This window comes from Pseudomonas sp. AC112 (assembly GCF_979253545.1).
This window is the reverse complement of record NZ_CEEDCM010000001.1, coordinates 842144-953652: the sequence shown is the minus strand read 5'-3', so window position 1 is coordinate 953652 and position 111509 is coordinate 842144. Positions and strand designations below refer to the sequence as shown.

General features: G+C 60.7%; 109 protein-coding genes and 1 pseudogene (2 of these 110 running past the window's edge). 58 read left to right on the top strand and 52 right to left on the bottom strand.

The genetic code is table 11. The features are described from left to right. From AC0IYN_RS04600 to AC0IYN_RS04565, 8 genes are all read right to left on the bottom strand, one after another. Positions 1-485 carry the 5' portion of an amino acid ABC transporter ATP-binding protein gene (locus tag AC0IYN_RS04600; RefSeq protein WP_034102398.1) on the bottom strand. The gene continues 250 nt to the left of window position 1, outside the view, so only the first 485 of its 735 coding nucleotides appear in the window; its start codon is at positions 483-485; its stop codon lies off the left edge, out of view. Continuing rightward, positions 482-1153, bottom strand: coding sequence for an amino acid ABC transporter permease (locus AC0IYN_RS04595; RefSeq protein ID WP_406599744.1), 672 nt, complete (start codon positions 1151-1153; stop codon positions 482-484). The genes AC0IYN_RS04600 and AC0IYN_RS04595 overlap by 4 nt, the downstream gene beginning before the upstream one ends. Beyond that, complete coding sequence (locus AC0IYN_RS04590) at positions 1153-1899, bottom strand: amino acid ABC transporter permease (RefSeq protein WP_025856885.1); 747 nt, start codon at positions 1897-1899, stop codon at positions 1153-1155. Before AC0IYN_RS04590 ends, AC0IYN_RS04595 begins: the two co-directional genes overlap by 1 nt. A gap of 195 nt (positions 1900-2094) precedes the next feature. Further along, entirely contained in the window at positions 2095-3021 is a 927-nt protein-coding gene (locus tag AC0IYN_RS04585) for a glutamate/aspartate ABC transporter substrate-binding protein (protein ID WP_010212760.1), read from the bottom strand. Between the two features lie 325 nt (positions 3022-3346). Further along, entirely contained in the window at positions 3347-4885 is a 1539-nt protein-coding gene (gene glpD / locus AC0IYN_RS04580; RefSeq protein ID WP_471840657.1) for a glycerol-3-phosphate dehydrogenase, read from the bottom strand. A gap of 227 nt (positions 4886-5112) precedes the next feature. Then, on the bottom strand, positions 5113-5868 hold the full coding sequence (locus AC0IYN_RS04575) for a DeoR/GlpR family transcriptional regulator (RefSeq protein ID WP_025856881.1): 756 nt from the start codon (positions 5866-5868) through the stop codon (positions 5113-5115). Positions 5869-5963: 95 nt separating this feature from the next. After that, positions 5964-7469: a glycerol kinase GlpK gene (gene glpK, locus AC0IYN_RS04570; RefSeq protein ID WP_471840656.1), complete on the bottom strand. Its 1506-nt coding sequence runs from the start codon at positions 7467-7469 to the stop codon at positions 5964-5966. Between the two features lie 81 nt (positions 7470-7550). After that, a complete protein-coding gene (locus AC0IYN_RS04565) occupies positions 7551-8408 on the bottom strand; it encodes an MIP/aquaporin family protein (RefSeq protein WP_012722481.1) in 858 nt (285 codons plus the stop codon). On the opposite strand from AC0IYN_RS04565, the gene AC0IYN_RS04560 reads away from it, so the two are divergent. Both AC0IYN_RS04560 and ybaK read left to right on the top strand, forming a co-directional pair. Then, the gene (locus AC0IYN_RS04560) at positions 8407-8559 is read left to right on the top strand and encodes a hypothetical protein (protein WP_406599742.1); all 153 of its coding nucleotides are present in this window, start codon (positions 8407-8409) and stop codon (positions 8557-8559) included. The genes AC0IYN_RS04565 and AC0IYN_RS04560 overlap by 2 nt on opposite strands. 177 nt (positions 8560-8736) lie before the next feature. After that, entirely contained in the window at positions 8737-9207 is a 471-nt protein-coding gene (gene ybaK / locus AC0IYN_RS04555; protein ID WP_406599741.1) for a Cys-tRNA(Pro) deacylase, read from the top strand. A 7-nt stretch (positions 9208-9214) separates the two neighbouring features. On the opposite strand, the gene AC0IYN_RS04550 is transcribed toward ybaK, so the two are convergent. Both AC0IYN_RS04550 and argF read right to left on the bottom strand, forming a co-directional pair. Continuing rightward, entirely contained in the window at positions 9215-10321 is a 1107-nt protein-coding gene (locus AC0IYN_RS04550) for an ABC transporter ATP-binding protein (RefSeq protein WP_457240291.1), read from the bottom strand. Beyond that, positions 10318-11238, bottom strand: a complete 921-nt coding sequence (gene argF / locus AC0IYN_RS04545; protein WP_471840654.1) for an ornithine carbamoyltransferase — start codon at positions 11236-11238, stop codon at positions 10318-10320. The genes AC0IYN_RS04550 and argF overlap by 4 nt, the downstream gene beginning before the upstream one ends. A 434-nt stretch (positions 11239-11672) precedes the next feature. Between argF and AC0IYN_RS04540 the strand changes: the two genes are divergently transcribed. Both AC0IYN_RS04540 and grxD read left to right on the top strand, forming a co-directional pair. Continuing rightward, positions 11673-13781, top strand: coding sequence for a molybdopterin oxidoreductase family protein (locus tag AC0IYN_RS04540; protein WP_457267305.1), 2109 nt, complete (start codon positions 11673-11675; stop codon positions 13779-13781). 77 nt (positions 13782-13858) lie between these two features. After that, a complete protein-coding gene (gene grxD / locus AC0IYN_RS04535) occupies positions 13859-14197 on the top strand; it encodes a Grx4 family monothiol glutaredoxin (protein ID WP_065906770.1) in 339 nt (112 codons plus the stop codon). A 102-nt stretch (positions 14198-14299) separates the two neighbouring features. On the opposite strand, the gene bfr is transcribed toward grxD, so the two are convergent. After that, positions 14300-14770 (bottom strand): bacterioferritin, encoded by a 471-nt coding sequence (bfr, locus tag AC0IYN_RS04530; protein ID WP_010212744.1) that lies wholly within the window; start codon positions 14768-14770, stop codon positions 14300-14302. A gap of 201 nt (positions 14771-14971) precedes the next feature. Then, on the bottom strand, positions 14972-15190 hold the full coding sequence (locus AC0IYN_RS04525) for a bacterioferritin-associated ferredoxin (protein ID WP_010564137.1): 219 nt from the start codon (positions 15188-15190) through the stop codon (positions 14972-14974). 244 nt (positions 15191-15434) lie between these two features. Between AC0IYN_RS04525 and AC0IYN_RS04520 the strand changes: the two genes are divergently transcribed. Beyond that, positions 15435-16037, top strand: coding sequence for a peroxiredoxin (locus AC0IYN_RS04520; protein ID WP_003172097.1), 603 nt, complete (start codon positions 15435-15437; stop codon positions 16035-16037). Positions 16038-16102: 65 nt separating this feature from the next. On the opposite strand, the gene rnt is transcribed toward AC0IYN_RS04520, so the two are convergent. Together rnt and pyrC are read right to left on the bottom strand one after the other, a co-directional pair. Next, on the bottom strand, positions 16103-16774 hold the full coding sequence (rnt, locus tag AC0IYN_RS04515; protein WP_010212742.1) for a ribonuclease T: 672 nt from the start codon (positions 16772-16774) through the stop codon (positions 16103-16105). Then, a complete protein-coding gene (pyrC, locus tag AC0IYN_RS04510; protein ID WP_471840652.1) occupies positions 16771-17817 on the bottom strand; it encodes a dihydroorotase in 1047 nt (348 codons plus the stop codon). Before pyrC ends, rnt begins: the two co-directional genes overlap by 4 nt. Before the next feature lie 156 nt (positions 17818-17973). On the opposite strand from pyrC, the gene AC0IYN_RS04505 reads away from it, so the two are divergent. From AC0IYN_RS04505 to AC0IYN_RS04495, 3 genes are all read left to right on the top strand, one after another. After that, the gene (locus AC0IYN_RS04505; protein ID WP_471840651.1) at positions 17974-18882 is read left to right on the top strand and encodes a flagellar protein MotY; all 909 of its coding nucleotides are present in this window, start codon (positions 17974-17976) and stop codon (positions 18880-18882) included. A 129-nt stretch (positions 18883-19011) separates the two neighbouring features. Then, a complete protein-coding gene (locus AC0IYN_RS04500; RefSeq protein WP_010212738.1) occupies positions 19012-20229 on the top strand; it encodes an argininosuccinate synthase in 1218 nt (405 codons plus the stop codon). Positions 20230-20853: 624 nt separating this feature from the next. Continuing rightward, on the top strand, positions 20854-21486 hold the full coding sequence (locus tag AC0IYN_RS04495; RefSeq protein WP_078047120.1) for a response regulator transcription factor: 633 nt from the start codon (positions 20854-20856) through the stop codon (positions 21484-21486). Positions 21487-21570: 84 nt separating this feature from the next. Here AC0IYN_RS04495 and AC0IYN_RS04490 read toward each other — a convergent pair whose 3' ends face one another. The 4 genes from AC0IYN_RS04490 to metG all read right to left on the bottom strand — a co-directional run bounded on the left by AC0IYN_RS04490 (position 21571) and on the right by metG (position 25984). Further along, a complete protein-coding gene (locus AC0IYN_RS04490) occupies positions 21571-21753 on the bottom strand; it encodes a PA3496 family putative envelope integrity protein (protein ID WP_099494175.1) in 183 nt (60 codons plus the stop codon). Positions 21754-21860: 107 nt separating this feature from the next. Then, complete coding sequence (nth, locus tag AC0IYN_RS04485; protein WP_010212734.1) at positions 21861-22499, bottom strand: endonuclease III; 639 nt, start codon at positions 22497-22499, stop codon at positions 21861-21863. 125 nt (positions 22500-22624) lie between these two features. After that, positions 22625-23875 (bottom strand): electron transport complex subunit RsxB, encoded by a 1251-nt coding sequence (gene rsxB, locus AC0IYN_RS04480; protein WP_471844743.1) that lies wholly within the window; start codon positions 23873-23875, stop codon positions 22625-22627. A gap of 57 nt (positions 23876-23932) precedes the next feature. Beyond that, complete coding sequence (gene metG, locus AC0IYN_RS04475) at positions 23933-25984, bottom strand: methionine--tRNA ligase (RefSeq protein WP_078047124.1); 2052 nt, start codon at positions 25982-25984, stop codon at positions 23933-23935. Between the two features lie 172 nt (positions 25985-26156). On the opposite strand from metG, the gene apbC reads away from it, so the two are divergent. Continuing rightward, positions 26157-27251 (top strand): iron-sulfur cluster carrier protein ApbC, encoded by a 1095-nt coding sequence (gene apbC, locus AC0IYN_RS04470; RefSeq protein WP_457248396.1) that lies wholly within the window; start codon positions 26157-26159, stop codon positions 27249-27251. A gap of 492 nt (positions 27252-27743) precedes the next feature. Here the strand turns inward: apbC and fdxA are convergent, their stop codons facing one another. Both fdxA and mutS read right to left on the bottom strand, forming a co-directional pair. Continuing rightward, positions 27744-28067 carry a ferredoxin FdxA gene (gene fdxA / locus AC0IYN_RS04465; protein ID WP_003208688.1) on the bottom strand — a complete coding sequence of 108 codons (324 nt, stop codon included), beginning with the start codon at positions 28065-28067 and terminating at the stop codon, positions 27744-27746. Positions 28068-28209: 142 nt separating this feature from the next. Further along, positions 28210-30801, bottom strand: a complete 2592-nt coding sequence (gene mutS, locus AC0IYN_RS04460) for a DNA mismatch repair protein MutS (RefSeq protein WP_457248397.1) — start codon at positions 30799-30801, stop codon at positions 28210-28212. Positions 30802-31014: 213 nt separating this feature from the next. Here mutS and AC0IYN_RS04455 point away from each other — a divergent pair, with 213 nt between their 5' ends. The 12 genes and pseudogenes from AC0IYN_RS04455 (at position 31015) to recX (ending at position 38261) form a co-directional block, all read left to right on the top strand. Next, positions 31015-31749 carry a LexA family transcriptional regulator gene (locus AC0IYN_RS04455; protein WP_457239421.1) on the top strand — a complete coding sequence of 245 codons (735 nt, stop codon included), beginning with the start codon at positions 31015-31017 and terminating at the stop codon, positions 31747-31749. 95 nt (positions 31750-31844) lie between these two features. Next, positions 31845-32087 (top strand): hypothetical protein, encoded by a 243-nt coding sequence (locus tag AC0IYN_RS04450; protein ID WP_406598966.1) that lies wholly within the window; start codon positions 31845-31847, stop codon positions 32085-32087. Positions 32088-32345: 258 nt separating this feature from the next. Next, positions 32346-32690: a phage holin family protein gene (locus tag AC0IYN_RS04445; RefSeq protein WP_068936982.1), complete on the top strand. Its 345-nt coding sequence runs from the start codon at positions 32346-32348 to the stop codon at positions 32688-32690. A gap of 21 nt (positions 32691-32711) precedes the next feature. Beyond that, positions 32712-33269 carry a hypothetical protein gene (locus AC0IYN_RS04440; RefSeq protein ID WP_471840647.1) on the top strand — a complete coding sequence of 186 codons (558 nt, stop codon included), beginning with the start codon at positions 32712-32714 and terminating at the stop codon, positions 33267-33269. After that, complete coding sequence (locus AC0IYN_RS04435) at positions 33263-33421, top strand: zinc finger domain-containing protein (protein ID WP_099494182.1); 159 nt, start codon at positions 33263-33265, stop codon at positions 33419-33421. Before AC0IYN_RS04440 ends, AC0IYN_RS04435 begins: the two co-directional genes overlap by 7 nt. A 38-nt stretch (positions 33422-33459) precedes the next feature. Continuing rightward, positions 33460-34422, top strand: coding sequence for a hypothetical protein (locus tag AC0IYN_RS04430; protein WP_471840646.1), 963 nt, complete (start codon positions 33460-33462; stop codon positions 34420-34422). A 387-nt stretch (positions 34423-34809) separates the two neighbouring features. Beyond that, positions 34810-34995 (top strand): annotated as a pseudogene (locus tag AC0IYN_RS04425) (MFS transporter); the annotation flags it as partial. Positions 34996-35053: 58 nt separating this feature from the next. Further along, entirely contained in the window at positions 35054-35611 is a 558-nt protein-coding gene (locus AC0IYN_RS04420) for a glycoside hydrolase family 19 protein (RefSeq protein WP_457239425.1), read from the top strand. After that, complete coding sequence (locus AC0IYN_RS04415; protein ID WP_457239426.1) at positions 35599-36060, top strand: lysis system i-spanin subunit Rz; 462 nt, start codon at positions 35599-35601, stop codon at positions 36058-36060. The genes AC0IYN_RS04420 and AC0IYN_RS04415 overlap by 13 nt, the downstream gene beginning before the upstream one ends. An 81-nt stretch (positions 36061-36141) precedes the next feature. After that, positions 36142-36642, top strand: a complete 501-nt coding sequence (locus tag AC0IYN_RS04410) for a CinA family protein (RefSeq protein WP_339499161.1) — start codon at positions 36142-36144, stop codon at positions 36640-36642. Positions 36643-36726: 84 nt separating this feature from the next. Continuing rightward, the gene (gene recA, locus AC0IYN_RS04405) at positions 36727-37785 is read left to right on the top strand and encodes a recombinase RecA (protein ID WP_010170065.1); all 1059 of its coding nucleotides are present in this window, start codon (positions 36727-36729) and stop codon (positions 37783-37785) included. Between the two features lie 8 nt (positions 37786-37793). Continuing rightward, positions 37794-38261, top strand: coding sequence for a recombination regulator RecX (recX, locus tag AC0IYN_RS04400; protein ID WP_012722522.1), 468 nt, complete (start codon positions 37794-37796; stop codon positions 38259-38261). A gap of 124 nt (positions 38262-38385) precedes the next feature. Here recX and AC0IYN_RS04395 read toward each other — a convergent pair whose 3' ends face one another. Together AC0IYN_RS04395 and AC0IYN_RS04390 are read right to left on the bottom strand one after the other, a co-directional pair. Then, on the bottom strand, positions 38386-39498 hold the full coding sequence (locus AC0IYN_RS04395) for an LOG family protein (RefSeq protein WP_252993582.1): 1113 nt from the start codon (positions 39496-39498) through the stop codon (positions 38386-38388). Between the two features lie 377 nt (positions 39499-39875). Beyond that, positions 39876-40316 (bottom strand): PA3611 family quorum-sensing-regulated virulence factor, encoded by a 441-nt coding sequence (locus tag AC0IYN_RS04390; RefSeq protein WP_034102440.1) that lies wholly within the window; start codon positions 40314-40316, stop codon positions 39876-39878. A gap of 179 nt (positions 40317-40495) precedes the next feature. On the opposite strand from AC0IYN_RS04390, the gene AC0IYN_RS04385 reads away from it, so the two are divergent. The 3 genes from AC0IYN_RS04385 (at position 40496) to AC0IYN_RS04375 (ending at position 42556) form a co-directional block, all read left to right on the top strand. Beyond that, a complete protein-coding gene (locus AC0IYN_RS04385; RefSeq protein ID WP_471840642.1) occupies positions 40496-41215 on the top strand; it encodes a tRNA-uridine aminocarboxypropyltransferase in 720 nt (239 codons plus the stop codon). A gap of 252 nt (positions 41216-41467) precedes the next feature. Further along, on the top strand, positions 41468-42118 hold the full coding sequence (gene erdR, locus AC0IYN_RS04380; protein ID WP_406598948.1) for a response regulator transcription factor ErdR: 651 nt from the start codon (positions 41468-41470) through the stop codon (positions 42116-42118). A 75-nt stretch (positions 42119-42193) separates the two neighbouring features. Next, a complete protein-coding gene (locus tag AC0IYN_RS04375) occupies positions 42194-42556 on the top strand; it encodes a diacylglycerol kinase (RefSeq protein ID WP_012722527.1) in 363 nt (120 codons plus the stop codon). A gap of 3 nt (positions 42557-42559) precedes the next feature. Here the strand turns inward: AC0IYN_RS04375 and AC0IYN_RS04370 are convergent, their stop codons facing one another. Next, positions 42560-43486 carry a LysR family transcriptional regulator gene (locus AC0IYN_RS04370; RefSeq protein ID WP_122719680.1) on the bottom strand — a complete coding sequence of 309 codons (927 nt, stop codon included), beginning with the start codon at positions 43484-43486 and terminating at the stop codon, positions 42560-42562. Positions 43487-43609: 123 nt separating this feature from the next. On the opposite strand from AC0IYN_RS04370, the gene fpr reads away from it, so the two are divergent. Then, complete coding sequence (gene fpr, locus AC0IYN_RS04365; protein ID WP_003189055.1) at positions 43610-44389, top strand: ferredoxin-NADP reductase; 780 nt, start codon at positions 43610-43612, stop codon at positions 44387-44389. 170 nt (positions 44390-44559) lie between these two features. Here fpr and tsaA read toward each other — a convergent pair whose 3' ends face one another. The 5 genes from tsaA to rimO form a co-directional block, all read right to left on the bottom strand. Continuing rightward, a complete protein-coding gene (gene tsaA, locus AC0IYN_RS04360; protein ID WP_406598950.1) occupies positions 44560-45255 on the bottom strand; it encodes a tRNA (N6-threonylcarbamoyladenosine(37)-N6)-methyltransferase TrmO in 696 nt (231 codons plus the stop codon). A gap of 3 nt (positions 45256-45258) precedes the next feature. Continuing rightward, positions 45259-45720, bottom strand: coding sequence for a YehS family protein (locus AC0IYN_RS04355; RefSeq protein ID WP_016977930.1), 462 nt, complete (start codon positions 45718-45720; stop codon positions 45259-45261). Positions 45721-45789: 69 nt separating this feature from the next. Next, positions 45790-46500: an rRNA pseudouridine synthase gene (locus AC0IYN_RS04350; RefSeq protein ID WP_471840641.1), complete on the bottom strand. Its 711-nt coding sequence runs from the start codon at positions 46498-46500 to the stop codon at positions 45790-45792. 71 nt (positions 46501-46571) lie between these two features. Next, positions 46572-47045: a GNAT family N-acetyltransferase gene (locus tag AC0IYN_RS04345; RefSeq protein ID WP_406598951.1), complete on the bottom strand. Its 474-nt coding sequence runs from the start codon at positions 47043-47045 to the stop codon at positions 46572-46574. Positions 47046-47149: 104 nt separating this feature from the next. Then, entirely contained in the window at positions 47150-48490 is a 1341-nt protein-coding gene (rimO, locus tag AC0IYN_RS04340; protein ID WP_003231334.1) for a 30S ribosomal protein S12 methylthiotransferase RimO, read from the bottom strand. A gap of 289 nt (positions 48491-48779) precedes the next feature. Between rimO and AC0IYN_RS04335 the strand changes: the two genes are divergently transcribed. The 3 genes from AC0IYN_RS04335 (at position 48780) to AC0IYN_RS04325 (ending at position 52371) form a co-directional block, all read left to right on the top strand. Beyond that, positions 48780-50681, top strand: coding sequence for a potassium transporter Kup (locus AC0IYN_RS04335; RefSeq protein ID WP_406598952.1), 1902 nt, complete (start codon positions 48780-48782; stop codon positions 50679-50681). Between the two features lie 127 nt (positions 50682-50808). Beyond that, the gene (locus AC0IYN_RS04330) at positions 50809-51915 is read left to right on the top strand and encodes an NADH:flavin oxidoreductase/NADH oxidase (protein ID WP_471840638.1); all 1107 of its coding nucleotides are present in this window, start codon (positions 50809-50811) and stop codon (positions 51913-51915) included. 270 nt (positions 51916-52185) lie between these two features. Beyond that, a complete protein-coding gene (locus AC0IYN_RS04325; protein WP_406598954.1) occupies positions 52186-52371 on the top strand; it encodes a hypothetical protein in 186 nt (61 codons plus the stop codon). Positions 52372-52411: 40 nt separating this feature from the next. Here AC0IYN_RS04325 and AC0IYN_RS04320 read toward each other — a convergent pair whose 3' ends face one another. The 9 genes from AC0IYN_RS04320 to AC0IYN_RS04280 all read right to left on the bottom strand — a co-directional run bounded on the left by AC0IYN_RS04320 (position 52412) and on the right by AC0IYN_RS04280 (position 64650). After that, positions 52412-54037, bottom strand: coding sequence for a glucan biosynthesis protein D (locus AC0IYN_RS04320; protein WP_457267248.1), 1626 nt, complete (start codon positions 54035-54037; stop codon positions 52412-52414). Between the two features lie 296 nt (positions 54038-54333). Next, the gene (locus AC0IYN_RS04315; protein ID WP_406598955.1) at positions 54334-56196 is read right to left on the bottom strand and encodes a flavin monoamine oxidase family protein; all 1863 of its coding nucleotides are present in this window, start codon (positions 56194-56196) and stop codon (positions 54334-54336) included. A 134-nt stretch (positions 56197-56330) separates the two neighbouring features. Then, on the bottom strand, positions 56331-57755 hold the full coding sequence (locus AC0IYN_RS04310) for a gamma-aminobutyraldehyde dehydrogenase (protein ID WP_406598956.1): 1425 nt from the start codon (positions 57753-57755) through the stop codon (positions 56331-56333). 170 nt (positions 57756-57925) lie between these two features. Further along, positions 57926-58735, bottom strand: a complete 810-nt coding sequence (locus AC0IYN_RS04305) for an ABC transporter permease (protein ID WP_471840635.1) — start codon at positions 58733-58735, stop codon at positions 57926-57928. Then, a complete protein-coding gene (locus tag AC0IYN_RS04300; RefSeq protein ID WP_078047160.1) occupies positions 58725-59654 on the bottom strand; it encodes an ABC transporter permease in 930 nt (309 codons plus the stop codon). Before AC0IYN_RS04300 ends, AC0IYN_RS04305 begins: the two co-directional genes overlap by 11 nt. A gap of 1 nt (position 59655) precedes the next feature. Beyond that, positions 59656-60690, bottom strand: a complete 1035-nt coding sequence (locus tag AC0IYN_RS04295) for an ABC transporter ATP-binding protein (RefSeq protein ID WP_471840632.1) — start codon at positions 60688-60690, stop codon at positions 59656-59658. A 234-nt stretch (positions 60691-60924) separates the two neighbouring features. Then, the gene (ydcS, locus tag AC0IYN_RS04290) at positions 60925-62076 is read right to left on the bottom strand and encodes a putative ABC transporter substrate-binding protein YdcS (protein ID WP_078047162.1); all 1152 of its coding nucleotides are present in this window, start codon (positions 62074-62076) and stop codon (positions 60925-60927) included. Positions 62077-62148: 72 nt separating this feature from the next. After that, positions 62149-63606 (bottom strand): gamma-aminobutyraldehyde dehydrogenase, encoded by a 1458-nt coding sequence (locus AC0IYN_RS04285; protein ID WP_471840630.1) that lies wholly within the window; start codon positions 63604-63606, stop codon positions 62149-62151. 132 nt (positions 63607-63738) lie between these two features. Further along, positions 63739-64650 (bottom strand): LysR family transcriptional regulator, encoded by a 912-nt coding sequence (locus AC0IYN_RS04280; RefSeq protein WP_012722545.1) that lies wholly within the window; start codon positions 64648-64650, stop codon positions 63739-63741. 168 nt (positions 64651-64818) lie between these two features. Here AC0IYN_RS04280 and AC0IYN_RS04275 point away from each other — a divergent pair, with 168 nt between their 5' ends. The 18 genes from AC0IYN_RS04275 (at position 64819) to AC0IYN_RS04190 (ending at position 83259) form a co-directional block, all read left to right on the top strand. Further along, positions 64819-65529, top strand: a complete 711-nt coding sequence (locus AC0IYN_RS04275; RefSeq protein ID WP_457267791.1) for a tellurite resistance TerB family protein — start codon at positions 64819-64821, stop codon at positions 65527-65529. Between the two features lie 148 nt (positions 65530-65677). Continuing rightward, positions 65678-67300 carry a methyl-accepting chemotaxis protein gene (locus AC0IYN_RS04270; protein WP_457248406.1) on the top strand — a complete coding sequence of 541 codons (1623 nt, stop codon included), beginning with the start codon at positions 65678-65680 and terminating at the stop codon, positions 67298-67300. Next, positions 67300-67812, top strand: coding sequence for a chemotaxis protein CheW (locus AC0IYN_RS04265; RefSeq protein ID WP_078047167.1), 513 nt, complete (start codon positions 67300-67302; stop codon positions 67810-67812). Before AC0IYN_RS04270 ends, AC0IYN_RS04265 begins: the two co-directional genes overlap by 1 nt. After that, complete coding sequence (locus AC0IYN_RS04260) at positions 67809-69068, top strand: CheR family methyltransferase (protein ID WP_457248407.1); 1260 nt, start codon at positions 67809-67811, stop codon at positions 69066-69068. Before AC0IYN_RS04265 ends, AC0IYN_RS04260 begins: the two co-directional genes overlap by 4 nt. Then, the gene (locus AC0IYN_RS04255) at positions 69065-69766 is read left to right on the top strand and encodes a chemotaxis protein CheW (RefSeq protein WP_406598962.1); all 702 of its coding nucleotides are present in this window, start codon (positions 69065-69067) and stop codon (positions 69764-69766) included. The genes AC0IYN_RS04260 and AC0IYN_RS04255 overlap by 4 nt, the downstream gene beginning before the upstream one ends. Beyond that, the gene (locus tag AC0IYN_RS04250; protein WP_471840626.1) at positions 69763-72045 is read left to right on the top strand and encodes a response regulator; all 2283 of its coding nucleotides are present in this window, start codon (positions 69763-69765) and stop codon (positions 72043-72045) included. The genes AC0IYN_RS04255 and AC0IYN_RS04250 overlap by 4 nt, the downstream gene beginning before the upstream one ends. Beyond that, a complete protein-coding gene (gene cheB, locus AC0IYN_RS04245) occupies positions 72042-73052 on the top strand; it encodes a chemotaxis response regulator protein-glutamate methylesterase (protein ID WP_406598964.1) in 1011 nt (336 codons plus the stop codon). The genes AC0IYN_RS04250 and cheB overlap by 4 nt, the downstream gene beginning before the upstream one ends. A gap of 51 nt (positions 73053-73103) precedes the next feature. After that, positions 73104-74105 carry a diguanylate cyclase gene (locus AC0IYN_RS04240; RefSeq protein WP_457239435.1) on the top strand — a complete coding sequence of 334 codons (1002 nt, stop codon included), beginning with the start codon at positions 73104-73106 and terminating at the stop codon, positions 74103-74105. 878 nt (positions 74106-74983) lie between these two features. After that, a protein-coding gene (gene prfB, locus AC0IYN_RS04235; RefSeq protein WP_099493714.1) for a peptide chain release factor 2 occupies positions 74984-76079 on the top strand; the annotation gives its coding sequence in 2 pieces (ribosomal slippage) (positions 74984-75055 and positions 75057-76079; 1095 coding nt in all). Positions 76080-76172: 93 nt separating this feature from the next. Continuing rightward, entirely contained in the window at positions 76173-77672 is a 1500-nt protein-coding gene (gene lysS / locus AC0IYN_RS04230; protein ID WP_406598382.1) for a lysine--tRNA ligase, read from the top strand. A 106-nt stretch (positions 77673-77778) separates the two neighbouring features. Continuing rightward, positions 77779-78495: a TetR/AcrR family transcriptional regulator gene (locus tag AC0IYN_RS04225; RefSeq protein WP_078047174.1), complete on the top strand. Its 717-nt coding sequence runs from the start codon at positions 77779-77781 to the stop codon at positions 78493-78495. A gap of 16 nt (positions 78496-78511) precedes the next feature. After that, positions 78512-79060, top strand: a complete 549-nt coding sequence (locus tag AC0IYN_RS04220) for a hypothetical protein (RefSeq protein ID WP_471840623.1) — start codon at positions 78512-78514, stop codon at positions 79058-79060. Positions 79061-79081: 21 nt separating this feature from the next. Further along, positions 79082-80359, top strand: coding sequence for a flavohemoglobin expression-modulating QEGLA motif protein (locus tag AC0IYN_RS04215; protein WP_010212629.1), 1278 nt, complete (start codon positions 79082-79084; stop codon positions 80357-80359). Positions 80360-80513: 154 nt separating this feature from the next. Then, entirely contained in the window at positions 80514-81419 is a 906-nt protein-coding gene (locus AC0IYN_RS04210; protein ID WP_406598380.1) for an alpha/beta hydrolase, read from the top strand. Further along, positions 81416-81742, top strand: coding sequence for a hypothetical protein (locus AC0IYN_RS04205; RefSeq protein ID WP_069022076.1), 327 nt, complete (start codon positions 81416-81418; stop codon positions 81740-81742). Before AC0IYN_RS04210 ends, AC0IYN_RS04205 begins: the two co-directional genes overlap by 4 nt. A 155-nt stretch (positions 81743-81897) precedes the next feature. Then, on the top strand, positions 81898-82035 hold the full coding sequence (locus AC0IYN_RS04200) for a hypothetical protein (RefSeq protein ID WP_406598379.1): 138 nt from the start codon (positions 81898-81900) through the stop codon (positions 82033-82035). Positions 82036-82251: 216 nt separating this feature from the next. Next, positions 82252-82728: a hypothetical protein gene (locus AC0IYN_RS04195; RefSeq protein ID WP_406598378.1), complete on the top strand. Its 477-nt coding sequence runs from the start codon at positions 82252-82254 to the stop codon at positions 82726-82728. A gap of 171 nt (positions 82729-82899) precedes the next feature. Next, a complete protein-coding gene (locus AC0IYN_RS04190) occupies positions 82900-83259 on the top strand; it encodes a hypothetical protein (protein ID WP_406598377.1) in 360 nt (119 codons plus the stop codon). 94 nt (positions 83260-83353) lie between these two features. On the opposite strand, the gene lptF is transcribed toward AC0IYN_RS04190, so the two are convergent. The 3 genes from lptF to AC0IYN_RS04175 all read right to left on the bottom strand — a co-directional run bounded on the left by lptF (position 83354) and on the right by AC0IYN_RS04175 (position 85239). After that, complete coding sequence (lptF, locus tag AC0IYN_RS04185; RefSeq protein WP_406598376.1) at positions 83354-84139, bottom strand: lipotoxin F family OmpA-related lipoprotein LptF; 786 nt, start codon at positions 84137-84139, stop codon at positions 83354-83356. Between the two features lie 55 nt (positions 84140-84194). Beyond that, positions 84195-84605 carry a DUF4398 domain-containing protein gene (locus AC0IYN_RS04180; protein ID WP_173390380.1) on the bottom strand — a complete coding sequence of 137 codons (411 nt, stop codon included), beginning with the start codon at positions 84603-84605 and terminating at the stop codon, positions 84195-84197. Between the two features lie 289 nt (positions 84606-84894). Then, positions 84895-85239, bottom strand: a complete 345-nt coding sequence (locus AC0IYN_RS04175) for a pilin assembly protein (RefSeq protein ID WP_100491384.1) — start codon at positions 85237-85239, stop codon at positions 84895-84897. 185 nt (positions 85240-85424) lie between these two features. Here AC0IYN_RS04175 and ppc point away from each other — a divergent pair, with 185 nt between their 5' ends. From ppc to AC0IYN_RS04140, 7 genes are all read left to right on the top strand, one after another. Continuing rightward, positions 85425-88070 (top strand): phosphoenolpyruvate carboxylase, encoded by a 2646-nt coding sequence (gene ppc, locus AC0IYN_RS04170; protein WP_406598375.1) that lies wholly within the window; start codon positions 85425-85427, stop codon positions 88068-88070. Positions 88071-88349: 279 nt separating this feature from the next. Further along, entirely contained in the window at positions 88350-88997 is a 648-nt protein-coding gene (adk, locus tag AC0IYN_RS04165) for an adenylate kinase (protein ID WP_010212617.1), read from the top strand. 90 nt (positions 88998-89087) lie between these two features. Beyond that, entirely contained in the window at positions 89088-89774 is a 687-nt protein-coding gene (gene tsaB / locus AC0IYN_RS04160) for a tRNA (adenosine(37)-N6)-threonylcarbamoyltransferase complex dimerization subunit type 1 TsaB (protein ID WP_406598374.1), read from the top strand. A gap of 160 nt (positions 89775-89934) precedes the next feature. Continuing rightward, positions 89935-90225, top strand: a complete 291-nt coding sequence (locus AC0IYN_RS04155) for a hypothetical protein (protein ID WP_457248226.1) — start codon at positions 89935-89937, stop codon at positions 90223-90225. Continuing rightward, positions 90225-91085 (top strand): DUF72 domain-containing protein, encoded by an 861-nt coding sequence (locus AC0IYN_RS04150; RefSeq protein ID WP_471840619.1) that lies wholly within the window; start codon positions 90225-90227, stop codon positions 91083-91085. The genes AC0IYN_RS04155 and AC0IYN_RS04150 overlap by 1 nt, the downstream gene beginning before the upstream one ends. Before the next feature lie 27 nt (positions 91086-91112). Then, positions 91113-91940 carry an isocitrate lyase/PEP mutase family protein gene (locus tag AC0IYN_RS04145; RefSeq protein ID WP_457240139.1) on the top strand — a complete coding sequence of 276 codons (828 nt, stop codon included), beginning with the start codon at positions 91113-91115 and terminating at the stop codon, positions 91938-91940. A gap of 3 nt (positions 91941-91943) precedes the next feature. Continuing rightward, positions 91944-92642 (top strand): extensin-like domain-containing protein, encoded by a 699-nt coding sequence (locus AC0IYN_RS04140; RefSeq protein ID WP_471840616.1) that lies wholly within the window; start codon positions 91944-91946, stop codon positions 92640-92642. Positions 92643-92645: 3 nt separating this feature from the next. Here AC0IYN_RS04140 and AC0IYN_RS04135 read toward each other — a convergent pair whose 3' ends face one another. Then, positions 92646-93266 (bottom strand): energy transducer TonB, encoded by a 621-nt coding sequence (locus tag AC0IYN_RS04135; RefSeq protein WP_457267508.1) that lies wholly within the window; start codon positions 93264-93266, stop codon positions 92646-92648. Between the two features lie 96 nt (positions 93267-93362). On the opposite strand from AC0IYN_RS04135, the gene AC0IYN_RS04130 reads away from it, so the two are divergent. Further along, positions 93363-94145 (top strand): class I SAM-dependent methyltransferase, encoded by a 783-nt coding sequence (locus tag AC0IYN_RS04130; RefSeq protein WP_406598369.1) that lies wholly within the window; start codon positions 93363-93365, stop codon positions 94143-94145. 99 nt (positions 94146-94244) lie between these two features. Here AC0IYN_RS04130 and AC0IYN_RS04125 read toward each other — a convergent pair whose 3' ends face one another. Next, on the bottom strand, positions 94245-94880 hold the full coding sequence (locus AC0IYN_RS04125; RefSeq protein WP_457248224.1) for a TetR/AcrR family transcriptional regulator: 636 nt from the start codon (positions 94878-94880) through the stop codon (positions 94245-94247). A 93-nt stretch (positions 94881-94973) separates the two neighbouring features. On the opposite strand from AC0IYN_RS04125, the gene AC0IYN_RS04120 reads away from it, so the two are divergent. Together AC0IYN_RS04120 and AC0IYN_RS04115 are read left to right on the top strand one after the other, a co-directional pair. Then, positions 94974-96074, top strand: coding sequence for an efflux RND transporter periplasmic adaptor subunit (locus AC0IYN_RS04120; protein ID WP_406598367.1), 1101 nt, complete (start codon positions 94974-94976; stop codon positions 96072-96074). Between the two features lie 6 nt (positions 96075-96080). Further along, entirely contained in the window at positions 96081-99146 is a 3066-nt protein-coding gene (locus AC0IYN_RS04115) for an efflux RND transporter permease subunit (protein ID WP_406598366.1), read from the top strand. A gap of 69 nt (positions 99147-99215) precedes the next feature. Here AC0IYN_RS04115 and AC0IYN_RS04110 read toward each other — a convergent pair whose 3' ends face one another. The 3 genes from AC0IYN_RS04110 to plsB are packed head-to-tail and all read right to left on the bottom strand — an operon-like array spanning position 99216 to position 102902. Continuing rightward, complete coding sequence (locus AC0IYN_RS04110) at positions 99216-99905, bottom strand: DUF4197 domain-containing protein (protein ID WP_071496953.1); 690 nt, start codon at positions 99903-99905, stop codon at positions 99216-99218. Between the two features lie 39 nt (positions 99906-99944). Next, positions 99945-100346: a YbaY family lipoprotein gene (locus AC0IYN_RS04105; protein ID WP_471840612.1), complete on the bottom strand. Its 402-nt coding sequence runs from the start codon at positions 100344-100346 to the stop codon at positions 99945-99947. Between the two features lie 51 nt (positions 100347-100397). Further along, entirely contained in the window at positions 100398-102902 is a 2505-nt protein-coding gene (gene plsB / locus AC0IYN_RS04100) for a glycerol-3-phosphate 1-O-acyltransferase PlsB (RefSeq protein ID WP_457240137.1), read from the bottom strand. Positions 102903-103084: 182 nt separating this feature from the next. On the opposite strand from plsB, the gene AC0IYN_RS04095 reads away from it, so the two are divergent. Next, positions 103085-103294, top strand: a complete 210-nt coding sequence (locus tag AC0IYN_RS04095) for a cold-shock protein (RefSeq protein WP_003219353.1) — start codon at positions 103085-103087, stop codon at positions 103292-103294. A 145-nt stretch (positions 103295-103439) separates the two neighbouring features. Here the strand turns inward: AC0IYN_RS04095 and AC0IYN_RS04090 are convergent, their stop codons facing one another. From AC0IYN_RS04090 to AC0IYN_RS04075, 4 genes are all read right to left on the bottom strand, one after another. Further along, positions 103440-103817, bottom strand: a complete 378-nt coding sequence (locus tag AC0IYN_RS04090) for a hypothetical protein (RefSeq protein ID WP_012722582.1) — start codon at positions 103815-103817, stop codon at positions 103440-103442. Positions 103818-103871: 54 nt separating this feature from the next. Then, positions 103872-104681 (bottom strand): putative RNA methyltransferase, encoded by an 810-nt coding sequence (locus AC0IYN_RS04085; protein WP_471840610.1) that lies wholly within the window; start codon positions 104679-104681, stop codon positions 103872-103874. Then, a complete protein-coding gene (gene dapE / locus AC0IYN_RS04080; RefSeq protein WP_078047194.1) occupies positions 104681-105832 on the bottom strand; it encodes a succinyl-diaminopimelate desuccinylase in 1152 nt (383 codons plus the stop codon). The genes AC0IYN_RS04085 and dapE overlap by 1 nt, the downstream gene beginning before the upstream one ends. Before the next feature lie 197 nt (positions 105833-106029). Beyond that, complete coding sequence (locus AC0IYN_RS04075) at positions 106030-108621, bottom strand: glycosyltransferase (RefSeq protein WP_406598362.1); 2592 nt, start codon at positions 108619-108621, stop codon at positions 106030-106032. A gap of 217 nt (positions 108622-108838) precedes the next feature. On the opposite strand from AC0IYN_RS04075, the gene tcdA reads away from it, so the two are divergent. Continuing rightward, complete coding sequence (tcdA, locus tag AC0IYN_RS04070; protein ID WP_457239437.1) at positions 108839-109648, top strand: tRNA cyclic N6-threonylcarbamoyladenosine(37) synthase TcdA; 810 nt, start codon at positions 108839-108841, stop codon at positions 109646-109648. Between the two features lie 116 nt (positions 109649-109764). On the opposite strand, the gene AC0IYN_RS04065 is transcribed toward tcdA, so the two are convergent. From AC0IYN_RS04065 to dapD, 3 genes are all read right to left on the bottom strand, one after another. Further along, on the bottom strand, positions 109765-110178 hold the full coding sequence (locus AC0IYN_RS04065; RefSeq protein WP_406598360.1) for a SufE family protein: 414 nt from the start codon (positions 110176-110178) through the stop codon (positions 109765-109767). Beyond that, positions 110175-111380 carry an aminotransferase class V-fold PLP-dependent enzyme gene (locus tag AC0IYN_RS04060; RefSeq protein ID WP_406598359.1) on the bottom strand — a complete coding sequence of 402 codons (1206 nt, stop codon included), beginning with the start codon at positions 111378-111380 and terminating at the stop codon, positions 110175-110177. Before AC0IYN_RS04060 ends, AC0IYN_RS04065 begins: the two co-directional genes overlap by 4 nt. A 64-nt stretch (positions 111381-111444) precedes the next feature. Further along, a protein-coding gene (gene dapD / locus AC0IYN_RS04055; RefSeq protein WP_406598358.1) for a 2,3,4,5-tetrahydropyridine-2,6-dicarboxylate N-succinyltransferase crosses the window boundary here: on the bottom strand, positions 111445-111509 show its end. Its footprint extends 970 nt past the window's final position; only the last 65 of its 1035 coding nucleotides appear in the window; its start codon lies beyond the right edge, outside the window; its stop codon occupies positions 111445-111447.

The following is a 111509-nucleotide window of genomic DNA, read 5'->3' as shown; positions in this document are numbered from 1 at the left end:
TCGTCGAACAGCATGACGATCGGGTCCATGGCCAAGGCGCGGGCGATTGCCACACGTTGTTGCTGGCCGCCGGAAAGCTGGCCAGGGTGCTTGTGGGCGTGTGCCGACAGGCCGACGCGCTCCAGCAGTTGCAGGCCCTTCTTTGTGGCTTCTTCCTTGCTGCGGCCGAGCACCTTGATCTGCGCGATGGTCAGGTTTTCGGTAATGGTCAGGTGCGGGAACAGCTCGAAGTGCTGGAACACCATGCCCACGCGCGAGCGCAGTTTCGGCAGGTCTGTCTTCGGGTCGGCAATCGAAGTGCCGTCCACGACCACGTCGCCTTTCTGGAACGGTTCCAGCGCGTTGACGCACTTGATCAGGGTGGATTTGCCCGAACCGGACGGCCCGCACACCACGATCACTTCGCCTTTTTTAACCTCGGTGCTGCAATCGGTCAGCACCTGGAAGTCGCCATACCACTTGTTGATGTTCTTGATAGAGATCATACGGCAAACCTTTTTTGCAGACGCTTGACCAGCAGCGAGGCGGAAAAGCTGATGATGAAGTAGACGACACCGGCGAAGATCAGGAACTCATTGGAGCGGCCGATGATGTCGCCGTTGGAGCGGGCGGAGTTGAGGAAGTCCACCAGGCCCACGGTGTAGACCAGCGAGGTGTCCTGGAACAGGATGATCGACTGTTGCAGCAGCAACGGGGTCATCTTGCGGAACGCCTGGGGCAGGATGATCAGGCGCATGGTCTGGCCATAGGTCATGCCCATTGCCTGTGCCGCCGCCATCTGGCCCTTGGGGATCGACTGCACGCCGGCCCGCACGATTTCACAGAAGTACGCGGCTTCGAACATCATGAAGGCCACGACGCACGAGGTGAACGCACCGATCGGGGTGTCTTCGCCGGTGATCCAGCGCAACACGAACGGCACCGCCAGGTAGAACCAGGTGATCACCAGCAGCAACGGGATCGAGCGGAAGTAGTTCACGTAGGCGCCAGCCACGCGGGACAACAGTTTGCTGGACGACAGGCGCATCAGCGCCAGGACCGTACCCAGCGCAATACCGCCGACCACGCCCATGACCATCAACTGCAAGGTCATGACCATGCCGTTCCACAGGCCCGGGATGGCGGGGATGATGCCGCTGAAATCGAATTCCATTATTTACCCCCCACGGAGATCAGGCCGGGCACCGCGACTTTCTTCTCGACCACGCGCATCAGCAGCATCAGGCTCATGTTCAGGGTGAAGTAGATCAGCGTGGCCAGGGTGAAGGCTTCAAACAGGTTGGCCGAGAACTCGGCGGTCTGTTTGGTTTGCGCCAGCAGTTCCATCAGGCCGATCAAGGACGCCACGGAGGAGTTCTTGAAGACGTTGAGGAATTCCGAGGTGAGCGGCGGAATGATGATCCGGTAAGCCTGCGGCAGCAGCACGTTCCAGTAGATCTGCGGCAGCTTGAAGCCCATGGCGCGCGCCGCGGATTCCTGGCCGCGTGGCAGCGCCTGGATACCGGTACGCACTTGCTCACACACGCGGGCGGCGGTGAACAGGCCCAGGCACACGACAACGCTCAGGTAGGCCGAGGTGGTCGGGTTAAGGTCTTGTTTGTACCAGTCCTGCAGGTTCTGCGGCAGCATGTCGGGTACCAGGAAGTACCAGATAAACAGTTGAACCAGCAGCGGCACGTTACGAAACAGTTCCACGTAGCAGGTCGCGATGCCCGATACGATGCGGTTTGGCACGGTGCGCATGACGCCCAGAATGGACCCCAGCAGCAAGGCGATAATCCATGCCACGACAGCGATGGCGATGGTCCAGCCCAAACCGGCGATGTACCAGTCGAGATAAGTCTCGCTGCCCACGCCAGTGGACTTGAAGAACACGCCCCAGTCCCAGTTGTAATTCATTAGGGTCTCCCCTCGAGATCGATCGATGTACAAGCACCCGCTTGGGGAAAATCCATTCCCGCCTGGCGATGAACGCCAGGCACACGCGATCGGCTCGAAAACCGCCAGGTCGAGTGTTCCAAAGTAAAGCCAGCAGGTAGTAACAGACGCCTGAGGGAGGGTTAGGCTCCCTCAGGAGATAAGCTTAGTCAGGTATCAGATTTTTACGTCAGGGGCTGGCTTGTCGCTTGGGTTAGCGATCAGCTCCTTAACCTTGTCGCTCATCGGGAAGTTCAGGTTCAGGCCTTTTGGTGGGATCGGGCTCTCGAACCACTTGCTGTAGATCTTGTTGATTTCGCCGGATTTGTACAGGGCAACGATGGCGTCATCGACTGCTTTCTTGAAGGCTGGGTCGTCTTTACGAACCATGCACGCGTAGGCTTCGAAGGACTGCGGAGTACCGGTGATGACCCAGTCGTCCGGCTTCTTGGCCTTGGCTTCTTCACCGGCCAGCAGGGCGTCGTCCATCATGAACGCAACGGCGCGGCCGCTTTCCAGCATCTGGAAGGATTCGCCGTGGTCTTTGGCAGAGATGACGTTCATGCCCATCTGCTTGTCGGCGTTCATCGCCTTGATGATGCGCTCGGACGTGGTGCCAGCGGTGGTCACGACGTTCTTGCCTTTCAGGTCAGCGAAGTCGGCGTAGCTCGGCTTGCCATCCTTGTCTTTCTTGACCAGCAGGCGGGTGCCGATTTCGAAGATGTTGACGGTGAAATCAACTTGCTGGGCGCGTTCGGCGTTGTTAGTGGTGGAGCCGCACTCGAGGTCCGCGGTGCCGTTCTGGATCAGCGGAATACGGGTTTGCGAAGTGACCAGGTTGTACTTGGCCTTCAGGTCGGGTTTGTTCAGGTCTTTTTTCAGTTGCTCGACGACGGCCAGCTGAATGTCGTGGGAGTAGCCCACGGGTTTGCCCGAACCATCCGCGATGTAGGAAAACGGAATGGAGCTGTCGCGGTGAGCGAGAGTGATGGTGCCGGAGTCGTTGATCTTCTTCAGGGTGCCGGTGAGTTCAGCGGCGAACACTGGAGTGCTGATCAGAGCGGCAGCGATAGCTGCGCCCAGAATATGGGGAACGATGCGCATCAATACTTCCTCGACATTTGTTTTTTTTATGAAGCCGGCTAAACGGCTCTCTTGTACAGCGAATGCCCGTGACGGCTCCTGAGGCGTCCCAGGCAATCGTCCAAGAGTGTAGAGCATGAGTCGTGCCATACCTGGAATTAAAGGTTATCTGTTTGATTTATAAGAAAATTAACTTTATGTGACGGTTGGTTTTCGAGGCGTGGGTCCGGCAAACCGAATGGTGCGGTGTACGCCGTTCGGAAAACCGAATGGCGAAAGAGGGAAGCTGCAGGCATGAAAAAGCCCCTGGACCTCGCGGCACAGGGGCTTTTTTATGGCGGCCCGGTCAGGCCGCTTCAATCTTTGCGCGGTGTTGCTCGACCTTGGACAGGTAACGCTGGACGTTGTCCTGTTCTTCCGGGGTGGTGAACAGGCCGAGCTTGGTGCGACGCCACAGCACATCCTGGGGCTGGGTTGCCCATTCCTCGGTGCACAGGTAATCAACCTCGCGGGTGTACAGGCCGCCACCCAAGTGGTCGCCCAGGTCGGCCAGCGATTGCACGCCTTCGAGCAGGCGCCAGGTGCGGCTGCCGTAGGTGGTGGACCAACGGCGCGCGATCTCGCTCGGCACCCAGTCGAACTTGCTGCGGATGGCGTCAGCCAAGGCTTCTGGCGTGGTCATGTCTTCGCCGCCGGGCAGGCTGGCGGTAGCGGTCCAACTTGGGCGCATCTGGGTGAAGTAGGGGGCCAGTTGCGCCATCGCCGATTCAGCCAGTTTGCGATAGGTGGTCAGTTTGCCGCCAAACACCGACAGGATCGGCGCTTCGCCCGTGCCGCCGGACAGTGCCAGGGTGTAGTCGCGCGTGATGGCTGACGGGTTGTCGGACTCGTCGTTGCACAGCGGGCGAACGCCAGAGTAGGTGTGGACGATGTCGTCGCGGCTCAGTTGTTTCTTGAAGTGAGCGTTGACCACCTTGAGCATGTAGTCGGTTTCACCTTCGGTGATCGCAACTGCAGCCGGGTCGCCGGTGTATTCGCGGTCGGTGGTGCCGATGATGGTCAGGTGATTCAGGTACGGAATGGTGAAGACGATGCGCTGGTCTTCGTTCTGCAGGATGTGCGCGTGGGCGCCTTCGTACAGTTTCGGCACGATCAGGTGGCTGCCCTGGATCAGGCGGATGCCGTAGGGCGAGTCCAGCTTCAGGTCGTCCTTGATGAATTTGGCGACCCATGGGCCGGCGGCGTTCACCAGTGCGCGGGCACGGATCGAGAACAGGCTGCCGTCGGCGCGTTCCATGTTCATTTCCCACAGGCCCTTGCTGCGGTGTGCGCTGATGCACCGGGTCTGGGTGTGAATGTGCGCGCCTTTTTCGCGGGCGGCCATGGCATTCAGCACCACCAGGCGGGCGTCATCGACCCAGCAGTCGGAGTATTCAAAGCCTTTGGTGATTTCGCTTTTCAGCGGGCTGTCGGGGCCGAACTTGAGGCTTTTCGAACCGGCGAGCTTTTCGCGTTTGCCCAAGTGGTCGTACAGGAACAGGCCGGCACGGATCATCCACGCTGGGCGCAGGTGCGGGCGGTGCGGCAACACGAAGCGCATCTGCTTGACGATATGCGGGGCCTTGGCCAACAGCACTTCGCGTTCGGCCAGGGCTTCGCGCACCAGGCGGAATTCGTAATGTTCGAGGTAGCGCAGCCCGCCGTGGATCAGCTTGCTGCTGGCGGATGACGTGTGGCTGGCCAGGTCATCCTTTTCGCAAAGGAATACCGACAAACCGCGCCCGGCTGCGTCTGCTGCAATGCCGACGCCATTGATCCCGCCACCGATAACGGCAACGTCATAGACTTCGGCAAGCGGTGGGGCAGGCAAGGTAGAAGGGTTCATCGGCTGGCCTCGCGATCTTTTCGTATTGGAATTCGAACATTAATGTTCATTTGCGAAAATGGTAGCTGATAAACGCGCGCGCAGCCACCTGACTTCGATTGAAAAAACTCATCGAAGCGGCGAGAAAGGAAAATTTGTGAACATAAAACGGTAGGAGCCGGCTTGCTGGCGATCGCGTCCGTGAGATCGCTATCGCCGGCAAGCCGGCTCCTACGAGGTGGGGGGTGTTACACGACTTCCAATCGAACCTTATGCTGGCTCAACAGCTGCACCAGCGCCGGCACTGGCTGCTGGTCGGTCACCAGGCAGTCCACCAAGCTGATCGGGCCCAGGCGAATCATGGCGTTGCGCCCGAATTTGCTTGAGTCCGCCGCCAGGATCACCTGGCGTGCATTGGCGATAATCGCCTGGGATACGCGTACTTCCTGGTAATCAAAATCCAGCAGGCTGCCGTCTTCATCGATACCGCTGATACCCACCAACGCAAAGTCGACCTTGAACTGGTTGATGAAGTCGACACTCGCCTGGCCCACCACGCCACCATCACGGCGCACATTGCCACCGGTGAGCAGCACGTCAAAGTCGTCCTTGGCACTGAGCATGGTGGCGACGTTGAGGTTGTTGGTGATGATTTTCAGGTGGTTGTGGTTGAGCAGCGCGCGGGCGATGGATTCGGTGGTGGTGCCGATATTGATGAACAGCGAAGCGTGATCGGGGATCTGCGCAGCGATGGCTTCGCCGATGCGCTGTTTCTCGTCGCGCATCTGGTCGGCCCGCATGGCGTACGCGGTGTTTTCGACACTGGAATCATAGGCCGCGCCGCCGTGGTAGCGGCGCAGCAGATTGGCGTCCGCCAGTTGGTTGATGTCGCGGCGGATGGTTTGCGGGGTGACAACGAATAGCTGCGCCATTTCCTCGATACTGACGTAGCCGCGTTCGCGGACCAGTTCGAGGATTTGTTGTTGGCGGGGAGGCAGATTCATGGGGCGTCCTTTGGGCTGCCATACAAAAGTGGCCCATGATGACGCAGGAATCCGCTCCCTGCCAGTTACAACCCTATATGGGTCCGGCGCTTGGCTTATTCAGCGCCTTCGTGCGGTTCCCAGTCACGGGTGCGAATGACCGCTTTTTGCCAGCCGGCGTAGAGTTTTTCCTTGGCCGCTTCGTCCAGCTGCGGTTCGAATTCGCGTTCGATCACCGCCTTGCCGCGCAATTCGTCCAGGCTGCCCCAGAAGCCGCACGCCAGGCCGGCCAGGTAGGCGGCGCCGAGTGCGGTGGTTTCACGCATCTGTGGGCGCTCGACCTGGGTGCCGAGGATGTCGGCCTGGAATTGCATCAGGAAGTTGTTGGCCACCGCGCCGCCGTCCACACGCAAGGCCTTGAGGCGTTCGCCGGAGTCCTGTTGCATGGCGTCGAGCACGTCGCGGGTCTGGTAGGCAATCGATTCCAGCGCTGCACGGATGATGTGATCCACGCGTACGCCACGGGTGAGGCCGAACAGTGCGCCACGGGCATACGGGTCCCAGTACGGAGCGCCCAGGCCGGTAAAGGCTGGCACCAGGTAGACGCCGTTGCTGTCCTTGACCTTGCCGGCGAAGTATTCGGTGTCGGTGGCATCGGCGATGATCTTCAGCTCGTCACGCAGCCACTGCACAGTGGAACCGCCGTTGAACACGGCGCCTTCCAGGGCGTAAGCCACTTCGCCGCGCGGGCCGCAGGCGATGGTGGTGAGCATGCCGTGCTTGGATTTCACCGCCTTGTCGCCGGTGTTCATCAGCAGGAAGCAACCGGTGCCGTAGGTGTTCTTGGCTTGGCCGGCTTCGACGCACATCTGGCCGAACAGTGCCGCTTGCTGGTCACCGGCGATACCGCCGATGGCGATGCCGCTCTTGGTGCGACCGTAGATTTCCGAGGAGGATTTGACTTCCGGCAGCATTTCGCGCGGTACGTCGAGGATCTCCAGCATCTTCGCGTCCCACTCCAGGGTGTGGATGTTGAAGAGCATGGTGCGCGAGGCGTTGGTGTAGTCGGTGACGTGGGTCTTGCCGCCGGTAAATTTCCAGATCAGCCAGCTGTCGATGGTGCCGAACAGCAGTTCGCCGTTGCGCGCACGCTCGCGGCTGCCTTCAACGTTGTCGAGGATCCACTTGAGCTTGGTGCCGGAGAAGTACGGGTCGGTGACCAGGCCAGTGGTGTCATTGATGTATTGCTCGTGGCCATCGCGCTTGAGCTGCTGGCAGATCTCGGTGCTACGGCGGCACTGCCAGACGATCGCGTTGTAGATCGGGCGACCGGTGACTTTGTCCCACACCACGGTGGTTTCACGCTGGTTGGTGATGCCGATGGCAGCAACCTGGTCATGGTGCAGGCCGGCCTGTGCCAGCGCTTCGACCATCACCGCACTCTGGGTGGCGAAGATTTCCATAGGGTCATGCTCGACCCAACCGGCTTGTGGGTAATGCTGAGTGAATTCACGCTGGGCGGTGCAGACCACGTTGGCGTCACGATCGAAGATGATCGCGCGGGAACTGGTGGTGCCCTGATCAAGGGCAATGATGTAGTTCTTATTCTGAATGTCGGTCATGTCGATTGCCTTGGACGGAAAATAAGGAAGTAAGGAATCAGCCGGGTCCGCAAAGAGGCAGTGGGGACCCGGCCGGCGGTATCAGGAAATACGCGTCTTGCCGTTGACAGCCGTGTCAGGTGTTTCTTCAGCTATAGCAGGTGCGGCGCTCGGCAGGTGGCGGGCAATCAGCCCGCGATAGGCCGCAGCACCGAGGCATGCACCCACAATCGGCGCGAAAATCGGCACCAGGAAGTAAGGAATATCGCGGCCGCCCGTAAAGGCCATTTCACCCCAGCCAGCGAAAAAGGTCATCAGCTTGGGACCGAAATCCCGCGCCGGGTTCATCGCAAAGCCAGTCAGTGGGCCCATTGCGCTGCCGATCACGGCGATCAGCAGGCCAATCAGCAGCGGGGCCAACGGGCCGCGGGGCAGGCCGTTGTTGTCATCGGTCAAGGCCATGATCACGCCCATCAGGATGGCGGTGATGACCATTTCCACCAGGAACGCCTGGGCAGTGCTCAGCAGCGCATGGGGATAGGTGGAGAACACCGACGCCAATTCCAGGCTGGCCTGGGAGCCACGCACCATATGGTGGGTTTGTTCGTAATCGAAAAACAGATTGCTGTAGAGCGTGTAGACCAAGGCCGCCGAGCAGAAGGCGCCGGCGATCTGAGCGAGGATATAGAAGGGCAGTTTGCGCTTTTCGAAGTCAGCGAAAATACACAGCGCGATGCTGACGGCCGGGTTGAGGTGGGCCCCGGAAATACCGGCGCTCAGGTAGATCGCCATGCTGACGCCAACCCCCCAGATGATACTGATCTCCCACAAGCCAAAGCTGGCACCCGCGACCTTGAGCGCAGCGACACATCCTGTACCGAAGAAGATCAGAAGCGCAGTCCCCAGGAACTCGGCCATGCATTGGCTCGAAAGTGAAGGCTGTTGAAGAGCAGTTGTCATGGAAAACCTCAGTTGTTGTTCTTGTCTGGCGCACGACCTCAACGGGCCGTTGCGCGATTTTCACCGTGGCAAGGATCCCCATCCCGGCCACGGCCTGCTGCTCGAATACGTCGGGACTATTCCTACAGTATTCGGAAACGAAAAAATATAGACAAGAATGACGGCTGTCAAAGGTCGAAAGTGAACTGTCGGTCACTTTCAAACTATTGGTTTGGTGAATGATCACGCTTGGCACATTTTGTGTGTACCGCAAGAGAGTGCGGACTAGAGCGTTTTATGTGGGCTTGGCCTAGAATTGGCCATCTGTTTGCCACGCCTCGGAGCCGCCATGACGCCCGCATTGGACCTGTTGAAAAAAGTTCGCGCCGAACATCGAATCCACAGTTACGAACATGACCCCAAGGCTGCGTCGTATGGGCTGGAAGCCGCGGAGAAATTGGGCCTCGACCCGGCGCAGGTGTTCAAGACCTTACTGGCTAGCAGTGAGAAAGGTGAATTATTGGTGGCAGTGGTGCCGGTCGTCGGAAGTCTGGACCTGAAGGCCCTGGCGCAGGCGGCAGGCGTCAAGAAAGTCGAAATGGCCGACCCGGCGGCGGCGCAGCGTTCAACCGGTTACCTGTTGGGCGGCATCAGCCCGTTGGGGCAGAAGAAGCGTTTGCGCACGTTTATCGATGTGACGGCGCAACCCTTTGCAACGATTTTTGTAAGTGCGGGGAGAAGGGGCTTGGAAGTTGAATTGCCGGCGGCTGTGCTGGCTGAACATACCCAGGCCAAATTCGCAGAAATTGGCCGGGCATGACCGGGCGTTATACCGGGCTGTAGCGTCTCACGCCGGATTCGACTTGAGGAATCTGCGCGGCGGTGCTGCCTGAGGCCTGGAACAGCACCAGGTGTTCGGCGGCCACACGGATCCCCACATCCGCGCCGACCTGATGGTCGGCATGGCTCGGGAAAATCGACTCCAACTGCGCGCCGGTCGGCAGTTGCAGGCGGTACAAGGTCGACGCGCCGAGGAAGGTCTTGCCGACGATCCGCGCTTTCAAGCCGCTGTCCGGGGCGTAGACGATGTCGTCCGGGCGCAGTAGCACGTCCACCGCGCCGCCGGTGGGCCAGGTGTAGGCGCGGTTGCCGCGCAACTCACCCAGCTCGGTGCTGACCGATTCCGGCGAACTCAATTGGCCACGGATGAAGTAACCCTGGCCGATAAAGCTGGCGACGTAGGGCGTCTGCGGTTCGTGATAGAGGTTGTAGGGCGTGTCCCACTGTTCAAGCCGGCCCTCTTTGAATACGCCGACCTGATCGCTGACGGCAAAGGCTTCTTCCTGGTCGTGGGTCACCAGGATCGCACTGGTGCCGCGTGCCTTGAGAATGTCGCGCACCTCGTGGCTGAGCTTGCGCCGCAACTCGCCATCAAGGTTGGAGAAGGGTTCATCCAGCAGCAGCAACGCCGGCTCTGGCGCCAGGGCACGGGCGAGGGCAACGCGTTGTTGCTGGCCACCGGAAAGCTCATGGGGAAAACGCTTGCCCAGGTTCTTCAGGTTCACCAGTTCCAGCAGTTCGGCGACCACACGGTCTTTTTGCGGGTGCTTGCGAATGCCGAAGGCAATGTTGTCGGCCACGCTCAAGTGAGGAAACAGCGCGTAGTCCTGAAACACCATGCCGATGCGACGTTTCTCCGGTGCCAAGGTGAACCCGGCACTGGAGATCACTTCGCCCGCCAGGCTGATTTCACCTTCGTGCACCGGTTCAAACCCGGCAATCGCCCGCAGCGTGGTGGTCTTGCCGCAGCCCGAAGACCCCAGCAGGCAACCGATGTCGCCGGCGTTGAGGTGCAGATTGAGGTTCTGCACCACCCGTTGATCTTGATAGCCGCATGCCAGATTGCGCAGGTTCAGCAGTAATGAATGGCTCATGCGTGGTGGTACGACGGCGGAACGAGGAATTCGAGCAGCGCCTTTTGCGCGTGCAGGCGGTTTTCAGCCTGGTCCCAAGCGACCGAACGCGGGTCGTCGAGCAGGTCGAGGCTGATCTCTTCACCACGGTGGGCTGGCAGGCAGTGCATGAACAGCACATCCGGCGCGGCCAGGTCGAGCAGGGCGCGGTTCACTTGATACGGCGCGAACAGGGCCAGGCGCTGGGTGGTCTCGTCTTCCTGGCCCATGGAGGTCCAGACGTCGGTGCTCACCAGGTGCGCGCCGATCACCGCGTCACGTGGGTCGCGGACCAGGGTCACGCGGTCGCCGGCCTGGGCCAGGAAGCGCGCGTCAGGCTCGTAGCCTTCCGGGCAGGCAACGCGCAGGTGGAAGTCGAACTGGATGGCGGCTTCTATATAGCTGTTGCACATGTTGTTGCCGTCGCCGATCCAGGCCACGGTCTTGCCCTGGATCGAGCCACGGTGCTCAAGGAAGGTCTGCATGTCGGCCAGCAACTGGCACGGGTGCAGGTCATCGGACAGGCCGTTGATCACTGGCACGCGGGAGTTGGCGGAAAATTCGGTCACGGTGCTGTGGGCAAAGGTACGGATCATCACGGCGTCGAGCATGCTCGACATCACCTTTGCACTGTCGGCGATCGGCTCGCCACGCCCCAGTTGGGTGTCACGCGAGGACAAGAAGATGGCTTGGCCACCCAGTTGGATCATGCCGGCTTCGAAGGACACGCGGGTGCGGGTCGACGACTTCTCGAAAATCATGCCGAGCACGCGGTTTTTCAAAGGCTCGAACAGTACGCCGCGGTTACGCAGGTCTTTAAGCTCAATGCCTCGACGGATCACGCTGACCAGCTCTTCGGGCGTGCAATCCATCAGGGAGAGAAAGTGCCTTGCGCTCATCATTAACTACCTTTTTGCAACAGACCGCAGATACTCAAAGCCTTGTTTATTGTGACAACGGGCGAGACCTGCGGCGAAAGCCGCACGGGGCGACGAAATAGGGGAAGGCGCGATCTTATAATTAAATGTCGCGTCTTACCAATAGGGCTACGGTTTTTAGGGGTGTTCAAGCAGGGCGCCGGAGCGCTTTTGAAGACGAATACCAGACAGCAGCGGGTCATTTGTACACTGGCGTCACAGCCTTTTGCAATGCGCGAAGGCGGCTGCGGGCCAGGCTGAGTCGGTTTCAGCGTGGCTGTGCGAAGTTTCTGAAACATTTGCTCATGCTTAGCCATGGCCGGGCCTGATGCTTGTCGATTCACGGCACTGACGTTGGTGGTGCCTTGGCCTTCAGCGGCCCATAGTGGAATCAAAGCCCTGATAAGAGACTGGCCATGACCAAGACTCTCCACCACCGTGCCTGCCATCTGTGTGAAGCCATCTGCGGCTTGACGCTCGAAACCACCCAGGCCGACGACGGCAGCCTGGCGATCACCTCGATCAAGGGCGACGCCCAGGACAGTTTCAGCCGTGGGCATATCTGCCCCAAGGCCGTGGCGCTGCAGGATATCCAGAATGATCCCGACCGCCTGCACCAGCCCATGTTGCGGGTCGGTAGCGAATGGCAGCCGATTGCGTGGGAAGACGCCTTCGCGCTTGTAGCCGAACGGTTGTCAGGCATCCAGGCGCAGCATGGGCAGAATGCGGTGGCGGTGTACCAGGGCAACCCCAGCGTGCACAACTATGGGTTGATGACCCACAGCAACTACTTCCTGGGCCAGTTGAAGACGCGCAATCGGTTTTCCGCCACCTCGGTTGACCAATTGCCCCACCACCTCACCAGTTACCTCATGTACGGCCATGGTCTGTTGCTGCCCATCCCGGACATCGACCACACCGACTTTATGCTGATCCTGGGCGGCAACCCACTGGCGTCCAACGGCAGCATCATGACCGTGCCCGATGTGGAGAAGCGTCTCAAGGCGATCCAGGCGCGGGGCGGCAAAGTGGTAGTGGTCGACCCTCGGCGCAGCGAGACGGCGGCGATGGCCGACCAGCATCTGTTCGTGCGTCCAGGCGGTGATGCGGCGTTGTTGTTCGGCGTGCTCAACACCTTGTTTACCGAAAGCCTGACCCGCGACAGCCATCTGCCGGTTGAAGGCCTTGAGGATGTACGCCGTGCCATCGCCGGCTTCACCGCCGAGGCCATGAGCCGTCAGTGTGCAGTGCCTGCCGAGCAGATCCGCCAGCTGGCGCGGGACTTTGCCGCTGCCGACAAGGCGGTATGTTACGGGCGCATGGGCGTTTCGACCCAGGCGTTCGGCACCCTGTGCCATTGGCTGGTGCAATTGATCAACCTGGTGACGGGCAATCTGGACCGTGTCGGTGGGGCGCTGTGCACCACACCGGCGGTGGATCTGGTGGCATCCACCGGTGGTGGGCATTTCAATCGTTGGCAGAGCCGGGTTTCCGGGCGCCCGGAATACGGCGGCGAGCTACCGGTTTCGGCGTTGGCCGAAGAAATGCTCACCGAAGGCGAAGGGCAAATCCGTGCCCTGGTGACAGTGGCAGGCAACCCGGTGCTATCGACCCCCAACGGCCGGCAACTGGAGCAAGCCCTGGATGGCCTGGAATTCATGGTCAGCATCGACCTCTATATCAACGAGACTACGCGGTATGCCGACCTGATCCTGCCGTCCACGTCGGCGCTGGAAAACGATCACTACGACACGACTTTCAATATGTTCGCGGTGCGTAATGTCACTCGGTTTAACCGGGCGATTCTGCCCAAGCCCGCGGACGCGCTGCATGACTGGGAGATCTTCGTCGGCCTGGCCCAGGCGTTTGCCGCACAGACCGGCACGACGCTCAAGCCCACGATGCCGCCTTCGCACATGATCGATTTCGGCCTGCGCGCCGGGGTGTACGGTGATGCCTCCAGCCATAAGTTATCCGTGGCGATGCTGGCGGATCATCCCCACGGCGTGGATCTCGGGCCGTTGCGGCCCAACCTTGCCGCACGTCTGAAAACCACTGATGGCAAGGTGCAAGCGGCACCGGCGGTGATCCTCGCCGACCTGGCGCGTTTTGCGGCGCAGCCGATGCCCCTGGCCGACGAACTGCTGCTCATCGGTCGTCGTCATGTACGCAGTAATAATTCCTGGATGCATAACTATCACCGGCTGGTGAAAGGCAAGCCGCGCCATCAATTGTTGATGCACCCGGATGACCTCGCCAGCCGGCAGCTGAATGATGGCCAGCGTGTGCGCGTGAGTTCGCGCATCGGCATGATCGAAGTGGAAGTGGTCGCCAGCCTGGACATGATGCCTGGCGTGGTCAGCCTGCCTCACGGTTGGGGCCATGGACGACCGGGTGTGCAGATGACGATTGCCAGCGGACAGCCAGGGGCGAGTGCCAATGACTTGACCGACGAGCGGCAGTTGGATGAGTTATCCGGCAATGCGGCGTTGAATGGCGTTCCTGTGCAGGTAGCAGCCGCCTGAGCACCAGGCTGGAATTTTGCGTTACAATGCGCCACCGTGCCGACCTGTGAGTCGCAAAGTTCCAGCCGAGGTGTTCCATGGATATCATCGAAACGATCAAAGAGCAGATTGCCAACAACACCATTCTGCTTTACATGAAGGGCGCGCCCAACGCTCCTCAGTGCGGTTTCTCCGCGAAGGCGTCCCAGGCCATCATGGCGTGTGGCGAGAAATTCGCTTACGTGGATATCCTGCAAAACCCTGAAATCCGCGCCAACCTGCCAAAGTATGCCAACTGGCCTACGTTCCCACAGCTGTGGGTAGCCGGTGAGCTGGTCGGCGGTAGCGACATCATTGTTGAGATGGCGGCTGATGGTTCGTTGCAGGCGCTGATCAAAGAAGCAGCGGCCAACGCCGCAGCCAAGACCGACGCGTAATTGTGTAGGCGCCGGCAAGCTGGCGCCTACCCGTCATCGGTCAATAAAAAGCCCCGCTTCTCGTAAGAGAGCGGGGCTTTTTTGTACCGGCGCGCTGAGGGCTTATTCGCCCATCTGCGATTGCAGGTAGTTTTCCAGGCTGACCTTGTCGATCAGGCCCAGTTGGGTTTCCAGCCAGTCGATATGCTCTTCCTGGTCTTCGAGGATGTCTTCCAGCAGCTCACGGCTGCCGAAGTCGCCCTTGGTCTCGCAGTGAGCAATGGCGGCCTTGAGGTCGCTGTGGCTCTTGCGCTCGAAACCCAGGTCGCTGCCAAGCATTTCCTGGGTGTGCTCGCCGATGTTCAGCTTGCCCAGGTCCTGCACGTTTGGCAGACCCTCCAGGAACAGGATGCGCTTGATCAACGCGTCAGCGTCTTTCATGGCCTTGATGGATTCTTTGTATTCGCGCTTGCCCAGCTTTTCCAGGCCCCAATCGTCATACATGCGCGCATGCAGAAAGTACTGATTGATCGCGACCAGTTCATTGGCAAGGATTTTGTTGAGTTGCTGGATGACTGAGATGTCGCCTTTCATGACTGGGGTCCTGCCCTGTAATCGCTGTGTATAAGGCGGAGTTTGAGCGGCCAATTCCCTAGTGTCAAACCTAAGTTATTGAATAATAAATGAAAATTAATCGGAATAAGAATGTTTGTGTTCCGCGTCTTGACGCTAACTAATTGAATTGCGGGCATAAAAAAACCGGACACTAAGTCCGGTTCTTTAAAACACGCCCAATCAGGCGTGTGTAAATTCTGCTGAGTAGGGGAGTGCGGCCTGGGCTGTCTGCAGCTGCGTCAGGGTTTCCCGTACCACTTGCTTGGCGAGGCAAGCACATTTACCGCACTGGCTGGCAACGCCTGTGGTTTCACGCACTTCCTTGTAGCTGCAGCAACCTTCATAGATTGCTTCGCGGATTTGTCCGTCGGTGACGCCAGTACAGAGGCACACATACATAAGGGAGAACCGTCGCGGGTTTAAGGCTTAAGTGCGATGGATCTTAATGTTAACGAGAATGATTGTCAAAGTAGATTCGTAGGGTATTCGCTGGCACTGCGCCCGCACTGACGAACGGTTTTTTCAGTGTATGATGGTCGGTCTTCACGAAGCGTGACTGCGTCACAGGGCTGTCGCCGAAACACGGCAGACTCAAGGCCGGTCCTTTTACTTCAATCGTCACCCCTACATCAGGAGATATCCAATGAGCGTACTCGTCGGCAAACAAGCCCCGGATTTCGACGTCCCAGCCGTCCTCGGCAATGGCGAAATCGTTGACAGTTTCAAACTGTCTGAAGCCATCAAAGGCAAATACGGCCTGGTGTTCTTCTACCCGCTGGACTTCACCTTCGTCTGCCCGTCCGAGCTGATCGCTCTGGACCACCGCATGGACGATTTCAAGGCGCGCAACGTTGAAGTGGTAGCCGTTTCCATTGACTCCCATTTCACCCACAACGCCTGGCGCAACACTGCCATCAACGATGGCGGCATCGGCAAGGTCAAATACACCATGGCTGCCGACATGAAGCACGACATCGCCAAGGCCTACGACGTTGAATCCGAAGGCGGCGTGGCGTTCCGTGGCGCATTCCTGATCGACGACAAAGGCGTGGTTCGCTCCCAGATCATCAACGACCTGCCACTGGGTCGTAACATGGAAGAGCTGATCCGTCTGGTCGACGCCCTGCAATTCCACGAAGAGCACGGCGAAGTCTGCCCTGCCAACTGGAAAAAAGGCGACAAAGGCATGAACGCTTCGCCAGAAGGCGTTGCGGCTTACCTGACCGAGAACGCTGGCAAGCTGTAAGCCAGGTTCGAGGTACAAAAAAACCGGCCTGAGAAGGCCGGTTTTTTTATGCGCGGGAGATCACCTCAATCATTGAAGTCTTCCCAGCCGCCCATGTCTTTCCAGCGGTTGACGATGCCGCAGAACAGCTCGGCGGTTTTCTCGGTGTCGTAGCGGGCCGAGTGAGCCTCACGCCCGTCAAAGTCGATACCGGCGGCCTGGCAGGCCTTCGCCAGCACGGTCTGGCCATAAGCCAGGCCAGCGAGGGTTGCGGTGTCGAAGCTGGAGAACGGGTGAAACGGGTTGCGCTTCATGTCCAACCGCGCCACGGCGGCGTTCAGGAAGCCCAGGTCGAAGCTGCTGTTGTGGCCGACCAGGATCGCGCGCTTGCAGCCATTGGCCTTCAACGCCTTGCGCACGCCACGGAAGATATCGGTCAGCGCCGCTTCTTCACTCACGGCCATGCGCAGGGGGTGATCAAGCTTGATGCCCGTGAATTCCAAAGCGGCGGCTTCGATATTCGCGCCTTCAAACGGCTCGACACGGAAGAAGTGGGTGTGTTCCGGGAACACAAAGCCCTGTTCATCCATGCCGATGGTGGTCGCGGCGATTTCCAGCAGCGCGTCGGTGGCGCAGTTGAAACCACCGGTTTCTACGTCGATGACAACCGGCAGATAGCCGCGGAACCGCTCGGCCATCGGGTGACGGGAGCCGCCACCACTGTGCTCGTGTTCGTCATCGTAATGGTCTTCACTCACTTGCTTTCCTCCAGCAGGCGCCAGCGCAGTGTTTCACCGGCGCGCAGCGGGATAACAGTCAGCTCGCCAAACGGCAGGCTGGCGGGGGCGGTCCAATCTTCACGGACCAGGATGATGCGGTCGGTATTCGCTGGCAGGCCGTAGAAACGCGGACCATTGAGGCTGGCGAACCCTTCGAGCTTGTCCAGCGCATTGCGCTGTTCGAACGCTTCGGCGTACAGCTCGATCGCGGCATACGCGGTATAGCAGCCGGCACAGCCGCACGCGGCTTCTTTCGCGTGTTGGGCGTGAGGCGCGGAGTCGGTGCCGAGGAAAAACTTCGGATTGCCGCTGGTCGCCGCATCCAGCAAGGCTACCTGGTGGGTGTTGCGCTTGAGGATCGGCAAGCAATAGAAGTGCGGCCGGATCCCGCCCACCAGCATGTGGTTGCGGTTGTACAACAGGTGGTGCGCGGTGATGGTCGCGCCGACGTTGGCCGAGGCCTCGGTGACGAACTGCACGGCATCGGCGGTGGTGATGTGCTCGAACACCACCTTGAGGGTCGGGAACAACTCCACCACACGGCGCATATGCTCGTCGATGAAGATCTTCTCGCGATCGAACACGTCGACATCGCCACGGGTGACTTCACCGTGGATCAGCAGCGGCATACCGACTTCCGCCATGGCTTCGATGGCCGGCAGGATCTTGTCGATACTGGTCACGCCGGAATCGGAGTTGGTGGTCGCGCCGGCCGGGTACAGCTTGGCGGCGTGCACGAAGCCGCTGGCCTTGGCCTCGCGAATTTCTTCGGGCTGGGTGCGGTCGGTGAGGTAGAGCACCATCAGCGGTTCAAAGCGGCTGCCGGCCGGCCGAGCAGCGAGGATACGCTGGCGGTAGGCATCGGCTTGCTCGGCGTTACGCACCGGAGGTACCAGGTTAGGCATGATGATGGCGCGGCCAAACGTGCGCGCTACATCGGCCACGGTGTGGGGTAACGCAGCACCATCGCGAAGATGAATATGCCAGTCGTCGGGACGCAGCAGGGTCAGGCGGTCGGACATTGGGGATTCCAGGCGGGTCAATCTGGTGGGAATGCTACCGGAAAAGACTCTTGCAGGCACTCGCTATCAAGTTTTGCAGGATGCAACCGATAGCCTTTTGTATGCCTTATCGATGTATGACGCTTTGAAGTGTTGTAGAAACCAGTGGAGCCTCCCGTGCGCCAGCATTATCTAGCCCTGCTCAGTGTGTTCGCCAGCCTGCCTGCGATGGCCCTCACGTTCCAGACACGTCTGGAGAATATTGAGTGGAAGGTAGAAGGCGACCAGTTCGAGTGCCGCCTGACCCAGCCGATCACCGACTTCGGCTCGGGTGAGTTCGTGCGCCGGGCCGGTGAGCAGGCGACGTTTCGTCTGAAAGCCTATAACGGCTCGCTGGGCGCAGGCTCGGCGACCTTGCTGGCCGCCGCTGCCCCTTGGCAGCCGGGGCGCGGAGATATCAACCTTGGCGCCGTGCGTGCCGGCAGCGGCGACGTCTTGTTCAACAGCTCCCAGGCCCAGGCCGGGCGCCTGTTCACGGGGCTTCTGGAAGGGCGCAGCCCGACTGTCCGCCACTACGGGCGTGAGGGTGGCTACTCGGAAATTCGCCTGTTGCCGGTGAAATTCAACAAGGCCTTTAACGACTATCAGCTGTGCACCACCAAGCTGTTGCCGATGAATTACGACCAAGTCAAGCAGACCGAAGTCGGGTTCCCCGGTGGTGGTATCGAACTGGACGCGGCGGCCAAGAAGAAGCTCGACGTGATCCTCGCGTTCATGAAAGCCGATCCCTCCGTCAACCACATCGAGTTGAACGGCCATTCGGACAACAGCGGCAACCGCTTGACCAACCGCGACGTCTCGCGCCGCCGTGGCCTGGCAGTCATGGACTACTTCAAGGCCAACGGTATCCAGGAATCGCAGATCACCCTGCGTTTCCATGGCGAAAGCTACCCACTGGCGCCGAACACCAATGCGGCCAACCGGGCACGCAATCGTCGCGTGAATATTCAGCTTGAGCGCGTGGCTACCCCCGAGAAACCGGCTCCTACGGCCACCGGCCCGGGCAACCCTGCGCACACCTCCTAAAGGGCGACCATCGGTCGCCCGCTCGACATAATCTGTCGCTTTATCTTCATTTGCTGTCGCGCCCCTGTAAATTCACGGTTTTGGTCGGTAGAATCGACGCCTTTCCGTACAACCCCGTGGAGTGATGGCATGGCCGACGTAAACAAGGTCGTTCTCGCGTATTCCGGCGGCCTGGACACTTCGGTGATCCTCAAGTGGCTGCAGGATACTTATAACTGTGAAGTGGTGACCTTCACCGCTGACCTGGGTCAGGGCGAAGAGGTCGAACCTGCACGTGCCAAGGCGCAAGCCATGGGCGTGAAAGAGATCTACATTGACGACCTGCGCGAAGAGTTCGTCCGCGATTTCGTTTTCCCGATGTTTCGCGCCAACACCGTCTACGAAGGCGAGTACCTGCTGGGTACCTCCATCGCACGTCCGCTGATCGCCAAGCGCCTGATCGAAATCGCCAACGAAACCGGCGCCGACGCCATTTCCCATGGCGCGACTGGCAAGGGCAACGACCAGGTGCGTTTCGAACTGGGTGCCTATGCACTCAAGCCAGGCGTGAAAGTGATTGCCCCGTGGCGTGAATGGGACCTGCTGTCCCGTGAAAAGCTGATGGATTACGCTGAAAAGCACGCGATCCCGATCGAGCGTCACGGCAAGAAGAAGTCCCCGTACTCGATGGATGCCAACCTGCTGCACATCTCCTATGAAGGCGGCGTGCTGGAAGACACCTGGACCGAGCACGAAGAAGACATGTGGAAGTGGACCGTCTCCCCGGAGAACGCTCCCGACAAGCCGCAATACCTGGAACTGACCTACCGCAACGGCGACATCGTCGCATTGGACGGCGTCGAAATGACCCCGGCCACCGTGCTGGCGACCCTGAACCGTATCGGTGGCGAACACGGTATCGGCCGTCTCGACATCGTCGAGAACCGTTACGTGGGCATGAAGTCCCGTGGCTGCTACGAAACCCCAGGCGGCACCATCATGCTGCGCGCCCACCGCGCTATTGAGTCCATCACCCTGGACCGCGAAGTGGCTCACCTCAAAGACGAGCTGATGCCCAAGTACGCCAGCCTGATCTACACCGGCTACTGGTGGAGCCCTGAGCGTCTGATGCTGCAACAGATGATCGACGCCTCCCAGGTCCACGTGAACGGCGTTGTGCGCCTGAAGCTGTACAAGGGCAACGTGATCGTTACCGGTCGCAAGTCCGATGAATCGCTGTTCGACGCCAACATCGCCACCTTCGAAGAAGACGGCGGCGCCTACAACCAGGCGGACGCAGCGGGCTTTATCAAGTTGAATGCACTGCGCATGCGCATTGCAGCCAACAAAGGTCGCTCGTTGTTCTAAGTCTCGGCGCACTATAAAGAATGGCCCCTTGTTCAAGGGGCCATTTTTTTTGGCTGTGGATTTTGTGGTGGGTTGTGGTGTTTATATTTTTTAAACATGCGTTGATGTTTTCCTAAGCCCCTTTCTTTTTCAATGGTTTTGAATGAATTTTTGTTTAAAGGATGTAGGGGGAATGAAATTTTTACATCTGCATAGGAACTAGTCTTACAGAAAATTCACTCATGAAAGTACGGCGAATATATAAAGCGCTGAAAGTTCTGTAGGAATTAGGGATGTAAGTGAATATGTTGAATGGAACTAAAACAGACAGATATTTCTTGACAGTTTTCTCAGGCTCAAGCGATAGGCAAGGGGCATTTCCTGACAGTTACGTACGGCACGTTTACCTGGCTCCGCATATCCCAGGGATATTTCACTCAAAATATGTAAGCCAGCGGAAAGGTCTGAAAGGATCCATAAAATCGGAAACCTCCGAGAAGGCGTTTTTTTGTAGGCTAATTCCTTTATCGCTGTGGGGTGGGTCTCTGCTTGCTGTTGCTTGGGGGGGAATGCTATGCCAACTAGGAAACGACTAGGCTATTGTGCTTGCTCTAAATAATTCGAACAGCGAAATTGGACTTTCTCATGAATAAAGTGCTGATCGTGGATGATCATCCCGTCATTCGTCTTGCTGTGCGTATGCTAATGGAGCGTCATGGTTATGAGGTCGTTGCCGAGACCGATAACGGCGTCGATGCGTTGCAACTTGCACGGGAGCATATGCCGGACATTGTCATACTGGATATCGGGATTCCCAAACTTGATGGGCTGGAAGTTATCTGCCGGCTGTCTTCTACCAAGCAGGCCAACCCGTTCAAGGTGCTGGTGCTGACGTCCCAGGCTCCCGGCCATTTTTCCATGCGCTGCATGCAGGCAGGGGCTGCCGGCTACGTGTGCAAGCAACAGGACCTGACCGAGTTGCTGAGTGCGATCAAGGCGGTCTTGTCAGGCTACAGCTACTTCCCGAACCAGGCGCTCAACTCGGTACGCTCCACCATGGGCAATGCCAGCGAGGCCGATATGGTCGAGCGCTTGTCCGGCCGGGAAATGATGGTTTTGCAGCAGTTGGCCAGGGGCAGGACCAACAAGGAAATTGCCGACGGCATGTTCCTCAGCAACAAGACTGTCAGTACCTACAAGACGCGTTTGCTGCTCAAGCTCAACGCCCGCTCCCTTGTCGACCTGATCGAGTTGGCCCAGCGTAACGGCTTGGTATAGAGGAGGGCACTGCAGCGCGTGTTGGCGTGGGTAACCGGCAGAAAAAAGCCTCCGTGAGGGAGGCTTCCGACCGTCGACGCTCAATCAGAGATCGAAGTCGTAATCGGCCAGTTGTCGTTGCAAGCGTCGTTCTTCCAGAAGATTGTCGATGGTGCGGCGTTTGCTCAAATTAGTCTTGGCGACCTCAACCACAGGTGCCTCTGTCCCATCGTCATCCGACTCAACGAGGTCGTCTTCCACTTCCAGTTGTTCTTTGCCAGTGCTCATAAGGTTCACTCCGGGCTAAGACTGCCGTTGGCGCTCCTTATAACGATAATCCATGGTTGGGTAAAAAAGATTTTTTCAATCGGCTGATCGAGAAAACCAATGATTCCTCAATCGTCGGACGTCTTGTCCTTGTATTCGCACAAGTCTTCGATGCGACAACTGCCACAGCGCGGCTTGCGGGCCTGGCAAACATAGCGCCCATGAAGGATCAGCCAGTGGTGGGAGTCCAGCAGATACGGCTTGGGCACGAACTTCATCAGCTGCTTTTCCACCTCCACCACGTTTTTTCCGCGGGCAATGCCGGTGCGGTTGCTGACCCGGAAGATGTGGGTGTCCACGGCCATGGTCAGTTGCCGGAAGGCAGTGTTGAGTACCACGTTGGCGGTTTTACGGCCAACGCCCGGCAGGGCTTCCAGGGCTTCACGGGTTTGTGGCACTTCACTGCCATGCAGTTCCACCAGCAAACGACAGGTCTCGATCACATTCTTGGCCTTGCTGTTGTACAGGCCGATGGTCTTGATGTACTCCGACAAACCGTCCACACCCAAGGCATAGATCGCCTCCGGCGTATTCGCCACGGGATACAGCTTGGCGGTGGCCTTGTTGACGCCGACGTCGGTGGATTGGGCCGACAGGATCACCGCAATCAGCAACTCGAACGGCGTGGTGTAGGCCAGTTCGGTCTTCGGTTCAGGATTGTCTTCGTGAAGCCTGCGGAAGATTTCCAGGCGTTTAGCGGCATTCATCGGGCGGTGGGTTCCTTGCAGGCGGTCGGCATAAATGTGAAAGGTAGATCCAGGCTTTGGGTTCTGCGAGCAATTGTCCGAGCAGGATAAACCATCGTCAGGTTGCCCGGCAGCGCTGCAGCGGATCAAGCGTCGACGTAGACGTCCACCTGGCGCTGCGCTTCTTCGAGCCTGTGCTGCGCGGCGCTCAGTTGATCCGCGTTCACCCCTTGGCGTTGCAGCTTGCTGACATCGGCTCGGGCATACGCCAGGGCGGTTTTCAGCTGGCGCAGTTGTGCGTCTATCGGGCGTTTTTCCACCCGCTGCAAATCGGGCCTGGGCTGCTCACTGTCTGCCTCGGCGTTGTGCAAGGCTTGCTCCGCGCTGGACAGCGCAGCGCTCAGAGTTGCCAGTTGCTGCTCGTCAGCGTTCAGGTCCTGGGCTTTTTTCAGTTCGGCACGTCGCATGGCCAATTGGATCTTCGCGCGTTTGAGTGCGGGGTCTTTTGGCGGCGGCGAGGTTGTTGGAGCGGCGGCTTCCAAGGCGGTGAGTGCCTGCTCAGCCGCTTCGAACTGCTGTTGCAGGATGATCAACTGCGATTGCTGCTCGTAGGTCGGTGGGTGGCCGAACGCTTTCAACGACTTGTGCAGTTGGGCACGGCTCATGGCAACCGTGATTTTAGCCTTCTTGACCGCCGCATCCTGGGCCGCCTGAGTCGCATCGGCGGGCATGGGGGTCGCGGGCGCCGAGCGCTTGGCCCGTGCCAGACGTTCGGCGAGTTTGTGTGCTTCTTCACGTTGCAGGCGCACGTTGCGCTGTTCAAAACGCCGCCGCGCCCGGTCACGTTTCAAGCCGCGCTCATGATGCTCATGATCATTGGCTGCCAGACCACCTACCATCGGCACGCTGGTCGCGGGGTGCATTTCAATGCAATCGACAGGGCAGGGGGCGACGCATAGGTCGCAACCGGTGCACTCATCAATGATGACGGTGTGCATCAACTTGGCGGCGCCGACGATGGCGTCCACCGGGCAAGCCTGGATGCACTTGGTGCAGCCGATGCACTCGGCCTCGCGGATGTAGGCCACCTGGGCGGGTGCCTCGCCGCGACTGGTGTCAAGGTCCAGCACCGGCACGCGCAGCAACGCAGCAAGGCCGGCGATGGTTTCCTGCCCGCCGGGCGGACACTTGTTGATGGCCTCGCCGCGCGCGATGCCCTCGGCGTAAGGCTTGCAACCCGGGTGCCCGCACTTGCCGCATTGGGTCTGCGGCAGCAGCGCGTCGATACGTTGAATGAGGTTCATGCTGTGATCATGGGTATGCCGATTAAGCGAACAGGCTCGTAATGGATTTGTAGGAGCGCGGCTTGCCGGCGATGGCGTCCCTGAGGTCGCCATCGCCGGCAAGCCGCGCTCCTACAACAGGCCTAATTTACTCGCCACAGGCCCATAGGCTTACTTGATGCGTTGACCCGGCTTGGCACCGCTGTCAGGGCTCAACAGGTAGATCTCTTCGCCACCAGGGCCGGCCGCCATCACCATGCCTTCGGATATGCCGAACTTCATTTTCCGCGGCTTGAGGTTGGCGATCATCATGGTCAGGCGACCATCGAGCTTGGATGGGTCTGGATAAGCGCTCTTGATCCCGGAGAACACATTGCGTTGTTCGCCACCGAGGTCCAGGGTCAGGCGCAGCAGCTTGTCGGCACCTTCCACGGCTTCGGCCTTGACGATCAGCGCGACACGCAGGTCCACGGCAGCAAAGGCGTCGAAGTCGATTTCAGCAGAAATCGGGTCCTTGGCCAGCTCGCCGTTACCGGCCGGTGCCGATTCGCCGGTGTCGGTCTGGCTGGCGACCAGGTCTTCTTTCGAAGCGTCGGTCATGGCCTGGACTTTCACCGGATCGATGCGGGTCATCAACGGCTTGAATTCGTTCAGTTGATGGTTGCTGAGCAGGGTGGCGTGGTCGTTCCAGGTCAGCGGTGCAACGTTGAGGAAGGCCTCGGCGTCGGCAGCCAGCAGTGGCAGCACCGGCTTGAGGAAGATCACCAGTTGGCGGAACAGGTTGACGCCCGTGGCGCAGATCGCCTGGACTTCCGCCTGCTTGCCTTCCTGCTTGTTCAGCGACCACGGCGCCTTGTCGGCGATCCAGGCGTTGGCACGGTCGGCCAGGCCCATGATCTCGCGCATGGCGCGGGCAAAGTCACGGGCTTCATAGGCGTCGGCGATGCTCGGCGCAGCGGCCAGGAAAGCGTCGGTCAGCTCTGGAGCGGCGTTCTCGGCCACCAATACACCGGCGTTGCCCTTGTGGATAAACCCGGCGCATCGGCTGGCGATGTTGACGACCTTGCCGACCAGGTCCGAGTTGACCTTCTGTACGAAGTCTTCCAGGTTCAGGTCGAGGTCGTCGACGCCACGGCCCAGCTTGGATGCGTAGTAGTAACGCAGGTATTCCGGCGACAGGTGGTCCAGGTAGGTGCGCGCCTTGATAAAGGTGCCACGGGACTTGGACATCTTCTGGCCGTTGACCGTCAGGTAGCCATGCACCGCAATGCCGGTCGGCTTGCGGTAGCCTGAACCTTCAAGCATCGCTGGCCAGAACAGGGCGTGGAAATTGACGATGTCCTTGCCGATGAAGTGGTACAGCTCGGCGGTGGAGTCCTTGCCCCAGAACGCGTCGAAGTCCAGCTCCGGCGTACGGTCGCACAGGTTCTTGAAGCTGGCCATGTAACCGATCGGCGCATCCAGCCACACGTAGAAGTACTTGCCCGGCTCGCCCGGGATCTCGAAGCCGAAGTACGGCGCATCGCGGGAGATGTCCCACTGCTGCAGGCCACTGTCGAGCCATTCGGAGAGTTTGTTGGCCACGGCGTCCTGCAGGGTGCCGCTGCGCGTCCAGGTTTGCAGCATTTGCTGGAAATCCGGGAGTTTGAAAAAGAAGTGCTGGGAGTCCTTGAGCACCGGGGTGGCGCCAGAGATTGCCGACTTCGGATCCTTCAAGTCAGTCGGTGCGTAGGTTGCACCACATTTTTCGCAGTTGTCGCCGTACTGGTCTTCAGTGCCGCATTTAGGGCAGGTGCCCTTGATGAAGCGGTCGGCCAGGAACATCTTCTTTTCCGGGTCGAAATACTGGGTGACCGAACGCTGGTCGATGTGCCCGGCGTCCTTCAAGCGCAGGTAGATCTGGCTCGACAGCTCGCGGTTTTCGACGGAGTGGGTCGAGTGGAAATTGTCGAAATCCACCAGGAACTCGGCAAAGTCGGCGCTGTGTTCAGCCTGCACGTTGGCGATCAGTTGTTCCGGGGTGATGCCTTCCTTTTCGGCGCGCAACATGATGGCCGAACCGTGGGCGTCGTCCGCGCAGACATAAATGCATTGATTGCCGCGATGCTTCTGGAAGCGCACCCACATATCGGTCTGGATGTACTCAAGCATATGGCCAAGATGGATGGAACCATTGGCATAGGGCAGGGCGCTGGTGACGAGGATCTTGCGTGGCTCGGACATGGGGCTCGGCTACTTGATGAAACGGAGGTCGGCCACTATAAAGCGCCGGGAAATATATTTCACCCCGTGGCGCTGTTTCAGCATCTTCCCAACCTTCGAAAGCATGCCGTTGAGGCGCTGGAACGGTTAGGATAGCCGCCTGTTTCAGTCAGTCTTTTTTCGGGAGTAGCCCATGAGCGCCGTCAATCGCGCAGCGGTGGAAGCCGTTCTTCGCCAGTACACCGACCCTTATTTGAACCAGGACCCGGTCAGCGCCGGCTGTGTTCGCGCCATCGAGGTCCAGGGTGACCAGGTGTCGGTCCAGCTGGAGTTGGGCTACGCCGCCGGCCTGTTCAAAAACGGTTGGGCGCAGATGCTGCAAATGGCCATCGAAGGCCTCGACGGCGTGGCTTCGGCCAAGGTCGACATCCAATGCGTGATCGCGCCACACAAGGCCCAGGCGCAGATCCCTGGCCTGGCCAACGTCAAGAACGTGGTGGCCGTGGCCTCCGGCAAGGGCGGCGTGGGTAAATCCACCACGGCGGCCAACCTGGCCCTGGCGCTGGCCCGCGAAGGCGCGCGGGTGGGCATTCTCGATGCGGATATCTACGGGCCGAGCCAAGGTGTGATGTTCGGCATCGCCGAAGGCACGCGGCCAAAGGTCAAGGACCAGAAGTGGTTCGTACCGATCGAGTCCCTGGGCGTGGAAGTGATGTCCATGGCCTTCCTCACTGACGACAACACGCCGATGGTCTGGCGTGGGCCAATGGTCTCCGGCGCCTTGCTGCAACTGGTCACCCAGACCGCCTGGGGCGACCTGGACTACTTGGTGATCGACATGCCGCCAGGCACCGGCGATATCCAGCTGACCCTGGCACAGAAAGTCCCGGTGGCCGGTTCGGTGATTGTCACCACGCCTCAAGACCTGGCGCTGCTCGACGCGAAGAAAGGCGTGGAGATGTTCCGCAAGGTCAATATCCCGGTGCTGGGCGTCGTCGAGAACATGGCGGTGCACATCTGCTCCAACTGTGGCCATGCCGAGCATCTGTTCGGCGAAGGCGGAGGCGAGAAGCTGGCAAGCCAATACGGCGTTGAGCTGCTGGCCTCATTGCCGCTGTCGATGGTGATTCGCGAGCAGGCCGACGGTGGCAAGCCCACCGTGGCAGCCGACCCTGATGGCCAAATCGCCATGGTGTACCAGGAACTGGCCCGCCATGTGGGAGCACGGATTGTGTTGCAGGAAGCTGCAAGCCCGGCAATGCCGACTATTTCTGTCAGCGACGACTGAGGCGGTTGCAGGTCATCGAGCCCCGACAGTGTCGGGGCTTTTTCTTGCCCGGCGATTGAGAAAGGGTGCTTGTTACGCTTTTACGCAATTGCTCGTGTAAGCATTTGCTTACTTTCTCGTAAGTGTTTGGTTTTTTTTCCATCCCGGAGCGTCTCAAACTGGCTAGGGAATTTTCTATCTAATTGAAAAATAACAATTATTTATAGCGTTTTGGATGTGGGAGGTGGTCAGTTGCCGGGTCGGATCCTGTTGAACTTACTTTGGAACTCTCTAAGATCAGCCCTGTGTCCACGGATTGACACAGCCATCAAGGAACGATGGTTCAAGGAATGTCGCAGGATGCGATTCATCAGGATGATGAAAAGGAATACAGGGACTAGGGAAAAAATGTGGGCGGGTCAAACCGCCCCTTTTTTTTGCCTGCAGGAAAGTGAAACCCACCTTCCAGAAACGCAAAAAGGCCCGCAAGGGGCCTTTTGGAGGGCGACGCTATCAGCGTTCGAGGTCTGCAATCTTACCTTTTTTGCCATCCCACTCCGCTGCATCCGGCATCGGATCTTTGCGTTCAGTGATATTCGGCCAGATTTCCGCCAACTCGACGTTCAACTGAATGAATTCCTGCATCTCTGCCGGGACTTCATCCTCGGAGAAAATAGCGACGGCCGGGCATTCAGGCTCACACAGGGCGCAGTCGATGCACTCATCCGGGTGGATAACCAGGAAATTCGGGCCTTCGTAGAAGCAGTCCACCGGACACACTTCGACGCAGTCGGTGTACTTGCACTTGATGCAGTTGTCGGTAACGACGAAGGTCATTTCTAATTCTCTCCTCAGGCGGCGGCAGCGAAACCCTTTGTGGCAGGGCTCGCGAGGTTCGGGAGCGATAGTCTGCAGACCAGGCTAATAGCCTGCAGCATCCCAAACCGCGCGAGAGTCTACCAGCTTGCACGCGTCTGCGTTATATCCGAGTCTTAAGTGCATATAACATTTCGAGCGCTTTTCGAGGCGTCAAGTCGTCCAGGTCAAGTTTAGCCAACTCATCCAGTACCGGATGGGGCAAGCTGGCGAACATGTCGCTCTGGTGCGGCGCGCTGGCTTTGCTGCTGGATTTCTTCGGGCTGGCCACCGCGGTTTCGTGCGGCAGGGCTGTGGTTTCCAGGCGGCTGAGGTGTTCGCGGGCGCGAGTGATCACGTCGTTCGGCACGCCGGCCAGTTGTGCCACGGCCAGGCCGTAACTCTGGCTGGCCGGCCCTGGCAGCACATGGTGCAGGAACACGATGCGCTCGTTGTGCTCGGTGGCGTTCAGGTGCACGTTGGCCACCAGCGGCTCGCTTTCCGGCAACACCGTCAACTCGAAGTAATGGGTAGCAAACAGCGTATAGGCACGCAGATGCGCCAGGCGCTCGGCCGCCGCCCAGGCCAGGGACAGGCCGTCGAAGGTGCTGGTACCGCGCCCCACTTCGTCCATCAGCACCAGGCTGCGTTCGGTGGCGTTGTGCAGGATATTGGCGGTCTCGCTCATTTCCACCATAAAGGTCGAACGGCCACCGGCCAGGTCATCGCTGGAACCGATCCGGGTGAAAATACGGTCCACCAGGGACAGCTCGCAACTGGCCGCCGGCACAAAGCTGCCAATATGCGCCAACAGTACGATCAACGCGGTCTGACGCATGTAAGTGGATTTACCACCCATGTTCGGACCGGTGATAACCAGCATGCGGGTATCGTCGTCCAGCGACAGGTCGTTGGCGACGAACGGCGTGGTCAACACTTGCTCTACAACCGGGTGGCGACCTTGCACGATGCGCATGCACGGTTCGCTGACAAAGCGCGGGCAGTTCAGGTCAAGGTTCAGCGCACGTTCGGCCAGGTTGCTCAGCACGTCCAGTTCGGCCAGGGCGGCGGCGGTGTCCTGCAGCGGCGCCAACTGGCTGATCAGGTCTTCAAGCAGGTTTTCATAGAGCATCTTTTCCCGAGCCAGGGCGCGGCTCTTGGCCGACAGTGCCTTGTCTTCGAACTCTTTCAGTTCCGGGGTGATAAAGCGCTCGGCACCTTTGAGGGTCTGGCGGCGCTGATAATCGATCGGCGCCGACTCCGCCTGCTTGCTCGGCAGCTCAATAAAGTAGCCATGCACGCGGTTGTAGCCGACCTTCAAGTTGGCCAGGCCGGTGCGGGCTTTTTCGCGGGCTTCCAGATCGATCAGGAACTGCCCGGCGTTTTCGCTCAGGGATTGCAGTTCGTCCAGTTCGCTGTCGTAGCCGGTCTTGAGAACGCCGCCGTCACGGATAATCGCCGGCGGGTTATCGATGATGGCTTTTTCCAGCAGTGCCGCCAGTTCCGGGTAGGTGCCAGCGGTTGCCGCAAGCGCTTGCAGGTGCGGGGTATCCAGCTCGGTCATCGCCCCTTGCAGTTGTGGCAAGGCCCCGAGGGCATCACGCAGGCGCGCCAGGTCACGGGGGCGCGCGTTACGCAGGCCGATCCGCGCCAGGATGCGCTCGATGTCGCCGATTTCCTTCAGCTGTGGCTGCAGCTTTTCAAAGCGATAGCCATCCAGCAGACAGGTAATAGAAGACTGCCGCGCTTGCAGCACCGTCAGGTCGCGCAGTGGACGGTTCAGCCAGCGGGTCAGCAAGCGACTGCCCATGGCGGTCTGGCAACGATCAACCACCGATTGCAAGGTGTTATCGCGACCACCGGCCAGGTTGGTGTCCAGCTCCAGGTTGCGACGGCTGGCGCCATCGAGCACCACGGTATCGTCCAGACGCTCATGACGCAGGCTGCGCAAGTGCGGCAGGGCGGTGCGCTGGGTTTCCTTGGCGTAGCCCAACAGGCAACCGGCGGCGCCGATGGCCAGGGTCAGGGTTTCGCAACCAAAGCCTTTGAGGTCCTGCACCGAGAACTGCTGGCACAGACTTTTCAGCGCCGAATCGCGCTCGAAATCCCACGGTGCACGGCGCTTGGCCCCACGGCGTTTTTCTGCCGGCAGATCCTTCGGCCAATCATCCGGGATCAACAACTCCACCGGATTGATGCGCTCCAGCTCCGCCAGCAGGTTCTCCCAGCCCTTGATCTCCAGCACTGTGAAGTTGCCACTGGTGATATCCAGCACCGACAGCCCGAACAGACGCTCATCGCCCAACACCGCAGCGATCAGGTTATCGCGACGCTCATCCAGCAGCGCCTCATCACTCACCGTCCCCGGCGTAATAATGCGCACCACCTGACGTTCCACCGGCCCCTTGCTCGTGGCCGGGTCGCCGATCTGCTCACAGATCACCACCGACTCGCCCAGCTTCACCAGCTTGACCAGGTAACCTTCCAATGAATGGTAAGGAATCCCACACATCGGAATCGACTGCCCCGCCGACTGCCCACGCGCGGTCAGGGTGATGTCCAGCAACTTGGCAGCCTTCTTCGCGTCTTCGTAGAAGATCTCGTAGAAGTCGCCCATGCGATAGAACATCAACTGATCAGGGTGCTGGTTTTTCAGGCGCCAGTACTGCTGCATCATCGGGGTGTGGGAGGACAGATCGGACGTGTTTTTACTCATTGGGTCGTAGGCAAATTCGTTGAAAGTGATGGGGCAAAGGGGGCGCTTGGCCCAGCATTTTTTGCGATGGCGGCAAGGTTAACACGCGAGGTTAGGGCGACGCAGGTCGCAAGTAGGCGCACCGCCACAAGCCAGTGGCAGCGACCGAGTCAATACATACGATATGCAAATTAGCATTTGCCAACCCCCAAAACTCCCGTCACTATCCGCGTTATGCAAAAACGCAACGTTTCTATCGCCTTAAGAGAATTGCTGGACCGCGACCGGATCTCCCCCACGGAGCTTCACCGGCGTACCGGCGTGCCTCAATCCACGCTGTCCCGGATCCTCAGCGGAAAGATCGTTGATCCGTCGGACAAGCACATCTCACGCATCGCCGAATACTTCCGCGTCAGCACCGACTACGTGCGCGGGCGCGCACCGGTGGGCGCTTTGCGCGATGACGGGCGCGACCCGATGCATTCCGAACTCAAGGACATTAGCCTGTGGGACGACGACACCCCCGTGAACGACGACGAGGTGTCGATCCCGTTTCTGCGCGAGGTTGAATTGGCTGCTGGATCAGGGAGATTCGTCATCGAGGAAAGCGAGAAAGCCAGCCTGCGGTTCGGCAAGCGCAGCCTGCGGCATAACGGGGTGCAGTTCGACCAGGCCAAGTGCGTGACGGTGCGCGGCAACAGTATGCTACCGGTGCTGCGCGATGGCGCAACAGTCGGGGTGAATGCGGGTAAAAGCGGCATTGGTGATATCGTCGATGGCGACTTGTATGCCATCAATCACAATGGTCAGTTGCGCGTGAAACAGCTCTATCGCCTGCCTTCCGGGATTCGCCTGCGCAGTTTCAATCGCGATGAGCATCCGGATGAGGACTACAGTTTCCAGGATATCCAGGATGAGCAGATCAGCATCCTCGGTCATGTGTTCTGGTGGGGCATGTACGCCCGTTAACCTCCCTGCGTAAGACAAAGCCCGCCAATGTGCGGGCTTTTTTTCGTCTGCGGAAAATCGCCAAACCCTCAGCCTGTAAGGCCTTGAATGCATCAATGCATTTTCTGGTGAAAAATAAATGCGTTGATGCATTGACTGTATATGCATACATGCATACTCTTCATCTCAAGCCAGGCAAACACGGCCTGGTGGAGGCGGCAAGGATGCTGCCAAGGAAGACAAGGAAGGCACGCAACATCGGCAAGGACGCCATCAGAGCGATGGCAGGGATGCCAGGCAACACCGGCAAGGATGCCGACGCTCTTTCGTTTTACCGCTTCAAGAACAGGCAGCGATGAACCGGCCTAATAACGGTTCAGAGGGTTGGCAACTGGCCCGGGTGTGCAGCGTAAAGCACCAGAAGCAGTTATCCGGCAGACAGGGATCGTGGTCGGAAAAACATTGAGGAAAGGTCCGTACCGCGCCAGTAGCGCCGAAAGACCGAGGACATCATTACTGAAAAGCCCGGGCAACCGGGCTTTTTGGAATGCCTACCTATAAATGGATTTACCCAAGAGCCGGCCCTTTGCCGGTAGTGCTCAGCCAGGAGGCGTGACATGACAAACGAGCAGCAAGCGTTAGCGGAAATGCCTATCTGGCTGGTGATCGTACTGGCCTTGATTGGCGGGGTGTCCGGCGAAATGTGGCGCGCGGACAAGGAGGGCGCCCGTGGTTGGTCGCTGATTCGGCGCCTGGCCTTGAGGTCGGGAGCGTGCATGGTCTGCGGGGTTTCGGCCCTGATGCTGTGTTACGCAGCCGGCATGTCGATCTGGACGGCCGGCGCCATTGGTTGCCTGACCGCCATGGCCGGCGCGGACGTGGCCATCGGCCTTTATGAACGCTGGGCGGCCAAGCGCATCGGGGTCAACCAGGCCTCGAACTCTCGCCCGGATCAGCAGTAAGCGCTGCAAGGATGCAAGCAGATGACACTTCTCGAAAAACCTTCCCAACTGCCTAGGGTGATTGGGGACGCACTGAAGCGCGCGTTCCCACAACTAAGGGTCGGTAATCACCATGACTTCTCCGACACGGGCGACAAAACCGGCATTTTGATCAGCGTGGAGCGCAATGGCCCGGGCGTTCGCTCCCTTGCCGGGCGCAAGGCGCATGTCTTGTCGGTTTCACTCAAGGCCACGGTCGTCAGTGGCTCGACGCCCTTTGACGCCTGCGACCTGGCCAGCCGACTGATGGATTTGGCCCTGGATAACCGCTGGGGCTTGCCGTCCGAGCAATGCGACTTGCCCACTGCGCTTGTCGCGGCCCCTTCCGTGCTCAGCAGTGCGGAAACGGACTATGACACTTGGATTGTATCCTTCACCCAGAACTTCTACCTCGGACTGTCTTTGCTCAAAGATCCCGCAGGCATGCCGCCGTCTACGGACCTGTGTGTAGGTGGGTGTGAGAGGGCGGCGAATGTAACGCCGCTTCCTACTCAATCACACGGAAAAGGTGGTTCAGTAAAAGGAATTTGCAGATGTTGAAAGAATTCAGATGCGGTAACTGCAAAAGACTTCTCGCCCGTACGGGTGGGTTTACAGAGCTCCAGATCAAATGTTCCCGATGTGGGACGCTGAATCATGTGAAGGCCGCGAGCCTCGAGCAATCGCCCATGAGCGCCATACGCCCAATATAGAGGCCTGAACTTAAATCAGCTCAGTAACGGAGTTTAAAATGGAAAACGCAAATTCAGCGTCTCAAACCTTGCAAGATCTTTGGACTCAAGTACAACCGGTGGATAACACCGGCATGCTTAGGCGCGTGGTTTTTGCGCAAGGCAAGTTTTATGCGGTTGGTGGCAACGGTCTTCCCACAACCACTCAGGTTGTCAGCGGAGGCGCAACTGGTACAGCGTGGACCAAGCTTAAGGGCGCCCTCACCTCTGATAGCGGAAAGGTCCTCAACGAGCTGTACTGGAACGGTATTGGGGTATCGCTTCAAGCCCTTTCTCAATCCGGCAATCTGATCTTCGGCAGCACAGACCACCCTGAAAGGGCTTGGACAGACCTTACGGCAACTGTTCGCGCGTCCGGAGACTTGCAAGGCATTGTGTTTTATTACCCAATTTCCGGCAACGAATACACCTGGATACTGGTTGGGTCTAACGGTAAAGTCTTTTCCCGTTATAACGATTGGTCAGGCCAGGTGGAGCGCGCTACGACCTTCGATTCTAGCGAGACTGTGTACTGCGTCAACGTCATTGGCAGTTTTGTATTGGTTGCGGGATCGAATGGGAAGCTGCTGAGCGCTGTGAAGATGGCGACGGAAAATCCGCAAACATTCACGCCCAGAACCAGCACCTTCGGCACTAGCACCATCCTTTCCATGAAGCTTTGCAACGGGAAAATGTTTATCGTTGGTGCGGATGGCAAAATGGCATATTCATCCAATGGGCTTATCTGGACCGCTGTGGAAGATACCAGTTTCGGTGGAACCGTCATCCGCGACATTGCTTACGGTAATGGCAAGTATGTAGCTGTCGGCGACGGCGGCAAGACAGCCGTTTCCGAGGATGGGATCGGCTGGGTTCAGCAAGCCAACACTTTCGCAGGAACCGATATCCGGAGCGTCGCCTACGGCAACGGCAAGTTTATAGCTGTTGGTGCAGACGGCAAGATTGCTTACTGGACTCCATGATCTTCTATCTCCTTGCGTAATAGAGCCCAGCCGTCGCGCTGGGCTTTTTCATTTCTGATTCAGGCTCGCCACAGCCAGGGTGGCCCTTCGGGGGATGCCTGGACGCTGATAAGCCGGTAGTGCAACGCTACGGAAAAAACCGGCAGCCCGTGCGCTCTGTTCACACCAGACTTCCTGAGTGGCGCGAGACTGGATTGGCGAGATCGATGCATTGGGGCGTCGACGCTGGGCTGATCTTTGGCTGACTGCAGGAAAGACCGCGCACCTATTCAGGGCCTCGACATGATCGGGGCCTTTTCGTTTTCGGCTCCACCACACCCATTGCTCCGAGCTGGGAGTGCTGCTGGGGCCGTTCCAATTCAAGTCATGCCCCACGGAGTCGAGCGCATGGAGTATTTACAGCGCCTGCTCGACAAGATCGACAGGTTCGAATTGTTGATTGCGGGCCTCGTTGGGGCGGTGATCGCCAGTTGGTGGCACAAGGACGACCTGGCGAATTGGCGTACCTGGGTGATCTTCTTAATCACTGGGGGCGCGAGTTCGTTGCACCTGGCTGGAATGGTCAGTGCCTATCGCAGTTCCAACACGGACGTTGGTTTGTCTACCTAGGGGGGCTTTCAAGGTGACTGTGGTGTTGATAACGCAGCCTCAATTGATTCAAATCATGCCAGGCGCTCGCCGTATGGCGGGCCTTTTTTCAACCGCGCTGAATGCGACTTTTGTTCGGTACGAAATCAACAGCGTACTGCGCGCTGCTGCTTTTCTCGCGCAGATCGGCCACGAGTCCGGCGAACTGCGCTACGTGCGCGAACTCGGCAGCGATACTTATTTGAGCAAGTACGACACCGGCACCCTGGCCGCACGCCTGGGCAACACCCCTGAAGCGGACGGCGACGGCCAGAAGTACAGGGGCCGGGGGCTGATCCAGATCACCGGTCGCCGCAACTACCTGGCCTGCAGCGAGGCGCTGTTCGGCGATGATCGCTTGCTGCGACAACCCGAATTACTGGAGCAACCGCAATGGGCTTGTGAATCCGCCGCCTGGTTCTGGCAAAGCAATGGCTTGAATGAACTCGCCGACAAGGACCAGTTCACCACCATCACCCGGCGTATCAACGGCGGGCTCAATGGCCTGGAGGACCGTTTGCAGTTGTGGGCGCGGGCCAAGACGGTGCTATGCGTTTCCTAGGTGTGCTTGGCGTATGCGTGCTGTTGGCTGTTGTCTGGCAGGTGCAGGCGTGGCGGTACGGGGCGCAGATTGAGCACTTGTCAGCAATACAGACCCAGGCAGCCCTGCAGCAACAGCAGGCCGAACAAGGCAAGCGGCTGGCCCTTGAGCAACAGCTCAGTGCCATCGACCAACAACATGCCCGGGAGTTGAGCGATGCCCAGCGTACTCAAGCAGCTTTGCGTGACCGTATTGCCACTGCTGATGTGCGGCTGTCAGTCCTTCTCGACGCTTCCAGTGGCTGCCCAATGCCGGCCGCCACCGCCGCCGGCAGCGTGGTTCATGCAGCCCCGCGAGCCCGACTTGACCCAGCGCATGCTCAGCGAATTATCCGCATCACCGACGACGGCGACAGCGCCCTGATTGCCTTGCGTGCCTGCCAGGCGTATGTACGAGCCGTCGCCCGTTAGTGTCTTGAGACGGTCCGTCACTTGCGCGTGCGATTGGCTCCTGTAGGGTAGGCAAACCCCCGCCCACGTCTGGAGACGACCGTGAAGGAAATCACTCAACTGGCTGCTGAACTAGGGCGCCGTTTGCAGGTGCTCAATGCCCACGTCACCACTGCCGAGTCCTGCACCGGCGGCGGAATCGCGGAAGCCATCACGCGGATCCCGGGGAGTTCGGCCTGGTTCGAGGCGGGGTATGTCACCTATTCCAACCGCCAGAAGTCCCGGCAGTTGAATGTGCCGGAAACGTTGTTTCCAAAAGTGGGCGCCGTCAGCCAGGAAGTGGTGGAGGCGATGGTCCGCGGTGCACAGGAAAAAAGCCTGGCGCGCTTTGCCGTGGCGGTCAGTGGTGTAGCGGGACCGGATGGCGGCTCGCCGGACAAACCGGTGGGCACGGTATGGCTGGCTTTCGGCGTCGGCGATGAGGTCACGGCCGAGCTTGAGCACTTCACCGGCAACCGCGACGAGGTCCGCCGACAAACGGTAAAGGCCGCGTTAGAGGGCTTGTTGCGACGAGCTGCAGCAGAAATAGAAAATCAGGGGTAGGCGATCTCCGATCTTTGTGGAACAATACTGTCTACTTATACAGGTGTTGGCCGCCCCGGCCTTATTGATTACGTGAGGACTTTAATGGACGACAACAAGAAGAAAGCCTTGGCTGCGGCCCTGGGTCAGATCGAACGTCAATTCGGCAAGGGTGCCGTAATGCGTATGGGCGATCACGACCGTCAGGCGATCCCGGCTATTTCCACTGGCTCTCTGGGTCTGGACATCGCGCTCGGCATTGGCGGCCTGCCAAAAGGCCGTATCGTTGAAATCTACGGTCCTGAATCTTCCGGTAAAACCACCCTGACCCTGTCGGTGATCGCCCAGGCGCAGAAAATGGGCGCCACCTGCGCGTTCGTCGACGCCGAGCACGCCCTCGACCCTGAATACGCCGGCAAACTGGGCGTCAATGTTGACGACCTGCTGGTTTCGCAGCCGGACACCGGTGAGCAAGCCCTGGAAATCACCGACATGCTGGTGCGCTCCAACGCCATCGACGTGATCGTAGTCGACTCCGTGGCTGCCCTGGTACCGAAGGCTGAAATCGAAGGCGAGATGGGTGACATGCACGTGGGCCTGCAAGCCCGTCTGATGTCCCAGGCGCTGCGTAAAATCACCGGTAACATCAAGAACGCCAACTGCCTGGTGATCTTCATCAACCAGATCCGTATGAAGATCGGCGTGATGTTCGGCAGCCCGGAAACCACCACCGGTGGTAACGCGCTGAAGTTCTACGCTTCGGTCCGTCTGGATATCCGTCGTACTGGCGCGGTGAAAGAAGGTGACGAGGTTGTGGGTAGCGAAACCCGCGTTAAAGTCGTGAAGAACAAAGTGGCTCCGCCTTTCCGTCAGGCTGAGTTCCAGATTCTCTACGGCAAGGGTATCTACCTGAACGGCGAGATGATCGACCTGGGCGTGCTGCACGGTTTCGTTGAAAAATCCGGTGCCTGGTATGCCTACAACGGCAGCAAGATCGGCCAAGGCAAGGCCAACTCGGCCAAGTTCCTGGCGGACAACCCGGACATCGCTGCCACGCTTGAGAAGCAGATCCGCGACAAGCTGCTGACCGCAGCGCCAGACGTGAAAGCTGCCGCCAACCGTGAGCCGGTTGAAGAAGTAGAAGAAGTCGACACTGACATCTGAACCAAACGATGACTGTTGTACTGGATACACTTGTCGCCGTCCGGCGCACTGCAATGGACCTGCTCGCTCGCCGCGAGCATGGTCGGGTCGAGCTGACGCGTAAATTGCGTCAGCGCGGCGCGGAGCCCGAGATGATCGAAACAGCCCTCGACCGCCTGACGGAAGAGGGGCTGCTTTCCGAATCCCGTTACCTCGAAAGTTTTGTCTCCTACCGAGCCCGCTCCGGCTACGGCCCAGCGCGTATTCGTGAAGAGCTGAGCCAGCGAGGCCTGCAACGCGCGGACATCGACCTTGCCTTGCGTGAGTGCGGGATCAGTTGGCAGGCGCAGTTGGAAGACACCTGGCGACGCAAGTTTTCTGGCCATCTGCCTATTGATGCCAGGGAGCGTGCAAAGCAAGGGCGATTCCTGAGTTATCGCGGGTTTTCGATGGAGATGATCAGTCGCTTGTTGAGCGGTCGAGACATGGACGACTGAATACTTCGTGTGGTGAGGGAGCTTGCTCCCGCCGGGCTGCGAAGTGTCCCCACCCCTCTAAACCACCGCCTATAAAAAAGACCCACTATGAAAATAGTGGGTCTTTTTTTTTGCCTTCAAAAAATCACGCTGGCTCCGGCGCCACTCGTTGCTGCGCCTTCCCCTGAGCTTGCGCCCAGTTCTCCGGTAGGTTGATGTAATCCACCAGCTCCCGCAGCCGGCCCTGATCGCGACCATTGAAGTTGAACACTAACCGCGTCAGATGGCTGAACCTCGGTTCATCATGCTCTTCGCCGGTATACGCAAGTTGCTGGAACTCTCCACTCAGCCGCAGGCTGGCGAATTCACCCTGCAGGTGGGCCAATGCCCGATCACTGAGTGGGTGATGCATGCGCACCACAAACTCACGCTTCAACCAGCGGGTGGAGTGGAAGTTGGCATAAAACTGGTTGATCTCTTCCACTGCCTCTTCGGCGCTGTACACCAGGCGTACCAACTTGAGGTCGGTGGGCAGGATGTAGCGGTTGGCTTCCAACTGGCTGCGGATAAAGTCCAGGGCGCCTTGCCAGAACCCGCCGCCGGGCGCGTCCAGCAACACCACGGGTACCAGCGGGCTCTTGCCGGTCTGGATCAGGGTCAGTACTTCCAGCGCTTCATCCAGGGTGCCGAAACCACCCGGGCACAGCACCAGTGCATCGGCCTCCTTGACGAAGAACAGCTTGCGGGTAAAGAAGAAGTGGAAGGACAGCAGGTTCTCGGTGCCGTCGATGGTCGGGTTGGCATGCTGTTCAAACGGCAGGGTGATGTTGAACCCCAGGCTGTGTTCCAGGCCGGCACCTTCGTGGGCTGCGGCCATGATGCCACCGCCACCGCCGGTGATCACCATCAGGTCCGAGCGCGCCAGGGCAGCGCCGACTTCGCGGGCCAAGGCATACAGTGGGCTTTCGACCGGCGTACGGGCCGAGCCAAACACCGTGACCTTGCGCCGACCCTTGAACTGCTCCAGCACGCGAAAGGCGTGGTCGAGTTCACGAATGGCTTGCAGGGTGATCTTGGCGTTCCAGCGGTTGCGGTCGTCCTGGGCCATGCGCAGCACGGTGAGGATCATGTCGCGGTACAGCGGAATGTTCGGGCTGTTGGGGGCGATCAGCTGGAGTTGGGTTTCGACCTGCTGCGTGAGGTCGGCGCCGTTTTCTTCAAAATGTCGGAGCAGGCTGTCGTTCGGTTCGTAAGGCATTCAACTTCTCCTTCTTCACAGAGGCGGGGCCTGCGGCGAGAAATTCGTCCGGCGGCCGCGACACTGCATGTGTCGCTGCATGCCCAAGGCATTGCACAGGTTCGCCAGGCGGCAAACGGGCTCTGTATGTTCCTTGTGATTTAAAAACCTTTGCACTGCAAGTCGCAGGAGGGCAACCCTCTTGTGCCCTGAAAATGTTACAGAACGGTGTGGAAACCATTGTGAACGGGCGGTTGGGATAGCGTGATCATGGGCCGAAAAACCCTTGGCTGGCAACCGCTTATTGGTCACTCATCAGGGAGTTTAGCTGTGTACGGGGAGTTGAAGCGCAGGGAGTGCGCGCCACCGGACGGCAGCGCGCGAGGGTCAGGAACAGGTTACTTTTTCTTCTTTGCCGCCGCCGGTGCCGGGCAATCCGCTTCCACGAACTTCACCGATGCCACAGGACGGTTGGTCTTGTTCTCGGTGATTTCGTAGCGCATCACTGCGCCCTTGGCCATCAGCTCGCGGTAGCCTTTGTTCAGGCACACGCTCTGGCCCAGTTGGAAATACACCGCCTTGGGGTTGGCACGCATCTGTTCGGCGCGGTCGGGCAACACGCTCAAGTGGTCGATCAGTTGCATACCTTCTACGGTGTAGGCGACTTCCAGGGTTTTTTCGTCGATTTCCCGGGGCAGGTCCTTGTTGCTTTCAGCCGCGACGCTTTGCAGTTTCCGGTTCATTTGGGCCTCCAGCAGCGAGGCCGCCTGGGCGCACACGGGCAATACCAGCGCGAGGGCGACGGATGGGGCGACAAAACGCAGCATGGAACGCAGCATGAAACTCTCCTGATTCGGTTACTGGTGCATAGACCAGCCACTGCGCTGTGCGTTCAGTGGCGCGCAATTATAGGTGAGCCCCTGCCACTACAGCCAGGCGTATCGCTGGTAAACTGCGGCCACTTCCGCCTTCCACGAGTTTTCACCGTGTCGATTTACCTGTTCCAGCGGCGCATCCGATGAGCCACGCCGTTTCCCGCCTGCGCACCCAGCGCCTGACCCGCGCCGTCCGGCCGTTTCTCAATCGTGGCTCGCGTGCCGAGCGCTGCCCCGGCTGCCGGGTCATCCCCGAGTATTGCCTGTGTGCCTGGCGGCCCAAGGTCGCGGCGAAATCCGCCATGTGCCTGCTGATGCATGACGTCGAGCCGATGAAACCCAGCAACACCGGCTGGCTGATCGCCGATGTCATCGACGACACCACGGCGTTCGCCTGGTCGCGCACCGAGGTCGATCCTGACTTGCTCACCCTGCTGGCCGACCCGCGGTGGCAGCCTTACATCGTGTTCCCCGGCGAATTTGTCGCCCCCGAGCGTGTCGTCAGCGAAGTCACGGTGGAGGAGGGCAAGCGCCCGCTGTTCATCCTGCTGGATGGCACCTGGAGTGAGGCGCGCAAGATGTTCCGCAAAAGTCCCTACCTGGAGCATTTGCCGGTACTCAGCCTGGCCCCGGAACAGCTGTCACGCTACAAGCTGCGCCGCTCAAAGCGCGACGACCACTTCTGTACCGCCGAGGTCGCGGCCCTGTGCCTTGAGCTGGCCGATGACCCAGTTGCCTGCGAAGTGCTGGACGCCTACCTCGACGTCTTCAGCACCCATTACCTGGCGGCCAAGTTCCAGTTGCCCCTGGACCCGACGGACATCGTCCATACTCGTCTTGCGCCCTATATACCGGCGGTATAGCCAGACGACGTTTGCATGATGGCACCCTAAACCCTCACCCCGCTAAAATGCCCGTGGGCGTAGTGCTTGACCCCCCAGGCTGCGCTGGGCATGCTGGGCGCCGATTGGGGTGCAACCGTGAATTTTCGACGTCGTTCCAGGTGCTTTTGACGTTGAGCGTGCCCTGTGGCGATGGCTGCCTGGCTGTCGCCTTGTGTACTGGCGAACCCTGAACCCATCAGGGCTCCCATAAAAAACAGGATCATTTAATCAATGGCCACATACGAAATCCTGATAGCCGATGACCACCCGCTGTTTCGCAGCGCGCTGCACCAAGCAGTGACCCTGGGCCTTGGTCCGGACGTGCGCCTGGTCGAAGTGGCCAGCATTGCCGAGCTGGAAGCCCGCCTCACCGAAAAATCCGACTGGGACCTGGTGCTGCTCGACCTGAACATGCCCGGTGCCTACGGTTTCTCCGGGCTGGTGCTGTTGCGCGGGCAATACCCGCAGATCCCTGTGGTGATGGTCTCGGCCCAGGAAGAAGCCGATGTGGTGGTGCGCTCCAAGGAGTTCGGCGCCAGCGGGTTCATTCCCAAGTCCAGCGCGATGGAAGAGATCCAGAAAGCCGTGCGCACGGTGTTGGATGGCGATGTGTCCTGGCCGCCGCAGGCATTTGAAGAAATCAACGTGTCGGACGAAGCCAAGGCCGCCCGTGATGGCCTCGCCAGCCTGACGCCCCAGCAGTTCCGGGTGTTGACCATGGTGTGCGAGGGGTTGTTGAACAAACAGATTGCCTACGAGCTGAGCGTCTCGGAAGCGACGATCAAGGCCCATGTGACGGCGATCTTCCGCAAGTTGGGGGTGCGAACGCGCACCCAGGCGGCGCTACTCTTGCAACAACTTGAGTCAATTTCGCAGCACTAAGCTGTCAGCGATTCACGCTTTTTTGACTTTGCGTGATCTAGTTTCCTCACTCCTTTGGTTCAGTTGCCTACATCTATGTCGCCTTTCAAGGGTCAAACCGGTATCAAACGTATCTTCAATGCTGGGGGATATTCCCTGGATGGCCTGCGCGCGGCGTTCACCGGCGAGGCGGCCTTCCGCCAGTTGGTGCTGCTCAACGTGATCCTGATCCCGGTGAGCTTCTTCCTGAATGTCAGCCGGGTCGAGCGAGCTTTGCTGATCGCGGTGTGCCTGCTGGCGTTGATCGTCGAGTTGCTCAACTCGGCGGTAGAAGCGGCGATCGACCGCATCTCCCTGGACCGCCACCCGCTGTCAAAAAACGCCAAGGACATGGGCAGCGCCGCGCAATTCGTCGCGTTGACCATGATCACCCTGGTGTGGGCCGTGATCCTGGTCTGACCTTCAGGCAATGCTCGGCAGCACGATCTCGTCGCTGCGCTGAACCCCAGCGGTGAAGGCGCGGCACAGCTCCAGGAACTCGCGCATGGCCGAGGTCTGGTACTTCTGTTTGTGCCAGATGAAGTAGAACTGCCGGGCCAGGTCCAGGTCCGGCGTCTCCACCGGCACCAGGCTGCCACGGCGGAAGGCATCGCGCAGCGCCAGCCGCGAAATGCAGCCGATCCCCAAACCCGACTCCACCGCACGCTTGATAGCCTCGGTGTGCTCCAGTTCCAGGCGGATATTCAGCGTGCTGCGGTGATGGCGCATGGCTTGGTCAAACGTCAGGCGCGTGCCCGAACCCTGTTCCCGCAGGATCCACGCCTCGTGGGTCAACTCATCCATGCTAGCCACGCCACGCTTGGCCAGGTGATGCTGCGGCGCGCAAAACACCACCAGCTCATCCTCGACCCAGGTTTGCACCTCGATATCCGGGTGGCTGCAGTCGCCTTCGATTAGACCCAGGTCAATTTCGTAGTGCGCAACCTGATGCACGATATGGGCAGTGTTCTGCACATGCAGCTTCACCTGGCTCTCGGGGTGCTGCTGCATGAAGCTGCCGATCAGCAGGGTGGCCAGGTAGTTGCCGATGGTGAGCGTGGCGCCGACTGCCAGGGAGCCAAAGCCGGACTTGCCGTTGAGCAGGTCTTCGATCTCCTTGGCCTGGTCGAGCAGCGCCACCGCCTGGGGTAGCAGCTGATGACCGAGGGCATTGAGGCTCAGGCGCTTGCCCGCGCGGTCGAATAATTGGCAGCTGGATTGCCGCTCCAGCTCGGTAATCGAAGTACTGGCGGCGGATTGAGATAAGGCCAGAAGGCCAGCAGCGCGGGAGACGCTTTCCTGCTGGGCGACGGCGACGAAGACTTGCAGTTGACGGAGAGTAAATCGCATATCGATATAACCGATAACCCTTATCTTAATAATCCAGTTAACAGATATTGTCGCCGCCATTAGAATGCTGTGCAATTGCGCAACTACATTTGGCGCAGACCCATTTCCAGGAGTCCCCCGTACATGAGCAACATGAACCACGAGCGTGTCCTCAGTGTTCATCACTGGAACGACACTCTGTTCAGCTTCAAGTGCACCCGCGATCCGGGCCTGCGCTTCGAGAACGGTCAGTTCGTGATGATCGGCCTGCAACAACCCAACGGCCGCCCGCTCATGCGCGCTTACTCCATTGCCAGCCCGAACTGGGAAGAGCATCTGGAGTTTTTCAGCATCAAGGTCCCGGATGGCCCGCTGACTTCCCAATTGCAGCACTTGAAGGAAGGCGATGAGATCATCATCAGCAAAAAACCGACAGGCACCCTGGTGCTTGACGATTTGAAGCCGGGCAAACACCTCTACCTGCTCAGCACCGGCACTGGCCTTGCTCCCTTCATGAGCGTAATCCAGGACCCGGAAACCTACGAGCGCTTCGAAAAAGTGATCCTGTGCCACGGCGTGCGTTACGTCAACGAAGTCGCTTACCGTGAATTCATCACCGAGCACCTGCCGCAGAACGAATTCTTCGGCGAGGCCCTGCGTGACAAGCTGATCTACTACCCGACCGTGACCCGCGAGCCGTTCGAAAACGAAGGCCGCCTGACCGACCTGATGCGCAGCGGCAAGCTGTTCAGCGACATCGGCCTGCCGCCGATCAACCCTGAAGACGACCGCGCCATGCTGTGCGGCAGCCCAAGCATGCTGGACGAGACCAGCGAAGTGTTGAACAGCTTCGGCCTGAAGGTTTCGCCACGGATGCGTGAGCCGGGTGATTACCTGATCGAACGCGCATTCGTCGAAAAATAAACACCGACCCACTGTAGGAGCCGGCTTGCCGGCGATGCCCTTCAAGGCGCCGCGATTATCCAGAGGAAACGCGTCATCGTTGACGACCATCGCCGGCAAGCCGGCTCCTACAGTAAAAGAAAAGCCCGCGTTGCCTGTGAAGGCAGCGCGGGCTTTTTCGTCTCTGCGATTTACTGGGCGGGAAGCACTTCCAACACACAAATCACCCCAGCCTCTGGATAGTGCCAACGCACATCCACATCCCAGAACTGCGCGCCATATTCACGCTCCGGCCCCGGCGTCTGATACGCCGGCCGTGGGTCCTGTGCCAGGCATTGATCAATCAACGCTACCAAGGGTTCGCCAAGGCGTTCTGCATGGCTTTGTGCCTGCTGCAGGGCGGTTTTCAACCACTCCACCGGAATCAGCTGTGGCGCAGCACTGGCGATGTCGTTGGTGGCGACGTCGACAATGTCGGCATATGGCACGTACGGCTTTATATCCAGCACCGGCGTGCCATCGAGCAGATCAATCCCGGAAATCCACAGCCGTCCTGGCTCCACCTTTTCCAGCTTGACCACTGACTGGCCAATGCCGTTGGGTCGGTGGGTGGCGCGGGTGGCAAACACGCCCATGGACGTGTTGCCACCCAGGCGCGGCGGGCGCACTTTCAGGCGTGGCTTGTCTTCCAGCGCCTGGTGGAACAGGAACAGCAACCACACATGGCTGACCTGCTCCAGGCCCTGCACCGCCTCACCCCCGTCGAACGGCGCCACCAACTCCAGCACGCCACGGGCGGCCGGCGCCAGCTGCGGCTGGCGTGGGATGGCGAACTTCTCCTTGAAGCAGGAGCGCACGAAGCCGACGGGCGAGACGTGGTAACTCATGGCTTACGCACGAACCCGCAGCGTCAGGCCCTTGAGGAAGTTGCGCAACAACTGGTCGCCGCACGGGCGATAGTTGGTGTGGCCGAACTTGCGGAACAGCGCGCTCAGCTCAGGCTTGGACACCGGGAACTCGGCGGCCTTGAGGATGGCATGCATGTCGTCTTCCTTCAGTTCGAAGGCCACGCGCAGCTTCTTGAGGATGATGTTGTTGGTCACCGGAGTCTCGATCGGCTGCGGCGGACGGCTTTCGTCCTTACCGCGCTTGAAGATCACCAAGCCGTCGAGGAAGTGCGCCATGACGTCATCCGGGCAGAACACGAAGCCTTCTTCCTCGTCCTTCTTGAGGTAGGTCAGCAGGTCGTCCTTGGTCACGTCCATGCCGCCGAGCTTGATGATCTCGACCATCTTGTTGTCGCTGATGTCGAGCATGTAGCGCACGCTGCGCAGTACGTCGTTGTGAATCATGGTAGGCAATCCTGGTATTCAACTGAGGGCACCGCCGCGATGGGGCGGTGCCGGGAAAAGGGGCGCGGCTTAGAACTTCTCTTTGCCGGACAGGTAACGCCATTGGCCGACCGGCACTTTGCCGATGGACACGCCGCCAATGCGGATGCGGCGAATGGCGATGACTTTCAGGCCAACGGCTTCGCAGAACAGCGCGATCACGCCTGGCTGCGGGTTTTTCACCGCAAAGCGCAGGCGGTTTTCGTTCTGCCAGCTGGCTTTGACGGCCGGCAGCTCCTTGCCTTTGTAGGTCAGGCCGTGGTTCAGGCGGTTGAGGCCGTGGGCAACCATGTCGCCTTCGACTTCCACCACGTATTCCTGCTCGATCTTGGCGGCATCGGCGGTCAACTTGCGCAGGATCTTCCAGTCCTGGGTGAACACCAGCAGGCCGCTGGCCTTGGCCTGCAGGTCGGCGCTGGCGGTCAGGCGCAGGAAGTGCCCTTTGAGCGGGCGCTTGCCGAAGCGGTGTTCTTCCGAGAGCGTTTCGGCGCTGATCGACGCCATGGCCGTTTCGGCATCCACGCCGGCGGGGGCGTGCAGCAGGATGGTCACCGGCTCGGGTGCGGTGGCCTTGGCCTCCGGGTCCAGCTCGACCTTCTGGGTGGTGACCTTGAACTGCGGCTCGTCGATCACTTCACCATCCACCGAGACCCAGCCGCCTTCGATGAACAGCTCAGCCTCCCGACGGGAGCAACCGACCAGTTCGATAAGGCGTTTGGAGAGGCGTATGGGGTCAGTCATGACAAGGGCCGTAGCAAAAGGGGGCAGCTATTGTACCTGTGTGGGCGCGGTTAATCCCGGCCCCATTTCATTTAGCCTTGACGCACTTGCGGCTGCACCTGGCGCAAACGCAGGTGCAACAATGGGTAAGGCTGGCCGAGGCCATCATGCTCCGTGCGTCCGATCACTTCGAAACCCTGTTTGAAGTAGAAACCCAGGGCCTGGGGGTTCTGTTCGTTGACGTCCAGTTCGTCGGCGTTCAAGTGCTCGATCGCATACCGCAGCAATTGCCGGCCCAGGCCTTCACCCCGGTGCTGCGGGTCGATAAACAGCATCTCGACCTTGCCGCACGCAACCCCGGCAAACCCGGTGATGCGTTGGCGCGTGTCCTTGGTGCAGATCAGCATCACGGCGTCCAGGTAGCGGGTCAGCACCAGATTCTTGAGCAGCACAATGTAGCTGTCCGGCAAAAAATCGTGGGTGGCCCGCACCGAGGCTTCCCAGAGGCGCGCCAATTCCGCGTAGTCGCTGATTTTAGGTGTGTGGATAACCGAATGCTGACGCATGCCCGCTGCCCCTTGCCGATGATTGGCGTCGATGGGCAAAACGATAGACCTAAAAAAGCCCCGCATCTTGTACAGAGGCGGGGCTTTTTCAGTTTATTTACGGCTTAGTCGCGCTTTTCAGCCCACAGGTCGTATTCGTCGGCATCGGTCACGGTGCACCAGACCTTGTCGCCCGGCTTCAGGCCGCTGGCGTCGTCGATAAACACGTTACCGTCGATTTCCGGCGCATCGAAGAAGCAACGCCCGACGGCGCCTTGCTCGTCGACTTCATCGATCAACACTTCGATTTCCTTGCCGATACGCAGTTGCAGGCGCGCCGAGCTGATGGCCTGCTGGTGCGCCATGAAGCGCTCCCAACGGTCCTGCTTGACGTCATCCGGTACCACGGCCAGGTCCAGCAGGTTGGCCGGGGCGCCTTCAACCGGCGAGTACTGGAAGCAGCCGACGCGGTCGAGTTGGGCTTCGGTCAGCCAGTCCAGCAGGTACTGGAAGTCTTCTTCAGTTTCGCCAGGGAAGCCGACGATGAAGGTCGAACGGATGATCAGTTCCGGGCAGATCTCGCGCCAGTTCTTGATGCGCGCCAGGGTCTTGTCTTCGAAGGCCGGGCGTTTCATGGCCTTGAGCACTTTGGGGCTGGCGTGCTGGAACGGGATGTCCAGGTACGGCAGGATCTTGCCGGCGGCCATCAGCGGGATCAGCTCGTCCACGTGCGGGTACGGGTAAACGTAGTGCAGGCGCACCCACACACCCAGGCTGCTGAGGGCTTCGCATAGCTCGGTCATGCGGGTTTTCACCGGCGCGCCGTTCCAGAAACCGGTGCGGTACTTCACGTCGACGCCGTAGGCGCTGGTGTCCTGGGAGATCACCAGCAGCTCTTTGACGCCGGATTTGACCAGGCGCTGGGCCTCGTCCAGTACGTCACCGACCGGGCGGCTGACCAGCTTGCCGCGCATCGACGGGATGATGCAGAAGCTGCAGCTGTGGTTGCAGCCTTCGGAAATCTTCAAATACGCGTAGTGGCGCGGCGTCAGCTTGATGCCTTGCGGCGGCACCAGGTCGATCAGCGGGTTGTGGTCCTGGCGCGGTGGCACCACTTCGTGCACGGCGTTGACCACCTGCTCGTATTGCTGCGGGCCGGTCACCGCCAGCACGCTCGGGTGCACGTTGCGGATATTGCCTTCTTCCACGCCCATGCAGCCGGTCACGATGACCTTGCCGTTTTCCTTGATGGCTTCGCCGATCACTTCCAGCGACTCTGCCTTGGCCGAGTCGATGAAGCCGCAGGTGTTGACCACCACCACGTCGGCGTCCTGGTAAGTGGACACAACGTCATAGCCTTCCATACGCAGTTGCGTGAGGATGCGCTCGGAGTCGACCAGAGCCTTCGGGCAACCCAGGGAAACAAAGCCAACCTTGGGGTTGGCCTTTGCGATGGTGGTGGACATGTCTAACCTCGGTATTGAATGACGCCGCCAGTCGGGCACGACAGGGCTGCGGACGGGCGCTTGGTGCGCCTCTGATCAAAAAGTGCGCAATTCTAGCGACGGGCAGCGCACTTGACCAGCTTTATGCAGGGAAATGCGACGAGTGCTGCGCTATGCTTCGCGCCGTTGCACACGGGTAAAAGCCCGAGGTCAATAAAACGTCTGTTACGAGAAGTAAAACAGCGCATGCTACGGTCAGCTTAGACGCGTTGTTTATAAAAGACCTCAGGTCAAAGGGCAGGAGTGGTTGATGGGTCACGCGAGTAATCAGGCGGCAGGTGCCGAGCAGTCGAACGCCAAGCCGATTGGCATGCTGGTGGCAGCGGTCGGGGTGGTCTATGGCGATATTGGGACCAGCCCGCTCTACACCCTTAAAGAGGTGTTCAACGGCGGTTATGGGGTTCAGGTCAACCATGATGGCGTGCTGGGGATCCTGGCGCTGATCTTCTGGTCGCTGATCTGGGTGGTCTCGATCAAGTACATGCTGTTCGTGCTGCGCGCCGACAACCAGGGCGAGGGCGGCATCATGGCGCTCACGGCCCTGGCACGACGGGCGGCGGGGGAGCGCAGGAAGCTGCGCAGTTTCTTGGTGGTCTGTGGCCTGTGCGGGGCAGCGCTGTTCTACGGCGACAGCATGATCACCCCGGCGATTTCCGTCTTGTCGGCCATTGAAGGCCTGGAACTGGCGTTCGACGGCCTGGAAAAATGGGTGGTGCCCATCGCGCTGGTGGTGCTGGTGGCGCTGTTCCTGATCCAGAAACACGGCACGGACCGTATCGGCAAGCTGTTCGGTCCGGTGATGGTGACGTGGTTCCTGGTGCTCGGCGGTCTCGGTGTGTATGGCATCACCCTGCACCCAGAAGTGCTCAACGCATTGAACCCGATGTGGGGCGTGCGCTTCTTTGAAGCTCACCCAGGCATCGGCGTGGCCATCCTTGGCGCGGTGGTGCTGGCATTGACCGGCGCCGAGGCGCTGTACGCCGACATGGGTCACTTCGGCCGCAAACCCATCGCCCGTGCCTGGTTCATCCTGGTGTTGCCGGCACTGGTACTCAACTATTTCGGCCAGGGCGCCATGCTGCTGGGTGACCCGGAGGCTGCGCGCAACCCGTTCTACCTGCTGGCCCCGAGTTGGGCGCTGATTCCGCTGGTGGTGTTGTCGACACTGGCCACAGTGATTGCCTCCCAGGCGGTTATTTCCGGTGCGTTCTCATTGACCCGCCAGGCGATCCAGCTGGGCTACATCCCGCGCATGCACATCCAGCACACCTCTAGTGCCGAGCAGGGCCAAATCTACATCGGCGCGGTGAACTGGTCGCTGATGGTCGGTGTGATCCTGCTGGTGCTGGGCTTCGAATCCTCCAACGCATTGGCCTCGGCCTACGGCGTGGCGGTGACCGGGACCATGCTGATGACCACCATCCTGGTGTCGGCCGTGATGTTGCTGCTGTGGAAGTGGCCACCGATCCTGGCCGTGCCGGTGTTGGTCTGCTGCCTATTGGTCGACGGGCTGTATTTTGCCGCCAACGTGCCGAAGATCATCCAGGGCGGCGCCTTCCCGGTCTTGGCGGGGATCGTGCTGTTCGTGCTGATGACCACCTGGAAGCGCGGCAAGCAATTGTTGGTGGAGCGCCTCGACGAAGGTGGCCTGCCGCTGCCGATCTTTATCAGCAGTATCCGCGTGCAGCCGCCCCATCGGGTGCAGGGCACCGCCGTGTTCCTCACCGCTCGCCCGGACGCCGTGCCCCATGCGCTGCTGCACAACCTGCTGCATAACCAGGTGTTGCATGAACAAGTGGTGCTGCTGACCGTGGTCTATGAGGACATCCCCCGCGTCCCGGCCGCACGGCGCTTCGAGGTGGATGCCTACGGCGAAGGCTTCTTCCGCGTGATCCTGCACTTTGGCTTTACCGATGAGCCGGATGTGCCCGAAGCGCTGAAGCTGTGTCACCTCGATGACCTGGACTTCAGCCCGATGCGCACCACCTACTTCCTCAGCCGCGAAACGGTGATCGCCTCGCGGATCAAGGGCATGGCCCGTTGGCGTGAGGCGTTGTTCGCCTTCATGCTGAAGAACGCCAACGGCAACCTGCGCTTCTTCAAGCTCCCGGTAAACCGGGTGATCGAGCTGGGCACCCAGGTCGAAATGTAAGACATTGCTGCACGGGAGCCGGCAACCGGCTCCCGCTTTCCTTTCTGAACCCTGTGCAATCCAGCGTTGTCGACTAGGCTCTAAGCACTGTTTGAATAGTGCCCACAGAACCCAGAAGAGGTGCGCCATGAGTCAGCTGCTCGAACCCTATACCCTCCGTCAATTGACCCTGCTCAACCGCATCGCCGTGTCGCCCATGTGCCAATACTCAAGCGACGATGGCCTGGCCAATGACTGGCACCTGGTGCACCTTGGCAGCCGTGCCGTGGGTGGCGCCGGGCTGATTTTCACCGAAGCCACCGCCGTGACAGCCGATGGCCGCATCACCGCCCAGGACCTTGGCCTGTGGACCGATGAGCAGATCGAACCGCTGCAACGCATCACGCGTTTCATTGCCGCCCAAGGCGCGGTGGCGGGCATTCAACTGGCCCACGCCGGACGCAAGGCCAGCACCCATCGGCCGTGGCTCGGCAAGCATGGCAGCGTCAAGCCCGAAGACGGTGGCTGGGTGCCAGTGGGGCCATCGCCCATTGCCTTTGACCCCCAGCACACCCAACCCAAGCAGTTGGACGAGGGACAGATCCAGCAAGTGATCGCCGATTTTGTCGCCGCGGCCAAGCGCGCGTTGACCGCAGGCTTTGAAGTGGTGGAAATCCACGCGGCCCATGGTTACCTGCTGCATCAATTTCTCTCGCCCATCAGCAACCAGCGTCAGGACCAGTACGGTGGCTCGTTTGAAAACCGCATCCGCCTGGTGCTTGAGGTGACCCAGGCAGTGCGTGAGGTCTGGCCCCAGGAATTGCCGCTGTTTGTGCGGGTGTCGGCGACCGACTGGGTGGAAGACGGCTGGAACCCGGATGAAACCGTGGAGCTGGCGCGCCGCCTGAAAGACTTGGGTGTCGACCTGATCGACGTGTCCTCCGGTGGCACCGCCGCCAATGCCGAGATCCCCACCGGCCCCGGCTACCAGACCCGCTTCGCCGAGCGCGTGCGTAAAGAATCGGGCATCGCCACGGGCACCGTTGGCATGATCACCGAGCCGGCCCAGGCCGAGCACATCCTGCGTACCTGCCAGGCCGATATCATCTTCCTCGCCCGTGAACTGTTGCGTGACCCTTACTGGCCGCTGCATGCCGACGATGACCTGGGCGGGCGCAAGGCCATCTGGCCGGCGCAATATCAGCGCGCCACCCATCGTGACCAGCCGATTCATGAGTCTGACTTGAGGGATTGACCCGCAGCACGCTTCACCAGAACCCACCCTGACCGGTGGGTTTTTTTATGGCCGCAAGGTGGGATAGGGCTGTAGGTCTTTGTTACCGCGAAATTTTTTTAAGTGAATACTCTAAAAAAATCCCACAAGTAGCGAGATCGTTTCTACGCTTAGGGTAAGCCTGATTTCTGGCCCAGGAAGTCAGTCGGTTTGCTCACTGAGGCATTGCGCTTCATGGGAGGCGGGTAATGGGCAGCAGGAGTATTTGATGGATATCAGGAGAAGCAGTCCATGGCCAAGTCCTATGGTGTAGTGGGTGTGATGACGTCGATTCTGGCTCGCCGTGTGTCTTTGCGGGGGCGAAGGCTGAGCACGGATGAAATGGAGTTGTTGGCGCAATACCGCGCCCTGACCGAGAACGATCAGGTGGCGATGCGGTATTTGATTGGGGCGATGAAGAGCGTGTCACGGTTCTGAGCACTTGCGGGCGCTGGCAAGCCAGCGCCTACAAGGTCGGTCAGGTGTACTTGCGCTGGTCCGGTGCCGGCGGGAAGTACTGGTACAGCCAGGTCTCACTCAAGGTGCGGTCCTGGGTGCGGATGAACAGGCGCAGCTCCACCGGCTCCACGCTGTCGCTGGTCGGGTACCAGTCGAACAGGATGCGGTAGCCCTTGATGTTATCCAGCACCAGCACGCTGAAGTCTTTGACTTCGCCATGGGAACAGGTAACGACCGGTTCGATCCCGGTGCCTGGTGGCAGGCGATCCAGGCCACCGCCCTTGAAGTCCACGGCAAAACGGCGCGCCCAGACTTCAGGGTAGTGCTCACCCGGTGCCCAACCTTCGACAAAGCCGCCCATGCCGGAACGGGTGGCATCGACCTGGGCCAGCGGCGTGCTCACCGGTGGCAGGGCGCTCCAGTACAGCTTGTAGCCGTAGTTGAGCGAGTCGCCGGCGGCCACGGGTTTTTTCGGGGTCCAGAAGGCCACGATGTTATCGAGGGTTTCGCCGGTGGTAGGAATTTCCAGCAGGTCGATCGAGCCTTCGCCCCACGCTGTCGTGGGTTCGACCCACAGGCTTGGGCGCTTGCTGTACCAGTCCACGGTGTCCTGGTAGCTGGCGAATTCGTGGTCGGTCTGCACCAGGCCGAAGCCTTTCGGGTCTTTATCGGCAAACGCGTTGAATTGCAGCTTGGCCGGGTTGTTCAGTGGGCGGCAGATCCACTCGCCGTTGCCGCGCCACATCGCCAGGCGGTCCGAATCGTGGATCTGCGGGTGGATGGTGTCGCACATGCGGCGCTCGTGGGTGCCGCAGCTGAACATGCTGGTCATCGGCGCGATGCCCAGTTGTTCGATGGTGGTGCGCGCATTGATATTGGCGTCGATGGCCATCACCACCTGATTGGCCTGGCAGTCGATGTCGAAGCGGTATGCGCCGGTGGCGCTTGGTGAATCGAGCAGGGCGTAGACCACGAAGCGGGTGGCGTTCTTGTCCGGGGTTTCAAACCAGAACTGCGTGAAGTCAGGAAACTCCTCGCGTTTTTTCGCGTAGGTGTCGATGGCCAAGCCACGGGCCGAGAGGCCGTACTGCCCGGTGCTGTCCACTGCGCGGAAGTAGCTGGCGCCGAGAAACGACAGCACGTCATGGCGATCCAGCTCCGGCGCCTTGAACAGCTTGAAGCCGGAAAAACCGAGGTCGCCGGTCAGTTGCTTGGTGTCGACCGTGGTTTTTTCGTAATTGAACAGCGAAGGACGGAAATGCACTTCACGTGCTTCACGGGTCTTGGGGTCGACGCTGTGCATGCGCACCGGCGTCTTGAAACCCATGCCGACGTGGAAGAACTGCACGTCCAGCTGCCCGTTCAATTCCTTCCACAGCGAATGGTTGCCGTCGTAGCCGATGGCGTTGAAATTCTGCGGGGTCATGGTCGCCAGGGTCGGCGGCAGTACCTGTTTGGTGTCCTTGTACGCGGTCCCGGCGAGTTGTGTGGCCTGGGCCTTGAGCGTGTCGAAGTCGAACGCCACGGCCTTGCCATCGGCGGCACGGTTCCCGGCCCAGGCCTGGGCGGCGAGCAGGCCGCTGGCCGACAAACCGGTGTAAGCCGCAATGGCCATGGACGCTTTGAGCAAATTCCTGCGGTGCATAGAGACAACCTGTCGTGAGCAAATCCCGCGCCTTTCCTGGCACGTAGCGGATCAGAAATTACGGTTCGGACATGCCTTCGACCAAACGCAACGGACATTAAACAGACGCCGGATAGCTTAAGCGGTTCGATGACGTAGGAAAATTGATTGGTAGCGACGTGATGGCCTAGCAAATGCGACAAGACATTTCCGACTCACAAAAATCCCCTATAGGAGCCGGCTTGCCGGCGATGGCGTCCGAGAGAACGCTGCAAGGCTCAAGGGCCTCATCGCCGGCAAGCCGGCTCCTACAAGGGTCAGGCGATTTCGCCAACGGCGCGGTACGCCTCATCAATGGCCGCATGCGCATACGCACTCCAGGCCGCATCCGAGTTGGCGATGCTCACATGCCCCACCGGTTTTTTCGCCAGCTTCATCAGCGCTTCGCTCTCATCGGCTTTGTCGAACAAGCTGTTGGAGAAGCTCGCATAACCGTGTGACCAACGGTTGACAGTGATCGCCAGGATATCGCGCTCATGCTCGAAACCACCTGGCCCAAGCATGCGTTGCAGCTGGTCGCGCAACTGCGCTTCCAACTGCTCGAATGTCTGCCCATACAACTTGCCGCGCCCGGCGCGGGCCTGGTCGCGGGCGTTCATGCCGCTGTTGGGGCTGGTGGGCACGTAGACCATGTGCAAGCCGATCGGCTGCGTCGGGTCACGCGGGTGGTCGTAGCCGCCCATGCTCACCGGGTAGTCCAGCTTGATACGGCTATAAGGCTGGGTCGCCGCGTAAATCTCATGCACGCCGAGCTTTTGGAACGACTGCCAGTTGCGGATCACCACCTTGGTGTACACCAGCGGGTACTTCACGTTCTGGCTCAGGGCATGGGCCTGTGGTGCTGGCACGTCCTTGAGCAGGTACGGAATCATCATGTTGTAGCAGGCCAGGATGCAGCGTTTGCCGCTTACCTGTGCGAGTTGTCCGCCACGGCTGTAGCCGATATGTACGCCATCCCCGACATTTCGCACGCTGACCGCCGTACTGTTCAGGCGCAAGCGTACGGCCGCCTTGGGCTGGTCGAGCTTGGCGTAGTCAAACGCCGCCAGCACGATATCGTCCATGGTGTGCCCCGGTGCCACGCCCGGGATCAGGCTACGCACCAGCAACCGCGCCACTGACGCATTGCCGTCCGGGAAGTGATAGATGTAGGGTTCTTCCATTTCGGCGGCGGCTTCTTCGCTGATCGGTGCCAGGTTCAGCCCGGCAAAACCAGGGAAACCCACGTTGTAGGCATCGGAAGACGCCACCGCATCGATGCTCAGGGCCATAAAGTCATTGGTACGGCTCTGGAAATACTTCACCGCGCCTTCCGATAATCCTACGTTCTTGAGCAGGAAATCGCGGTAGCTGGTGGCTGCCAGGTAGTCGGCCTTTTCTTCGGCGGTCTTGCCTGGCAGGTAGTCCTTGGGCGCCGTGTGCAGCTCGATCAGGGCCTGGCGGTCTGCCGGCGGCAACGGGAAGTCATTGATGAAATCGTGGATGGCACGCGCGTTGAGCCGGTCAGGCGCGATGTCGTCGGCCACCATCGGCGTGGGGTCGCCGGTCACCAGTTTGTCTTCGCCGAAGTTTTCCTTGTCGAAAAACACCCCGCGCGACAGCCCCAGGTCTGGGTAGAACTGGCGGTCGAAGGCGGTTTCGAAGCGCTTGATATTCACCCCGAGTTTCTTCAATAGCCCGTTCACTTGCTTGCTGTACAGGTGGTTGGGCGACTGGAACGCCTCGCTGCCACCGTAGCCGATGATCATGCGGCCACCGGCCTGGAATTCATTGCGCTTGGCGTGGCCGCCGAAGTCGTCGTGGTTTTCCAGGATCAGGATATTTGCCTTGGGATGCTTCTCGCGGTAGAACCACGCCGCCGACAACCCACTCAAGCCGCCGCCCACGACCACCAGGTCATAGTGCTCGGTGATCGGCAGCTTATCGGTGTCGAACACCTTCTTTTCCCAGCCCATCTGGTGCGCCACCTCGAACGAGCCGACATGGCTGCCGCGCAGGCCGGTGAGGGCGGGTGGGTAGTAGCGACCATCGGGGGCGGCCTGGAGGATCTGCAGCGGAGTCATGCCGGCGGCAATAGTGACAGCGACGCCGTTGAGGAAGTCGCGGCGGGTGATATCCATGGGGAGGAACCTGAATTTTATTGTTATAAGACCCCTGTAGGAGCCGACTTGCCGGCGATGGCGTTCACAAGAGCAACGCATGGCTCACTGGCCTCATCGCCGGCAAGCCGGCTCCTACAGAGGTGGCGCTGGGGTCAGTGCTTGAACATCACATGGCGAACGGTGGTGTAGTCCTCCAGCCCGTACATGGACATGTCCTTGCCATAACCCGACAGTTTCTGACCGCCGTGAGGCATTTCGCTGACGAGCATGAAGTGAGTGTTCACCCAAGTGCAGCCGTATTGCAGGCGTGCGGCCAAGCGATGGGCGCGTCCTACGTCGGCGGTCCACACGGATGACGCCAGGCCGTAGTCCGAATCATTGGCCCAGCCCAGCACCTGTGCTTCATCGGTGAACTTGGTCACCGATACCACCGGGCCGAACACTTCGCGCCGCACGATTTCGTCGTCCTGCTGCGCGTCGGCCAGCACGGTCGGTTCAAAGAAGAAACCATTGCCTTCCACCGCCTTGCCACCGGTGACCAGGCGAATGTGCGGCTGTGCCACGGCGCGCTCGACAAACCCGGCCACACGGTCGCGGTGTTGCGCGGTAATCAGCGGGCCTAGCTCGGTCGCCGGATCATCCTGCAGGCCGTACTTGATGCTGGCGACCGCCGCGCCGAGTTTCTCGACAAACGCATCGTAGATATCCGCCTGGGCATAAATCCGGCAGGCCGCCGTGCAATCCTGACCGGCGTTGTAGAAACCAAAGGTACGAATGCCTTCTACTGCGGCGTCGATGTCTGCATCGTTGAAGATGATCACCGGCGCCTTGCCACCCAATTCCATGTGCATGCGCTTCACGCTGTCGGCGGTGCTGGAGATGATGTTTGCGCCCGTGGCGATGGAACCGGTCAGCGACACCATGCGCACTTTCGGGTGGGTCACCAGCGGGCTGCCCACGGTCGGCCCACGGCCGAACACCAGGTTGAGCACACCGGCCGGGAAGATTTCAGCGGCCAGTTCGACCATGCGTAGCGCGGTCAGTGGGGTTTGTTCCGACGGCTTGAGCACCACGGTATTACCGGCGGCGAGGGCCGGGGCGATTTTCCAGGCGACCATCATCAGTGGGTAGTTCCACGGCGCAATGGAGGCGATCACGCCCACCGGGTCGCGGCGGATCATCGAGGTGTGGCCGGGCAGGTATTCACCGCCCGCCGACCCGCTCATGCAACGGCTGGCGCCGGCAAAGAAGCGGAACACGTCGGCGATCGCCGGGATCTCATCGTTCAGCGCGGCGCTGTAGGGCTTGCCGCAGTTGTCCGATTCCAGCTTGGCCAGCTCTTCGCCGTGGGCTTCGATCACGTCCGCCAGTTTCAGCAGCAGCAGCGAACGGTCCTTCGGTGCGGTTTGCGACCAGCCTTCGAAGGCGGCATCGGCAGCGCGCACGGCGGCGTCGACCTGGGCTTCGCTGGCTTCCTTGATTTCTACCAGTACACGGCCGAGGGCCGGGTTGAACACGGCTTGTGCCGGGCCTTCGCCTTCGACCAGGTGGCCGTTGATCAAGAGTTTGGTTTGCATGGTTCAGCTCTCCTCAAAACGAGTGTTAATTCCCTGAAGAAACCGGCTCTTAATGTGGGAGCGGGCTTGCTCGCGAATACGGTGTGTCAGCCGACACATGTGTATCTGATGTACCGCTTTCGCGAGCAAGCCCGCTCCCACATTTGAACTGAGCTTCTCCAGCTGCAACGTTATTTACCGCCACTACCGGCCACGCTTTCACCGCCGCGCGTCAGGTAATAAGCACCGAGAATCGGGAACATCGTCACCAGCATCACCAGCATCGCGACCACGTTGGTCACCGGCACATCCCGTGGGCGGCTCAGTTGGTTGAGCAGCCACAGCGGCAAGGTGCGTTCGTGGCCGGCGGTGAAGGTGGTGACGATGATTTCGTCGAACGACAGCGCAAAGGCGAGCATGCCGCCGGCCAGCAGCGCCGAGCCCAGGTTGGGCATGATGATGTAGCGAAAGGTCTGCCAGCCGTCGGCGCCCAGGTCCATCGAGGCTTCGATCAGGCTGTGGGACGTGCGGCGCAGGCGGGCGATGACGTTGTTGTAGACGATCACCACGCAGAACGTCGCGTGGCCGACGATGATGGTGAACATCCCTGGCTCGATGCCCAGCGTCTTGAAGGTCGCCAGCAGCGCGATACCGGTGATGATCCCCGGCAGCGCAATCGGCAGGATCAACATCAACGACACGCCTTGCTTGCCAAAGAACTCACGGCGATACAGCGCCGCCGAGGCCAGCGTGCCGAGCACCATGGCGATCAGCGTGGCGATGGCCGCGATCTGCAATGACAGCTTGATCGCTTCCAACACATCCGGCCGGGCGAAGGCCACGCTGAACCACTTCAACGTGAAGCCCAGGGGCGGAAAGCTGAACGCGGCTTCTTCGGTGTTGAAGGCGTAGAGGAAGATGATCAGGATCGGGAAATGGAGAAAAACCAGTCCACCCCAAGCGGCGATCTTCAGGCCCATAGAAGATTTTTCAGAGTGCATCGAAGGCCCCCAGGCGTTTGACGATGGACAGGTAAACCGCGATCAGCACGATCGGCACCAGGGTGAACGCCGCCGCCATGGGCATGTTGCCGATGGCGCCTTGCTGGGCGTAGACCATGCCGCCGACGAAGTAACCCGGTGGCCCTACAAGCTGCGGCACGATGAAATCGCCCAGGGTCAGCGAGAAGGTGAAGATGGAACCGGCGGCAATCCCCGGCACCGATAGCGGCAAAATCACCTGCATGAAGGTCTGGCGCGGCTTGGCCCCCAAGTCGGCAGAGGCTTGCAGCAAGGACGGCGGCAAGCGCTCCAGGGACGCCTGGATGGGCAGGATCATGAACGGCAGCCAGATGTAGACGAACACCATGAAGCGCCCCAGGTGCGAGGTGCTCAAGGTGCTGCCGCCCACGCCGGGAATGCCCAGCACGAACTGCAACAACGGCTCCAGGCCCAGGTGTTGCACGAACCACTGCGCCACGCCGCCCTTGGCCAGCAGCAAGGTCCAGGCATAAGCCTTGACGATGTAGCTGGCCCACATCGGCATCATCACTGCGATATAGAAGAACGCCTTGGTCTTGCCCGTGGTGTAGCGCGCCATGTAGTAGGCGATGGGGAAGGCCACGATGGCGCTGGCGATCGACACCACGATCGCCATGCTCAGGGTGCGCACGATGATGTCGAAATTCGACGGCTGGAACAGCGCGGCGAAGTTGGCCAGGGTCAGGTCCGGGGTGACCGCCATGGTGAAGTCGTCGAAGGTATAGAAGCCTTGCCACAGCAGGGTCAGCAACGAACCGAGGTAGATCGCGCCAAACCAGATCAGCGGCGGCACCAGCAGCATCGCCAGGTAGAGGTTGGGCTTGCGGTACAGCAGGTTGGAAAACCTGCGCATCGGCGGATGGGAAAGGGCCAGGCTCATGTCACACCTCGCCTGCGCTGTCGGTCAGCGGGGTCATGGCTTCCCGTGCCCAGCGAGCGGTGATGGACTGGCCGACCTGATGGCCGCTGCTGATGTCCAGCCATTGGTTGTTGGCTTGGCTGATGTTCAGCGCCTGGCCGTTTTCCAGTTTCAGTTCATAGCGGGTGGCGCTGCCCTGGTATTGGATATCGTGGAGCAGACCGCTGATTTCCACTTCGTCGGCGCCCAACGGGCCCTCGGCAAAGCGCACGTGTTCCGGGCGGATCGAGAACGGCTGCGCGTTGCCGCTGAGGCGCTGGGCCAGCTCGCCGCGAATCACGTTGGAAGTGCCGACGAACTCGGCGACGAACGCGGTGGCGGGTTTCATGTAGAGGTTGCGCGGGGTATCGACCTGTTCGATGCGACCTTTGTTGAACACGGCCACGCGGTCGGACATCGACAGCGCTTCGGTCTGGTCGTGGGTCACGAAGATAAAGGTGATGCCCAGCTGGCGCTGCAGCTTTTTCAGCTCGCTTTGCATCTGCTCGCGCAGCTTGAGGTCAAGGGCGCCCAGTGGCTCGTCCAGCAGCAACACGCGCGGGCGATTGACCAGGGCGCGAGCCAGGGCCACCCGTTGGCGTTGGCCGCCGGAAAGCTGCACCGGTTTGCGGTCGCCATAGCCGCCGAGGGCGACCATGGCCAGGGCTTCTTCGGCACGGTTCAGGCGCTCGGCCTTGCCCACGCCCTTGACCTTGAGGCCGTAGGCGACGTTGTCGCGCACATTCATATGGGGGAACAGCGCGTAATCCTGGAACACGGTGTTCACATCGCGCTGATACGGCGGCAAGCCGGCGGCTTCCTCGCCATGGATACGGATCGAGCCTGCGCTCGGCTGCTCGAACCCGGCGATCAGGCGTAGGCAGGTGGTCTTGCCCGAGCCGGAAGGGCCGAGCATGGAAAAGAACTCGCCGTCCTGGATATCGATGGAAACCCGGTCAACGGCTTTCACTTCGCCGAACTGACGGGAAACCTGGGTGAATTGGACTGCAAGCGTCATGGTGCGGTGCTCCGAAAAGGCGCGGGTCGTCGCAGCGGCCCGGCCTGGACTTCTGAAATATCAATGCGGTACTGAATCTGGCTCGGTTCAAATGTGGGAGCTGTTCTGTGGGAGCCGGGCTTGCCCGCGATGCGGGCACCTCGGTGTATCAGCTACTGCGAGGTGCTGCTTTCGCAGGCAAGCCAGCTCCCACATACACCCTGCCCACATAGGATCTATGCAGCCAGGAAGGCCTTACCTGCCGCCCATGATCGCGATGTAATCCTGGGTCCAGCGGCTGTACGGCACGAATTTGCCGCCTTCAGCTTGCGGGGTTTTCCAGAAGGCGATCTTTTCGAACTGGTCGAAACCATTGGTCTTGCAACCCTCGGCACCGAGCAGTTCGCTTTCCTTGCAGGCCGCAGGCACGGCAGGCAGCGAGCCGAACCAGGCGGCGACATCGCCCTGGACCTTCGGCTGCAGCGACCAGTCCATCCACTTGTAGGCGCAGTTCGGGTGCTTGGCCTCGGTGTGCAGCATGGTGGTGTCGGCCCAGCCGGTGGCGCCTTCCTTCGGAATCGTCGAAGCAATCGGCTGCTTCTCGTTCTGCAGGCCGTTGACCTGATACGGCCAGGCGCTGGAGGCCACCACGCCTTCGTTCTTGAAGTCACTCATTTGCACGGTAGTGTCGTGCCAGTAGCGGTGGATCAGCGGTTGTTGCGCGCGCAGCAATTCGAGCACGGCCTTGTACTGGGTTTCGGTCAGTTCGTACGGGCTTTGGATGCCCAGTTCCGGCTTGGTGCTCTTGAGGTACAGCGCCGCATCGGCAATGTAGATCGGGCCGTCATACGCCTGCACACGGCCTTTGTTCGGCTTGCCGTCCGGCAGGTTCTGCGCGTTGAACAACACGTCCCAGCTGGTGGGCGCGGTCTTGAACACGTTGGTGTTGTACATCAGCACGTTCGGGCCCCACTGGTAGGGGGTGCCGTAGGTTTGCTGGCCGACCACGTACCAGGGCGCGTCCTTGAGGCGCGGGTCGATGTTCTTCCAGTTGGGGATCAGCGCGGTATTGATCGGCTGCACGCGCTTGCCGACGATCAACCGCAGCGACGCATCGCCGGACGCGGTGACCAGGTCATACCCGCCCTTGGCCATCAGGCTGACCATTTCGTCCGAGGTGGCGGCGGTTTTCACGTTGACCTTGCAGCCGGTTTCCTTCTCGAAACCGGAGACCCAGTCGTAGGCCTTGTCGCTTTCGCCACGTTCGATATAGCCGGGCCAGGCGACGATATCCAGCTGGCCTTCGCCGGCACCCACCGCCTTGAGCGGTTCGGCGGCCTGGAGGCTGGCGCTGGCCAGCAGCGCGGTGGTCAGGGCACTGAGCAGTGCGGTCTTGTGCGCAGACATGGGGGTTCCCTCTTCTTTAATTATGGTCGGGGCAGTTGTTCAAACCGGTAACGCATGAGCTTAGTTGTTGTTTTAAAGATGCTGGCCATGGCGCGCCATGATGTGGCGCACCACGCTGTAGTCCTGCAGCGAATCACTGGACAGGTCCTTCCCATACCCCGAGCGCTTCAAGCCGCCGTGGGGCATTTCGCTGACCAGCATGAAATGGCTGTTGATCCAGGTGCAGCCATACTGAAGGCGCGCCGCCACTTGCATGGCTTTGTCCAGGTTCTGGGTCCACACCGACGAGGCCAGACCGTATTCGGAGTCGTTGGCCCAGTCCACCGCCTGCTCCAGCTCGTCGAAGCGCGTCACCGTGACCACCGGGCCGAAGACTTCGCGCTGCACGATTTCATCATTCTGTTTGCAGCCGGCCAGCAGCGTCGGCTGGTAATAAAAGCCGGCACCGGAATGCACGGCAGCGCCGGTGATGCGTTCGATATGCGGCTGGCCGAGGGCGCGTTCGACAAAACTGGCAACCCGGTCGCGCTGGCGCGTGCTGATCAGCGGGCCCAGTTCGTTGTCGGCATCGCGTTTGCCGGCAAAACGCAGGCTGCTCACGGCAGCGCCAAGCTCAGCAACCAGTTTGTCGTGGATACCCGCCTGGGCGTAGATGCGGCACGCGGCGGTGCAATCCTGGCCGGCATTGTAGTAACCGTAGGCGCGCACACCCTCGACCACGGCTTGCAGGTCGGCGTCGTCGCACACGATCACGGGGGCCTTGCCGCCCAGTTCCAGGTGCGTGCGTTTAAGGGTTTTGGAGGCGGCTTGCAGGATCTTCTGCCCGGTAACGATATCGCCGGTCAGCGAGACCATGCGCACTTTGGCGTGGCTGACCAGATGGCTGCCGACACCTTCGCCGCCGCCACACAGAATGTTGATCACCCCACGCGGCAGCAGCTCTTTAAGGACGGGGGCGAGGGCCAGGATCGACAGTGGCGTGTGTTCCGACGACTTGAACACCAGGGTATTACCGGCAGCCAGGGCCGGGGCGATCTTCCACGCGGCCATCATCAGTGGGTAGTTCCAGGGTGCAATCGAGGCCACCACGCCAATCGGATCGCGGCGCACCATGCTGGTGTAGCCCGGCAGGTATTCACCGCTCAGTTGCCCGGTCTGGCAACGCACCGCCCCGGCGAAGAAGCGGAACACATCCACGGTGGCACTCAAATCATCCTGGCGCGCCAGGTGCAATGGCTTGCCGCAGTTCAGGGATTCCAGGCGGGCCAGGTAGTCGGCTTGTTTTTCGATGGCGTCGGCAATGCCCAGCAGGATGTTCGAGCGCTGCTGTGGCGTAGTGCGCGACCAACCGGCAAAGGCATGGTGGGCGGCGAGGATCGCGGTTTCGACCTGCTCGGTGCTGGCTTCGGCGATCTGGGTGAGCACTTCACCGGTGGCCGGGTTGAGGATCGGCTCGGCAAAACCCTGGCCCTGGACCAGTTCGCCGTCAATCAGCAACGCAGTGAGCAGCGGGGTGGGCGCGCCGGACATTTTTCGCGATCTCTTTTCTTGTGTGGCCATGGGCGTTCTCTTACGAGGGCCTGACCTTTCTCTTATGGATGAGCTGAGAGTAGAGGTCAGGCGCGAGGTCAACAAATACTAAATACTGAATGCAGCATTCGATTAAATAGATGGCTTGCGTGGGTGCGGCTGTTCGCGGGCAACGGTCAGGAATGGGTCCACCAGTGCCGGACGCGCGGTGCCACGGCGCCAGGCCAGACCGACGTCGAGGGTCTGGCTGAGATCGGCAATCGGGCGCGCTTCAATAATGTCGCCCTCAAGCGACCAGGGGCGGTAGGTCATGTCCGGCTGGATCGACACGCCCAGGCCCGCCGCCACCAGGCTGCGCACCGCTTCGGTTGAGGCGGTGCGCAGGGTCACGCGCGGTTGCAGCCCGGCGCCGGCCCACAGGCGCTGGGCGTTGTGGCCCATTTCGTCGACGTTCAGCTGGATCAGCGGTTCACGTGCCACATCGGCCAAGTTAATGCTGTCGTGTTCCAGCAGCGGGTGCTGCGCCGGCAGCCACAGGCGGTGAGGGGAGTGGGTGAGCACCTCGGTTTGCAGGGCGTGGCGGTCTTCAAGGTTGGAGAGGATCAGCACGCCCACGTCGATCTCGCCGCTGACCAGCAAATGCTCGATGTACGGGCGCTCATCTTCCATGACGCGGATCTCCACGTTGGGGTAGGCGCGTTGGAAGCGTGTGAGCAGGTCGGCGAGGTAATAACCGGCCACCAGGCTGGTCACGCCAATGATCAACTGGCCGGCCACTTGGTCGGTGCTTTGTTGCAGGCTGCGCTTGGCGTTGTCGACGGTGGCAAGGATCAGGTGCGCCTGGCGCAGGAATTGATGGCCCTGGTGGGTCAGGGTCATGCCCTTGGCGTGACGGTTGAACAGGTTCACACCGATTTCCTGCTCCAGTTGCTGGATCGCCAGGGTCAAGGTGGACTGGGAAATGAACGCCGTCTGCGCGGCGGCGGAGATCGAGCCGGTCTCGGCCACGGCGATAAAATGCCGGATTTGACGCAAGGTCATCATGCTGGAATTACCAGTGGGGTGTTTTTATAGATTTGCTCGAGTGTATATCGATTTTAGCGAAGGGCGGCCGCGTTACATCTGGAAGCACTCTAGATCGGGGCTTTTTGGCACTTAGTTTTACGCTGGGGGCCTATTGGTCCTACGAACCCAAGTGTCTGGAGGCTGCGAATGAATACCCGTGGATTGCTCGATCAGTTGCTCAAGTCTGGCCAGGACATGCTGCACAACAAGGCTGGCGGCCAGCGTAAACCGGACGACAAAGGCGCGCTGGGCGGGTTGCTCGGCGGTGGTGGCCTGGGCAGCCTGCTGGGTGGTGCTGGGGGCGGCGCGCTGGCAGCGGGTGCCATGGGCCTGCTGCTGGGCAACAAGAAAGCGCGCAAATTCGGCGGCAAAGCCCTGACCTACGGCGGCCTGGCGGCATTGGGCGTGATCGCCTACAAAGCCTACGGCAACTGGCAGGCCAACCAGGCCAATGCGCCCCAGGGCGAGCCGCAGACCATCGACCGGCTGCCACCGGCGCAGGTCGAGCAACACAGCCAAGGCATCCTCAAGGCGCTGGTCGCCGCTGCCAAGGCCGACGGCCATGTGGACGAGCGCGAACGCGAGCTGATCGAAGGCGAATTCACCAAGCTCGATAATGACCGCGAGCTGCAAAGCTGGCTGCACGCCGAACTCAACAAGCCCCTGGACCCTGCTGACGTGGCGCGCGCTGCCGGCACGCCGGAAATGGCGGCCGAGATGTACATCGCCAGCGTGATGCTGGTGGACGAGGAAAACTTCATGGAGAAGGCCTACCTCGACGAGCTGGCACGCCAACTGAAACTGGAGCCAGGCTTGAAGCTGGAGCTGGAGAAACAGGTACGCCAAGCCACCCTCTGAGCCTGTCATTGACCACAAACACCCCGGTTGCCGCCATGGCCCGGGGTGTTTTTGCATTCTGTGAGCGCTACATCAAAACCCGTTGATAAATGAGGGCTTGTGCTCAGCTATACTCCCCCCCATTTGAATGGCCCTTCGAGGAATTACTGTGAAGAACTGGACCTTGCGCCAACGGATTTTGGCGAGCTTTGCGGTCATTATCGCGATCATGCTGCTGATGGTCGTGGTGTCCTACTCACGGTTGCTGAAGATCGAAGCCAGCCAGGAAGCGGTCCGGGACGACGCGGTGCCGGGGGTGTACCTCAGCTCGATGATCCGCAGCGCCTGGGTCGATAGCTATTTACAGACCATCGACATCATCGGCCTGCGCGACGACAAAACCTTCACCAATACCGATAAGACGGACTACAAGTCGTTCGAAGCGCGTATTGAACAGCAGATGGCCAACTACGAAAAAACCATTCATGGCCAGGCCGATCGCATGGAGTTCGATAACTTCAAGGCGGCCCACATTACCTACAACAAGGTCCTGAGCCAGGTACTCGAGCGTGTCGACGCCAATGACCTGCCGGGTGCGCGCATATTGCTGGAAGAGCAATTGACGCCGATCTGGACCGAAGGGCGCATGAAGCTCAACGACATCATTACTGAAAACAAGAACGTGTCTGACCGGGCCACGGCGGCGATCGACGAGTCGGTGCTGTCGGCCAAGATCAGCATGGCCGTGTCGCTGGTCATCGCCATCCTCGCCGCCGGCCTGTGCGGCCTGCTGCTGATGCGCGCGATCATGGCGCCGATGCAGCGCATCGTCGACATCCTCGAAACCATGCGCGACGGCGACCTCAGCAAACGCCTGAACCTGGAGCGCAAGGACGAGTTCGGCGCCGTCGAAACCGGCTTCAACGACATGATGACCGAGCTGACCGCCCTGGTGTCCCAGGCCCAGCGCTCGTCGGTGCAGGTGACCACCTCGGTGACCGAGATTGCCGCCACCTCCAAGCAGCAACAGGCCACTGCCACCGAAACCGCGGCCACCACCACCGAGATCGGCGCCACCTCCCGCGAGATCGCTGCCACGTCCAAGGACCTGGTGCGCACCATGACCGAAGTGTCCACCGCCGCTGACCAGGCATCGGTCGCCGCCGGTTCCGGCCAGCAAGGCCTGGCGCGCATGGAAGAGACCATGCACTCGGTGATGGGCGCCGCCGACCTGGTCAACGCCAAGCTGGCGATCCTCAATGAGAAGGCTGGCAACATCAACCAGGTGGTCGTGACCATCGTCAAGGTCGCCGACCAGACCAACCTGCTGTCGCTCAATGCCGCCATCGAGGCCGAAAAGGCAGGCGAATACGGTCGTGGTTTCGCCGTGGTCGCCACCGAAGTGCGGCGCCTGGCCGACCAGACCGCCGTGGCCACCTACGACATCGAACAGATGGTGCGCGAGATCCAGTCGGCGGTGTCGGCGGGCGTGATGGGCATGGACAAGTTCTCTGAAGAAGTGCGGCGCGGCATGTTCGAAGTGCAGCAAGTGGGCGAGCAACTGTCGCAGATCATCCATCAGGTGCAGGCGCTGGCGCCACGGGTGTTGATGGTCAATGAAGGCATGCAGGCCCAAGCCACCGGTGCCGAGCAGATCAACCACGCCCTGGTGCAACTGGGCGATGCCAGCAGCCAGACCGTGGAGTCCCTGCGCCAGGCCAGCTTTGCCATTGACGAGCTGAGCCAGGTCGCGGTCGGTCTGCGCAGCGGCGTGTCGCGTTTCAAAGTCTGATGAGCGACCTCGCGGCTAAACGCGGCGCCGTCCCGGCAGCGAAAAAGGCGTTGTTCCTGGTGTTCCACATCGGCGACGAGCGCTTCGCCCTCAGGGCCACGGAAATTGCCGAGGTCCTGCCGCGCGTGCCGCTCAAACCCATTGCCCATGCACCGGCGTGGGTGGCGGGCATCTTTGCCCACCGTGGCGCGCTGGTGCCGGTCATCGACCTCTGCGCCCTGACCTTCGGCCAACCGGCGCAGGCCCGTACCAGCACGCGCCTGGTGCTGGTCAATTACCAGCCGCAGCCCTGGGTTGAAGCCCGCTGGCTGGGGCTGATCCTGGAACAAGCCACCGACACCCTGCGTTGCGACCTCGGCGAGTTCAAGACCTACGGCCTGGACAACCGCGAGGCGCCGTACCTGGGGTTGGTGCGTGAAGATGCCTTGGGCTTGATGCAGTGGATCGGTGTCAACGAACTGCTCACCGATGACGTGCGCGCCGTGCTGTTTTCTGCCGAGCTGCGCGTATGAGCCACGACCCGCGTTTCTTTGCCTTCCTTAAAGAGCGCATCGGCCTGGACGTCGCGTCGGTCGGCGAAGCCATCATCGAGCGTGCGGTGCGCCAGCGCAGCCAGGCCGTCAATGCACAAACGGCCGGCGACTACTGGCTGCACCTGCAAAGCTCCGTGGATGAGCAGCAGGCGCTGATCGAAGCGGTGATCGTCCCCGAAACCTGGTTTTTCCGTTACCCCGAATCCTTTGCGACCCTGGCCCGCCTGGCCAAGGTGCGCCTGGCGGAAATCAAGCAGATGCGCGCACTGCGTATCCTCAGCCTGCCGTGTTCCACCGGCGAAGAACCCTATTCGATTGCCATGGCGCTGCTGGACGCCGGCCTTGCGCCGCACCAGTTCAAAGTGCAGGGCATGGACGTCAGCCCGCTGTCGGTGGAGCGCGCGCGACATGCGGTGTACGGCAAGAACTCGTTTCGCGGGGGGGATATCGGTTTTCGCGACCGCCACTTCACTGAGTATGGCGACGGCTATCACCTGGCCGACCGCGTGCGCGAACAAGTGCGCCTGCAAGTCGGCAACCTGCTCGATCCGGCGCTGCTGGCCAATGAGCCGAGCTATGACTTTGTGTTCTGCCGCAACCTGCTGATCTACTTCGACCAGCCGACCCAGAAGCAAGTGTTCGACGTGCTCAAGGGCCTGACCCACGTGGATGGCGTGCTGTTTATCGGCCCCGCCGAGGGCAGCCTGCTGGGGCGCCATGGCATGCGTTCGATTGGCGTGCCGCAGTCCTTTGCGTTCAGCCGGCATGCCGAGCCGGCCCAGCCTGAGCCCGTGTTCAAGCCGATGCCCGCGCCATTGCCCCAACGCAGCACCGCGCCGATTGCCCCCAAGCCCCGACCGTTTACCTCTGCGAGTGCCCAGGTGGTGCCGATCAAGGCACCGCCGTCCGACGCCGGCGACTTGCTCAGCCAGATCGCCACCTTGGCCAATGAAGGCAAAAGTGCCGAGGCCCGTGCAGCCTGCGAACGTTACTTGAGTAGTCACCCGCCCGCCGCCCAGGTGTTCTACTGGCTGGGGCTGCTCAGTGACGTGGCCGGCAGCGCCCTGGAAGCCCAGGGCTATTATCGAAAAGCCTTGTACCTGGAACCCCAGCATCCGCAGGCCTTGATGCACCTGGCCGCGTTGCTCGAATCCCAGGGCGACAGTGCGGGGGCGCGCCGCTTGCAGGCGCGGGCCGCCCGGAGTGAGCGAGCTGACAGTGAGTCCAAACGATGAGTAGCACCGATGCGCTCGACACCGCGGGCCTGGACCTGACCCTGGCCGACACCCAGGCCATCGACGATTGCTGGAACCGTATCGGCATCCACGGCGACAAGTCCTGCCCCTTGCTGGCAGACCATATCCATTGCCGTAACTGTTCGGTGTACTCGGCGGCCGCCACGCGTTTGCTCGACCGTTACGCCTTGCAGCAGGACGCGCATCGACCGCACGCGGCGGTCGAGGTGGGCGAGGATGTGGTCACCCGGTCGCTGTTGATGTTCCGTCTTGGCGAAGAATGGCTGGGCATTGCCACCCGCTGCCTGGTGGAAGTCGCGCCGCTGCAACCGATTCACTCGCTGCCCCATCAGCGCTCGCGCGCGTTGCTCGGCGTGGCCAACGTGCGCGGCGCGCTGGTAGCGTGCCTGTCGCTGGTGGAGTTGCTGGGCCTGGACGCTGCCGGCAACGGCGCCAGCGGTGGGCGGATCATGCCGCGCATGCTGATCATCGCCGCCCAGGATGGCCCGGTGGTGGTGCCGGTGGATGAAGTCGACGGAATCCACGCCATCGATGAGCGCACCTTGAAGGCAGCATCCGCCTCGGGCACCCAGGCCAGCGCGCGCTACACCCAAGGTGTGTTGCAGTGGAAAGGCCGCAGCCTGCGTTGGCTGGACGAGGCGCAATTGTTGTCCGCCGTGACCCGGAGCCTCACATGACCCCCGACCAGATGCGCGATGCCTCGCTGCTGGAACTGTTCAGCCTGGAAGCCGATGCGCAGACCCAGGTACTGAGCGCGGGCCTGCTGGCCCTGGAGCGCAACCCGACCCAGGCCGACCAGCTCGAAGCCTGCATGCGCGCGGCGCATTCGCTCAAAGGTGCCGCCCGCATTGTTGGGGTGGACGCTGGCGTCAGCGTGTCCCACGTCATGGAGGATTGCCTGGTCAGCGCCCAGGAAAGCCGCCTGTACCTGCAACCTGAGCATATTGATGCGCTGCTGCAAGGCACCGACCTGCTGATGCGCATCGCTACACCCGGCAATGACGTGGGGCCAGCGGACATCGAAGCCTACGTGGCGTTGATGGAGCGCCTGCTGGATCCGTCCCAGGCGCCGGTTAAACCGACCGCGCCACCGCCAGAGCCTGCGCCTGCGCCCGCGCCCATGGTCGAAGAGCTGCCACCGGAACCCGAGCCCGCGCCGCCGGTGACCAGCGAGCCACCGCGCCAAGGCAAGCGCATGACCGAAGGCGGCGAGCGCGTACTGCGGGTGACTGCCGAGCGCTTGAACAGCCTGCTGGACCTGTCGAGCAAATCCCTGGTGGAAACCCAGCGGCTCAAGCCGTACCTGGCCAGCCTGCAGCGCCTCAAACGCATTCAAAGCCAGAGCGTACGCGCACTGGACACCCTGGACGGGCAACTCAAGACCCAGGCCCTGAACCACGAAGCCCAGGAAGCTCTGGCCGACACGCGCCGACTGCTCAGCGAAGCCCAGGCCCTGCTGGCGGAAAAAACCGCCGAGCTGGACGAGTTTGGCTGGCAGGCCGGGCAGCGCGCCCAAGTGCTCTACGACACCGCGCTGGCGTGCCGCATGCGTCCGTTTGCCGATGTACTGGCCGGGCAGGTGCGCATGGTCCGCGACCTCGGCCGCAGCCTCGGCAAGCAAGTGCGCCTGGAGATCGAGGGCGAAAAGACCCAGGTCGACCGTGACGTGCTGGAAAAACTCGAAGCGCCGCTCACTCATTTATTGCGCAATGCCGTCGACCACGGCATCGAAATGCCTGAGCAACGCCTGCTGGCGGGCAAGCCGGCCGAAGGCTTGATCCGCCTGCGCGCCTCTCATCAGGCCGGTTTGCTGGTGCTGGAACTGAGCGATGACGGCAATGGCGTTGACCTGGAGCGCCTGCGCGGCACCATCGTCGACCGGCACCTGTCGCCGGTGGAAACCGCCCTGCGCCTGAGCGAAGAAGAATTGCTGACGTTCCTGTTCCTGCCGGGGTTCAGCCTGCGCGACAAGGTCACCGAAGTGTCCGGGCGCGGGGTCGGCCTGGATGCGGTGCAGCATATGGTGCGCCAACTGCGCGGCGCAGTGGTGCTGGAACAGACGGCGGGGCAGGGCAGTCGTTTTCACCTGGAAGTGCCGCTGACCTTGTCGGTGGTGCGCAGCCTGGTGGTGGAAGTCGGCGAGGAAGCCTATGCGTTCCCGCTGGCCCATATCGAACGCATGTGCGACCTGGCGCCGGATGACATTGTGCAACTGGAAGGTCGCCAGCACTTCTGGCACGAGGGCCGGCATGTCGGCCTGGTCGCCGCCAGCCAGTTGTTGCAGCGCCCGGCGGGGCAGGCCCCGTCCGAAACCTTGAAAGTGGTGGTGATCCGCGAGCGCGATGCGGTGTACGGGATTGCCGTGGAGCGCTTTATCGGCGAGCGTACGCTGGTGGTGTTGCCACTGGATGATCGCCTGGGCAAGGTCCAGGATATTTCCGCCGGTGCCTTGCTGGATGACGGCTCGGTGGTGTTGATCGTCGACGTGGAAGACATGCTGCGTTCGGTGGACAAACTGCTCAACACCGGCCGCCTGGAACGTATTGCCCGGCGCAGCCAGCAAACCACCGAGGCGCCGCGCAAGCGGGTGCTGGTGGTCGATGACTCGCTGACCGTGCGTGAGCTGCAACGCAAATTGTTACTTAATCGTGGTTATGAAGTGGCCGTGGCGGTCGATGGCATGGACGGCTGGAACGCCTTGCGTTCCGAAGACTTTGACCTGTTGATCACTGATATTGATATGCCTCGCATGGACGGTATTGAATTGGTCACACTCTTGCGCCGTGACAGTCGCCTGCAATCGTTGCCGGTGATGGTGGTGTCTTATAAAGATCGTGAAGAAGACCGACGTCGTGGACTGGACGCCGGCGCCGACTATTATTTAGCCAAAGCCAGTTTCCACGATGACGCCCTGTTGGACGCCGTGGTGGAACTGATCGGAGGCGCACGGGCATGAGGATTGCGATCGTCAATGACATGCCCATGGCAGTGGAGGCCTTGCGCCGCGCCTTGAGCTTCGAACCCGCGCACGAGGTGGTGTGGGTGGCCAGTAATGGCCTGGAAGCGGTACAGCGCTGTGCCGAGCTGACGCCGGACCTGATCCTGATGGACTTGATCATGCCGGTGATGGACGGTGTGGAAGCCACCCGCCAGATCATGGCCGAGACCCCGTGCGCCATCGTTATCGTGACCGTCGACCGCCAGGCCAACGTGAGCCGGGTCTTCGAGGCCATGGGCCACGGCGCCCTGGACGTGGTGGACACCCCGACCCTCGGCGTGGGCAACCCCAAGGATGCGGCGGCACCGCTGTTGCGCAAGATCCTCAACATCGGCTGGCTGATCGGCCAGCGCGGCAGCCGCGTGCGCGCCGAAACCGCGCCGCAGCGTTCCACGGGCAAACGCCAGAGCCTGGTTGCCATCGGTTCCTCGGCGGGCGGCCCGGCTGCCCTGGAAATCCTGCTCAAGGGCTTGCCCCGCGACTTCCCCGCCGCCATCGTGCTGGTGCAGCATGTGGACCAGGTGTTCGCCGCCGGCATGGCCGAGTGGCTGAGCAGCGCCTCCGGCCTGCCGGTACGCCTGGCCCGCGAAGGCGAGCCCCCGCAAAGCGGCGTGGTGCTGCTGGCCGGCACCAACCACCACATTCGTTTATTGAAGAATGGCACGCTAGCCTATACCGCAGAGCCGGTGAACGAGATTTACCGGCCTTCGATCGACGTGTTCTTCGAAAGCGTGGCCAGCCACTGGAATGGCGATGCCGTCGGTGTACTGCTGACCGGCATGGGGCGCGACGGGGCCCAGGGCCTCAAGTTGCTGCGTGAACAAGGTTATTTGACCATCGCCCAAGATCAGCAGAGCTCGGCGGTGTATGGCATGCCCAAAGCGGCGGCGGCGATTGATGCTGCTGTTGAAATTCGCCCACTGGATAGAATTGCGCCCCGATTGCTGGAGGTCTTTGCCAAATGAACACGACCTCTCGCAGCACCGGCTTGCAGGCAGTAATTCAGGTGACTGCACATGAATGATTTACAGATCGACGACATCAAGACCGACGAAAACGCCGCCATGGTGTTGCTGGTCGACGACCAGGCCATGATCGGCGAAGCCGTGCGGCGTGGCCTGGCCCATGAAGAAAACATCGACTTCCATTTCTGCGCCGATCCCCACCAGGCCATCGCCCAGGCGATCCGTATCAAGCCGACTGTTATCCTGCAGGACCTGGTGATGCCTGGCCTTGACGGCCTGACCCTGGTACGCGAATACCGCAACCATCCGGCCACGCAGAACATTCCGATCATCGTGCTTTCCACCAAGGAAGACCCGCTGATCAAGAGCGCGGCGTTCTCGGCGGGGGCCAACGATTACTTGGTCAAGCTGCCGGACAACATCGAACTGGTGGCGCGTATCCGCTATCACTCGCGCTCCTACATGACCCTGTTGCAACGGGATGCGGCGTACCGCGCGCTGCGGGTCAGCCAGCAGCAATTGTTGGACACCAACCTGGTGCTGCAACGGTTGATGAACTCCGACGGCCTCACCGGGCTGTCTAACCGTCGCCACTTTGACGAATACCTGGAACTGGAATGGCGTCGTGCCATGCGTGACCAGACTCAGTTGTCGTTGTTGATGATTGATGTGGATTTCTTCAAGACCTACAACGATAGCTTTGGGCATGTCGAAGGTGACGAGGCGTTGCGCAAGGTGGCGGCGACCATCCGAGAGGCTAGCAGTCGGCCTTCGGATTTGCCGGCGCGCTACGGCGGTGAGGAGTTTGCACTGGTTCTGCCTAATACCTCGCCGGGCGGGGCGCGGTTGGTGGCTGAAAAGCTGCGGATGGCGGTGGCGGCGCTGAAAATTCCGCATAACGCGCCGACTGAGGGGGCCAGCCTTACTATTAGCATTGGGTTGTCGACTATGACGCCGGTGCAGGGGACGGATTGTCGGCAACTGATATTGGCGGCGGATAAGGGGTTGTATACGGCTAAGCACAATGGGCGGAATCAGGTGGGGATTGAGTAGGGCTTAGCGCTGCTGTGTACATATCCGTTGCTGCGGTCACGGCTGGTATTGGTTCCGCTCTTACAGCGGGTCACTTTTTGAAGAGCGCAAAAAGTAACCAAAAACGCTTCGCCCCAACACTCGGCACCTCGCCTAGGCTCGGTGTGCCCTCACTCCGGCTTGAATCCGTGGGCCGCCGTCATGGGCCATCCTTGGCCCAGGACGGCTAACCCGGCGTCCTGCCGGGTTACCCACGGATTCAAGCCTGCGTTCGGCCAGCGTGTTTAACGGGGCGCCTCAGATCAAGATCAAGAGCGACTCGCTTCGCATCGTAGATACGCGGTCCCTGTAGGAGCCGGCTTGCCGGCGAAAAACGTGAGATCGCCGCGTTTTGTCTGGTGCCCCGGCGTCATCGTTGAAGACCATCGCCGGCAAGCCGGCTCCTACAGGACCGCGTTTGCCTTTGCTCTACACCACTCAAGCCGGCTGTCAGGCCGCTGTGCTTTTGCTTTTGATTTTGATCTTAGGCGCCCCGTCAAACACGCTGGCCGGAATTCGACAGGGATTTGGGGGGTAAACCGGCAGGGATGCCGGTTTAGCCGCCCCGCGCCATGGATGGCGCGTGGCGGCGGCCCCCCAAATCACTGTCGGATTACGGGCACACCGAGCCTAGGCGAGGTGCCGAGTGTTGGGGCAAGAGCGTTTTGCTTACTTTTGCGCTCTTCAAAAGTGAGCCGCTGTAAGAGCGGAACCAATAGCAGCCGTGACCGCAGGAATGGATATGTCCCCCGTATAACCCAATCCAACTCCACGCCTTTTCGCCCAGCGGACTGCCGCTCCCCCCCATTTCCCGTTATACTCGCCGGCTTTCAAAAGTTCGCCAACGAGTGCTGCCCGCCATGGAAATCAACCCGATCCTTAACACCATCAAGGACCTGTCCGAGCGCTCCGAAACTATTCGGGGGTATCTTTGACTACGATCAAAAGCATGAGCGTCTGACCGAAGTCAATCGCGAGCTTGAAGATCCGAGTGTCTGGAACAAACCTGAATACGCCCAGGAACTGGGCCGCGAGCGCGCTGCGCTGGCGCAGATCGTCGATACCCTCGACGAACTGAACACCGGTCTGGCCGATTGCCGTGACCTGCTGGACATGGCCGTCGAAGAAAACGACGAAGGCGCAGTGGGCGATGTCGTCGCCGAGCTGGCCCGTCTCGAGGAAAACCTCGCCAAGCTTGAATTCCGCCGCATGTTCAGCCACGAAATGGACCCGAACAACGCCTACCTGGACATCCAGGCCGGTTCCGGCGGCACCGAGGCCCAGGACTGGGCCAACATCCTGCTGCGCATGTACCTGCGCTGGGCTGACAAGCGCGGTTTCGAAGCGACCATCATGGAACTGTCCGCCGGTGAAGTCGCCGGTATCAAGGGCGCGACCGTGCATATCAAGGGTGAATACGCCTTTGGCTGGTTGCGCACCGAGATCGGCGTGCACCGCCTGGTGCGCAAGAGCCCGTTCGACTCCGGCAACCGTCGCCACACCTCGTTCTCTGCGGTGTTTGTCTCGCCAGAGATCGACGACAAGGTCGAGATCGAGATCAACCCGGCCGACCTGCGTATCGACACCTACCGCTCCTCCGGTGCCGGTGGTCAGCACGTAAACACCACCGACTCGGCCGTACGTATCACCCACGTACCGACCAACACCGTGGTCAGCTGCCAGAACGAACGTTCCCAGCACGCCAACAAGGACACCGCCATGAAAATGCTGCGGGCCAAGTTGTACGAGCAGGAAATGCAGAAACGCAACGCCGCGTCCCAGGCGCTGGAAGACACCAAGTCGGATATCGGCTGGGGTCACCAGATCCGCTCTTATGTGCTCGATGCGTCGCGGATCAAGGATCTGCGCACTAACATCGAACGCAGCGACTGCGACAAGGTGCTCGACGGCGATATCGACGAATACCTGGAAGCCAGCCTGAAATCCGGCCTGTAATACGCTGACAAACCGCGATCCCTGTAGGAGCCGGTTTGCCGGCGATCCCCGGCCTTAGCCGGGGACAACGAACCCGATGGAATATTTAAAGACATGAGCGACCAACAACTCGACCAGGCCCTGCAACAGGAAGAAAACTCCCTGATCGCCCTGCGCAAGGAAAAGCTTGCTGCCGAGCGCGCCAAGGGCAATGCCTTCCCCAACGACTTCCGCCGCGAAAACTACTGCGATGCCTTGCAGAAGCAGTACGCGGACAAGACCAAGGAAGAGCTGGCAGAGGCTGCGATCCCGGTCAAGGTGGCAGGTCGCATCATGCTCAACCGTGGCTCGTTCATGGTGATCCAGGACATGACCGGTCGCATTCAGGTCTACGTCAACCGCAAGACCCTGTCCGAAGAAACCCTGGCCTCGGTGAAAACCTGGGACATGGGCGACATCATTGCCGCCGAAGGCACCCTGGCCCGTTCCGGCAAGGGCGACCTGTACGTCGAAATGACCAACGTGCGCCTGCTGACCAAATCCCTGCGCCCGCTGCCGGACAAGCACCACGGCCTGACCGACACCGAACAGCGCTATCGCCAGCGCTACGTTGACCTGATCGTCAACGAAGACGTGCGCCAGACCTTCCGCGTGCGTTCGCAAGTCATCGCCCACATCCGCAGCTTCCTGATGCAGCGTGACTTCCTGGAAGTGGAAACGCCGATGCTGCAAACCATCCCCGGTGGTGCCGCAGCCAAGCCGTTCGAAACCCACCACAATGCGTTGGACATGGAAATGTTCCTGCGTATCGCGCCGGAGCTGTACCTCAAGCGCCTGGTGGTTGGCGGCTTCGAGAAAGTGTTCGAGATCAACCGCAACTTCCGTAACGAAGGTGTTTCGACTCGTCACAACCCTGAATTCACCATGTTGGAGTTCTACCAGGCCTACGCCGACTACGAAGACAACATGGACCTCACCGAAGAACTGTTCCGCGAACTGGCGCAGTTGGTCCTGGGCAGCACTGATGTGCCGTACGGCGACAAGGTGTTCCACTTCGGCGAGCCATTCGTGCGCCTGTCGGTATTCGACTCGATCCTCAAGTACAACCCTGAGCTGACCGCCGACGACCTGAACGACATCGACAAGGCCCGTGCGATCGCCAAGAAAGCCGGTGCCAAGGTGCTGGGCTTCGAAGGCCTGGGCAAATTGCAGGTGATGATTTTCGAAGAGCTGGTCGAGCACAAGCTGGAGCAGCCGCACTTCATTACCCAATACCCGTTCGAAGTGTCGCCGCTGGCCCGTCGCAACGATGACAACCCGAACGTCACCGACCGCTTCGAGCTGTTCATCGGTGGCCGTGAAATCGCAAACGCTTATTCCGAGCTTAACGATGCGGAAGACCAGGCCGAGCGCTTCATGGCCCAGGTGGCTGACAAGGACGCCGGCGACGACGAAGCCATGCATTACGACGCTGACTTCGTGCGTGCCCTGGAATACGGCATGCCGCCAACCGCCGGTGAAGGGATCGGCATCGACCGCCTGGTGATGCTGCTGACCAACTCGCCGTCGATCCGCGACGTGATCTTGTTCCCGCACATGCGGCCACAAGCGTAACTGTAGCGAAATCCGAAGCCGCCTTTTATAAGGCGGCTTTTTTATGGGGCGTCTATAAGCGTCAAGCAAACAGCGCCAGGTTTTGATCTTTTCAAGGATGTGTGTCGTGAACCGCGTAATGGCTCAAGAAGGCGCCGCCGGCATTGCTGCTGCCGTGGCTGAAAGCGTCCAGTACCAGGGCCGCAAGGCCAGCCGTCGGGGCAGTGAGCAGCGCAGGCAAGACATTCTCGATGCGGCCATGCGCATTGTGGTGCGTGACGGCGTGCGGGCCGTGCGCCATCGCGCGGTGGCGGCGGAGGCGGGGGTGCCCTTGTCAGCCACTACCTACTATTTCAAGGACATCGATGACCTGCTCACCGATACCTTCGCCCAATACGTCGAGCGCAGCGCCGCCTTCATGGGCAAGCTGTGGGTGCGTAACGAGGGCCTGCTGCGTGAAATGGTCGCCTACGGTGATGGCAGCCCGCAGTCACGCTCGCAACTGGCCGATGACATCGCACGGCTGACCGCCGACTACGTGCAGCGCCAACTCACCAATCGTCGTGAACACCTGATGGCCGAGCAGGCGTTCCGCCAGGAAGCCTTGCTCAACCCACGCCTGGCGGAACTAGTGCGCTCCCACCAGCAGATTCTGTTGCAGGGCACGGGGCAGTTTTTCCAGGTGTTGGGCTCCCGTGAGCCACAGCAGGATGCCAAAGTGTTGACGGCGATAATCAGTCGGATGGAATATCAGGGCCTGCTGGGCGGCGCAGAGCCTTTGACCGGTGAAGAGATGCTTGAGATCCTCAAGCGTTACATGCATTTGGTGTTGGCCTCGGTCTGACACCGGGGGATGTCCAATGAAAACCTGGCGTAGGGTTGTAATCGCCTTGTCGTTCCTACTGCTCAGCGGTTGCCTGGTGACCTTCAAGGACCCGCTGCCGGCCCATGAAGCCGCACCGCCAGCCCTGCTGGGCCAGTGGTCGAGCAAGAACGCCTGGGGCGAGCCGCTCAACCTGCGAATCACGCGCGTCGGTGAACACCGCTACAAAGCCGTAAGCTACCCTACAGCCAAGCCGCAGCAGCGTGATGAGTACCTGTTCAGTGTGTCGCGCCATGGCGATCGCTGGTACCTGTCGGCGCCGTTGCCGGCCAAGCTGGGTGGGCATTTCATCCTCGCGGGGTTTGAAATCGACGAAAAGCACGAATTGGTGCTCTACAACCTCGACCTTGAGCAGATCCATCAAGCGATAGGCCAAAAGTCACTGCATGGCAGTACTGTGCAAACCGTCGAAGGCGCCGGTGTGCTGGTGGACAGCCCTCTGGACCAGGTGTTTGCGTACCTGGATGACCCGGCCAATGCCGATGTATTCGTGGAAGCCGTGCGCTACCGGCGCGCGGGCAAATAACGTTTAAAGGGGAAGCACCGGGTGGACGATTACCAGCAGACGATACGCACCTTGTCTGATCGCATTGTGCTGGCGCAAACACCGATTCGCGTCCTCGACGCCGTGAAGTGGGACGAAAACATCCGCCAGGGATTCCTCAAGGCCAAGGGCAAGGAAATGCCGGCGGTGAGCCGCGACTACTACCTCAATCGGCCACTGTCCTTCGACTCCAGCGCGGTGAAGCTGGAGTTCCAGAACATCGAGCGCGACATCACCCGCCGCCTCGGCCAGTTCAGCCCGGTGGGGCAGATCATGCGCCGCATGTGCAAGGAATACCGCATGGTGGTGCGCATGCTCGAAGCGCGCGGCACCGAGGATTTCGGCCTGATTTCCCAGGAGCTGTACGGCGCGGCCTCCGATGCGTTTCACGCCGGCGACCCGACCCTGGCCGACCTGGGGCTGATGCTGTCCGACTACCTGAACAACATCGATGGCCGTGGCGACTTGAAGGATGAGGCCAAGACCCTCACCGCCAAGGACGCCGTTGCCTTGCTGCAAACTCGCCTGAACAAGGTGTTCGGCGAGGCCGAAGAAACCATCCGCGTGTTCGAATCCGACGGTATCGTCGCCGACGCCGCGGCGGGTGCCGACTACATCAAGATCCGCGCCGACGCGATGTTCAACGACCGCGACGTCCGCGCCCTGGAAGTGCATGAGGGCCTGGTGCACGTGGGCACCACCCTCAATGGCCAGAACCAGCCGATCTGCACCTTCCTGTCCAAGGGCCCGCCGTCGTCCACCGTGACCCAGGAAGGCCTGGCGATCCTGATGGAGATCATCACCTTCGCCTCCTACCCGAGTCGCCTGCGCAAGCTGACCAACCGCACCCGCGCTATCCACATGGTGGAAGAGGGCGCCGACTTCTTGCAGGTGTTCGAGTTCTTCCGCGAGCAAGGCTTTGAGATGGCCGAAAGCTATGGCAACGCCAGTCGCGTATTCCGTGGCTCGGTGCCGACCGGTCTGCCGTTTACCAAGGATCTGTCCTACCTCAAGGGCTTTATCATGGTCTACAACTACATCCAGCTCGCCGTGCGCAAAGGCAAGCTGGAACAAGTGCCGTTGCTGTTCTGCGGCAAGACCACCCTGGAAGACATGCGCACCCTGCGCCAACTGGTCGATGAAGGCCTGGTGGTGCCGCCCAAGTACCTGCCCGAGCAGTTCCGCGACATGAACGCGCTGGCGGCGTGGATGTGCTTCTCCAACTTCCTCAACCACTTGAGCCTGGACCGGATCGAGGCGGATTACTCGAATATCCTGTAAACACCGCTCAACCCGTAGGAGCCGGCTTGCCGGCGATGGCATCACCTCGATACGGCATCGGACCGAGTCGCCCGCATCGCCGGCAAGCTGGCTCCTACAGGTTTTTTGGTGATCTTGAGATCGTTTGTTCCACTCAATTGCGAGGTTTCAACGGATGAGAATCCTCGGCATTCTTTGCCTGCTACTCACATTGAACGGCTGCAGCTCGCTGCTGTTTTACCCCGAGCCCGGCCTGCCATTCACGCCGGAAAAAGCCCACCTGCCCTATCGCGACGTCACCCTGACCACCGCCGATGGGGTGAAGCTGCATGCTTGGTGGTTGCCGGCCAAACCCGGTGTGCCGCTCAAGGGTACGGTGCTGCACCTGCATGGCAACGGCGGTAATCTGGCCTGGCACCTCGGTGGCAGTTGGTGGTTGCCTGAGCAAGGCTACCAAGTGTTGCTGCTGGACTATCGCGGTTATGGCTTGTCGGAAGGCAAGCCCTCGTTACCCGCGATCTATCAGGATGTAGAGGCGGCATTCAGCTGGATCGACAAGGCCCCTGAAACCCAAGGCCAGCCGCTGATCGTGCTGGGCCAAAGCTTGGGCGGTGCATTGGCGGTGCACTACCTGGCCGCTCACCCGGAACGCCAAGCCCAGCTCAAGGCGCTGGTGCTGGACGGCGTGCCTGCCAGTTATCGTGACGTAGGACAATTCGCCCTGAGCACCTCGTGGTTAACATGGCCGTTTCAGGTGCCGCTGTCCTGGCTGGTCCCGGACGCCGACAGTGCAATCCATGCCATGCCCCAGCTGACCGGTGTGCCGAAGCTGTTGTTCCACAGCCTGGATGACCCGATCGTGCCCGTGGCCAACGGCATCCGCCTGTACCAGGCCGCGCCGCCACCCAGGGTGTTGCAACTGACCCGAGGCGGGCATGTGCAGACCTTTGCCGACAAGACCTGGCAAACCGTGATGCTGCGCTACCTGGATGATCCGCAACACTTCAACGGTTTGCGTCGCCTGGGCGAAATTCCGAATTACCCCGTTCCTAACGTTGATTCATCAGAGAGCCCGCAATGAGCGAAGAACGCAACATGATCCCGCTGATCCTTACCGGCATCGGCACCATCATCGGTACCGTCGGTTGCCTGTGGTACTACGGCTACCTGCACTTTGCCAAGCCGGAAGATGCGTTGCTGCTCAGCGATTTCACCCTGCTCAAGACCGTGCCAGGCGAGGACTACAAGATCTCCCTGACCCCGGCTGCGCAAGTGGCACAGTGTGTCGACGGCGTGCTGGTGATGTTCGACACCGAGCAGAAAGGCCTGAGCGGTGTGCTGGTGAATAACAAGAAACAGGCGGTGCGGTGCATGGGGCAGGAGACACCACAACTCCAGCAGTGATCCGGGCGAATCGCGTCTGAAATATTTGGAACCGTTTTGCCTGACCGACCACTCAATGGCTCGTCAACGTTCGTGATGGGTCGTCGCGGACCGCCAGCCAGGGGAGAGTCATGGTCAAGTTGGGTGAGATAAGTGCGATAGACAGGTGGTTGGAAATGTCCAGGATGCAGGAGCTGGTTGAAGCACTTGGCGGGGGCGCCGCCGAGCGTGCGCACAAGGATCCGGAGGAGCAGGCCAAAGAGAAGCCTGGGTATGCAGGTGTCGAGACCGACAAGTCTCCGATCAAATTCTAAACGTGAAAAAACCCACCGCTTCTGGTGGGTTTTTTATTTCTGCCCAATTGATCCATCAGTACCAGTGAGAAAGCGGGTCGCGCCACTCCATCATTTATTACCAAGGTATACCGCACGGAACTGATAGGGGCGGGAGACCACTGCTATCGGTCAGGAGATTAAATCCGGCGCGTGGGAAATTACATTTGGAGGATAGCGATGAGATTGGACTCGTTGATGAACACGGCAGTCATGAACACCCTCACGACCATGTCCACGGCATGGAACGTTGTCACGGGACAGAGTATGGGCTGGAGCCGTGGCGGCAACACAAGCCATTACCCCAGTTATCAACCGAGCCAGCGGCCCAGGTATGCCGGCATTCAAGCGCCGAATCGCGGGATAGCCCAGCACATGGGGCGAGCACCTTGGCGTCAGCCGCTGGAATCGAAGCGGCCGCTTGCAGTCACCCATAACAACTACATCTTCAACATTCACTATGTGAGCGTCAGTGATGTGAAATCAGCTCAAGTGGGTGTGCATGTCAATAGCGGCCATGGCAGCATGAATAACGGCAATTTTGGTAACTACGGAAATAACGGTAACAGCGGGAGTCACAGTGGTTATACCAACCACGGAATAAACGGTCATCATCGAATCGCTGCGGGCGCCGGGCCCTCCCGTAATGGCCTGACGCAACGTAATCAGCCCTGAAGCAGTGGCGCACCCTTTCAAACGTTGACTTATTTTCTAGAATATTCGAAATGAACCGGTTGCCAATAACGCACCAATTAAGGGGGGTGATGTAATTCGGACTGAACAGTGCCGCTTATTATATTGCGAACGTGTAATCCATCAGCCTACTGGAATAGAGAGGGTGTCAAGATGACTCAGCTATTAGCCTCGCACTATGAATACCGCAATGCATTTTACTCACGTTATCCCGATGAACAGGCTTGGAGGCCTGCGGCCGAGCAACGTGTGTGGGGCAGCCGGTATGGCGGCGGTGATAACGGCAATCATGGTAACTATGGCAATAACGGAAATGGTGGCGCACATAGTCGCTATGAAAATCATGGGCAGAATGGAAATGAGATATATGGGCTGCGGGTGACTTCACCCCATCGTCACGGTAGCCATAGCAATTATGGTAACTATGGCAATAACGGTAACTCCGGGGGCTTTAGCAGTTACATTAATTCGGGGCAGAACGGCAATCGTACAGCAGGTTACTATACTAATTAAATCAGTTATAACGTGCTGAAGGGCTTTCGCCTGGCGTCAGACACAACGAAAAAGCCCCGCCTATCCAGGCGGGGCTTTTTTTTGCAGCAAACGATCAGTTAGCGACGGAAGACCGTGGCTTGACCGGTTGGTTGTCGTTGGAGATGGTCACTTCAACGCGGCGGTTCATGGCGCGGCCCGATACGCTACCGTTATCGGCAACCGGGTATTCCTTGCCATAACCCTGGGTCACGATGCGCGAAATGTCCACGCCTTGCTGAGCCAGTGCACGTTGCACGGAAGACGCGCGACGCTCGGACAGGCTCTGGTTGTAAGCGTCGGAACCGGTGCTGTCGGTGTAGCCTTCGACGATCACTTTACGGTCCGGGTTGTCGCGCAGGAACTGAGCCAGTTTGGTGATGTTCACCAGACCGCTGGATTTCAAGTCGGACTTGTTAGTGGCGAACAGCACGTCACCGAACGTTACCAGGGTACCGCGATCGGTCTGCTTGGCATTCAGGCTGTCTTGCAGTTGCTTGATCTGTGCATCACGGGCGTCCAGCAGGGCACGGGCACGTTCGTCGCCGGCATTTTTCAGCTTGGCTTCGGATTCGCGCAGCACGATGGTGTCTTTGGCCACTTCAACGCGCTGGTTGGTCAGGTAAGCCAACTGGTCGACTTTCTTCTCGTCTTCCTTGTCGCGGTAGGCCTTGTCAGCCTTGTCCAGCCATTCGCTGGCGTCCTTGGTTTCCAGTGCCGCCAGCTTGGTGGCTTGCGGGTTGGTCTGCAGGGCCGAGAAGTTGGTCCGTGCGTTTTCCAGGTTCGCGTTAGGCGGGGTGGAGCAGGCCGCCAGTGCAACGCTCATCGCCAGCAGGGCAGGGATCATCAATTGTTTACGCATAGTCGTGTCGTCCTTTCAATTCGATATCAGGTGCGATGCGGTCAAGGGGTGCGTCTTACTTCTGCTGGATAGCAGCCGGGCGCATGCCTTCCTTACGCAGCTCATCAACAGCCTTCTGGGAATCCTTCACAGCTTGTTCAGCCTTGGCGGCCTGGGATTTGCGCTCTGCGACGCGAGCGTCCCACTCGGCTTGTTCAGCCAGGCGGCGGGCTTCGTCGTAGTTCTTGTCGTGCATGGCAATCTCGGCTTGCTTGAGCTTGTCCTGGGCCGACTTCATTTCTACAGCCGCGTACTCGGTGCCGCCGGCGCTGACAGCGCTGTTCACTGCGGACTGGGTCACCGCGTACTGCTCGGTCGGCGGGTTACCGGCGCAACCTGCCAGAACGAAGCTGGTGCCGATTGCCAGCGCGGCCAATTTGAGCCCGCGCAGATGGTTAAACGAGGATTTGGCAGTGCTGGTCTTCATCGTCTTCAACTCCATTGGATAACTCCTGAAATACATCAAAATCCATGTCACTGGTCAGCGGTAGGGGCCTTGGCGGTAAAGCACAAATTGCCCTTTAAAACGACCGTTCCAAGTGATGGCTTACTGGCTGTGACCGGAGGCTTTTTTCAAAAGTTCAGAGAAGATGGCGATTTGCCTAAAAAAATATCTGACTGATTGGTCAGGGTGAAAAAGTTGGAACTTCTGCGTTGCGCAGCGGTACGCCTGGCCCGCGAAGGGCCCGGCGTACAAGGGTTTTGCTGGAGTGGCTTCAGTGTTTCTGTTCGTCGCTGCTGGCCGACATATCATGCAGATAGCGTCGCGACAGCGTCAAAAAGCGCGGGGTGGGGCCGACATCTTCATACAGCGGGTCCCCCTCTTCGTCGGTGGCGACCACCTGCTGGCCCTTGATGTAGGGAAAGCTGGCTTCCAGCTCTTCAAGGGCGGCGCCGATCAGCTCGCCGAGCAATTCTTCGGTTTGGCGCTTGGGGTACATTTCGGCAATGGCCGCCAGCCTCGCGGCAGACTCCACGTCCAAGTGGATGGCGTACTCGGTCTTGGTCAAGCGACCCTTGGCGTTCTCTTCCCAATGCTGGGCCAGTTCTCGGATTTTCATGGCAACCTCAATGGAGCCCGCGATGGCAGGCAGTGATGAGTGACCAGTCGCGTGTATGGATAAACACAGGCGACTCAGTGTTGAGACTAGCTGCAACTCACAAGGTTTAAAGTCTTGTCATAAAACGATGCTGGCGGCACTCTGGCAGACCTGCGCGTCCCGGATTTCTGGCTGGAGATTGGCTGATGAGTGATATCGATGCACGCTTGCGTGAGGATGTTCACCTGCTGGGTGAGCTGTTGGGCAACACCATTCGAGACCAGTACGGCGATGATTTTCTCGACAAGATCGAGCAGATCCGCAAAGGCGCCAAGGCTGACCGCCGCGGAGCCATTTCCGACAAGGCGGCGGGGGATGAGCTGAGCTCCCGTCTGAATCAGCTGCAGGAAAACGAACTGCTGCCCGTCGCCCGGGCCTTCAACCAGTTCCTCAACCTGGCCAACATCGCCGAGCAGTACCAACTGATTCACCGGCGCGATGAGTCGCAACCGGCGCCCTTTGAATCCCGCGTATTGCCTGAGCTGCTGGCGCGCCTGCAAGCCGAAGGCCACAGCAACGAATCCCTGGCCCGCCAGTTGGGGCGCCTGGAGATCGAACTGGTCCTCACCGCCCACCCTACTGAAGTGGCGCGCCGCACCCTGATCCAGAAATACGATGCCATCGCCGCACAACTTGCGGCCCAGGATCACCGCGACCTCACCAACGCAGAGCGCGAGCAGATCCGCCAGCGCCTGCAACGCTTGATCGCCGAAGCCTGGCACACCGAAGAAATCCGCCGCACTCGACCTACGCCGGTGGACGAAGCCAAATGGGGCTTCGCGGTGATCGAGCATTCGCTGTGGCACGCGATCCCCAACTACCTGCGCAAGGCTGACCAGGCGCTGCACGCCGCCACCGGCCTGCGCTTGCCCCTGGAGGCCGCACCGATCCGCTTTGCGTCGTGGATGGGCGGTGACCGTGACGGCAACCCGAATGTCACCGCGCCGGTCACCCGGGAAGTGTTGTTGCTGGCGCGCTGGATGGCGGCCGACCTGTACCTGCGCGACATCGACCACCTGGCTTCCGAGCTGTCGATGCAGCAAGCCAGCCCGGCATTGCAGGCCAAGGTCGGCGACAGCGTCGAACCCTATCGCGCCGTGCTCAAGCAATTGCGCGAACGCCTGCGGGCCACGCGCCAATGGGCCCACACGGCGCTGAGCAGCAGCACGCCCGCGCCTGGCGAAGTGCTGCAGAACAACCGCGACCTGCTGGAGCCGCTGGAGCTGTGCTACCAGTCGTTGCACGAGTGCGGCATGGGCGTGATCGCCGATGGCCCTCTGCTCGACTGCCTGCGGCGTGCAGTGACGTTCGGTCTGTTCCTGGTGCGCCTGGATGTGCGCCAGGACTCCAGCCGTCATTCGGCCGCCATGACTGAAATCACCGATTACCTCGGCCTCGGTCGTTACGAAGACTGGGACGAAGCGGCGCGTATCAGCTTCCTGATGAAGGAACTGGCCAATCGTCGACCGCTGCTGCCGAGCTACTTCAAACCCTCGGCCGACACCGCCGAAGTACTCAACACCTGTAAGGAAGTGGCCGCTGCCCCCGCTGCATCGTTGGGCTCGTACGTCATCTCCATGGCGGGTGCGGCGTCGGACGTGTTGGCGGTACAACTGCTGCTTAAAGAGTCGGGCGTGCAACGGCCAATGCGCGTGGTGCCGCTGTTCGAGACCCTGGCCGACCTGGACAACGCCGGCCCGGTGATCGAGCAATTGTTGCTGCTGCCGGGCTATCGCGCGCGTTTGCAGGGGCCGCAGGAAGTGATGATCGGCTATTCGGACTCGGCCAAGGATGCCGGCACGACCGCCGCCGCCTGGGCGCAATACCGGGCGCAGGAGCGCCTGGTGGACATTTGCCGCGAGCAACAAGTGGAACTGCTGTTGTTCCACGGTCGCGGAGGCACCGTGGGCCGTGGCGGCGGCCCGGCGCACGCGGCGATCCTGTCGCAGCCGCCGGGTTCGGTGGCGGGGCGCTTCCGCACCACCGAACAGGGCGAAATGATCCGCTTCAAGTTCGGTTTGCCGGATATCGCCGAGCAGAACCTCAACCTTTACCTGGCCGCTGTATTGGAGGCGACGCTCTTGCCTCCGCCGCCGCCCGAGCCGGCTTGGCGCCATTTGATGGACGAATTGGCAGCGGACGGTGTCAGCGCCTATCGCGCCGTGGTGCGGGAAAATCCGCAGTTCGTCGAGTATTTCCGTCAGTCCACCCCGGAACAGGAACTGGGCCGCTTGCCGTTGGGCAGTCGCCCCGCCAAGCGTCGGGCGGGCGGTATTGAGAGCCTGCGCGCGATCCCGTGGATTTTCGGCTGGACCCAGACCCGCTTGATGCTGCCCGCCTGGCTCGGCTGGGAAGCGGCACTGAGCAAGGCCTTGGAGCGCGGCGAAGGCGAGCTGCTGGGGCAAATGCGCGAGCAGTGGCCGTTCTTCCGTACCCGCATCGACATGCTGGAAATGGTGCTGGCCAAGGCGGATGCCGACATCGCGCGCCTGTATGACGAGCGCCTGGTGCAGCCCGACCTGCTGCCATTGGGCGTGCATCTGCGCGACCTATTGTCGCAGGCGTGCAGCGTGGTGCTTGGCCTGACCGGCCAGTCGCAACTGCTGGCCCATAGCCCTGATACCCTGGAGTTTATCCGCCTGCGCAACACCTACCTCGACCCCTTGCACCTGTTGCAGGCCGAGTTGCTGGCCCGCTCGCGCCAGCAGGAAGCGGCACAGGACAGCCCTCTGGAACAGGCGCTGCTGGTCTCCGTGGCCGGTATTGCCGCCGGTTTGCGTAACACCGGCTAGGGTTTTTTGCGTGTTCTCAACGGCTTGCAAGCCAACCACGACGACCGCCCTGAAAGGGGCGGTCAACGTTTACAGGGCCGGGTTGCACCCAGGCACACCCTACCTATGACGCATGCACGGCGCGGGTTCCTGCGACTTTTGGCGGCTTGTGTGCTTAAGGCCTGCTGTGTATCTTGATCAGCCTTTGGCCGTTTGGGCGGCCCGAATTCTATTTTTACGCGATTGGCCCCCCGCGGCGAATCCGAGCGTCATCTCTATAAAAAATTGAGGAGCACATCGATGCGCGTCATTCTGCTGGGAGCTCCCGGGGCCGGTAAAGGTACTCAGGCAAAGTTCATCACTGAAAAATTCGGCATTCCACAAATCTCCACCGGCGACATGCTGCGTGCGGCCGTCAAGGCTGGTACCGAGCTGGGCCTGATCGCCAAGAGCGTGATGGACAGCGGTGGCCTGGTTTCCGATGACTTGATCATCAACCTGGTCAAGGAACGCATCAGCCAGGAAGACTGCAAGAACGGTTTCCTGTTCGACGGCTTCCCACGCACAATTCCCCAGGCTGAAGCCCTGGTGAAGGCCGGCGTCGAGTTGGATGCCGTGGTTGAAATCGCGGTGGAAGATGAAGAGATCGTCCAGCGCATTGCCGGTCGTCGCGTTCACGAAGCCTCGGGCCGCGTGTACCACACTGTCTACAACCCGCCTAAAGTGGAAGGCAAGGACGATGTGACCGGCGAAGACCTGGTGCAGCGTAAAGACGACACCGAAGAAACCGTGCGTCATCGCCTGTCGGTCTACCATTCCCAGACCAAGCCGCTGGTGGACTTCTATCAGAAGCTGTCCGCTGCCCAGGGCAAGCCGAAGTACAGCCACATTCCTGGCGTCGGCTCGGTTGAAGCGATCACTGCCAAAGTGCTGCAAGCACTGAGCTGATCCCTCGACTGGCTTCATGGATAACGGCCCGCTTGCGGGCCGTTGTTGTTTATACTGGCGCACTTTTTTTCGACTTGGACACCCACACCGATGAGCACCCTGCTGGCCCTGGACACCGCGACTGAAGCTTGCTCCGTTGCCCTGCTGCACGATGGCAAGGTAACGAGCCACTACGAGGTGATTCCGCGCCTGCACGCGCAGAAGCTGTTGCCCATGATCAAGCAACTGCTCGAAGACGCAGGGACCACTTTGGCGGCAGTGGATGCCATCGCCTTCGGCCGTGGCCCGGGTGCATTTACCGGTGTGCGCATCGCCATCGGCGTGGTGCAGGGCCTGGCATTCGCGTTGGAGCGTCCGGTGTTGCCGGTGTCCAACCTTGCCGTGCTGGCCCAGCGCGCCTTGCGTGAACACGGTGCCCACCAGGTGGCGGCGGCCATCGATGCGCGAATGGATGAAGTCTATTGGGGCTGCTACCGCGAAACGGCGGGCGAGATGCGCCTGGTGGGTGTGGAAGCCGTGCAGCCACCGCAAGCGTCGGTACTGCCGGACGATGCCAGCGGTGACTGGTTCGGTGCTGGCACCGGTTGGGGTTATGGCGAGCGTATCGCTGTGCCCTTGGTGGGCCAGGACGCGACGATGTTGCCTCACGCTGAAGACTTGTTGACCCTCGCGCGCTTCGCCTTCGGACGCGGTGAGGCGATTCCCGCAGATCAGGCAGCGCCTGTGTACCTGCGCGATAAAGTGGCTCAGACCAAGGCCGAGCGCGGGATTATTTGACGTCAAAAATGATGGCAATTTGGGGCTAAGTTCACCAATCGTCAGAATTTGCCCCGGGTTTTAAACCTTTTTCAAATTATGTGTTCTAGTTATCACCAGAGCATTTGCGCACCATGGACGATGCTGCCAAAATGCCATTACTGATAGCGAGTTCGCGCCCATGCGTATTGATGGCTTTTCCTCACAGTCTTACCCAATCAAACGCAAGCCACGTAAGGCGAACGTCACGGTAGACGAGTCGGTCGAGGATTCACCGGATTTCATCGACGTCCAGGCCGATGCGCAGGCCAACGCTCAAGCTCGTATAAGCGGTCTTCCCGCCCGTCAGCAAGACATGGTCTTCCCGCGCTCCATGAGCAAAAGCGTCGCCACCGCCCTGGCCAGCTACCTGACCACCGCCGGTTTTGTCGAATGGGATATGGAAGTGCTGGGTCTCGACATCCACATCTGATGCGTCTGCCTTACTACCTCGGTTGCCCGTCCTGGAGTGAAAATGCCTGGCGCGAGTACCTGTACCCCGCCGATGCCCGTTCCAGCGACTACCTCGCGCTCTACTCCCAGGTCTTCAACGCCGTTGAAGGCAACACCACGTTCTATGCCCGACCCTCGGCCGCCACGGTGCAACGCTGGGCTGAAATCATGCCCGACGATTTCCGTTTCACGGCCAAGTTTCCCGGTGATATCAGCCACGGTGGCAACCTGATTGAGCAACTGCCGGCTGCGCAAAGCTTTGTGGGCTTGATGAGTCCCCTGGGCGCGCGCGTATCCCCGCTATGGTTGCAACTGCCCGCGACGTTCACACCGCAGCGTCAGGGGGAGTTGGCAGGCTTCATTGATGGCGTGGAGCGGCCCATGGCGGTGGAAGTGCGTCATTCGGAATTCTTCGCCAAAGGCGACGCCGAGCGCATGCTTAACCGCTTGTTACGGGACCGGGGCGTGGAGCGCATCTGCCTGGACCCGCGCGCGTTGTTCAGTTGCACGTCCACGTCAGCCGCCGTGCTGCACGCCCAATCGAAAAAGCCCAAGGTGCCAACCCGGCCGGCGGCCCTGACGCAGTTTCCCCAAGTGCGTTTTATCGGTCATCCCGAACTGGAAGCCAACGACCGATTCCTGGTGCCGTGGGTGGAAAAAGTCGCCGGGTGGATCGAAGAAGGCCGCACCCCCTACGTGTTCCTGCACACCTCGGATAACCGCCTCGCGGCACAATTGGCGCTGCGGTTTCACGACCAGTTGATGGCGCGTCTACCGGGCCTGCCGCCGCTGCCGACCTTGGATCGAGCCCCCGAAGCGGAGCAACTGGGGTTACTCTAGAGCTCCTTTTCCCGCCAGGAGCCCGACATGGATGCCCAAACCCTTCGCGCCGAAACCTTCAAGGCCTTGCATGAGCGTGACCGCGCGTTCGTGATGCCCAACCCGTGGGATGCAGGCTCTGCCGTGATGCTGGCCAGCCTGGGGTTTGAAGCCCTCGCCACCACCAGTGCGGGCTACGCGTTCAGCCTGGCGCGGCCAGATGCAGAAGGGGCGCTGTCGCTGGAAGACACGTTGATCAATGCCAGTTTGATCGCCAAGGCCACAACGTTGCCGGTGGCGGCGGACCTGGAAAACGGCTTCAGCGACACTCCCGAAGGCTGCGCCCAGACCATCCTGCGTGCCGCCGCCACCGGCATTGTCGGTGGCTCCATTGAAGACGCCACGGGCATTGCCGCTGACCCGATCTATCCTTTCGACCTGTCCGTCGAGCGTGTAGAAGCCGCGGTGGCTGCCGCGCGCAGCCTGCCATTCCCATTCACCCTGACGGCCCGTGCGGAAAACCTCCTGCATGGTCGCCTGGATTTGCCCGACACCATCCGCCGCCTGCAAGCCTATGCCGAAGCCGGTGCCGACGTGCTGTATGCGCCGGCCCTGCGCAGTGCCGAGGAAGTGCTGGCGGTGGTCAAGGCGGTAGCGCCCAAGCCGGTGAACGTATTGATGTCCGGCGGCTTGAACCTGAGCGTCGCGCAACTCAGCGCGATGGGTGTGCGGCGCATCAGCGTTGGCTCGGCCCTGGCGCTGGCCGCCTATGGTGAGTTCTATCGCGCAGCCCAGGAAGTGTATGAACTGGGCACGTTCACCTTCACCGAGCGCAAAATGCCGTTCAGCCAGGCCAACCAGTTCTTCAAGGACTAAGCGGTGCGCTTTTTCAAAGTGATGGGCGTGTTGCTGATCCTGGCGGCTGCCGTTGCCGTGGGTGTCTGGCGTGGATGGGTGCCACTGCCGGCCGATTGGAACCCATGGGCACCGCTGGACGTGCGCGCCAACCCCAACTTCTTGACCCGCTACAAGCTGGGGCGCCTGCAGGATGACCCGACGCTGTGCGACCAGGTGCTGGAAACCTCGGGCCTGCGCGTCAGCCATCAGGCGGACTCGCCGGCGGAGGCCGCGTGCCCCTTGCGCAATACCTTGCGCGTGCAGGGCGCTGCGGTGGGGCTGAGCAGCAGCTTCCTTGCCAGTTGCCCGCTGGCGGTGGCGTTCGCCCTGTTTGAGCGCCATAGCCTGCAGCCAGCGGCCCAAGCGGTGTTCGGCCAGGCGGTGACGCGGGTCGATCATCTGGGCAGCTTTGCCTGCCGCAATATCTACAACCGCGCCGAAGGGCGACTCAGCCAGCATGCGTCGGCCAATGCATTGGACATCGCCGGTTTTCGCCTGGCGGACGGGCGCAGTATCAGCGTGCTCAAGGATTGGTCGGGGGAGGGCGATAAGGCGCGGTTCCTGCGTCAGGTCCGCGACAGTGCCTGCGATGATTTCAACGTGGTGCTGAGCCCGGACTACAACGCCGCGCACCGCAACCATTTCCATCTGGATATGGGGCGTTGGTGGGTGTGTCGCTGAGTATCAGGCGGCCAGGCGCAGGTTCTGGGTGACCAGCGGGCGCGCCCAGTAGTAATCGAAGTCCAAGGCTTTTTGTTGCGCCACCAGTTCTTCGGTGGGGTACGGCGTGGCAGCCGGTGGCAGCAGGTCCAGTTCGAATTCGGCGATGGGCAGGTGCAGTGGGCGTGGCTCCGGCGCGGGGCCTGGCTCTGGCAACGGTTGGCCGGCGGTCAGCACAATCGGTCGCACCCAGCCGCTTTCGAAATTCTGCTGGCGCTGCTGGGCGACGATTTCTTCTTCGGGGAACGGCGGGGCGGCCGGTGGCAGCAAGTCGGTCTCGAGCTCGGCGATCGGCAGGAACAGCGGTTCAGGTGGGGCGATTTCGGTGTCTTTCACATCGCACTCACGCTGGGTGAGAATCTGCGACAACAGGTCGGCGCCGGCGCTCGGTTCTACCGCTGGGTCCACGGGTGCCGGCGCCTGCACGGTGAGCGCGTCCGGTGTATCGCCAAGTTGTTCGGCCAGCGCCCGGGCGAAGAAGTCCTGCCACACATGACTCACCCCGGCCAGCGCTTGAGTATTGCGCAGGCCGTAGTGGTTGTGGGTCGGCAGTACACCGATGGTTAGGGGAAGAATGTCTGACATTTTTCTCGGTCGACGCTCAGCTCTGGCAAAATACCTGACTGTTGTTTTTATCGGCCGGTATTTGCCGATCCTTAATATTTTTGAGCGTAGCGATTGATGAGCGAACAACCAGCGGCCAGCCGCATACAGGTCGAGGCCTTGGGCGACGGTTTCAAGGCCCGCGCCGAGCAGTGGGCGTCTCTGTTGGGGCTGCCGTTGCAGGTGGCGGATGCGGACTTTTCCCTGCAAGTGGGGGAGCACGGCCTACAGCTGCAACAGCTCGGGCCTGATGCGCCTGGGCCGGTGCGGGTGGACTTTGTGGAAGGTGGCGCGGCACATCGGCGTTTGTATGGTGGCGGCAGCGGGCAGATGATCGCCAAGGCCGTCGGCATCGCCCAAGGCGTGCGCCCACGGGTGCTGGACGCCACGGCCGGTCTGGGCAAGGACGCCTTCGTGCTGGCGAGCCTGGGCTGCGAGATGAGCCTGATCGAGCGTCAGCCGCTGATCGGCGCATTGCTTGAAGATGGGCTGGCGCGTGGCGCGGATGATTTCGAGGTGGCGCCGATCGTGGCGCGCATGAGACTGCTCAAGGGCAATTCCATTGACGTGATGCGCAATTGGGAAGGCGAGCCGCCGCAGGTGATCTACCTCGACCCGATGTTTCCGCACCGTGAGAAAACTGCGCTGGTGAAGAAGGAAATGCGCCTGTTTCGGCCGCTGGTGGGGGATGATCCAGATGCACCGGCGCTGTTGGCCGCCGCCCTGGCCCTGGCCAGCCACCGTGTGGTAGTCAAGCGCCCGCGCAAGGCGCCGTGCATCGAAGGGCCCAAGCCGAGCCATGCGCTGGATGGCAAGTCCAGCCGGTATGACATCTATCCCAAGAAAGCACTCAAGGGCTGAGGGCTTTATCGCCGTTCAAGCCGGCTCCTACAATGGAACACTTGCCCCCTGTAGGAGCCGGCTTGCCGGCGATAGCGCTGGTTCACACAACGACCGTCTTTAAACCCTATACGCCCGCATAAATAACCCCACCACCTCCTGCACATGTTCTTCGGCGGCTTCTTCACTCAGTTGCCCGCCGCAGCCATACAGCAGGCAAAAGTTCGCCGTGCCCTTGAGCAGGCAGAAGAAATGCTCGGCCGCCGTAAAGGGCTTGTCGATGCTCAGTGCGCCGCTCTGGTCGATCTTGCTGAGCAGGCGTTCCATGCCCTGCAACATGCGCATCGGGCCTGCCTCGAAGAAGATCTGCGAGAGTTTCACGTCCTGATTGCCGGTGGTCATCATCAGGCGATGCAGGTTGACCGACTCCTCACTGTTGATCAGGCGATGAAACCCCCGCGCGATGTTCAACAACACGGTTTCCACGGGCATGCCCGCGGGCAGCTCGAAGTACATCACCGGCAGTTGTTCTTCGCACTTGGCCACCACGGCGGCGGTGAACAAGGTCTCTTTATCGTTGAAGTGGCTGTACACGGTCAGTTTCGACACGCCGGCTTCCAGTGCCACCGCATCCATGCTGGTACTGGCGTAGCCATTGCTCAAAAACAGATTTTTCGCTGCTTCGAGGATTGCCTGGCGTTTTGCCATGTCCTTGGGGCGCCCGGGGCTATTGGTGGTTACAGGATTGTCGGACATTTTCACCTTTAATACTGGACTGGCGAGTTTGGTATTAATACCATACCCGCCAGTATAATTATTCCTAGCTCTACTTGCGAAAGGTCCTACAGCATGCGCAGTACTTTCCTGCCCTTTGCTTTGCCTGTCAGTTTGGTCTTGCTGTTGGCCGCTTGCGGCCATGAAGAAGCGGCCCAGATTACCATCCGCCCGGCCATGGTGGTGCAGCCACAGCCTTCTGCGCAGTCGATGGACAGCTACCCCGGCGAAGTGCGCGCCCGCTTTGAGCCGGACCTGGCCTTTCGCATTGGCGGCAAAGTCAGCAAGCGGCTGGTGGAAGAGGGCGAACGCGTCAAGGCCAATCAGGCGCTGGCAGAACTCGATCCTCAGGACGTGCGCCTGCAACTGGAAGCGACCCGAGCCCAAGTCGCCGCCGCCGAGGCCAACCTGAGCCTGGTGCGGGCCGAACGCGACCGTTACAAGACCCTGATGGACCGTCAGATGGTCAGCCGCTCTCAGTACGACAATTCCGAAAACCTCTATAGATCCGGTGAAGCACGCCTCAAGCAGATCAAGGCCGAGTTCGACGTGGCCAGCAACCAGGCCGGCTATGCCGTATTGCGTGCGCCCCAGGACGGGGTGGTTGCCAAGCGTGCGGTGGAAGTCGGCCAAGTGGTGTCTGCCGGCCAGACCGTATTTACCCTGGCCACCGATGGCGAGCGTGAAGTGCTGATCAGCTTGCCGGAGCAAGGTTTTGGCCGCTTCAAGATCGGCCAGCCAGTGTCGGTCGAGCTGTGGAGCCAGCCCGATCAACGCTTCAGCGGGCGCATTCGCGAGCTGTCGCCGGCAGCCGATCCGAAGTCGCGCACCTTCGCCGCACGTGTGGCATTCATCGGTGGCAAGGTCCCGGCCGAATTGGGCCAAAGCGCGCGCGTGTTCATACAGGCCGACGGTGTTGTTCCGCTGTCGGTGCCGCTGTCGGCCCTCAGTGCGGAGAACGGTGCGTCCTACGTCTGGCGCGTGCAGCCGGACAATTCCATCACCCGTGTGCCGGTGCGCATTGGCGCCTTTGGTGAAAAATCCGTCCCGGTCCTGGAAGGCCTGGCCCCGAGCGATTGGGTGATCGCTGCGGGTGTGCATGTGCTCCACGAAGGCCAGCAGGTGCGGCCGGTGGATCGCTCCAACCGTGTGGTGAATCTGGCGGCCAAGGAGTAGTCCCCGATGGGTTTCAATCTTTCCGAATGGGCGTTGCGCAATCGCCAGATCGTACTGTTCCTGATGATCCTGCTGGCGGTTGTCGGCACATTGTCCTACTCCAAGCTGGGGCAGAGCGAAGACCCGCCGTTCACCTTCAAGGCCATGGTGATCAAGACCAACTGGCCCGGCGCCACGGCCCAGGAAGTCTCGCGGCAAGTCACCGAGCGCATCGAGAAAAAACTCATGGAGACCGGTGAGTACGAACGCATAGTCTCCTTCTCGCGCCCCGGTGAGTCCCAGGTCACCTTCATGGCCCGTGATGCCATGCACTCGGCGCAGATTCCCGAGCTCTGGTACCAAGTGCGCAAGAAGATCAGCGACATTCGCCAGACCTTGCCGCCGGATATCCAGGGACCGTTTTTCAACGATGAATTCGGCACCACCTTCGGCAACATCTACGCACTGACCGGCGACGGTTTCGACTACGCGGTGCTCAAGGACTACGCCGATCGCATCCAGATTCAACTGCAGCGCGTCGCGGATGTGGGCAAGGTCGAGTTGCTTGGCCTGCAGGATGAAAAGATCTGGATCGAGCTGTCCAACCTCAAGCTGGCCACCCTCGGCCTGCCATTGGCGGCGGTGCAGCAAGCCTTGCAGGAACAGAACGCGGTCTCCACCGCAGGCTTCTTTGAAACCCCGAGCGAGCGCGTGCAACTGCGGGTGTCGGGCAACTTCAAGACGGTGGAAGAGATCCGTAACTTCCCTATCCGTGTGGGTGATCGCACCTTCCGCATCGGTGATGTGGCTGATATCCACCGTGGCTTCAACGACCCACCGGCACCGCGCATGCGCTACATGGGCGAAGACGCGATCGGCCTGGCCGTCGCCATGCGTGACGGTGGCGACATCCTGGTCTTGGGCAAAGCCCTGGAAGGCGAATTCGCACGCCTGCAGAAGAACCTGCCGGCCGGCATGGAGCTGCGCAAGGTGTCGGACCAACCGGCGGCGGTGAAGACCAGCGTCGGCGAATTCGTGCAGGTACTGGCCGAAGCGCTGGCCATCGTGTTGCTGGTGAGTTTCTTCTCTCTGGGCGTGCGCACCGGCATGGTGGTGGCCCTGGCGATTCCGTTGGTACTGGCAATGACGTTTGCCACCATGTACTACCTCGGCATCGGCTTGCACAAGATTTCCCTGGGCGCGCTGGTGCTGGCGCTCGGTTTGCTGGTGGATGACGCGATCATCGCCGTGGAGATGATGGCGATCAAAATGGAGCAGGGCTACGACCGGCTCAAAGCCGCCAGCTTTGCCTGGACCAGCACTGCGTTCCCGATGCTCACCGGCACATTGATCACCGCCGCGGGTTTCCTGCCTATCGCTACGGCGCAGTCGAGCACCGGCGAATACACGCGCTCGATCTTCCAGGTGGTGACCATCGCGTTGCTGGCCTCGTGGGTCGCCGCCGTGGTGTTTGTGCCCTACCTGGGGGAAAAACTCCTGCCAGACCTGGCGAAGATTCATGCAGCCAAGCACGGCACCGATGGCCCGGATCCCTACGGCACACCCTTCTATCAGCGCGTCAGACGTTTGGTGGAGTGGTGCGTGCGGCGGCGCAAGACGGTAATCGTCCTCACCCTGCTGCTGTTTATCGGCTCGGTGGCGCTGTTCCGTTTCGTGCCACAACAGTTCTTCCCGGCGTCCGGTCGCCTGGAACTGATGGTTGACCTCAAACTTGCCGAAGGCGCCTCCCTGAGCAATACCGCCGACCAGGTCAAACGCCTGGAAACCCTGCTCAAGAACCACGCCGGCATCGATAACTACGTGGCCTACGTGGGGACTGGTTCGCCGCGTTTCTACCTGCCGCTGGATCAGCAACTGCCAGCCGCCAGCTTCGCCCAGTTTGTGGTGCTGGCTAAAACCATCGAGGAGCGCGAAAGCCTGCGCACCTGGCTGATCGAAACCCTCAACGAGCAATTTCCCGATCTGCGTTCACGGGTGACCCGCCTGGAAAACGGCCCACCCGTGGGCTACCCGGTGCAGTTCCGGGTGACCGGTGAACACATCGAAGAAGTCCGCGCCCTCGCGCGCAAAGTGGCGGCCAAGGTTCGCGAGAATACCCATGTGGTCAACGTGCACCTGGACTGGGAGGAGCCGAGCAAGATCGTCTACCTCAACATTGACCAGGACCGTGCCCGAGCCCTCGGCGTGAGCACGGCCAATCTGTCGAAATTCCTGCAGAGTTCATTGACCGGTTCCAGCGTCAGCCAGTACCGGGAGGACAACGAGTTGATCGAAATCCTCCTGCGCGGCACCGTGCATGAGCGCACCGAACTGTCTCTGCTGCCAAGCCTGGCGGTGCCGACCGACAATGGCAAGAGCGTGGCGCTGTCGCAGATCGCCACCCTCGAATATGGCTTCGAAGAAGGCATCATCTGGCACCGCAATCGTCTGCCGACGGTGACGGTGCGTGCGGATATCTATGGCAAGGAGCAACCGGCGACGCTGGTCCAGCAGATCCTGCCGAGCCTTGAAGGTGTGCGTGCCGAGCTGCCGGATGGCTACCTGCTGGACGTCGGCGGTACGGTCGAGGACTCTGCCCGTGGCCAGAACTCGGTAAAAGCCGGTGTGCCGCTGTTCATCGTGGTGGTGCTGACCTTGCTGATGCTGCAGCTGCGCAGCTTCTCGCGCACCGCCATGGTGTTTCTGACCGCCCCGCTGGGGCTGATTGGTGTAACACTGTTCCTGCTGGTCTTCCGTCAGCCTTTCGGCTTCGTGGCCATGCTCGGAACCATCGCCCTGTCCGGGATGATCATGCGTAACTCGGTGATCCTGGTGGACCAGATCGAACAAGACATCAAGGCGGGCCTGGCACCGTGGCAGGCGATTATCGAAGCCACCGTGCGACGCTTCCGCCCGATTGTGCTGACGGCTCTGGCGGCGGTGTTGGCAATGATCCCGCTGTCTCGCAGTGTGTTCTTCGGGCCGATGGCCGTGGCGATCATGGGCGGGTTGATTGTGGCAACCGCGCTGACGCTGTTGTTCCTGCCGGCGTTGTACGCGGCATGGTTCAGAGTCAGGAAAGAAGTGGTGTAAGCCTGACAGCATTGCGCCAAGGCCCCGTACAGGCGGCCTTGGCGCAGTGGTTCAACGGTGATGCGAGGGTTACAGCGCTCCGAATACCTTCTTCGCCAGGCTGGTGGCAGCTGCCGCCGGGTTCTCGCGGATGGTTTCTTCCTGCTTGGCAATCATCTTGAACAAGCCGTCCAGCGCCTGTTCAGTCACGTAGTTCTCGACGTTGGCGCTCTTGGCGTCCACCGCGCCGAAGGCTGCGGCCTTGCCGGCCAAAGCGTTGTACTGCTGGGCCACGCCGACCTTGTCGGTAGCGGCCTTGACGATTGGCAGGAACTTGGCGCGAATCTGTTCGCGACTGCTTTTGTTCAAGTATTGGGTGGCGGAATCCTGGCCGCCGCTGAGGATGCCCTTGGCGTCCGTGACGCTCATGTTCTTCACGGCGTTGACCAGGATCGGCTGGGCCTGGGTCACGGCGGTTTCGGCAGCCTTGTTCATGCTGGTTTCCAGCTGGGTGACCTGGTCGCCCATGCCGAACATTTTCAGTTTGTCGGCGACTTTGCCCAACTTGCCTGGCAGGCCGATCTTCACTTCCGGGTTGTTGCTGAAACCACCGGGTACGCCCAGTTGCTTCACGGCGATCTGCGCGCCTTGGGTCAGGGCGTCCTTGAGGCCGCCGCTGGCGTCACCCTGGGACAGGCTGCTCAAGTCCAGGGCCATGGCGTTGGCACCGAGCAACAGGCCGGCACACAGGGCAGTCAAACGAAGGGAGTTACGGAGCATGGGCGCTTCCTTTTGGTAGGGCTTATGTTCTGGTGGCTATCAGTGGGCCACTGCATCAACGCGCAGGCGCAGCGGTTGCGGGTCCTGGCCATTGAGCTGCACGGAGTGCCGTTCGGTGGTGATAAACAGTAGCTTGCCATCCAGTTCGATGCGAGCGCTCACCGAGTAACTGTGGCCGGGTTTGACGTGCGCCGGGTCGTAGCTCAGGTGAAAGGGCAGCGGCACCTGGCCCTTGATCGGGCCTTTCTGCTCGGCGAGGGTCACAGCCGGTGCATCCGCCAGGGAAACGTCTTGCAGGCTGACACTCAGGGTCGCGGCCGGCGGCAGGGCGATGCGTTGCAGGTAGAACACTTCGCCATCGAGGCTGGCCTTGGGTGTGGGGCTCATGGACTGGCAGGCTCCGAGCAGGGCGGTGAGGCCCAGGAGGATGATCTTTTTCATGGTACAGCTCCTTTTCAGCGGCGCCGGCATCCAACCGGCGCCTTCTTAAATCTAGCGGCTTTCTTCAGGTTCGACAGGTGCTTCGGCCGCGCCATCGACACGGTGCAGGGCGACCTGGCGGATCGACAGGCGAATCTCCGCCGGCAGCACGCGCTTGGCCGCGCCCTCGGCCAGTTCGCCGAGCAGGTCGTGGTAGCTCAACTTGCCAGCCTCGTCGCGGCGCAGTACATCTTGCTCCAGCAAGGTCTGGATGAAATGTCGGAAAAGGCTCTTGTCAAAGAACTCCGGGGCGTTGAGCCCATGCAGGATCGACAGGCGCTGGGCCATGATCGTGCACAGGTCTTCCAGTTCTTCGGCACTGATGCTGTTCTGGCCACTGTTGAGCAGCAGTGAGATGGCCATATAGAAGCGTTGCAGGGTCTGGGCAATGCTCTTGGACAGCAAGGTCAACAGCACAAAGTGCCGCGAACTCGGCGCCGGACGCAGGTAGACATTGTTTTCGAAACGCAGCAGGCCCTGTTCGACAAAGGCCTCCAGCCATTGGTCGATTACCGTGTCGAGTTCTTCCAGCGACCAACGAATGAACAGCTCCGATTGCAGGTACGGGTACAGCGCGTGGCTGTAGCGCAGGATCTGCTCACGGCTCATCCGGGAGCTGCTCTGGAAGAAGCTCGCCAGCAGCGCCGGCAGGGCAAAGATATGCAGCACGTTGTTGCGGTAGTACGTCATCAGGACGGCGTTCTGCTCGTCCAGGTACAGAATCTTACCCAGGGCATCGCTCTGCTCCGACAGCAAGTCCATGTCCTTCACATGCTTGATCAGCGCCAGGCCATCGCCTTCGGGCAAGGTGGTGTGCGGTGAGTAGGGCACCCGGCGCAGCAACGCCAGGTACAGGTCCAACTGGCGCGCCATGGCTTGTTCGTCCAGGGCCAGGCGGGTGGTGGACAGCAATGCCAGGGCCACGAGGTTTACCGGGTTGACCGCCGCGGCTTCGTTCAAGTGGCGCGCCACCTGTTCGCCGAGGCGGTTGGTGGTCTCGTTGAGCCAGGCCGGCTTGTAGTTGGGGCCCAGTTCCTGGGAGCGCCAATCCGGCTGTTCACTGTCGAGGAATTCGGCCAGCTTGATCGGCTCGCCAAAGTTGACCGCGACCTGGCCAAAGCGCTGCTTGAGCGCGCCAACCACTTTGAAAATATCGAAGATCGATTCTTTTTTCTTGCTTGCGCCACGCAGCTCGCCAAGGTAGGTGCGGCCTTCGAGCACGCGCTCATAACCGATGTACACCGGCACAAACACGATGGGCATGCGCGAGGAGCGCAGGAAGCTGCGCAGGGTAATCGCCAACATGCCGGTCTTTGGCTGCAGCATGCGCCCGGTGCGCGAGCGTCCGCCTTCGACGAAGTACTCCACCGGGAAGCCCTTGGTGAACAAGGTGTGCAGGTATTCGTTGAACACCGAGGTGTACAGCGGATTGCCCTTGAAGGTGCGGCGCATGAAAAACGCACCGCCACGGCGCAGCAGGCTGCCGATCACTGGCATGTTCAGGTTGATCCCGGCGGCGATGTGCGGCGGGGTCAGGCCGTTCTTGAACAGCAGGTAGGACAGCAGCAGGTAGTCGATATGGCTGCGGTGGCACGGCACATAGATTACCTCGTAACCCTGGGCAACCTTTTGCACACCTTCGATGTTATTGACCTTGATGCCGTCGTAGATCTTGTTCCAGAACCAGCTCAGCACCACTTCCAGGAAGCGGATCGCAGTGTAGGTGTAGTCCGAGGCGATCTCGTTGCCGTAGCGCAGGGCCTGGGCCTTGGCTTTTTCCGGGCTGATTTTTTCGCGCTCGGCTTCGTCGATGATGGCCTGGCGCACCAATGGCATGTTGACCAGGCCCTTCACCAGGTTACGGCGGTGGGACAGGTCGGGGCCGATCACCGCCGTCTTCAGGTTACGAAAGTGCACACGCAGGATGCGCTGGGCCATGCGCACAGTGCGTTCGTGCCCTTTATTGTGCTCGATCAATTCACGCAGGTTGATAGGCGCAGAGAATTGCACACGGGTCTTGCGACCCAATATCAGGATGCTCAACAAGCGGCGCAGACGCCCGGTGACGGCCCAGCTGTCGGCAAACAACAGCTTCCACGGGCTGGACTCGCTTTCGGGCGACTGGCCCCAGAACACGCTGACCGGAATGATTTGTGCATTCTCTTCGGCGTGTTCGCTGAGGGTGTCGACCAGGCGGGTCAGTGTGGGCGGCGCGCCGCGCTTGTCCTGGCGGCCGAGCCAGTCCGGTTCCGGCGTGAGGTAGAAGAACGCCGCCGGTTCCATCAACGGGCCGACCGAGACCGGCAGCACCGGGCGCGGCAGGCCAGCCTTGGTGCACTCGGCATCGACCACGGCCAATTCGGTGAGGGAGGGCGATTGCAGGACGTAGAACACCGGCCGGCTGCGGTCCAGGTTGAGGGTTAGGGACGACTGGTTGATCGTCTCCGAGCGAACCCAGAGGTACAACAGTCGGCGCAAGGTGCCAAACACTAGACGGCGGAACGGGGAGCGGGTCATAGGCGTGCTGCTTCAAGTGGAAAAAACCGAGCAGGCGCTCGGGCGGGTAGTGTGCCGTATTCGCCGAAAATCGGCAAAAAAGCAGCGATGTAAACTTGAGTTGATCGTTTTTGAGCCTGTCTTATACTCGGCAGTTCAATGCGACCGACTCAACAATAAAAATGCATGTGGGAGTAAGACAGATGGCAACGCGTGAAACCGGCAATGTGAAGTGGTTCAACGATGCAAAGGGTTATGGCTTTATCCAGCGCGAAGACGGCAAGGATGTGTTTGTACACTACCGCGCCATTCGCGGTGAGGGCCACCGCTCCCTGGCCGAGGGCCAGCAGGTGGAATACGCCGTGGTGACGGGCGAGAAGGGGTTGCAGGCGGAGGATGTGGTGGGGCTTTAACGCCGGATCTATCTTGATTTGGAAACCCAATCAACTGTGGGAGCTGGCTTGCCTGCGATAGCATCACTGTGGTCTTACTGATAGACCGAGGTGTCTGCATCGCAGGCAAGCCAGCTCCCACATTTATTGTGTTTGCAGCTTTTAATCAGGCGGTTTTCCAAGTGATCTGCTCTTCACCGTCTTCACTGATGCGAATCCAGGTATCAGCGCTTTCTTCACCTTCTTCCTCAACCCAAGTCCCCGGCGCGCAACGCACTTCGACGTTCAGCGCGGCAAACGCGGCGCGGGCGCAGGCGATGTCGTCGTCCCACGGCGTCTGGTCGCTTTCCAGGTACAGGCTGTTCCATTTGCCCACGGCTTTGGGTAGCCAGGTCACGGGCACGTTGCCGGCCTTGCATTTGTAGGTCTGGCCTTTCTGGACCCAGTCGGTGCAAGGACCCAGAGCGGCACCCAGCCAGGCGGCGATGGCCTTGTAGTCGACGTCGGCGTCCTTCAGGTAAATCTCGATATCAGGTTGGCGCATGGATGTTCCTCGTTGCGGGATTCGAAAATCCATTCGCGGATGCTTAAAAGTCGGTTATTGAAGCACGAAATAATCGTAGCGCATCGACACCGTGACCTGCAGCGGCTCGGCGGCCTCGATGACTTCGGCACGGCGCTCGGCACTGGCGCGCCAGCCGTGGGGTGTCATCGCCAGCAAATTCGCCCGGTCCTGGGGCTCAGCCAGGCTTAGGGTGAATTCCAGCGTCTCGCTGTGCGCCAGGCTCATGCCCTCCGGCACCAGGGCCAGGTGCTTGTCGTCGGTGTACTCGCGCACTTCGTCGTACAGGCGCTCACGCAGCTCCATCAGGTGGCCGCTGGTCGGGCCAACCTTCATCAGGCCGCCGCCGGGGCTGAGCAGACGCTTGGCCTCTTCCCAGTCCAAAGGGCTGAACACGCTGGCAAGAAACTGGCAACTGCCTGACGCTAATGGCACGCGGGCCATGCTGGCAATCAACCAGGTCAGCGCCGGGTTGCGCTTGCACGCGCGCTTGACGGCTTCCTTGGAGATATCCAGGGCGTAGCCATCGGCGTGGGGCAGGGCGTCGGCGATTTGCGCGGTGTAGTAACCCTCGCCACAACCGATATCCACCCAGCGCTGCGGCGCGCGCTCTGCGGCAAGTTCCGCCAGGCGCTTGGCCACCGGGGCGTAGTGCCCGGCGTTGAGGAAGTCACGACGGGCCTCGACCATGGCGAGGTTATCGCCCGGGTCGCGGCTGTTCTTGTGCTGCACCGGCAACAGGTTCAGGTAACCCTGGCGCGCGCGGTCGAAACGGTGCCCGGCCGGGCACGCCACGCCATTGTCCACCGCGTTCAGCGGGGCGCTGCAAATGGGGCAGGCCAGCATCAGGCGAGCAACTTGATCAGGGTCTGGTAGTAGATTTCGGTCAATACATCGAGGTCGCTGGCCAGGATGCGCTCGTTGACCTGGTGGATCGTCGCGTTGACCGGGCCGAGTTCGACCACCTGGGTGCCCAGCGTGGCGATGAAACGCCCATCCGACGTGCCACCGCTGGTGGACGCCTTGGTCTCACGCCCGGTGATCGCCTTGATGCTCGCCGACACCGCATCCAGCAACGCGCCGGGTTCGGTGAGGAACGGCAGGCCTGACAGGGCCCAGTCCACGTGCCAGTCCAGACCATGCTTGTCGAGGATCTCGGCGACCCGCTGTTGCAAGCCTTCGACGGTGGATTCGGTGGAGAAGCGGAAGTTGAAGACTGCCGTCAGGTCGCCCGGGATCACGTTGGTCGCGCCGGTGCCGGAGTTGAGGTTGGAGATCTGGAAGCTGGTCGGCGGGAAGAACGTGTTGCCGTCATCCCAATGCTCGGCGGCCAATTCGGCCAAGGCCGGTGCGGCCAGGTGGATCGGGTTCTTCGCCAGGTGCGGGTAGGCCACGTGACCCTGTACACCGCGTACGGTCAGGGTGGCACCGAGGGAGCCGCGACGGCCGTTCTTGACCACATCGCCCACCAGCGTGGTGCTGGATGGTTCACCGACGATGCACCAGTCCAGGCGCTCCTTGCGTGCGGCCAGGCGTTCGATCACGGCCTTGGTGCCATGGTGCGCCGGGCCTTCCTCATCGCTGGTGATCAGGAAAGCGACCGAACCCTTGTGGTCCGGGTAGTCGCTGACAAAACGCTCCGACGCCACCAGCATCGCCGCCAGGCTGCCTTTCATGTCCGCCGCGCCACGGCCGCAGAGCATGCCGTTTTCATCGATCAACGCGTCGAACGGGTCGTTCTGCCAGGCTTGCACCGGGCCGGTCGGCACCACGTCGGTGTGGCCGGCAAAGCACAGCACCGGGCCGTCGTGCTTGCCGTGAGTGGCCCAGAAGTTGTCCACGTCTTCAATGCGCATCGGCTCAAGCGCAAAACCGGCGTCGCCCAGGCGCTGCATCATCAGCTTCTGGCAATCGGCGTCGACCGGCGTCACTGAGGGCCGACGGATCAGGTCGATGGCAAGTTGAAGGGTCGGCGAAAGGTCGGCGTGGGCCGTCATGGGGGAACTCCGGGAAGCGTGTAATGGGCGCAGGGCGAATGTGGAATACAGAACTTGAAATGGCGAAATTCTAATGTGGGAGCGAGCAAGCCCGCTCCCACATCAGGCAATCGGCGCTTGCCTGATCCAACAAAACGGCCGTTATCTTATAGCAAAACGGCGGCCAGAGGCCGCCGTTTAGTGTATTGCGCAAGTTTTTACGCCGCTGGCGCGGGTTCCGGCGCCGCTGCAGGTTTCGGCAGCGAAGACAGGAACGCCATGATCAGTGCCGCCACATACGGCAGCGACTGCACCAGCAGCATCACCACCCAGAAGCGGATGTCATTGCTCGGCAAGCCCTGCACCAGGTAGATCCCCAGTGCCGCGCCCCACAGCAGCAGCATGATGAACATTTCTTCGCGGGCTTCGGAAATCGCCACCCAGAAGCCGTGGTTATCCGCGTTTTTCGGTGTACGAAAGAACGGAATGCTGGTGGTGAAGAAGCCATACAGCACCGCCTTGGCGATGGTGTGGGACAACGCCAGACCCGCCAAGGCTGCGCAGAACGCGTCCTTGAGGTTCACACCCACCGCACGGCGGTAGAGGAAGATGATCTTGCCCACCTTGAACACGAACAGCGCCAACGGCGGGATCGCGAAAATCAGCAACGGCGGGTCGACCCGCGTCGGCACGATGATCATCGCCGCCGACCACAACAGGGCGCCCACGGTGAAGAAGATGTTCATGCCATCCGCCACCCACGGCAGCCAGCCTGCGAGGAAGTGGTAGCGCTGGCCACGGGTCAGCTCGGTGTCCTTGCCGCGCAGCAGGCTGGCGGTGTGGCGCTTGATGATCTGGATCGCCCCGTAGGCCCAGCGGAAACGCTGTTTCTTGAAGTCGATAAAGGTGTCCGGCATCAGGCCCTTGCCGTAGCTGTCGTGGTAATACGCCGCCGACAGACCTTTCTCGAACACGCGTAGGCCCAGTTCGGCGTCTTCGCAGATGCACCAGTCGGCCCAGCCCAGTTCTTCAAGCACCGAGCGGCGGGTCATGGTCATGGTGCCGTGCTGGATGATCGCGTCACGGTCGTTGCGGGTGACCATGCCGATATGGAAGAAGCCCTTGTATTCCGCGTAGCAGAGCTTCTTGAAGGTGCTTTCGTTCTGGTCGCGGTAATCCTGCGGCGATTGCACCACGGCGATTTTCGGGTCGGCGAAGTGCGGGACCATGTGCTTGAGCCAGTTCGGCGACACGCAGTAATCCGAGTCAATCACGGCGATCACTTCGGCGTCCTTGGCGGTGTGCGGGATCAGGTAGTTCAGCGCACCACCCTTGAAACCGGCCAGGGGCGCGACGTGGAAGAACTTGAAGCGCGGACCGAGGGTTTCGCAGTAGTCGCGCACCGGCTCCCACACCGCCGGGTCCTTGGTGTTGTTGTCGATGATCAGGACTTCGTAGTCCGGGTAATCCAGGGCGGCCAGGGCATCGAGGGTCTGTTTGACCATCTCCGGCGGCTCGTTGTAGCAGGGCACGTGGATCGACACTTTTGGGCGGTAGTCCGAATCCCCCACTACCGGCAGGAATTCACGCCGGCGCTTGTGGGTCCATACCGCTTCCGCCAGTTCATGGGCTTCGGTGAGCAGCACGATAAACACGCCCAGGGCGCCGAGGGCCAGCAGGATACCGACGGTTACGCTGAACCAGGTGCTGTATTGCTGGCTGTAGTCGTAGCCGATCCACACCAGCACCGAACCGCACAGGAACGCGATAAAGGTCAGGAAGGTGCGGCCACGCTGGCGCAGGGCCGAGCCGTCGATCATCAGCAGCGTCAGGGACAGCAGCGCGAGCACCACCGAACCGATGGCCAGCACGCGCCACTGTGGAATTGCCACCACCGGCCCGTCAAAGTTGAATTTCTGCTGGCGCGCGGCGTTGTACACGCCCCAGTACGCGCCGGCCGAGCCTTCGTCGCTGACTTTCCACGGCTGATCGAACGCCTCGATCACGAAGTAGTTGAAGCCCTGGCGATTCAGCTTGTTCACCAGCGTGCGCAGGTAGATCGCCTGGTCGGCAGGGGACGTTTCATTGCCACCGCGCATGCGCCCGTTGCTAGGCCAGCCAACCTCCGACAGCAGCAGCGGCTTTTTCGGGAACATTTTCTTCAGGTCGCGGGCGCGGTCGAGGACGTACTGGCCGGCCTTGTCCATGGGAATGTATTCCCAGAACGGCAGGATGTGCGCGGCGATCAGGTCGACGTGCTTGGCCAGTTGCGGGTTCTTTTCCCAGATGTGCCACTGCTCGGACGTCGTCACCGGCACCTTGACGGCAGCGCGCACCCGGTCGAGCAGCACGATCAGGGCTTCTGGGGTGATTTCTTCACGGAACAGGGCTTCGTTGCCGACCACCACCCGCACCACACTGCGCGAGCTGTTGGCGATTTCGATGGCGCGCTGGATTTCCCGCTCGTTGCGCTCAAGATCGGGGCTGATCCAGATCCCGAGGGTCACGCGCAGGCCGAATTCTTCGGCCAACTTGGGGATGTCACCCAGGGTGCCATCGACCGAGTAAGTACGGATGTTGTCCGTCAGCTTGCTCATGATCTCGAGGTCGCGACGCATCTGGTCGTCGGTCGGGTACTGGTCTTTCTGTGGGTACTGGCCTTGCTGGAACGGCGAGTAGGAAAAACCGGAGATCTGTTCAGGCCAGTTGGGAGTGGTGACGGGGCGGTTGATCAGCGCCCAGAAACCGGTGAACAGCGCGGCGATTGCCAGCACGATCACCAGGTTGAGTCCAAATTTACGCGATGCCATGGCTATTTCGGGTTCCAAAGGGTGTGGAACGAAAAGAGGTGTCGGCCTGCGCCGAACGGCGCGCATCCTACACCGGCCTTTCCCTGACCGTACAGCAAGCAGAGAAAAACCGGACATTAGTCAGCGAAAGGCCATCTAAGTTCTTTACTTGTAGCTTGTCGCTTCGAACTTGTCGCTGCGTAGTCCATAATGCGCGCCGGTTTTTGGGGTAATGGTCATGAGTACAGAAGATCCGCGGTTTGCAGGCGTCGCCCGCTTGTATGGCATTGAAGGCCTGGAACGCTTGAAAGCGGCCCATGTGGCGATCGTCGGCGTCGGCGGCGTAGGTTCGTGGGCGGCGGAAGCCATGGCCCGGTGCGGGGTGGGCGAGATTTCGCTGTTTGACCTGGACGACGTGTGCGTCAGCAACAGCAACCGCCAGTTGCACGCGCTGGACAGCACCGTGGGCAAGCCCAAGGTCGAGGTGATGGCCGAGCGCCTGCGTGGTATCAACCCGGATTGCAGCGTGCATGCGGTGGCCGACTTCGTGACCCGCGACACCATGGCCGAGTACATCACGCCCGACATCGACTGCGTGATTGACTGCATCGACGCGGTGAACGCCAAGGCCGCGCTGATTGCCTGGTGCAAGCGCCGCAAGATCCAGATCATCACCACCGGCGGCGCTGGTGGGCAGATTGACCCGACGCTGATCCAGGTCTGCGACTTGAACCGCACCTTCAATGACCCGTTGGCGTCGAAAGTGCGCTCCACTTTGCGTCGCGACTACGGTTTCTCACGCACCGTGACCCGCCACTACAGCGTGCCGTGCGTGTTTTCCACCGAACAACTGCGCTATCCCAAGCCGGACGGCAGCATTTGTTTGCAGAAGAGTTTTGTCGGGGATGGCGTGAAGCTGGACTGCGCGGGCGGGTTTGGTGCGGTGATGATGGTGACGGCCACCTTTGGCATGGTCGCGGCGACCAAGGCGGTGGACAAGATTGTGGCCGGGGTGCGCAGGCCATCCGAGCGGATCAAACCCGCCTAGATCTCACTGCTGAACATAGATCCAAATGTGGAAGCGGGCTTGCTCGCGAATGCGGTGGTTCAGTCAATGATGTATCTACTGACACTGCGCTTTCGCGAGCAAACCCGCTCCCACATTTAGTTTTGTGCAAGGCTTAATGCCCGCATACGCTGCAGCACAGCATTCAGGCCATTGCTGCGCGATGGGGAGAGCTGCCGGGAAAGCCCCAACTGTGCAAACCAGTCAGGCAAGTCCACCGCCTGCAACTCTGCCGCCGACAACCCATTGACCCGCGCCAGCAGCAACGCCACCAACCCACGAATCATCCGTGCATCGCTGCTCGCAACAAACTGCCAGTGGCCATCCTCCAAACGCCCCACCAGCCACACCAGGCTTTCACAGCCCTGCACCAGATTGGCGTCGACCTTGTCCTCATCCGCCATTGGCGGCAGCCGCTCGCCCCATTGCATCAGCATCCGCGCGCGCTGCTCCCAACTGCCGACGGCCTGGAATGCTTCAAGTGCGGCAACGGCCTCTACCGGCAAGCTCATCGCAGCATATCCAAGGCCTGGTCCAGCGCTTCGAAGAAGCGTTCCAGGTCATCGGAATCGTTATACAGCGCCAGGGACACGCGAATGGCTCCCGACAGGTGCATCGCCTTGAGCAGGGGCATCGCGCAGTGATGGCCGGCGCGCACGGCAATGCCTTGCTCGGTGAGCAAGTGCGCAAGGTCGGCGTTATGCACGCCCTCTACGACAAAACTCACCAGCGCGACCTGCGGTGAACCGAGTACGCGCACGCCATTGCGCGCGTTGAGCCCGCGCAACAAATAGTCATGCAGCGCCGCTTCGTGGGCGACGACGGCCTGTGGGTCCAGCGAACTCAGGTAATCCAGGCTGGCACCCAGGCCAATCACGCTGGCAATCGGCGGTGTACCGGCCTCGAAACCCAGCGGTGCCGGGCGAAAGCTGGCGCTGTGGTAGTCGGCCTGCTGCACCATCTCGCCGCCAAACTGCCAGTGGCGCAGGTGGTGCAGGGCTTCATTGCGACCAAACAGCACGCCAACGCCATCCGGGCCATACAGCTTGTGGCTGGAAAACACATAGAAATCGCAGCCCAGCGCCTGCACATCGTGGCGGCCGTGGACGATGCCTTGGGCGCCGTCGACCACGGTCAAGGCGCCGTGTGGCCGGGCGAGCGCCAACAAAGCCTCCAGCGGCTGCCAGGCGCCAAGCACGTTGGACAGCTGGCTCACCGCCAGCAGGCGCGTGCGTGGGCCGATCAGCTCGGCTGCGGCGGGCAGGTCGATCACGCCGTCATCGTCCAGCGGCAACACCACCAGCGTGGCGGCGCGACGTTTGGCCAGTTGCTGCCAGGGCAGCAGGTTGGCGTGGTGTTCCAGGGCGCTGATGACAATCTCATCGCCCGCATTGAATAAGTGCTCAAGGCCATAGGCCAGGAGGTTCAGCGCAGAAGTCGCGCCGTGGGTGAACACGATCTGCCCACTGTCGCCTGCGTTCAACCACTGCGCGACCTTGCTGCGACTGTCTTCGAACGCCTGGGTCGCATGGGCACCTGGCAAATGCTGGGCACGGTGCACATTGGCTGCGCCGTTGGCGTAGTAATGGCTGATGGCATCCAACAGGGCCTGGGGCTTTTGCGTGGTGGCGGCGTTGTCCAGGTAGGTCTGGTCTTGCCGTTGCAGGGTGGCGATGGCTGGGAAATCGGCGCGCCAGGGGGAGGGCACTAGCATGGTGTTCAAGACTCGTATAAGCGAGCCCCAAGGTCGGGGCCCGCTAGTGGCATCGAGTGGCTGCTTAGTTGTGAGCGTGCAGCGCTTCGTTCAGTTCGATGGCCGATTTGTGGGTTTTGCACTCCACGG

Excerpts from the sequence above, each read along its gene's own strand:
- AC0IYN_RS04395 (WP_252993582.1), bottom strand. The coding sequence starts at position 39,498 with ATGCCTTACGAACCGAACGACAGCCTGCTCCGACATTTTGAAGAAAAC.
- AC0IYN_RS04540 (WP_457267305.1), top strand. The coding sequence starts at position 11,673 with ATGACCAAGACTCTCCACCACCGTGCCTGCCATCTGTGTGAAGCCATC.
- AC0IYN_RS04355 (WP_016977930.1), bottom strand. The coding sequence starts at position 45,720 with ATGATTCACAACGACGTACTGCGCAGCGTGCGCTACATGCTCGACATC.
- recX (WP_012722522.1), top strand. The coding sequence starts at position 37,794 with ATGACTGTTGTACTGGATACACTTGTCGCCGTCCGGCGCACTGCAATG.
- AC0IYN_RS04445 (WP_068936982.1), top strand. The coding sequence starts at position 32,346 with ATGACAAACGAGCAGCAAGCGTTAGCGGAAATGCCTATCTGGCTGGTG.
- AC0IYN_RS04320 (WP_457267248.1), bottom strand. The coding sequence starts at position 54,037 with ATGCACCGCAGGAATTTGCTCAAAGCGTCCATGGCCATTGCGGCTTAC.
- AC0IYN_RS04550 (WP_457240291.1), bottom strand. The coding sequence starts at position 10,321 with ATGAGCCATTCATTACTGCTGAACCTGCGCAATCTGGCATGCGGCTAT.
- AC0IYN_RS04455 (WP_457239421.1), top strand. The coding sequence starts at position 31,015 with ATGCAAAAACGCAACGTTTCTATCGCCTTAAGAGAATTGCTGGACCGC.
- AC0IYN_RS04205 (WP_069022076.1), top strand. The coding sequence starts at position 81,416 with ATGAGCGAAGAACGCAACATGATCCCGCTGATCCTTACCGGCATCGGC.
- grxD (WP_065906770.1), top strand. The coding sequence starts at position 13,859 with ATGGATATCATCGAAACGATCAAAGAGCAGATTGCCAACAACACCATT.
- AC0IYN_RS04495 (WP_078047120.1), top strand. The coding sequence starts at position 20,854 with ATGAATAAAGTGCTGATCGTGGATGATCATCCCGTCATTCGTCTTGCT.
- AC0IYN_RS04130 (WP_406598369.1), top strand. The coding sequence starts at position 93,363 with ATGAGCGAACAACCAGCGGCCAGCCGCATACAGGTCGAGGCCTTGGGC.
- mutS (WP_457248397.1), bottom strand. The coding sequence starts at position 30,801 with ATGAGTAAAAACACGTCCGATCTGTCCTCCCACACCCCGATGATGCAG.
- AC0IYN_RS04435 (WP_099494182.1), top strand. The coding sequence starts at position 33,263 with ATGTTGAAAGAATTCAGATGCGGTAACTGCAAAAGACTTCTCGCCCGT.
- AC0IYN_RS04565 (WP_012722481.1), bottom strand. The coding sequence starts at position 8,408 with ATGACAACTGCTCTTCAACAGCCTTCACTTTCGAGCCAATGCATGGCC.
- lysS (WP_406598382.1), top strand. The coding sequence starts at position 76,173 with ATGAGCGACCAACAACTCGACCAGGCCCTGCAACAGGAAGAAAACTCC.
- AC0IYN_RS04345 (WP_406598951.1), bottom strand. The coding sequence starts at position 47,045 with ATGCGTCAGCATTCGGTTATCCACACACCTAAAATCAGCGACTACGCG.
- AC0IYN_RS04430 (WP_471840646.1), top strand. The coding sequence starts at position 33,460 with ATGGAAAACGCAAATTCAGCGTCTCAAACCTTGCAAGATCTTTGGACT.
- AC0IYN_RS04255 (WP_406598962.1), top strand. The coding sequence starts at position 69,065 with ATGAGTAGCACCGATGCGCTCGACACCGCGGGCCTGGACCTGACCCTG.
- AC0IYN_RS04575 (WP_025856881.1), bottom strand. The coding sequence starts at position 5,868 with ATGAATCTGCCTCCCCGCCAACAACAAATCCTCGAACTGGTCCGCGAA.
- erdR (WP_406598948.1), top strand. The coding sequence starts at position 41,468 with ATGGCCACATACGAAATCCTGATAGCCGATGACCACCCGCTGTTTCGC.
- glpK (WP_471840656.1), bottom strand. The coding sequence starts at position 7,469 with ATGACCGACATTCAGAATAAGAACTACATCATTGCCCTTGATCAGGGC.
- AC0IYN_RS04490 (WP_099494175.1), bottom strand. The coding sequence starts at position 21,753 with ATGAGCACTGGCAAAGAACAACTGGAAGTGGAAGACGACCTCGTTGAG.
- AC0IYN_RS04370 (WP_122719680.1), bottom strand. The coding sequence starts at position 43,486 with ATGCGATTTACTCTCCGTCAACTGCAAGTCTTCGTCGCCGTCGCCCAG.
- AC0IYN_RS04120 (WP_406598367.1), top strand. The coding sequence starts at position 94,974 with ATGCGCAGTACTTTCCTGCCCTTTGCTTTGCCTGTCAGTTTGGTCTTG.
- AC0IYN_RS04350 (WP_471840641.1), bottom strand. The coding sequence starts at position 46,500 with ATGACTGACCCCATACGCCTCTCCAAACGCCTTATCGAACTGGTCGGT.
- AC0IYN_RS04105 (WP_471840612.1), bottom strand. The coding sequence starts at position 100,346 with ATGAAAAAGATCATCCTCCTGGGCCTCACCGCCCTGCTCGGAGCCTGC.
- fpr (WP_003189055.1), top strand. The coding sequence starts at position 43,610 with ATGAGCAACATGAACCACGAGCGTGTCCTCAGTGTTCATCACTGGAAC.
- AC0IYN_RS04115 (WP_406598366.1), top strand. The coding sequence starts at position 96,081 with ATGGGTTTCAATCTTTCCGAATGGGCGTTGCGCAATCGCCAGATCGTA.
- apbC (WP_457248396.1), top strand. The coding sequence starts at position 26,157 with ATGAGCGCCGTCAATCGCGCAGCGGTGGAAGCCGTTCTTCGCCAGTAC.
- AC0IYN_RS04200 (WP_406598379.1), top strand. The coding sequence starts at position 81,898 with ATGTCCAGGATGCAGGAGCTGGTTGAAGCACTTGGCGGGGGCGCCGCC.
- AC0IYN_RS04220 (WP_471840623.1), top strand. The coding sequence starts at position 78,512 with ATGAAAACCTGGCGTAGGGTTGTAATCGCCTTGTCGTTCCTACTGCTC.
- AC0IYN_RS04085 (WP_471840610.1), bottom strand. The coding sequence starts at position 104,681 with ATGCTGGCCTGCCCCATTTGCAGCGCCCCGCTGAACGCGGTGGACAAT.
- AC0IYN_RS04390 (WP_034102440.1), bottom strand. The coding sequence starts at position 40,316 with ATGCTGCGTTCCATGCTGCGTTTTGTCGCCCCATCCGTCGCCCTCGCG.
- AC0IYN_RS04275 (WP_457267791.1), top strand. The coding sequence starts at position 64,819 with ATGAATACCCGTGGATTGCTCGATCAGTTGCTCAAGTCTGGCCAGGAC.
- AC0IYN_RS04450 (WP_406598966.1), top strand. The coding sequence starts at position 31,845 with ATGCATTTTCTGGTGAAAAATAAATGCGTTGATGCATTGACTGTATAT.
- adk (WP_010212617.1), top strand. The coding sequence starts at position 88,350 with ATGCGCGTCATTCTGCTGGGAGCTCCCGGGGCCGGTAAAGGTACTCAG.
- recA (WP_010170065.1), top strand. The coding sequence starts at position 36,727 with ATGGACGACAACAAGAAGAAAGCCTTGGCTGCGGCCCTGGGTCAGATC.
- rsxB (WP_471844743.1), bottom strand. The coding sequence starts at position 23,875 with ATGGCGACCTCAGGGACGCCATCGCCGGCAAGCCGCGCTCCTACAAAT.
- AC0IYN_RS04265 (WP_078047167.1), top strand. The coding sequence starts at position 67,300 with ATGAGCGACCTCGCGGCTAAACGCGGCGCCGTCCCGGCAGCGAAAAAG.
- nth (WP_010212734.1), bottom strand. The coding sequence starts at position 22,499 with ATGAATGCCGCTAAACGCCTGGAAATCTTCCGCAGGCTTCACGAAGAC.
- AC0IYN_RS04440 (WP_471840647.1), top strand. The coding sequence starts at position 32,712 with ATGACACTTCTCGAAAAACCTTCCCAACTGCCTAGGGTGATTGGGGAC.
- AC0IYN_RS04310 (WP_406598956.1), bottom strand. The coding sequence starts at position 57,755 with ATGCAAACCAAACTCTTGATCAACGGCCACCTGGTCGAAGGCGAAGGC.
- cheB (WP_406598964.1), top strand. The coding sequence starts at position 72,042 with ATGAGGATTGCGATCGTCAATGACATGCCCATGGCAGTGGAGGCCTTG.
- AC0IYN_RS04285 (WP_471840630.1), bottom strand. The coding sequence starts at position 63,606 with ATGTCCGGCGCGCCCACCCCGCTGCTCACTGCGTTGCTGATTGACGGC.
- tcdA (WP_457239437.1), top strand. The coding sequence starts at position 108,839 with ATGAGTACAGAAGATCCGCGGTTTGCAGGCGTCGCCCGCTTGTATGGC.
- AC0IYN_RS04180 (WP_173390380.1), bottom strand. The coding sequence starts at position 84,605 with ATGAAGACCAGCACTGCCAAATCCTCGTTTAACCATCTGCGCGGGCTC.
- ydcS (WP_078047162.1), bottom strand. The coding sequence starts at position 62,076 with ATGTCTGCGCACAAGACCGCACTGCTCAGTGCCCTGACCACCGCGCTG.
- AC0IYN_RS04095 (WP_003219353.1), top strand. The coding sequence starts at position 103,085 with ATGGCAACGCGTGAAACCGGCAATGTGAAGTGGTTCAACGATGCAAAG.
- AC0IYN_RS04250 (WP_471840626.1), top strand. The coding sequence starts at position 69,763 with ATGACCCCCGACCAGATGCGCGATGCCTCGCTGCTGGAACTGTTCAGC.
- AC0IYN_RS04135 (WP_457267508.1), bottom strand. The coding sequence starts at position 93,266 with ATGTCAGACATTCTTCCCCTAACCATCGGTGTACTGCCGACCCACAAC.
- AC0IYN_RS04110 (WP_071496953.1), bottom strand. The coding sequence starts at position 99,905 with ATGCTCCGTAACTCCCTTCGTTTGACTGCCCTGTGTGCCGGCCTGTTG.
- AC0IYN_RS04090 (WP_012722582.1), bottom strand. The coding sequence starts at position 103,817 with ATGCGCCAACCTGATATCGAGATTTACCTGAAGGACGCCGACGTCGAC.
- AC0IYN_RS04525 (WP_010564137.1), bottom strand. The coding sequence starts at position 15,190 with ATGTATGTGTGCCTCTGTACTGGCGTCACCGACGGACAAATCCGCGAA.
- AC0IYN_RS04590 (WP_025856885.1), bottom strand. The coding sequence starts at position 1,899 with ATGAATTACAACTGGGACTGGGGCGTGTTCTTCAAGTCCACTGGCGTG.
- AC0IYN_RS04125 (WP_457248224.1), bottom strand. The coding sequence starts at position 94,880 with ATGTCCGACAATCCTGTAACCACCAATAGCCCCGGGCGCCCCAAGGAC.
- fdxA (WP_003208688.1), bottom strand. The coding sequence starts at position 28,067 with ATGACCTTCGTCGTTACCGACAACTGCATCAAGTGCAAGTACACCGAC.
- AC0IYN_RS04060 (WP_406598359.1), bottom strand. The coding sequence starts at position 111,380 with ATGCTAGTGCCCTCCCCCTGGCGCGCCGATTTCCCAGCCATCGCCACC.
- AC0IYN_RS04385 (WP_471840642.1), top strand. The coding sequence starts at position 40,496 with ATGAGCCACGCCGTTTCCCGCCTGCGCACCCAGCGCCTGACCCGCGCC.
- AC0IYN_RS04300 (WP_078047160.1), bottom strand. The coding sequence starts at position 59,654 with ATGAGCCTGGCCCTTTCCCATCCGCCGATGCGCAGGTTTTCCAACCTG.
- AC0IYN_RS04150 (WP_471840619.1), top strand. The coding sequence starts at position 90,225 with ATGCGTCTGCCTTACTACCTCGGTTGCCCGTCCTGGAGTGAAAATGCC.
- AC0IYN_RS04305 (WP_471840635.1), bottom strand. The coding sequence starts at position 58,735 with ATGCACTCTGAAAAATCTTCTATGGGCCTGAAGATCGCCGCTTGGGGT.
- AC0IYN_RS04585 (WP_010212760.1), bottom strand. The coding sequence starts at position 3,021 with ATGCGCATCGTTCCCCATATTCTGGGCGCAGCTATCGCTGCCGCTCTG.
- AC0IYN_RS04260 (WP_457248407.1), top strand. The coding sequence starts at position 67,809 with ATGAGCCACGACCCGCGTTTCTTTGCCTTCCTTAAAGAGCGCATCGGC.
- AC0IYN_RS04520 (WP_003172097.1), top strand. The coding sequence starts at position 15,435 with ATGAGCGTACTCGTCGGCAAACAAGCCCCGGATTTCGACGTCCCAGCC.
- AC0IYN_RS04375 (WP_012722527.1), top strand. The coding sequence starts at position 42,194 with ATGTCGCCTTTCAAGGGTCAAACCGGTATCAAACGTATCTTCAATGCT.
- AC0IYN_RS04195 (WP_406598378.1), top strand. The coding sequence starts at position 82,252 with ATGAACACGGCAGTCATGAACACCCTCACGACCATGTCCACGGCATGG.
- glpD (WP_471840657.1), bottom strand. The coding sequence starts at position 4,885 with ATGAACCCTTCTACCTTGCCTGCCCCACCGCTTGCCGAAGTCTATGAC.
- AC0IYN_RS04065 (WP_406598360.1), bottom strand. The coding sequence starts at position 110,178 with ATGAGCTTGCCGGTAGAGGCCGTTGCCGCACTTGAAGCATTCCAGGCC.
- AC0IYN_RS04175 (WP_100491384.1), bottom strand. The coding sequence starts at position 85,239 with ATGAAAATCCGAGAACTGGCCCAGCATTGGGAAGAGAACGCCAAGGGT.
- AC0IYN_RS04325 (WP_406598954.1), top strand. The coding sequence starts at position 52,186 with ATGGCCAAGTCCTATGGTGTAGTGGGTGTGATGACGTCGATTCTGGCT.
- AC0IYN_RS04330 (WP_471840638.1), top strand. The coding sequence starts at position 50,809 with ATGAGTCAGCTGCTCGAACCCTATACCCTCCGTCAATTGACCCTGCTC.
- tsaB (WP_406598374.1), top strand. The coding sequence starts at position 89,088 with ATGAGCACCCTGCTGGCCCTGGACACCGCGACTGAAGCTTGCTCCGTT.
- AC0IYN_RS04155 (WP_457248226.1), top strand. The coding sequence starts at position 89,935 with ATGCGTATTGATGGCTTTTCCTCACAGTCTTACCCAATCAAACGCAAG.
- rimO (WP_003231334.1), bottom strand. The coding sequence starts at position 48,490 with ATGTCCACCACCATCGCAAAGGCCAACCCCAAGGTTGGCTTTGTTTCC.
- metG (WP_078047124.1), bottom strand. The coding sequence starts at position 25,984 with ATGTCCGAGCCACGCAAGATCCTCGTCACCAGCGCCCTGCCCTATGCC.
- AC0IYN_RS04210 (WP_406598380.1), top strand. The coding sequence starts at position 80,514 with ATGAGAATCCTCGGCATTCTTTGCCTGCTACTCACATTGAACGGCTGC.
- plsB (WP_457240137.1), bottom strand. The coding sequence starts at position 102,902 with ATGACCCGCTCCCCGTTCCGCCGTCTAGTGTTTGGCACCTTGCGCCGA.
- AC0IYN_RS04240 (WP_457239435.1), top strand. The coding sequence starts at position 73,104 with ATGAATGATTTACAGATCGACGACATCAAGACCGACGAAAACGCCGCC.
- dapE (WP_078047194.1), bottom strand. The coding sequence starts at position 105,832 with ATGACGGCCCACGCCGACCTTTCGCCGACCCTTCAACTTGCCATCGAC.
- pyrC (WP_471840652.1), bottom strand. The coding sequence starts at position 17,817 with ATGTCCGACCGCCTGACCCTGCTGCGTCCCGACGACTGGCATATTCAT.
- AC0IYN_RS04315 (WP_406598955.1), bottom strand. The coding sequence starts at position 56,196 with ATGGATATCACCCGCCGCGACTTCCTCAACGGCGTCGCTGTCACTATT.
- tsaA (WP_406598950.1), bottom strand. The coding sequence starts at position 45,255 with ATGAGTTACCACGTCTCGCCCGTCGGCTTCGTGCGCTCCTGCTTCAAG.
- AC0IYN_RS04560 (WP_406599742.1), top strand. The coding sequence starts at position 8,407 with ATGGAAAACCTCAGTTGTTGTTCTTGTCTGGCGCACGACCTCAACGGG.
- bfr (WP_010212744.1), bottom strand. The coding sequence starts at position 14,770 with ATGAAAGGCGACATCTCAGTCATCCAGCAACTCAACAAAATCCTTGCC.
- ybaK (WP_406599741.1), top strand. The coding sequence starts at position 8,737 with ATGACGCCCGCATTGGACCTGTTGAAAAAAGTTCGCGCCGAACATCGA.
- AC0IYN_RS04145 (WP_457240139.1), top strand. The coding sequence starts at position 91,113 with ATGGATGCCCAAACCCTTCGCGCCGAAACCTTCAAGGCCTTGCATGAG.
- argF (WP_471840654.1), bottom strand. The coding sequence starts at position 11,238 with ATGAGCGCAAGGCACTTTCTCTCCCTGATGGATTGCACGCCCGAAGAG.
- ppc (WP_406598375.1), top strand. The coding sequence starts at position 85,425 with ATGAGTGATATCGATGCACGCTTGCGTGAGGATGTTCACCTGCTGGGT.
- AC0IYN_RS04500 (WP_010212738.1), top strand. The coding sequence starts at position 19,012 with ATGGCCGACGTAAACAAGGTCGTTCTCGCGTATTCCGGCGGCCTGGAC.
- AC0IYN_RS04595 (WP_406599744.1), bottom strand. The coding sequence starts at position 1,153 with ATGGAATTCGATTTCAGCGGCATCATCCCCGCCATCCCGGGCCTGTGG.
- AC0IYN_RS04335 (WP_406598952.1), top strand. The coding sequence starts at position 48,780 with ATGGGTCACGCGAGTAATCAGGCGGCAGGTGCCGAGCAGTCGAACGCC.
- AC0IYN_RS04190 (WP_406598377.1), top strand. The coding sequence starts at position 82,900 with ATGACTCAGCTATTAGCCTCGCACTATGAATACCGCAATGCATTTTAC.
- AC0IYN_RS04280 (WP_012722545.1), bottom strand. The coding sequence starts at position 64,650 with ATGATGACCTTGCGTCAAATCCGGCATTTTATCGCCGTGGCCGAGACC.
- AC0IYN_RS04075 (WP_406598362.1), bottom strand. The coding sequence starts at position 108,621 with ATGGCATCGCGTAAATTTGGACTCAACCTGGTGATCGTGCTGGCAATC.
- lptF (WP_406598376.1), bottom strand. The coding sequence starts at position 84,139 with ATGCGTAAACAATTGATGATCCCTGCCCTGCTGGCGATGAGCGTTGCA.
- AC0IYN_RS04415 (WP_457239426.1), top strand. The coding sequence starts at position 35,599 with ATGCGTTTCCTAGGTGTGCTTGGCGTATGCGTGCTGTTGGCTGTTGTC.
- AC0IYN_RS04295 (WP_471840632.1), bottom strand. The coding sequence starts at position 60,690 with ATGACGCTTGCAGTCCAATTCACCCAGGTTTCCCGTCAGTTCGGCGAA.